Origin of the sequence: Mesorhizobium sp. B2-5-11 (assembly GCF_006440835.1) — a bacterium.
In the GTDB taxonomy this organism is placed as follows: domain Bacteria; phylum Pseudomonadota; class Alphaproteobacteria; order Rhizobiales; family Rhizobiaceae; genus Mesorhizobium.
In genome coordinates this window covers 57,672-173,014 of record NZ_VFUK01000010.1, presented here as the reverse complement: position 1 = coordinate 173,014, position 115,343 = coordinate 57,672, and the positions used below count along the sequence as shown (strand labels likewise).

Genomic DNA, 115,343 nt, shown 5'->3' with positions numbered 1-115,343 from the left:
AGTTCTATTACCACCTCGCAATATCCGAACTTGCAGGGGCGGACGGGTGATTCGATTGGGGGAGCAGCCGCTTGTCATCGAAGTTCCTGACCTTGCAAGCGCAATGCTGAAGGACTGGAGCTTTCTCCATCTTTCTGGAATGGTGATCGGCCGTACCATCTTCAAAAAAATCCGTTTCGACGCCACTCTTCGGCGCGCCGCAGAGGACGTGCTTTTCTTCTGCGATACAATCCTCGCCTCTCGGCGCAGCCTGCTCTGCGGTGATCCGGGCGTCGTGCGCGGCTTGGGCGTCAATATCTTTCACCGCATCGACCGCACATCGCGCCGCTTCCTGCAGCAGCAATTCAACACCTGGGCAGCGCTCGACGCGCTCGAAGCTTGCTTTGCCTGACGGCCAGAGGAAGTTGAGTCAATCGCCACCCTCCAAGGGCAGAGCGCGTCGCCAGGCGCTTTGGAGCCAGGCCGGACTTCTTCGTCGCGGCAAAGTGCCAAACGTCGGCCTGCTCGCGCGTTGGGCGTGGCGTGACCCTGAGTTGCTGCTGACACTGAGGGAACTCGGGACAGCTAAGTTTGCGGAGGCGAAATGACTCCATATCATTGGGAATCGAGCCACGGCAATTTGGTGACGACCTCAATCTCTGGCTATGGGACTTTCTGTTGCCTGGATTCCGGGAGGTGCACCAACAAACAATGCTCGTGGGCGTCGGCACGGTCCTGAATTCGGGCCTGCTTCCGCGCGGTGTGCACAAGCTGGTTGTGGGAAGCAGCCGCGGGGAACCGCAGCTTAGTCCCGATGGCTCGCTCGACGGCTTGAAAAGTCGCTTTGGTGAGGTGCTGAACGGAATCCGCAAAGATTATCTTTAAGCAACGGGACGCTCCAGCAAATGTCGAAAATCAGCGTGGCGTGCTGCTCGCGGCCAGACGAGGTCGCGCGATTGAAGACACGCGATGACAAAGTCCGCGAGCAGCGACTCGGGCCGGAAATTCCGGAACTCCGTGGTGCTGAGACTTGGCGAGAGGTGCGTTGGCGGGTCCCACGCAAGTCACGCCGTTCTAGCGCGAGGAAGCTTTGATCGCATCCATGGCGAGACAGGCGCGGTGCCGAGCAGTTGGGCATAGAGGACACCGACAGAATGGGGCTGCAGCCTGGGGCAGACCCGGACCCTGTTCGTGCGTGATACACAGATGCTTCTTGTCCGCATACCGGTGATTTCGATCGGTTTGGGGTGCTGGGGGCTTCCGGGGCTGATATTCAGCCGGGTGCTCACCGGTCTGTTCAGCGCTGTCGTCAACATGGTGGTGGTGGAGCGGCTCATCAATGTCTCGGTCAGGGCGCAGTTGTTGGCGAATTTCAGGGCGCTCGCCAGCTCGGCCGTTCTGGCCGCAGGTGTAACGCTCGCCGATCATTGCATTGGCGCTCAGACCACGCAGACCGGCTTGGTTCTCCAACTCGCCGTCCTCATCTGCCTCGGCGGAACTCTCTATTGCGGTTTCAGTCTCTTTCTCTGGATCGTTATGGGCCGTCCGGATGGGCCGGAAACCGAAGTGAGAAAGCTCGCTTTCAAGGTGCTGTCCAAAGTCAGCCACGCGTGATCTCCAGCTCGTCAATTCAAAAGAGAGGTACGATGCCAGGTGCTCAGGAACTAGAACTGATTGCTGCGCTGCAGGACATAACGCATGATTGCCTAAAGATGTTCGTCAGGCCCGATGAGCCGATAGCGATACTGGATTTTCCCGACATCAAGAACTGTGGCGACTCGGCAATATGGCTGGGATTGCCTATTTGAAGGATCGTTACGCAAAGCGGCCTTCCTATGTCTGCACGACGGACGATTTTTCCCATGATGAACTCAAGGGGACGGCTCCGAGTGGGCCCATATTTATCCATGGGGGCGGCAATTTCGGCGACTTATGGGTATCTCACCAGGACTTCCGGGAACATATACTGGAGTTGTTTCCCGACCGGCAGATCGTCCAGTTTCCGCAATCGATCCATTACAGCTCTCCGGAACGGCTTGAGCAAAGCAGACGCGCCATTGGCCGACATAAGAACTTCGTGCTGCTGGTGCGCGACGAGGAATCCCTTCTGTTCGCCCGGGAAAAGTTCGATTGCCAGGTGCATCTCTGCCCCGACATGGCTTTTTGCATCGGCAGTGTGCAGCCTGATGCGCCCCGCTTCCCGGTGCTCGCGATGCTTCGCCAGGACAAGGAGCAGGTCGGAGCGGTCGATTTCTCTGTCTATCCCCATATCCCAAGGGAGGACTGGATCACCGAGCGCCACTCGAGGGTGGGCGTTGCAAAAGCGCTCGGTGCGGCATCTGCGTTGCTGCACCTCAGCCCCTCAGAAGTGCGGTTGCGCAAACTGAATGCCGCGGCCAACAACCGCTTTCGACGCGGCATCCGGCAGATTTCCCGTGGCAAGGCCATCCTTACGGATCGCCTGCATGTGCACATCTGTTCGATTCTCATAGGGCGCCCCCACGCGGTGCTGGACAACAACTACGGAAAAATTCGCCGGTTCATGAACGCTTTTTCAGGGGGTACCGATCTATCCTACAAGGCAATGTCGAATGACGACGGCATTAGATGGGCAAGAGAACAGGCGGTTGGCACAGTCAAAGACTGGAGACTGTCATGACTGCCGTAACGTTCATTGTTCCTGTCAGGCATCAGGATAACGCGCGTGATTGGGGCCTCCTGAAGAGGAACCTCGCCCAAACCGTCACATCCATTGCCAATCAAACCAACCCCGATTGGCGAGGCATAGTGGTTGCCAATGACGGGGCCGATCTTCCTGTCATGCCCGATAAGTTCTCGGTGGTCCGGGTGAGCTTTCCACCGAACGACATTCATGAGCGAGGCGATGCAACTGAGAACGACTTTCTGGATTCATTCCGCGCCGACAAAGGCCGCCGTGTTCTTGCCGGCATGCTCAATGCCGCTGGCAGCCGCTTCTTCATGATCGTTGACGACGACGATTTGGTAAGCTCTCGTATCGTGCAGTATGCTTCTAAGCATCCGAACGAAAACGGCTGGAGGATTGACAAGGGGTATCGCTGGGACGATGGCGGCAATGTTCTGCTCTGTCGTGACCAGTTCAGTCACTATTGCGGAACATCGCTGATCATTCGTTCGGATCTGTACGGGCTGCCGGCAAAAATCGAAGATGCCCCCATCGAATGGATCAAAGATACGCTTGGCAGCCACGTCCGTATAGCACCAGCTCTGGCCAAGCGCGGAACTCCCTTGAATTGCCTCCCGTTCCGGGCCGCTGTGTACCGTGTTGCACACCAGGGGTCGCACAATAAGACTCCGAGCCTCATGCAGATGTATTTCGTAAGCAGAAGCGCTCTGAAGCGCCCCTTCCGTGTCGCGAGAAATCTCGCCGGGTTGCGTCTGTTGTCAGCTCGCCACAGGAAAGAGTTCTTCGGACGACCGGAATAGACGGGCGGCTGCAAAGTTGTAGCAGGGCTTGAGCAATATTGGCGTTTGCGGCTGCGCTCTACGGCCTTAACGCGCGAGTTCGACATGCCTGATTGGTTGCCTGGCCTGAATTGCGTAACCCATTGTCAGCCCAGGTAAGGGAATCGACTCACTATCGGTCAGGGGCAATTCAGGAGAATCTTGGCCACCGCTTCAGCATGAGCGGCCATTAGGCGGGGACTCTATTCTCCAGCTTCTGACATCCGCAAAGGAGGGTATCGCATTCGCGATCGAGGGCCGAAGGTCTCTCGGTGGCACCGGCTGCGCCAAACCATACCTTAGCAAGCCAGGCCGAAGCGCTCTGTCAGTTGGCATGGCTTTTGCGCTTGAACCGTCCAAGCCGACGGGCGCTTTGCATCTACGGTATGGATGAACACCATGCATAGAATCAGTTTTGTCGATCGTACCCGAACCGACATAAGCGACAGCACCTGCGGTGCATCGGCCCGTATCGCTGCTTCAATCGCTGAGGCACGAAACGTCCGAGTCGGGCAACGGCACGCCCGGGAGTCTGAGGCGGCATCGAGGAGTTCAACCAATCGGCGTCGGCGGTCAAGGACGCCGCGACCTGATCAGACATTCGAGAGCGCCGTCCTTTGCGAAAAGATGGAGAAGCCGTTGAAGCTTGCCGGTAAAACCGTTGTCGTAACCGGTGTCTGCTCCGGGGTCGGCGCCGAAGTCGCCCGTCTCGCCCGGTGCGAAGGCGTGCGTCTTATTGGAGTCGATCTGGAGGATCCCGTCGTGATGCTGGACGCGTTCTTTCGCATCGATCAGGATTCTCCCGAAGAAATTGATGCAGCGCTTACCCAGTTCCCCGAACGCATCGACGGCCTCGTCAATGCCGCAGGCGTCTCGGGCACGCTGGATCGGGACATTGTCGCACGCGTGAATTATCTCGGGATACGTCATCTGTCACATGCACTTGCCTTCCGAATGCCCGAGGCCTCTTCGATCGTGAATTTCGCCTGCCTGCATGACCCCGAATGGCCCAAGCGGGTTGATCTGCATAAGGAACTTGCCGCTACTCAGAGCTTTACGGATGGACTGGCTTGGCCGGCCGCCAGCCCGGTGCCGCAGGAACCTGCTATCGCTATTTCAGGCGCCAGCATTGACTGGATACAACTGGCCGGCGGCCTGATCTTCGCCGCGCTCATGGCATACCCGCCAGCGAAGACCGCCGCCGGGTCATCAGACCTGACGGCAACTCCATTCGACTTGACGATCGCGAAATGGATGCGATGGCGGACAATTCACAAACGAGCACAAGGAAATCCTTACATGAGATCCTCACCGAAAGAGACCGCCACCGCGGCCATCCCGATTCATCGAGTGCATCCCCCGTCTTTCTGGAAGGGGATGATCCTTGCTGCGACCGTGATCGTCCTCGTACCGAGTAGTCAGGTTTCGGCTAAGGGCAAGGGACAAACCGTTCACCACATAGATCAGGCAGCCTCAGTTGGTTGGGAGAGGAAGAAGATGGAAGAACTTCCGGCGGGAACAAAGTTCAACCACGCTAACAGGGATGGGGTGTGGGGCGGTCGCGGGCAAAGCGGGCACACGGGCGACGCAATTTGGATGACCTCAGAAAACGATGTAAACACGGCACGCGGCTATGCAGGTAGTTCTGGAAAGTACTTTGTTGTCGAGGCGAAAGAGCCCCTGAAATTAGCGGTCATGGACGAGCAGGGTAATCAAGTGTTCCCCGATGAACTAGGCGCATGGGCTCCCTTGGCGCAGAGATACGGCTTGGATGGAGTGAAGACGGAATATGGAAGCTCGTACGAGGTGATTTTATTTCACAGAAGCAAGATTGCACCTGTGGAAGAACGTGGTTTCGATTAGCACAGACGCCAGCGCACGACGCCATCGAGATAGGTGCCGTCCTCGTTGAGGGGGATGAAGTTTGCGAGTTCGGTCATGGTCTGTGTCCTGAGTGTGTGTTTCCCGACGGGAAAGCCCTTTCGAGCGAAGCCTCCCCGGTCTTTCCGGGGGGATGGCGAGAGCCCGCCCCACTGCGGCGGGCGGGACTGTCAAGTGGCGTGGTGCGGAAGGTGGGGGACCTTCTCGGTCCGCTCGCGGACTGGGCAGAAGATTTTCCACCTTCACGGGCCGCTTGACCGGCCCGGCCGGCGATGCCCCCTCCTCGTCATCGCGCAGTGGCGCGCTGCATCGCTTCACGTAGGTATCAAAGCCGTAAGGCTGATTCCTTTAGTAGCTCCGTTGGAAAGCGCGCGGGCGGTGATTGAGGTCAGCTTCCTGTTGCGCACCGCTCCCTTGCTGGAGCCGCCAGCCTTCGCCGCAATATGGACCCCCCGGACCGTCGATAGAGGCCTCATGTGAGCTTCTGAAACGCCTTTGGCCAACGGCAGCGCGATGACGCCTTCAAGCGTGGGAAGATCTTAAGCGTATGCCGACAGGCCGAGAACCGGCTGCCATAATACAGGTCCGTTCAAACGTCCCCTCCAGCGGATGCGCATGAGGCTAGCGTGCGAAACCTCGAGAAAGCCGGCGACCGCCTCCGTGTTGCCCACCGCCTTGGGATGCCCGATGCGCGCCAACGGCCAAGTTGCAAGACGCAGGATCCGTTCCATGCGCGTATCGGTCACTGTCACGATCCGAGTGAGTTCGTTCGACAAGCCGAATTCGATCATGCCCGCGAATAGCTCGTAGGTTGCTTGGGCCAGCCCTCCAGCCTTGGGCGTTGATGCAGGGAGATCGAGTGCGAAACGACTGCTCTCCCAAATGCGGGCACTCGCTGGCGCCGCGGTCTCGCCAAGCAGCATCGGAAACGTGTCGCGCAACATTGTCGGTCCCGTCGTCGGCAAAAAACGGACGCAACCGCGAATGCGCCAGTCGGATCCTTTGAGAAGGAGATAGACGGGCCTCAGCCCGTCATATGCGTCTGTTTCCAGTTCCTCTTCGGTCTGAACATCCCAATCCAGCCTTTCCTTGAAAACGCGATGCCTCAGTCCGTACATTTCTTTGAGCTCGCTTGAAAACTCATCGTAGAGCTCAGGTGTGATTAGCTGCATCATTTGTCGCCTCCGTGCAGGATGTGGTCCCGCCATCGAAGAGCAAAGCCGACAATCATGCAGCCTGTAGACCTTTACAGGTATCCGCAGAAAGGAATCAGGATCTCGAATGTCGGGAAGAAGCCAGCCGTGCTACGGCTTGGTTGATGGTTCGCACGCCAAGTTTTGCCTTGGCGTTTTCCAGATGGAAGGTCACGGTTCGTTTCGAGACGCTGAGAATCTGGCTGATATCCCAGGCCGACTTGCCGTCCGCCGCCCATTTCAAGCATTCGAATTCTCGCGGGGTCAGGATTACGCCATTGACCACGCAATCTTCGGCGAGCCTGCGCCGGGCAAATATATGAAAGCTGATCGCGACCAGCTGCAATGCTTGCTCGTACCGTGTCAGTGACCGCAAGAGAGGCGGACGGGGCTGGTCGGAAGCCAAGGTCAGCGCAGCAAAGCGGCCGCGATGGTCATGTATCGACATGGTCAACCCGGAACGAATGCCAAATCGAGCTGCTTCTTCCAGAATCCGTTGCTGTGAAGCCGGGAGATGTTGCCGAGCTAAATCCACACCCCAATCAAAGGTGTCCCAGCCTTGAAGCCCGCGCAGGATCACCGGATCATGCCTGTGGTAGCGCAATTGCATATAGCGCGATGTCCAGGATGGGGGATAATTCGAAATCAAGCGCGGCTTCCGGCCGGAAGCTGACGGGCAACTGAAATAGGCAAAGAGCGGAAAGTCTAACGCGGCTGCGGCAGACGCCATTGTCTCACACAGATCGACAGCATCGACGCTTTCGGAGAGTTGCTCGAGGAAATTTTCAAACACGCGATGCATCTGCGCTTTGCATAAACCTCCGTGCCGTTGCTCGGCGCAGACCTTCGTCTAAATGATTGGCGATCCATTCGACGTTTGCGAGCTGGTCGGCTTAATCGCGGGCATTGCTCTGCTCCTGGTCAATGAGCCTGTTGTGCGGCGATGCAGCGCCGCGAGCCTCTAATTTGTTGCACCAATTGGTGACATTCCTATGTTGTCGATAAGCCGTATGTCGCCTAGCCATGCCGCGACAAGCAAGCGTGCCGGTTGGTCAAGGCTCGTCAGCGGTTGCAGATCTGCCTCGCGGCGAAGTTCCAGGTACTCGACTTCGCGATAGCCGGCAGCCAGGATTGCTGCGCGCGCTTCCGCAAGAGTGGGAAGGACAGGAGCGCCGCGCGCAAGCCGATCGGCCACCCCCAGCAAGACCGCTGCCAACTTTGGGGCAATGGCGCGCTGTGCTGGCGAGAGCCGAAGATTGCGCGAGGACAGTGCAAGACCGTCGGCTTCGCGGATTGTCGGACAGGCCAGGATGGTGATTGGAATGTCCAGGTCGCCGACCATGCGCCTGACCAGCTGAAGCTGCTGAAAGTCCTTTTCGCCAAAACAGGCCAAGTCAGCGCCGGTCTGCAGGAAGAGCTTGGAAACGACTGTCGCCACGCCGTCGAAATGGCCCGGCCGAAAGCTGCCGCACAGGCCCTCGCTGATGCCGGACACCGAAATGCTCGTGGCGAAGCCTGGCGGATACATCTCTTCTGCATCCGGCAGATAGAGCAAATGCACGCCGAGCGGCGCAAGCCTTGCAGCATCTTGGTTTTCCGTGCGAGGATAGGCATCAAGATCGGTGGCACTGTTGAATTGCTTGGGGTTGACGAACAGCGTCACGACTACCCGATCGGCCTTCTGAAGCGCAGCACGCACGAGACTGAGATGACCTTCATGCAAGGCCCCCATGGTCGGTACAAGGGCGACCTTGGCGCCTGAGCGACGCCATCGCGCGGTAACAGCGCGGAGCTCGGCAGTGCTTCGAACGATCGGCACGCTCATGTGACGTCTCCGGCCCTCGCCTCGTGTGTGTAGAGATGTTCCGCCGCCGGAAAGCACCGTCTCCTGACGTCAGCGGCATAAGCCGCAATCGCTGCATCGGCCTGTTCGCCAAGTTCGGCGTAGCGCTTGACGAATTTCGGCCGGAAGGAGCTGAAAAGCCCGAGCATATCGTCGCTCACCAGAATCTGGCCGTCGCAGGCGAGTGAGGCGCCGATGCCGATGGTGGGGACGGCGATCTCCGCAGTGATGCGTTTTGCGAGGGGTTCGGGCACCTTCTCCAGCACCACGGAGAATGCGCCGGCCTCCGTAACCGCATTGGCATCGCGCCTGATGCGCTCGGCATCTTCTCCCCGCCCCTGGACGCGGTAGCCACCGAGCGTATTGACCGCCTGAGGCGTTAAACCGACATGCGCCATGACAGGGATGCCGCGGGCGCAGAGGAAGCGGATGGTCTCGGCCATTTTCTCACCGCCTTCGAGCTTCACAGCCGCACAACCGGTCTGCGCCATCAGGCGCGCAGCGTTGCCGAAGGCCTGCACGGGGCTCTCTTCATAGGAGCCGAATGGCAGGTCAACGACCATCAATGATCGCACCAGACCGCGGCGCACCGCCTGGCCGTGCATGATCATCATGTCGAGAGTGACGCCCAGCGTCGATGAGAGGCCGTGCAATACCATGCCAACGCTGTCGCCAACGAGAACGACGTCGCAGTGTGGATCAACCAATCTGGCTATCGGCGTGGTGTATGCCGTCAGGCAGACGAGTGGAGCCTGGCCTTTCCGCGCGCTGATATCCGGCGGTGTGATCGCCTTTGTCTCACCCGTTGCACTCAACGATGCATCCTTCCCTAGCGTTACCCCCCGCGGGTGTCGCGTTTGGCATATTTTTGTGCGAGTGCGAAGTGCAAAAAAGATCGTCCAGCTGTGCGGTGTTGACGTTCGTGCAGCAACGCTTAAATTCAATCGATTGATAACCCCGAATTCGGGAACAACTCACCTTCGCGAACATGAACCATCAGGCAAAAGGAACCAGAAAAGGCAGAGCCGCGGTCAAGGCCGACGAAGCAAAAGTGGACCTGATCGCCGTTGTCGTCGCCGTAACTGACAGTGATCCCTGTCTTCTCACCATCGGGAACGCGGATACCCTTCCGTCCGGCCCCTATGCGCTGGAGCATCGATCGCTGCAATCAGGTCTGAGGGGTTGGGTCGAGCAACAGACCGGCCACCCGCTCGGCTATATCGAGCAGCTCTACACCTTCGCCGATCGGGACCGCATAGGTGCCGAGCCCCAGGAACGCGCCATCTCAATCAGCTATCTCGCACTCACTCGCAAGGAACAGGCAGCGGGCTCCGCTAGTTGTGGGTGGCGCAGTTGGTACGAGTATTTGCCCTGGGAAGATCATCGCTCCGGCACGCCGGTGGTGCTCGATATCTTACGACCACGCCTGAGTGAGTGGGCTGAGGGCGCCAGCGACGCCACCACGCGACGCGAACGCCTGCAGCGCGCCGCGATTGCCTTCGGTTTCGACCACCGCAATTGGAATGAGGAACTCACCCTACAGCGTTATGAGTTGCTCTATGAATCTGCCCTGATCGAAGAGGCTGGCCGCGGGCGGGACGCAACGCCTGCGGTGACATCTGGCAAGGCAATGGTCGCTGACCATCGACGAATCCTGGCGACGGGCATTGCGCGGCTACGCTCCAAGATCAAATACCGGCCGGTGGTTTTCGAGCTCATGAGGCCGTCCTTCACGCTGCTTCAGCTGCAGCGGACCGTGGAGGCCCTCGCCGGGAGGCTCATCAACAAGCCGAATTTCCGCAGGCTTGTTGAGCAGCAAGAGTTGGTCGAGGAAACTGGCGAGACCTCCCTCGAGACGGGCGGGCGACCGGCAAAGCTCTATCGGTTCCGGCATGCCGTCCTCGACGACAGGGCTGGGGCCGGGACAAAATTGCCGCTCGCGCGGGCTTGACATACTTATAGTCAAGGTAGACATATTCCCCTTATTGTCAGATCGAATATAAGCGGAGGCGCTGATGACTGGGGCGTTACCTACGGCTGCGTCCCTGTACGAGCGCGTCCGGCGGGTGATTCCGCCAGTCGAATGGCCGGCGTTTACCGACGACCTTGAAGCCATCCTTGCGCTGAAGCGCGATCGAAACGCGGTCATCCTTGCGCACAACTACCAAACGCCGGAGATCTTCCATTGCGTGGCCGACATCGTCGGCGACAGCCTCGCACTGGCCCGCAAGGCGGCCACGGTCGAGGCGCAGGTCATCGTGGTTGCCGGCGTGCATTTCATGGCCGAGACGGCCAAGCTGCTCAATCCTAACAAGATGGTCCTCATTCCGGACCTCCGCGCCGGTTGCTCGCTGGCCGAATCCATCACGGCAGAGGACGTGCGGCAGCTACGGCAGCGCTATCCGGGGGTCCCGGTTGTCACCTACGTCAACACTTCGGCAGCGGTAAAAGCGGAGTCGGACATCTGCTGCACCTCGGGCAATGCCCGCGCGGTGGTGGAATCTCTCGGCGTGCCGCGCGTGATCATGGTGCCCGATCAATACCTGGCGATAAACGTTGCGGCGGACACGGATGTCGAGATCATCGCCTGGAAGGGCCACTGCGAAGTGCATGAGCGCTTCACGTCGACCGACATCCGGGAATTGCGCGATGCACATCCTGGGGTCATCGTGCTCGCCCATCCAGAATGCCCGCCCGAGATTGTCACACAAGCGGAATTCTCCGGCTCGACTGCGGCCATGTTGGATTATGTCGAGCGGGAGAAACCAGCGCGCGTCGTCCTGCTGACCGAATGTTCGATGAGCGACAATGTCGCGGTCGCGCATCCCGAAATCGAGTTCATCCGCCCTTGCAATCTCTGCCCGCACATGAAGCGCATCACCTTGGCCAACATCCGCGCCGCGCTCGAAGAGAACCGGCATGAGGTTCGGATCGCCGCCGGGATTGCAGAGCGCGCGCGCCACTCAGTCGAGCGAATGCTTTCCATATGAGCCTCGACGTTCATGACATTGGCGGGGCACCGGTGATCATCGGCTCTGGTTTGGCAGGCCTGATGACCGCGCTCCATCTGGCGCCGGAACCGGTTGTGCTTCTATCTAATGCGGGGCTGGGAACCGGAGCCTGCAGCGAGCTCGCCCAAGGCGGTCTTGCTGCAAGTGTCGGCGGCGAAGACAGTCCCGAACTTCATCTTTGTGACACCCTGGCGGCCGGCGACGGCCTCTGCGACGAGGCAACGGTGCGGCGAGTGGTCCGAGCTGCACCTGAAGCGATCAGGACTCTAGAGCGGTTTGGAGTCGCATTCGACCGACGCGCTGATGGCGCCTTGCGGCTGGGGCTCGAGGCGGCGCACTCGCAGCGGCGGATCGTGCATGCGGCGGGCGATGCCACCGGTCGCGAACTGGTGCGCGCGCTGGTCGCGGCAGCACGGCGCACAGCCTCCATCACTGTCCTGGAAAACGTCGAGGCCCGCCGGCTTGTCGTGGAAGACGGGGCGATCATCGCCGTGGTCGCGGCCGGGTGCACGGGCGCAATCGCCTTGCCAACGCGCCGCGCGGTGCTGGCGACCGGCGGCATCGGCGCCTTGTTCAGCGAGACGACAAACCCGCCTGGCTCATGTGGACAGGGGCTCGCGCTCGCCGCTTGTGCCGGGGCGGAGTTCGCCGACCTGGAATTCGTGCAATTCCACCCGACCGCCCTCGAGGGCCCGCGGCGGCCGATGCCGCTGGTGAGCGAGGCGGTGCGTGGCGAGGGTGCTGTGCTCGTCGACGAGCAGGGAGAGCGTTTCCTGGGTGATACCCCAGGGGGCGAGCTTGCGCCTCGCGACGTGGTTGCGCGCGCGGTTTGGCGCCAACTCGCTCTCGGACGCCGTGTGTTTCTTGACGCCAGGCAATGTCTGGGTCCCAGATTTGACAAGCGCTTTCCGGCGATCGCCGATTTGTGCCGCCAGGCCGGCATCGATCCGGCGACCGACCTGATCCCGGTGCGCCCGGCCGCACATTATCACATGGGCGGTGTTGCAGTAGACGCTGCGGGCCGCAGCTCCATCGAGGGACTGTGGGCATGCGGCGAGGTCGCTTGCACGGGTCTGCACGGCGCGAACCGGCTCGCCAGCAACTCGCTTATCGAAGCAGTGGTGACGGCGAGCTGGGTTGCTGAAAGCGTCGCCGACGCATCACACACCCGGCGACCACGCGTGTGTTCGGCATTCGTGCCTCAACGGCCGGACGCCTCCGGCATCCGTCCAATCGTCTCCGCCGCGCTCGGCATCGTCCGCGACGGCGAGACGCTACGCGACGGGGTGGCTACCCTGTTGCCGGTTGCAGCTCACGACAGCGCGGCGTCTGACCCCGCCATGGTCGCGCTGATGATCGCCATTGCGGCTCTGCGGCGCGAAGAGAGCCGCGGCTCGCACTATCGTTCCGATTTCGCCGGACGCGATGCAGATGCGCGCCAGTCACGACTGACACTGCGCAGCGCAATACAGACCGCCGTCGCACTCAGCTGGCGAGCGCCGATGCGGAGTACCCTGACATGAAATTCTCACCGCTTCCCTCAACCCTGATCGAACCGATCGTGCGCGGTGCTCTTCTCGAAGACCTGGGCAGATGCGGCGATCTGACCAGCGAGGCCGTGATCCCGCGCGATCGCACCGCCACGTTGGTGCTGAAGTCGCGACAAACGGGGATCGTTGCCGGGCTCGATCTGGCCGCCTTCGCCTTCATGCTCGTCGAACCTGCGATCGACATGCAAATCTGGAGAGTTGACGGCAGCGATGTCGCGGGGGGCGAAATCATCGCCATGCTGTGCGGACCGGCGCGGGGCCTGCTCACCGCCGAGCGCACGGCGCTCAATTTTCTGTGTCATCTAAGCGGCATTGCCACTGCCACGGCAGCGATGGTCGAAGCCGTGCGTGGCCACAAGGCGAGGATCGTGTGCACGCGAAAGACGACGCCCGGCCTGCGCGCGCTGGAGAAATATGCGGTACGCGTCGGCGGCGGCGCCAATCACCGCTTCGGGCTCGACGACGCCTTCCTGATCAAGGACAACCACATCGCGATCGCCGGCGACATTCGCACGACAATAGAGCGGGCGCGCGCTGCCGCGGGGCACATGGTGAAGATCGAGGTCGAGGTCGAGACCCTCGAGCAGCTCGATACAGCGCTCACGCTGGGGGTCGACGCGGTGTTGCTCGACAACATGTCGGTTGAGGACCTTGCCCGCGCCGTGGCAATGGTTGGGGGCCGCGCCGTCACGGAGGCTTCCGGCCGGGTGACACCGAAAATGGCACCGGCGATTGCTGCGACGGGTGTTGATCTCATCTCGGTCGGATGGCTGACACACAGCGCGCCCATTCTCGACATCGGCCTGGACATGCCAACTCGCGGGAACATCAGCACTCATTTGAACTAACGGGAAACACAATGGGGAGCAACGTGCTCGGGCTGCGCGCACCAAAAGGCGCGAAAGAGCACGCTTCATGCGGCTCACCCTTCATTACTTCCGGATCCCAATATTGCGCCCACCGACGAGCCAATCGGAAGGGGCTCCCACTCGACGGACTGGTGAGTGCGCTCGCTGATCGGCAATAGAGGCTTTGACGATGACAACGGAAATGAACGAGGAGTGCGACTCGGACTTTGCCACGCAGTCGATGGAGGCAGCACTAGCCCGATGGAGCCGCAAAGAGGCCGAGGCTATATACGGAATGCCGTTCAACGATCTGCTCTTCTTGGCGCAGACGGTCCATCGCCAGAACTTCGATCGCAACCGGGTGCAGCTGTCGCGGCTTCTCAGCATCAAGACCGGCGGATGCCCGGAGGATTGCGGCTATTGCAGCCAGTCTGCGCATCACCAAACCGGCCTGAAGGCCTCGAAGCTGATGGAGGTCAAACATGTCGTCGAGGAGGCGACCAAGGCACGAGATGCTGGCGCAACCCGCTATTGCATGGGCGCTGCCTGGCGCAGTCCGAAGGAGCGCGACATGGACGCCGTGCTCGCCATGATCGAAGGCGTGAAGGCGCTCGGCCTGGAGACCTGCATGACTCTCGGCATGCTCGACCTCAGCCAGGCGCAGCGCCTGAAGGCGGCCGGTCTCGACTACTACAACCACAACATCGACACCTCTGCGCGCTATTACGGCAAGGTCGTTTCGACCAGGACCTTTGCCGACCGGCTGGAAACGCTTGGGCGCGTGCGCGAGGCTGGGATCAAGGTCTGCTGCGGCGGCATTGTCGGGATGGGAGAGGAAAAGGCCGATCGCATGGACATGCTGGTGACGCTGGCGAACCTGCCCGAGCCGCCCGAAAGCGTGCCGATCAACATGCTGATCCCCATCAGGGGGACGCCGCTCGCCGATGCCGAACCCATCGATCCGATCGATTTCATCCGCACCATTGCGCTCGCCCGGATCATGATGCCGAAGTCTGATGTAAGGCTCTCCGCCGGCAGGACGGCGATGAGCGACGAGACCCAGGCGCTGTGCTTCTTTGCCGGCGCCAATTCCATTTTTGTCGGCGACACGCTGCTGACTGCGGACAATCCCGGAGAGGACAAGGATACTCGTCTATTTAGACGTCTGGGCATCGAACCGATGCGAGGCGAGGCGAAATGAACGAGCCACCGCTCGCCCGCTTTGAAGCAACCTTGCAGGGGTTGGCACGCAAGGACCGGCTGCGCGCACTGGCGCCGCGGGTCGGGCTCGACTTCTCGTCCAACGATTATCTCGGGCTTGCTGCCTTCAAGAGACTTGGCGATGCAGTCGCGGCGGCAATCGAGCGGGGCACCCCTGTGGGCGCTACCGGATCGCGGCTTCTGCGCGGCAACGCGCCGGAGCATGAGGCGCTGGAGTCAGATGCTGCCGCGTTCTTCGGGGCCGAACGGGCGCTGTTCTTCGGCAGCGGCTACATGGCCAACTTCGCCCTCCTGAGCACCCTGGTGAAGAAGGGCGACCTGTTGATCCTCGATGAACTCGCCCATGCCAGCATGCATGAAGGGGCCCGGGCAGGACGCGCCGAGTTCAGGCTGGTGGCACACAATGACATTGATGCTTTTGAGGACGCGATCAGGCGCTGGCGCGCCGAAGGCGGCATTGGCCGCATCTGGATCGGCGTTGAAAGCCTCTACAGCATGGATGGCGACTGCGCGCCGATGGAGAGCCTGGTTGAGCTTGCCGATCGGCACGAGGCCTTCATACTGGTCGACGAGGCACATGCCACAGGTGTCTGGGGACCGGGGGGCCGCGGGCTGGCCGCCGCGTTCGAGGGCCGCGACAACATCGTGGCTCTCCATACATGCGGCAAGGCACTCGGCGCATCGGGCGCGCTCGTCACCGGGCCGCGAGTGCTGTGCGACTATATTGTCAATCGCTGCCGTCCGTTTATCTACGCCACCGCACCATCGCCGCTGATGGCAGTGGCTGCGCGCGAAGCGCTCGCAATGCTGGTCGACGAGCCGATGCGCCGCGTTGATTTGCACGAGCACGTTGCCTTCGCAAGCCGGCAACTGGCCGAGCATTGCGGAGCCAAGCCCAGCGGTTCGCAGATCCACCCATTTGTCATTGGGGACGTGGCGCGCACCATGGCTGTCGCGGCGGCTCTGCAGGCTCGCGGCTTCGACTTACGCGGCATTCGTCCGCCGGCGGTGCCGGAGGGTACCTCGCGGCTGCGCATTTCGCTGACGCTCAACGTGGGCAAGGCTGACATTCGCGTCATGGTCGAGACGCTTGCCGAAGTATTGGCCACCACGGCATGAGCAAGCGCATCGTCGTCACGGGAACCGATACGGGAATTGGCAAAACCGTTTTCGCCGCGGGGCTCGCAGGTCTGCTCGACGGCTTCTACTGGAAGCCGGTCCAATCGGGTCTCGAAGGTGAGACCGACAGTGAGGTGGTCGAACGGCTCGCTGGCCTGCCATCGGGGCGGGTGCTGCCGGAGGCCCACCGCTTGAGGAGCCCCTTGTCGCCGCACCGTTCAGCCGAAATCGACGGTGTCTCGATCGAGCCTGCCGATCTTTCATTTCCGGTCCTGCCCACACCGCTCGTCATCGAAGGCGCTGGCGGACTGATGGTGCCGATCAATCGACAGACAAGATTCATTGACATCTTCGCTGAATGGCGGCTGCCGGTGATCCTGTGCGCCCGCACTGAACTCGGCACGATCAACCACAGCCTGCTGTCGATCGAAGCCCTGCGGGCTCGCTCGATCCCGCTGATCGGCGTTGTCTTCATCGGTGAAGAGGCGGCCGATACGCAAAAGACAATCACCGAGTTGGGCGCGGTGCGTCAGCTCGGCAGACTGCCACACCTCGCTCCGCTCACGAGCGAAACTCTGAGAAAGGCGATGTTTGCAAGCTTCGACCTTGCGCAGATGGCTGGAGGCGAGTGATGCCGCGGTCGCGCGTCTGGCATCCCTTCACCCAGCACGCGATCGAGCCGCCCATGCTGTCCGTCGTCCGCACCGACGGAGCTTGGCTGGAGACGAATGACGGAAGGCGTATCCTCGACGCAATCTCCTCCTGGTGGGTGGTCACTCACGGGCACCGCCAGCCACGGATCATGGAAGCGATCCGGATTGCGACCGAGATGCTTGACCAGGTGATCTTCGCCGGCCTCACCCATGAGCCGGCAGAGCAATTGGCGTCGGCGCTGATCGAAATGGTGCCGCCAGGCCTCGACTGGGTCTTTTATTCCGACAGCGGCTCCACGAGCGTTGAAGTCGCACTGAAGATGGCGCTCGGCTATTTCCGCAACACAGGCGCGCCGCGCTCGCGCATCGTCGCCATGGAACACAGCTATCATGGCGACACGATCGGCACGATGAGCGTCGGCGCCCGGGGCGTGTTCAATGCCGCCTACGAACCGCTGTTGTTCGAGGTCGACACCATTCCTTTTCCGGCCGCGGGGCGGGAGCAGGAAACGCTGGATCGTTTCGAGACCCTGTCTCTTGACCGCCGCGCCGCCGCGCTGATCATCGAGCCGCTCGTGCTTGGCGCCGGCGGCATGCTGATGTATCCGGCCTGGGTGCTGGCGGAATTGAAGCGGATCGCTGAAGCGTCCGGCACGCTCTTGATCGCCGACGAAGTGATGACCGGCTGGGGGCGCACCGGAACCATGTTCGCCTGCGAGCAGGCATCGATCTCACCGGACATATTGTGCACCTCGAAGGGCTTGACTGGCGGCGCCGTCCCGCTGGCAGCCACGCTCGCCAGCGATGCCATCTTCGAGGCCCACTACTGCGTGGACCGAAAGAAGACCTTTTTCCACTCAAGTTCCTACACCGCCAATCCGATCGCCTGCGCGGCCGCGCTTGCCAATGTCGAGGTCTGGCGGTGCGAGCCGGTCGCCAAGCGGATTGCGGCCTTAAGTGCGAGACAGGCCGATGGCCTGCAACGCTTCCAAAACAATCCCTTCTTCGCCGAGGGCCGAGCAAACGGCACGATCCTAGCCCTCGATCTGCGCACCGGCTCGGCCGGATATCTGGCGGAGATCGGGCCGAAACTGCGCGCTTTTTTCCTCGAACGTGGCATGCTGGTGCGCCCGCTCGGAAATGTCCTCTATCTTTTGCCGCCCTATTGCATCACCGGCGACGAACTGGACGGGCTCTATGACGCCATAGAGGAGGCCGGCGAACGCTTCGGTTCGCGATCATGATCCGGTCGTCGCGCATCGTCGGTTTCGGTCATCACGCGCCGGCGCGCAAGGTCAATAACGCGGAAATCGAAGGTCGTCTCGGGCTCGAACCCGGCTGGATCGAGCGGCGCACCGGGATACGGTCGCGCTTCTGGGCAACGGGCGAAGACACATTATCGGGCCTTGCCACGCGCGCCGGCGACATGGCGCTGGCGAATGCCGGTGTCGACCGTGACGATATCGGCCTGCTGTTGCTGGCCACGTCCACGCCCGACCATCTCCTGCCACCGAGCGCGCCGCTGGTGGCCCACCGGCTCGGGCTCGACCGCGCCGGTGCGATTGACCTGACGGGTGCCTGCGCCGGCTTCATCTATGCCTTGATGTTGGCGGATGGGTTCACCCGCCTCCATGGCAAAGCGAGCCTGGTGATTGCCGCCAATATCCTCAGCCGCCGCATCAATCCGGCCGAGCGCGCAAGCGCGGTGTTGTTTGCGGATGCCGCCGGCGCGGTGGTGGTTGCCCCGTGCAAAGAGCCGGACGGAGGCATTCTCGGCGCGGCGATGGCCTCGGACGGCTCGCGCTACGGGCTGATTCAGATTCCCGCCGGCGGCAGCAACACGCCGTTTCATGGCGAGCTGGACCTCGAGCAAACCCGTATGACCATCAGTGACGGGCGTGAAGTGTTCGCCAGGGCTGTAGAGATGATGACTGACTGCTCGAGAGGTGCGCTCACGGCCGCCCGAATGCCGCCGCAACACATCGATCGTTTCGTGCCGCACCAGGCCAATGCCCGGATCTTCGATGCGGTCGGCAGGAATCTGGGCATAGCGGATGAAGCAATTGTCAAGACGATTGCCGATTACGGCAACTCTTCGGCCGCGACGATCCCACTCTCGCTCTCGCTTTCGCATCGGGCGCAGCCGTTTCGGCCAGGCGAAAAGATTCTTCTTGCCGCGGCCGGTGCCGGTCTCAGCGGAGGCGCACTCGTCATAGGAATTTAGCCGTACGCGGTCATGCACAGGATCCGTCACCGATGACACGAACGAACGGGCGCACGAAAAAATGGTCGCCGACAAGCTTCATGGGCGCTGGCGTGGTCAGGCCAGAGCGATCAAAGTTGCAGATGATTCTGTCGATCAGCACGATCGGCAATGCTGTCTTTCGAAGGTTGTCGGCGCCAGCATGGGAGAGCGGAGCCAACAGAGTTCATCACCCCTCCTCACCTCGACGAAGTCGTCCTGGTCGATAAGTCCGGCCCTTCTGGTCCATAGATCAATATTGTAGCGGCAGCACCGGCAGCCGAGAATTGAACAAGCGGCCCCTCGAAGGCATCAAATGATCATGCAGTCCGAAAACAATACCCATCTGCCTGCCTCAGCAACGCTCGCTCCCTTTCGAAACCCGGTGTTTCGCTCGATCTGGACCGCCACACAAATATCCAGCCTCGGTTGGCTCGTGCAAACGGTGGCCATCAGCTGGCTGATGGCCACGATTTCCGCTTCGGACCTGATGGTTGCGCTGGTGCAGGCTGCATCCACCTTGCCGGTGTTCCTCCTCTCAATCGTTGCCGGAGCCATTGCCGACAACTTCAGCCGCCGATGGGTGATGTTTGCGGGGCACTGCCTGATAGCATTGGCTTCAACGACGCTGATGATATCCGTGGGTCTGGGATTTGCCGGTCCATGGCTAATTCTTGCATTGGGTTTCCTGGCTGGCTGCGGCTTTGCCTTGAATGATCCGGCCTGGCACGCATCTGTTGGCGATATCCTTCACAAAAGGGACATCCCGGCCGCGGTCACCCTCATGTCCGTAGGATACAACATTGTACGCAGCGTTGGTCCGGCTTTGGGGGGCGTGGTCCTGGCATTTCTTGGACCGCTTGCCGCTTTCGCCTTGGCAGCGCTGAGTGATCTGGCGCCGCTAACCGCGATATGGCGCACACGATGGAAGGTTCGCACTTCCCCTCTCCCTCGTGAACGCATGACGATGGCAATTCATGACGGAGTGCGCTTCACTGTGATGTCCCTGGAGATCAGGGCAGCGATTGCCCGTGCAACCCTTTTCGGCCTGGCAAGCATCTCCATCCTTGCATTGCTGCCTCTATTTGTCCGGGACCAGCTGAAGAGCGGCCCGATCATCTACGGCATCTTGCTGGCCGGCTTCGGGATGGGTGCTTTCATTGCGGGCATGAGCAATAGCTTTCTAAGGCGGATGACGTCTCAAAACAGGCTGGTGTCCTTCGCCTCTGTCGCTTGTGCGGCATGTTGCCTTTCGCTTGCACTCACATCATCGGTCCCCGTGGCGGTCGTTTCGCTGGCACTCGGCGGCGCGGGTTGGCTCATCACCTGGACTGGGATCGACGTGTCGGTGCAACTGGCAAGCCCCAGATGGGTGGTCGGCCGGACACTGTCGATCTACTACGCCTTGAGCGCAGGCGGGATGGCGGCTGGCAGCTGGATCTGGGGTACTGTCGCACAGAACTACTCCTTAGGCTGGGCTTTGGAGGGCGCCGCCGGCGCTCTGTTGCTGGTTGCGGCTGCGGGAATGCTGTTACCGGTCGGTCCATGGGAGGAAACGGATCAGGAAAGTTCGGATTTTCGCCCGCCGGAGCTGGCACTCGACTTGAAGCCCAGAAGTGGACCCATAGTGGTCAAGGTGGAGTATCGGATACCCGAAGAGAACATCGAGACCTTTCTGGGCTACATGCGCGCCAGGCGGCATGTTCAGAGCCGTGCCGGTGCGCGAAACTGGACACTGCAGCGAAATCTTCAAACGCCTTCGATTTGGACAGAGACATTCCGCACGCCGACCTGGATGGACTTTCTTCGCCTGAATCATCGGCTCACGGCAGCGGATAAGGAAATCGGTGACCATCTCCTGTCACTGCACGATGGGGAGGATCCTCCTCACACAGTGCTTTCCATTGAACGCACGACTGAGGCCGCGCGTACCCGTTCCCCAACACTCTTTTCTCGCCCTCCGAGGTGACGTGACCACGCGTCGAGCATTGGGGTCTGGCCTTTGGCGCTTCTGGCGGACCGAGAGACCTACTTTGCTGCAAAAGCTCCGAATTCCGCGCGGCCAACCAGAAGCTCGGCATACAGCAGTTCGCGTGTGAAACAGCATTGGCCACACGATCCCAGGCCCGAAACCCAGCAGTCATTCCCAGTCCAGTCGCTCGGAACTCTGATCGTGGCGATGTGCTTGAGCCTCATAATTGTCCGCTAGCGTGTCGAGAGCCTTGGCCGTATGCGGATGGTCGAAAGAGATCGCATTCGACCATCCGCGGTATTTAGCGGCTTCCTTCCGTTCCAGCTCCCCACCGTCGCGCGGCGATCGCATTGTTACGCCACGTCGGTTCATCTTACCGGTCAAAAAGCCATTGATCATTGGTTTGCTGCGGAAAAGATCGATTGCGTCGCGGACCGCTTCGGCCGGCCAGTTGCCGTCTGCTCCAAAAGGAGAGGCAGCCAAAACGTTGCCAATGCGACTGTCGGCGATATCTTCTCGGCCGGCGGTCTTAGCGAGCGATCGAGCTTCCTTGATCCACCCCTCAAGAGCAACGTTATCGATCGTCCCATCATCTTTTGTACCGGGAAGCCGATCCCATTCCTCAAGAAGTCGGTAGGCCTGGGTGGCGATGGCGCGTGCTCGCTCGGGATCCTGCGGCTCAACGTCGACGACACCGCTTTCCTCGCTCGCCTTGAATACCGCGCTGAGTATTTGGACAAAGAAGGATGGCTGCTCCGACAGCGCCTTCATAAGCACCTTGGGCGGACGGCGCGAGCGAGTCAAAATCGGTAGATAGGCCCACTCGACCTTGACCAATGCATTGCTGTCGACGTCATCACGTTTGTCAAGCACCTGGAGGATTTCGGCGACGTAGTGCTGGAACATCGTCGCTTCGTTCCTGTCGCCCTCGCTCTCGAACGGCTGTCGGACGGCCTCAAGTAGCACCTCGATGAGAAGATCTGAGAGCAGATCAGTTCGGCTGTCGCGTGCCGCGAGCGGCAGAGCGTGACGCGCGCGACCAACGGAGATGAGTTTGCGGATCGCGAAACCGACCTCGTCACGGTCGTCGCTCATCCAGAACACCGGCGTCTGACGCCAATACGTTTCTTCGATTTCAGCGCCAGCGCTGGTAGCCTGGTCCCAAGTCCAACGCCGCCCAGGAAGCGCGCGCAGGATCGTAAGCAATGCGGTGTCGCCCCAAGAGCGACTGGTTGCCTTAGCGATCAACTCAGCTGCCCATGGCTCCTTTCGCTCTGCAAAGGCAGAGACGATCAGGCCGTGGGCAAGAGCACGCTCATGCGCATCTTCGCTTCGAATTGCCGACTCCAACAGCGCTTCGAGATCGGGTTCGGAGAGACCGCCAGCAAAGAGCGCCTTGCCGATGTATCCCGCTGTGCCAACCTTGCGGGAGAGCGCGAGGATGGCTGGAATGCCGTCTTTGGAGAACAGGGCGTGTGCGGCATCTTTCCTCGCTAGATCGACCTCACGCTCATTCGTCTTCCAACCTTCGGCCGAAGGCCGTGGCAAGCCCGCATCTTGTTCAAAGAGCCATGCCACGCGCTCTATTGGATCAGCGGGTGCGAAGCGCTCGTAAATCGCCTCAAGTCGGTCGAGCACTTGACTCGGCATGGACCATTCGGCGTCTGGAAATTGCCGATGGTGATGGAGGACACGGCGCATGGCGGCCCATATTGCTGCGCGGTCAATCTGCTTAGTAATCCTCGGCTCAGCCGCCTCCAGTGTAGAGAACCCACCTTCCGTGTCCGGTGAAAGGTCAGCGAATCGGTCGAGCAGCGCGGTCCACCTGGCGGCATCGAGGCCGACGTCGACGAGCACACGCTCCGTGATCGCCACAGCTCCGCGCCCGATGGTGGCCCATGTAGCCACCTCGACTTCATCGACGGTAAAATCACGCCACAGCGGCATCGGCGACGGGATGGAGGTGTCGTGCCCCTGCGGTAGCAGGCTCAACATGAGTTTCCAGGCGGCGTCTCGCTCGTGCTTGCGAATGAGGTCGAGCGCCCGAAGCCGCAGGTCGAGCGTCGCATAGGTTTGGGGCAGCCAGAGAAGATGAATCGCGCGGAGACTGTTGGCCGGTCGGTTCGCGTATTGCCCGGGCGGGTTGTCGATGGCGTCCAGCCGAGCCAGGACATGGGTCACTTTCGGCATGAGCTCTGGCGACCAGGCCAGGGACTCGAGCGCCCACAAAAGATCCGACAAATGCTCTGCCCCAAAGACACCTTCCCCGTCTCTGCCGAATAGGGCGCGGATTGGCGGGTCGTTCAGATCAAGGCTATCCTCGATGGCCCGAAGAAAGGCGCTCGGTGAGGCCTCGGCCAACAATCGGAAGTCTCGAGATAGGGACCACCATCTCTGTTTGGTGGCATTCGCCAGCAGCTTCGCGACAATATGATCAGCACGGCGTGCGGCGTCCGGTATCGTCTTAATCTCCTCGCCCCACAGAGCAAGCAGGATCAGTACTTGTCCGATCCCATGGCGCAACATTCCCGAATAGTCGCGCTGGACGCCGCGAACACTCGCCATCCAGCGCTCGTCTGGGTCCATCTCGAACCGCGGATCTACGGAGCCGAGGACAGCATGGGCTGCAGCCTCGAAGCGCTTGATGTCGACCCCTGTCAAATGCCGCGCAAGCAGGAACCATGCATCTTGCGGCGAAGCGATACGCCAGGTCGAGCCGATCTTTTGCAGTGGGCTGTCAAATCTTCCGACGTAAGGCATCAGATCGCGGGCGATTGCGTCATATGGTTCGTCAGCGAGCTCTGCAAGGCGTGCCTTATCCGCCTCTGCGTCCTCATCCCAGCCGCCCGCGAGAAGTGCTGCCAACAATGCTTGAGGCGGCCTAACCTCCGCCCACTGTGGCCGTCGCCCCGGCGCGCTGGGAATAAGGCGACGCAGGACAGCCAAATTGCGTGCGCTGTCGCGCGCGTATGCCTCGGCACGAGGTTGCGCAATGCCAGCGGCAACCAGAGCGCTAGCGATCCCCTCGCGCGACGGTCGCGGTAGGGCACGGACGTCACCTCGGGAGATCGGCCGCTCGTCATAGGCTTGCAGGACATAGTGGCCGCGTCCCGCCAGCGCGTGCGCGATGCCGGGGTCTGGTTCAGTCATGACGACAATCAGAGGACCTGGCGCGTTTGCCAATGCTCGCGCCGCCGCAGCGGTCGTCGCCACCAGGCATCGGGCCTTGTAAGCGGCCTTCACTTCGTCCGGGAGCATCGCAAGTGTTGCGTAAAAGAACGACACGACCTCATCTGTGGTCGTAGCTTGGAGCGAGAAAACGGATGGCTTGCTGCGAAGCCAGCGGAGAAGGTCAGCTGCTTCCTCGTCACGATCACTTAGGACCAACTCCTCGGTCAGGGGCCACTTCGCAGCGAGCGACCACTCTTCCCAGACTTCCTCGAGCTCTCGAGTGTCCTCCGGTCGCTTCCCCAGGCGAACCGCCAACCACAGCCCAACCACCGGTGTTTGTTCGATCCAGTGGACAAGGTCGTCGGCGTCATAAACACGAACGTTTGCCCAAGGCCCTTCCGCCTCTCGGGCCTTTGCCCATTTATCCTTGCCGGGCCAGTGGCGGGGAGTGACGAACACAAAGCTAGCATTGGCTGGATCGAACGGCGCCGGCTCGTCGGTTCGCTTCCGGTAATCCTCGGTCACCTTTCTTTCGATGTCGCGACGCTGGCTTCCGATCTCCCAACCAGCCTCACCTTTCGGCACGTAAGAGTTTCCTGTGTCCGTGTAGGTCTGTCCGTCCCAGCCCGGATGCTGGACCCCTTCGTCAGCTGGAAAGCGGAGGTGAACTGCGGTGCCGGCGGTAGCGCGTATCAGATGTGAAACAAGGGTTGGCATGCTCAGCACGCCTTCTGTTCGGTTTGCCCAGACCGAAAGATCTTCCGCATCCACCCAGCGGATAGGTGCGCCTGCTCGCTCGGACGGGGTGATATTCGGGATAGCTGGTCCGATTACCGCACCCGTCGGCAGGAAACGGATGCCGGCATTTTCGAGCGCCGTACGAATTGCTTGGGCATTGTTGGCGACGGGGATACGTTGACCCCGCTCGAAATCCGCAACGGTAGAGGTCGCCACGCCGGCTTGCTTGGCCAAGTCGTGCTGGGACCACGCCAAAAGAGCCCGGGCGGCCCGGACGTGCTTTGGGGTAAGATCAAGCGGGGAAACCTGTTGCGCCATGGTCATATGAAATATATGACATCAGTTGAGTTTTCCCAACTGTTCTTTTCTGTCGACAAATCTAAATTTTTGCCGACAATAGATAACAAATGCCTCGAAATCGTATGACCCACCGTGAGACCGCCCTGAATCTCGTTCGAGATCGCGGCATCGTGCGTGCGCGCGACTTTACGGCGGCCGGCATCCCGCTGGTCTATCTCAGGCGCCTTACCGAGGCCGGTGATATCGTACGTCTCAGGCGCGGTCTATACCAGCATCCCGAGCGAATGGGCGAAGACACCGATCATGATCTGGCAGAAGCGGCACGTATTGTGCCGAACGGCGTGGTCAGCCTCATCAGCGCGCTTCGTCACCACGGTTTGACGACCCAGCTTCCGCACGCGGTGTGGATGACGATACCACACAAGGCAAGGACGCCGCACACTCCAGGCCTGCGTCTGGAGATTGTTCGGGCGACCTGCGAAGTCCTGGCATCCGGAGTCGAGTTCATCCGCGTCGAAGGCGTCGATGTAGCGATCTATGGCGTCGCAAAAACGGTTGCCGATTGCTTCAAGCATCGCCGTCATGTTGGCGAAGACGTCGCAGTCGAGGCGCTCCGCGACGCTCTGCAACAACGAAAGACCATAGCGAGTGAGCTGATGAAGTACGCGGTCATTGATCGAGTGACCGCCCGGATCGAGCCCTATATCAAGGCCGTACAATGATGGCTAAGGTTCTCAAGAATCCTGCCGCCTCAATAAGAGACCGCCTTCTTCAGCACTCTAGGCAACAGGGTGACGACTATCAGCGCATCCTGACGCGGTATGCGATCGAACGCTTGCTTTTCCGCCTCAGTATGACCGAAGCGTCCGAGCGCTATGTACTCAAGGGCGCAATGCTGTTCGTGACCTGGCCCGAATACGTCTTCAGGCCAACCGGCGATCTTGACCTGCTCGGCCAAGGCGACCCTGACCCCGGCGCCATTCACGACCTCTTCACCCGGATTTGCCAGGTCGAAGCTCCCGACGAAGGCATCGTCTTCGATGCGGCCTCCCTGACAGTCGATCCCGTGCGCGAAGGAAAATACCAAGGCGTTCGCCTGAACCTGAAGGGTTGGCCGAACAGCCTTCAACAGCGGCGCCAAGTTGACTTCCGCCTGGATCCAGCTTGGTGGCCTGCGTGTCGGGAAGGACGACTCGGCCTTCGACACGTTTGCCGGATACTCCGGGAACGTCTTCAATAATGCACTCGTTGCGTATTGGCGATTTCGACACCAACGTAGCTCAGTACTATCTGGATTCCGACAATGGGTTTTCAGCTCTGGTTTCACTTGAATAAGGGGCGGGTGAGGTCGGTTCTCTTGACGGCCATGTTCCCCACGTCGTCTTAGGCGTGAGACAGACACAGGCTGGCGGAGCGATCACCGGCGTCATCGCTCGTGACAGCAACTACAACGCTTTGGCTGGCAAGGTCCGCATCGACCTCAACGTCACAGATGATTGTCGTTATTCGGTATGTTCGGCTACGGCTCCCTTGGCAATCCCAACGACGACCCAAGCAGGGCGATCGCCGCTCAGGGTCGCGGCTTCTACAAGAATGGAGCGGCGACTGGGCTTTGTGGGTAGGGGCCACTTACAGGTTTCGACGAGAAAACGTCGTTGAACCTCCAGGTCTCAGGCGATCAGCTCAGCAACTGCGGACTGGCTGCAATTCGCCTATATGGCCATTCCAGGGTTCACAATCAGGGCCGAAGTCGATTATGCCCACTACGCCAAGCTCACTCCCGTCGCCTCGAACCCGGCTAACGTCGGCAAAGCGGACAGGCTCGGCGGCGTTCTGCGATTCCAAAGCTCGTTCTAACGGAATGAATTTGAACGGCGGCGCCCGACGGGTGCCTCGCTGTCTGGCCTTTCAAGATGTCGTCCCGCATGATCATGCCCGGACTCCGTTGCTGGGCTTCAGAACCTGCTCAGCGAGACTCCCAAGCTCGGTAACTCAACAGCTGGTCCGCGACATCGCCGGTCGATCTGCATCTCTGTTGGGCTACTACCTGGCGATGAAGCTGCCGAATCGAGAGCACGCAAGGGCTGAGAACACCTAGACACTTCGTCCAGGCACTTGAACCTTCTTCAGTGGTTCAGGATGAGTTTCGGCGGGCGTCGTCGCAACATCAGTGAGAATTTTGTTCTGCTGGGCCGTCTTCAGGGCAACTCAATCTGAATCGCAGCCGACTGCCCAGGCTCGCAAGCCTTTGGTCCCGGAAGCCGTGACAGCATAAGGTCTAGCCAAATTTCGTGCCGCCTCGCCCAGTTCTCAGCCGCGTTGTTGTCGCCGGGAAATGGCCGACCCTCCTATCCGTAGCCGGCGTCCCAAGCAGCACCGCAAATTGGGCAATGGCAATGTATGCATCCACGTCATGGATGCTTCTTTATCTAAGCAATCGATTTCTCCGGCTGTCCGATGATGAATATGAAGCGTCAGTTGGCCTGGTGGGGCCATCGGAGTTGTTGCGTGGAATCGCTTACCCAGTGCGGCCCGGGTGCCGCCATCTTCGGTGGAGTTGCCAATGTGATCTGCAGCCGAACGGCAAACGGCGGTCGTGGAGACAATGAGCATGGATACAGCCGGCTAGCTGGGACTATCCTCTACCGGGGGAAAATAGCTGTCACAACCGCATGTGGCCGGCGAGCACGGCCGTGCGCGGGACCGTCGGTCGCCCTGAGGCCGCGATGGTGGCGTGCCGAACTGTTCGGCCCCTGTCGCCCACATCACAGCTGCGCCCGCAGTTCCCATGCCACGCCAAATTGAAGTGTTCAGTAGGAGCCACAGCAACATGCACCGTCGTAATCTGATCAAAGGTTTCGTTGCACTCGGCGCTTGTCCCATTTGCGCTGAAGCCGCGCGGGCGGCCAGCACCGAATGGGGATATGCCGGGCCGGTCGGCCCCGAACAATGGGGGCATCTGGACAAGACGAATTTGGTCTGCTCGGCGGGCATGCAGCAATCGCCGGTCGATATCAGGGGCGCGGTCAAAGCGGATATTCCGCACATCGCCATAGGTTGGCACAGGGGCGGCGGCAGAATGGTGAACAACGGCCACACCATTCAGATCAACCTGCCGCAAGGCAGCACGCTCACTCGGGGGGATCGTGTCTATGAGCTGCTACAGTTCCATTTCCATGCACCAAGCGAGCACCACGTCGCAGGTAAGAGTTTCCCGATGGAAGCGCATTTTGTCCATAAGGGCCGCAACAGCGATACTGTGGGTGTTCTGAGCGTGTTTCTGACGCCAGGCGCCACAAATGCCAGCTTTGCCCGGCTTGCTGCCGCATTTCCTGCAACGTCAGGCGAAGAGGCAGCCGTCGATGAAGTCGACCCGAACGAGCTTCTGCCGGCTTCGCTTGGCTACTGGACATATGAAGGATCTTTGACGACGCCGCCATGCACGGAAAACGTCGACTGGATGGTGGCGACGGAACCGGTTGATGTCGACCCAGCAGACATAGAGCGATTTACCTCGCTATATCCCGAAAACGCGCGCCCTATCCGCGCGCCCAATCGGCGCTTCATCCTGGGCCTAAGCTGACGCCCCGGCGTAAAAACCGCCTGCGCGTCATGTTGATCTGCTTTCAGAATCGTAAGGATGTGCTCCGCGTCGCGTAGGCGCTTTGGGAGCTCATTTCGCGCTGGAAGCGCACCAGGACCAAGTTCGGTAACGGTGTTAAGCCATTCTCATAAGGGGGAGAGGTAGGCGTGGCTTTCCTGTTCCAGCAGCATCCGGCCGCATACCGAGCCCATGAACTGGAATTCATGTCGGACCTTCGCAAGGGGTCCATCGCGGATCAAACGCCGTTTCCTTGGCTCAGTTCCGACAAAGCAATTATGATCGCCCTAGCCACCTCGATTGCGCTCTTGGTCGGGACGCAGGGCCAGCCCCCGCAGATCGATCACGCGATCCTAAGCCAGCTGCGAACGATTCAGATCAATGACGCATTGCTCCGGCGCGACGTCGCCCGCGCTGGGATGGATATGACATTGGACTACCGTTCGGTTGCTTCTATCGGGCAAGCGTTGCAAAAGACTCGTGTAAACTTGCAACGTTCTTTCGAGATTTCGTCCGATGAGAGATCAGAGCAATCCAGATTGCTCGCGCAGCTCATAGATTCGATCGAAAGCAAAAAGGCTGCCGTCTCAGTCTTGGTCGAACAAAATCAGCTCATGCAAAGCTGTCTTGCACAGCTAGCTCGCTCGATTGGCCGCCTTGGGGGAGCACCGTCGGGCATGGTTGAACTTTCGATGCTGATCGTGCTTTCGGCTGAACCGAGGCTCGTTCTGAGCAAGGCTGGAGCTGCCTTATCTTCTTCATGGAGGTTGGACGAAGCTGCCGATCAGATCGCATCTCCGGACACGTTCTCCAAGGCCGCCGAACTGGAGCGAGAGCATCTGGAGGGCTACAGCTTGGCCAGCGCGCACGCGCAGCGCATGCGACTTTTCCTCGGTTTGGTGTCCATATGCCTCTGCTTGTTTGCGATGATTCCGCCCTCCAGGCAGCCTCTGCGGACGAACCGGCTGAAAAGGCGGTTGGAGCTTGAAGAGGCAATGAGTGAGATCGAAACTCGCCTCAACGAAAGTAAAGCAAAGGACGCCTCGGCGCGCTTTTCCACCGAAGAAGCGCTCAGAGTCGTTCAACGCGTTTTCGATGCGGATCAATGCGCGCTCGCCCTAGTGGATCCGAGTCTCAGCAGGCATACCGAGTGCTTTGTGGCGAACACGTACACACCCGTCTGGAACGTGCCGCTTATTGATGAAGTCGTTTCACTTGTCCGCGCCGGACGGCCAGTGTTTCGCGTCGTTCGGACCGCCTTAGGGCTTTCCGGTGTTTGTCAAATTGTTGCCTGCAGGGCTTCCGATCAGCAGGTTGTGGTTTGCATCCTTGTTTTTGAAGGAGATCGCTCACTCCCCTCGGCAGACGACCTGCGGGTTCTTGCCAGCGCCATTGTGCGTTTGAGCAACCATCTTGAACTGCAACGTATAAATACGGAACGCGACCTTCTGGTGAGTCGATGGGAGCATGTGGAAAGGCTGAGGACCGTGGGCACGATCGCAAGCGGCGTTACACATGAGTTCAACAACATTTTAGGGGCAATAATCGGCTATTCAGAGATTGCCCAAAGCCTTGTGCGTCGCCCCTCCAGAATCCGTAATCACATCGACCAGATCATTTTAGCTGGACACCGAGCCAAGCTGATCGTCGACCAGATCCTGTCACTAAGCCGAAACCGACAGCGCGTGGCAGTGCCATTCAACGTCTCCGAAATTGTCATGGATCTTGCGCCATTGCTGCGGGTCACAGTTCGGTCGGATGTTCAGTTGAACTTCAAGATCAACGAGTGGCAAACGGTGGTCGAGGGCAGCCCAACCGAGATACAGCAGATCCTCATGAATCTATGCAAGAACGCGTCGGAGGCTGTCTTGAACGAGGGCCGTGTCGAGGTCAGCGTTTCTCGCGCTCAGGTGCGCCAAACCAAGCCGCTGGCTCAGGGCACCTTGAGACCTGGAGATTACGTTCTCCTCTCCATCAGCGACGATGGCCCGGGAATCGCAAGTTCGATACTTCCGCATGTCTTTGAGCCCTTTTTTACCACGCGCTCTGTCGTCGGCGGGACCGGGCTGGGTCTTGCTGCGGTTGACAGGCACGTGAGCGCGCTCGCAGGATGCCTTGATGTCACCTCGGCTGTTGGCCGAGGGACGCGGTTTGATATCTACCTACCGGCCTCCGACGAGGAGCCAGTCACCGCTGACATCGCTTTCGGTCGGTACGACGGACCACTTGGCAACGGAGAAATCGTTGCAGTCGTGGAGCCCGATCCAGCAGAGTTGGAGATCTACAGGGACCAGATCGCCGCGCTGGGTTATGAGCCGGTCGGCTTCGCGAACCTTGAAGGTCTTTGCGAGTGGACCGAAAGCGGGAAGGCAGCAGACCTGGTGATTTTAGGTAGAACGCCTTTCCTGGAGCGAGGACAGGCCGAATCCGTATGCCCCACCCTCATGACGGTGCCTGTCATAGTCGTCGGCCAAACCGACTCCATGCCGGTCATATCCGCTAATCAGGCCCTCGTCCTTTGGCTAGCGAAGCCGGTCTCATCCCGGACAATGGCGCATGCGGTTCGTACAATGATGATGGCATGATACCGCCGAATCGCTCAGCCTATCCAACCACTGCGAGAAGGCCCGTCAAAAAGATATCGAAGCAGAACAGAATAACGCGTCGACACCGGCTTACCGATCCCGAGACGTTGTTCCAGCCTTAGTGCTTGTTGAGAAGGTCGGCTACTGTCTCTCCCCGCCGCCGGGCATCGGCGGCGAGCCATACCTCTCCTACCTCATACACGTCGCCTTGGGTACGGAACGGTATGATGACGTCAATGGCAGCCGACAGCATGTCAAGAAGCGTGCGGTCTTCGACAGCGGCTCCTTGCGCGCTGCTCTTGACGAGTGAAAAGAGCTTTTTGAAACCTTGTACCGGATCAGCCCCATGAATCGTTGATATCGATCCCGCATGGCCGGAGACGACTTCACTAAGGTAGGCCCAAGCGGCGTCATCGCGCATCTCGCCAAGCAATATTCGATCAGGCCGCATGCGCAAACTGGCTTGCAACAGTTGCTCGGCCGTCACCGCACCTGCGCCTGCTCGGTCCTTTGGATAGAGTAAGCGGACATGGTTCTCGTGCGGGATTGCAAGTTCGAGCGTGTCCTCGATGCTGATCAACCTCTCATGCGGGGGTATAGCGTTGATCAAAGTCTTGCTCATTGTCGTTTTGCCGCTTCCAGTCGGTCCGCAAAGCAGCATTGTGAGCCGCCCGCAGACGCAGGCTCGCAAAAATTGCTCCAAGTCACCATGGTCGTAGTGCTGAAGAATCGTTTCGTCCTGCCGCTCTTGGCGCTCTTTTCGTGACCGCCATTGATTCCAACGCGAATATTCGTAGCGAGAAGAAACTTCCTTGAGTTCGGTCACACGACTTGAGGGACGCCGTATCGTCAGGCTTATTGTTCCTGAGGGTACTGCGGGGGGCAAACAGATCTGCAGCCGCTCTCCGTTCGGCAACTCAGTCGCACAGAGGGGGCTTTGCGGTCCGACATCTTGCTTGCGCAGCGCTCCGGCGAGGATCGCGATGTCCTCCAGATCGTCATAAGACAGCGGCAGTGGATGTTTCGTGAAAACGCCGGCCTGTCGGACAAAGGCTTCCCCAGGCCGGTTGATAGCGACCTCTTCGGTTCTTGGCTCCTCAAGCCATTTCAGAACGGGATCGAGAAGCAAACGCAATTGAGGATCAGCCTCCGATTGCATTGTTGTTTCTCCGGCGTTCGCGATGTTGGGGGGATGGCGCTGCGGCAGTCGCTCTAAGATCGTATACATCCGAGAAGTCGAGGTCCCGAGCCACAAAGATGGATACGGCGTCTCCTTGGTTTTTCTTCAGGGTTGGGGGAAGGTTGATCGTCGCTCTCAATGTCGTCTCGACGGCTTGTCCACCATTGCTCTGGAAGCTGTTGGTGCCGCTTCCTCCGCCAGAGCTGGCCGCATATTGACCAGCCGCCTGAAACGCGCCTTGGATGACGCTCATGAGAATCGCTCCGCCAAAGCGTTCCCGGAAGTGATTGTCCACCGTGCCAGGCATTCCGGAGCGGCCGAGCTCGTCAGCGCCCGGCGATGCTATCGAAACGAGGGCATGGTCAGGTGTTTCGATGCGCGTCCACAGCACGAATACACGCGCATCCCCCTGCTGGAGACCGCGCTGGATCTCGCCAATCACGGTTGTCCCGCGATCCAAGAGCACGACGTTGTTGGTGGCGCCTCGGACGGCTTTAGGTAAGACGCACTTCACATAGCCGGGTAAATTTGTGTCGACCGCAGTTTGCAAAATGCAGGGAATGATCGTTCCTTGAGTAATCACGAGATCAGGGTGCGGCAAAAGTGTGGCCCGGCTCGGCTCCTGTATATCTGGCTTCAATCGGCCTGACAGATCGCCACCGTTTGAAATCTCATCCGCTGTCCCCGGAGCATCATTTTGCTTGTCTTCGCTCCGCTGATCGGCATTGGGCATTTGACCGCTGCCGCTGTAGGCGAAAATTGGTGATTCCTCCGGCGGCGGATCATCTGCCGCTGGTGGGGGCGGCGTGGATGGCGCAGGCTCTGCCGCCTTGGCCGCCTCTGCGGGTGCTGGAGGTTCTGGAGCAACCTCGATTGGCACGGGACGGAATGGCTCGACGTTGGCGACAATTGGCGGCTTTGGCTGAGATGGTTCGTCTTGTGTGCTGGAACGACCTCCGAGCCAGATGAGCGATAGAGACGAGATGAGAACAAGAGCAGCGACGGCCAACTTCTGCGATCCCGAAACATGCCGGCGGGCCGGCTCCGAGACCATCGATCCGGATGCATGGACATCATGTCCCGCCTGTGGGCCGGTTTCATTCATCGTCCCGAGCCTTTCAAAACGCGCCACACGTCGGGTGTCACTGTACCGGTCGCTGGCGCTCGTCCCACAGGGTCATAAGCTCTGTTGAAAATGGACAAGACCGTGTTGCCATCTCTCAGACGCCATTCCCGGGCGACGGCGGATACTTCAACATAGTCGCCTTTGACCGTGTAATTGGCAGCGGCTTCCTTGCCGTCGGGATTGATAACGTAGAGGGAGGGTATGCGGGAATTGCTTGCGAATCCAAATACGGTCGTAAAGCCATTATCGAAGACTTCCAGCGGCGCCAGCGACCGATCGCCCTTTGCGACGTAGTGAAAATTGCTTTCGTCCGGACTGGCAGCTGCGGCGGGCCGATTCAACAAATCCCGAACTCTCTCGTCTTGCAGCACTCTCGCCCGGGCCTGGCCAAGAATCGAGCGCCTTTCCGCTTCCTTTCTCTGAGCAGCAGCCTCATCAGCAGGATAGGTGAACTGCACACTGTAGTATAGGTCTGGTTGCTCCTCATCGAGTTTGGGCATCGCTTTCGTTGAAATACTGAAGACGTATCTGCGTGTACCGGACTCGCTCTCGGCCAGCACGACGACCGGCTGCGGCGACAGCATCCGGCTAGCCTTGAAAAAGAGATAATTGGCGCGCGGGAGCGCAGCCAGGTCTTTGCTATTGGAAACAGCCACGGCTGCGACGGTCTCGTTTGCCGCGAATGTGACAACCAGCGTTGCCCCAACTGCGGTCGATAGGCGCACCACTTCGTCGGGGCGGTAAGCCAGGTAGCGCATCCGCGCATCATGCTTGCCGGCAAGTGGCGTGTCTTCGGCGCACGCTTCCATCGTTAGGAAGAGTGAACAGGCCAGCGCCAGAAATGCTCTTTTTGTCATGGCTGCACGAAGCCCAGGTTCGATACGGTGTCTTGCGAGGCTTGGTAGGATGTGACGAGTAGACCTCCCGGATTGGTGAGCCTCGATTGCCCAGGCAGACCCGTCAAGCGCTCGTAGCGGATGGTAGCAGTCCAGGAGGTCACTATCGGCGTCTGCCCATCGATAACAAGCGTACGTTTGTATCGGATCTGCTGAACGTCGGGACTGATGTCATTTGATGAAATATGCCCGACCTCGAGCTTGCCGCGCTTCCCAACCGTGACCTGCGGCGAGGTGGGGTTGGGATAGTTGAAGAAATCTTGATATTGCTGTTGCACAGAAGGTGCGCTGAAACTGGAGACGAGGTCATAGGCGTATTGGGCTGTATCTGCCGTGTAGCCCTCGCGCAGGCGTACATATTCCCACAGCGAAGCGTTTATGACGGCTCGGTCTTGGGTTGCCGGCAGTCGAGAGATTGACACTTCGCTGTCAACGGTACCGTCCGGCCGCACCCAGAGGAACACAGGTACGAGCTTGGCCAACGGGACCATGGCAGCGATGGTAAATGCCTGGGCGACATTTCCCAGGACCGCCGCTGCGGCAAAGGCTATAAGCGCCTTTGACAAGCGCCGCGCAGACTTCGCTCGTGAAGTTTGAAACGCTTCCACCTTCTTGTAGTGAGCGGCTAGCGTTTCTCTCTCCACCAGAAGGGCATGTTCAGGAAATTTCACTTGGGCTCTTCCGCGCACTCGACCTGAAGATCCTCAGGAGTGGTTTCCCATTGTCCCGCGTTCAGTTGGAATGGCGTACCCGTGCAGGTCGCAAGCCGATCGGTTGTCTTGCAGGCCGCCAAAGCGAGGATTAGCAACAGTAGATAGCGTTTCATGTTTTTGGCACCGGTTGATTGATTAACCACCCGCCGTTTTGGCAAAGTAGCGGTTGAGGTTGCTAAGAGGTCGGTTCTCGCCTGCCAAAGAGCCGCCGGCGATGCTGCTGGCGATCGTCGGAAGCGCGATGATCAGAGCGTCGCCAGCGAGGAAGAGCATGTCGAGCTCGTAAAGCCCGATGATCTTGGCTGCTGTCGTGCCCGACATTTTGATTATGATAAGCATTGCTGTCAGCGAGACTGCTTCGGCCGCAATAACTATCGTCGCAACGATGTTGAGAAGGAGAAGCAGCAGCCCGTACGAGAGCAGTTGGCCGATCCATCTGGTGGCCATGTCTCGCGTGCGATCAAAAAGGTAGCCGACAAGGACCAGGGGTCCGATCGCCAAGAGCAGCTTCGTCAGAATTCCAACGGCATCGTAGATCTCGAACGCCGTCCACAGCGAGCCGTAGAAAATCCATTGCGCTCCCTGGAAGGCAAGTATGTCCTGGCCATTCATTGTCCCAATTTCGGAAGCAATCATCTGAAAAGCATACTGACTTGCAGCAAACATAAAGTCTAGCTTCCGAGGAATATCGACGAATGGCAAGTCGCTGCTACTTATATGGTGAGCAAACCTTGGAATCGTGTCGTCGAAGAACGTTTCAATGTACTGCTGGTAGTTGGACTGGTCCAAGATCAGGGCAACGACAATCGACACCATGATTACGCGCGAGATACTCCCGCGCGCATCGACTTGACCGCGCATGACCAGACAGCCTTGTATTATTATCCAAAGCGTTACACACGCGACCAGAGGTGCGCTGACCGCCTCTTGGATCTTTTCAAGCACGTTGTGCAGCCCTGAGGTAAAGGCCAGATCAAAGATCGTGTGTATGGCCGTGAATGGCGCGGCAATCTTGAAATTCATGGCCTGAGCCTGATTTGTCCCTGATCAGCCCAGTTGAGCCGGACGAACTTTGCGTGGTTCACGGCAGTGTGCCAAACATCTTGGCGGTGTCCTGGCGCTCGCGACGCTGCGTGGCGGCCTCCTCCACGGCGTGAAGGCTGCCTTGTGCAGTGGTCATCGTCAGCAGACTCGTGGCCTCGACATTTTGGATGACCGCATCGTGAATCTGCTTGAGGACCAGACCGTTGGTCACGGTGGCCTGCACAATATTTCGCGAGCGCGAAAGCTGACCAGGCGTGTTGTCGTTAGCCTTAAGGCGCTTGTCCATTACGTCCAGAGTGTCGGCTGCAAGAGCTGCCGCATTGGCGGCACCAGTGATTTGCTCCTCTAACAGTTTCGCTTCTGAATCGGTGCCGGTGACTCTCCGGGTTGGGTCTTGCACAATGGTACGCGCCATGGTCGAAACCGGCGCCCGAGCATCAAACATCTGCCCGTCCAGCTTATTGCTCGATGGGTAGTGGTTTCCCTGGTTCAGTGCGCCCAGCAGTCCCGTGACAGCAAATGACGACTTCAGTATCTCTACCATTTCGATCGTGGTAGCGAGCGTCTGAGCCGATTTTATAAGCATCGCCGCAGTGGAACCCGCTGTTAGTCCCGCTTGTACTGTCAATGCCGGGTCGCTGACGATAAATTGCGACCTGGCCTGTGTGCTAAGCAGAAAGGAAACAGCAAGCGTCGTCACTGCAAGCTTGGCAAATCTCATGAATATTCCTCCTTCAGTCTTGAACTTCGTGGTAACGAGCCATGAACTCGTCGAGCCACCCGCTTGGGGCATCTCCGTGCTGGTCACGAAGCTGGTCGGCAAAGCGCACGGTGTTGGCCCGCCCCGAGAGTACGGCTACGTACTCGCGCATCTGGCCAAGGTCGAATTCGCAAACAACACTCCCGCTGTCGCGCTTGAGCAAAAACTTGCGGCTGCCAATTGCCATTCCGTGGCGGATCGCCTCGAACTCCTGCGTGGTGCACTTCAAACCATCGACATACGCAGCCCGGTCCGCCGTCGGTGACGGGTAGAAAATCTTCGTCATGCATTGCGCAACGAGACTGGCTCCCAGCGGCGATTCCAGCACGTGTTCGGGCTGCTGCGTTGCAAGTATCAACATCCCGTTGTTCTTGCGGACGGTGAGCAAGAACTTGTCGATAACAGCCGAGAACTGCGGGTTGAGCAGATAGAAGCGAAATTCGTCGCAGCTCATGACGAACCGACGGCCATCGACAACGGCGCCCACGCGGTGCAGAAGATATGCGGCGGCCGGCGCACAGACCTCCTCATATTCCAGGAGCTGCGTCATGTCGAAGCCGGTGATGGAGGCATCAAGCCTTACTTCGTCGACATCGCCGTCAAAGGCCCATCCAAGCGCATTCCCTCTACACCACCGCTGCAGCCGTGCTCCTGCGCCCTCGGAGGGGCCGTGCAGCAGGAATTCGCGCAGGCCCGCAATTGAGCGCATCACGGGTTCGAACGAAAGTTGACGAACAATGCCACGTTCTAGTCGACGGCTTTCCTCCGGCGAGATCGGACCGCGGCCGTCACTCTCGATAAGGGCCATCAACCATTCGCGCAGAAAGTCCAACGAGGCGGAGGTGTTGTCCAGTCCACGCAGAGGGGCCAAGCCGCTCGGAGCGCCTCTGCGCAAGGCTAGATATGTCCCCCCCGTGGCCCGCACCAGCAGTTCACCACCCCGGTCCTTATCGAAAAAGACGATGGCACCATCGCGATCGACCACGCTTTGCTCAAGCATCGCGAGGATAAAGGTCATCAGCGTCGTCTTGCCTTTGCCGACTGGCCCGAATATCGCCGTCATGCCCACGTCATTCTCATGGGGGATGTAGTCGAAAGAAGTTCCACCGTTCGTGCGGAAGCGCGCAACAGCTTTGCCCCAGTGGCCGGATGCGGAACCGTTTGGGAAGTTCTCAAATGACACAAGCCCGGCAAAATTGTGCGAGGTGATGGCCCCGGGGCGTGTGCGCCACCTGTTGTTCCCCGGAAGTTGGGACCAGTACGCGGCCTCCATACCGATACCCTCTTGGACGATGACGGCGCCCGCATCGGCCAGCCTTCCGCGGGCATTTGCTGCGCGATCTGCAAGGCTGTTGAGGCTCTCGGCATAGACGCACAGGCTCAGATGATGCGAACCCATGACGAACTCGTTGCTTGCCAGTGCGTCCTCTGCTTCGGCAAGTTCATTGATCTGGGTGAGAGCCTTGTCGCCGGCGCTCGTCATCTGGCTGGACTTAAGGCTAAGCTTCGCATGAGCTTGGGGCCGAGTGAGGAAGGAAAAGCTCTGGCTGAGCACAAGCGGGAAGTTGGCCGACAGCAAGGGATTTAGCATGCCGGGCCGCGTCGTCGCCGGATATTCACGGAACGAAAACAATGACCCCACCGAGCTGCCCCCGGGCCGTCGAATCTCAAGCGCCCGCTTCCCGCAGATGACCTGGTCAGTGTAGATCGCGGCGCCGAGTGAGCCGCTAACCATCGGAACCGGAAGAAACCGGCACGTCATTATCAACCGAAGCGCCTCACCGATTTCCGTGAAGAGCACGTCGCCTTTCTCACGAACACCCAACCGGCGCAGACCGTAACCGCCCAGTGAGCCAGCAATGATCTGCCAGAGGTCTTCCAGGCTTCGCATTTGTGTGGCCAGATCGTTGTCATTGCGTCTGGACGATTTTGCGCTACGCCAGCCGATCTTGCCGATTGCGGTGCGGGGGAACACGACGACAGTGAGGAAATGGTCGTTGCGAAAGAGCTTGCCCGACAGGACACGGCTCTCATACGCCTCGCTCAGACTGCCAGCGAATGCACTTTGAAACTGGCGCGATGCCGGCTCCGGCACATCGTTGTTTCGCACAAGATGGGCGTACAGCGTGACATTGTCGTCGGCGATGTTGCGCAAGAGAGTGTTGAACGCGCGGCAGCGCGAGTTGCGCATCTCAGCGTCTTCCAAATCAAATGGCAGCCCGTTCAGATGTGCCATGGCCATAATCGATCCGTCTTCCAGAAGGACAACCTGGTCGCTCAGATGACCGACATACGGAAGATAGATCTCGCCAGATCTCTCGGTCCTGCCACTGGCGCCAAACATCACACCATTCCTCTTCCGCGCTTCGGCACTCTGATCGGATTCGCGCTGACGCTCGCCCCGCCCCAGACCGACCCATCCACGCTTCTGCCGGCGGTCTGCAAATAGAGAAACGCCACGCTTGCGGCGTTATAGTCACGCTCAACAATCAGCCGTGCTCCGAACCAGAGTGGCACGAGCACGACTTCATAGAGCGGGTTCTTAAGGATGATGATGACGAGTCCCGCCAACATCATGAGCGCTCCGGCCAGCGTCAGCGGCACCCCCAAAAACAGTGCGGGGCGTGTCGCCGCCACATAGAGGGTGCTCACTTCCAGCCGGTCGCTCATCAGCCGGCGCCTATCAGCGCCTTGCCCAGGAAGCTGGCGCCAAACATGATGACGATTCCTCCAACGACACCCGCAACCAGGCCAAGTGAAGCACGACCGAACATCCAGGAGATCCCGATGGCCACGAGTCCGAGCACGGCCAGTGATTGTCCGAAGGGACCAAGTATGAAGGTGCAGATATTCTGGACCATCTTGGCGGGATCCGTCCCTCCGGTCACCTGTGCCGCGGCCGGCCCGCTGGAGAAGACCGTCCACGCCACGCCCGCAGCAGCGGCCGGCGCGTATTCAGCCGCCATTCGCAGCATGGAAAAAGGCGAAGGAACACGCGTTTTAAGCGCACGAAGTATTTTGAGTGGCTTGATCATTGTATCTCCATGTTTCAATCGAATACGAGTTTGTTCGGGTTCGAGGGTTCCCGCTCATCGGCAGCCCGGCTGTCTGTCGGACCGGAGGGATCGGCCCCGGAGCGGTTTGTCTGATAGGAGCCCCAGATGGCCCAGGAATTTTGGCGGGGCTGCTTTTGGTTGGCCTTTTGGTTCAGCTGGAGCAGAGGCGGCACTGCTTTCCGACCCGGTGCCTCAAGGTGTGGCGCATCTTGGGCGGTCGGCTCCTGCGTTGTCTCTGACATGTCCTTTGCGGCCAACTCGACCTTGCGTACATAACCGTTGGCAAAGCCACGCGTGACGTCACCCGTGTTATAGGCCGAGATGGCACGGCGAAGCGCCAGTTGCTGCGCTGGGGCAGTCGTGCCGCCGGCATACCGGCTTTCAAGCAAGTGGGCGGCGGCCGAAAGCGAGGCGCAGGGCTCGAATGCCTTTTCCGGCGTGAGATTGAGCGTGGGAAAGTTGTTGCTGTTTATTTGCATCAATCCAACATCGACGGAATGTTGTGCTTCGAGTCGGTCCTTGATGCCCCGCGTGGCTTGCAGGTGGTCTATCCAGCGAAGCTGCTCACCTGTGGTGTTGTCATGAGCCACCAGCGTTTCAAAGCCACTTTCAATCTTGGCAATCGCGGCAAGGGTGGACGGCGCGACCCAGGGAGCGCATTTGCGCGACAGGCGGTGGAACTCACGGGGCGAAAGTGGCGCGGGCTCGGCTGGGAGTGACATGGATGTCAACAGAACGATGGCCAGCGGCCAAACTGCAATAAACATTCCTATCACCTACCTTTCCAAGCCGCCCGACGGGTTCTGGCCCTGTCCGGAACACGCTTATCGGGGCGGTTTGTTACTGTGTGATGTTCAAGTTCAGCTTTTCGGCTTCAACTGAAACAAAGACCTTGATCGTGGCAGTGTGGGTGAGCATCTTGCGCAAGCACGGGTTGGCGGATCCGATTAGCCAGCAGCGACATGCAAAGGATCTTGGTACGACGAGTCCTGTGCGGGATTGCCCGTCCCGGTCGCCTGTTGCTTTTGGACTGTAATCCGCGGCTTCGGCGGCAGGATGGTGATGGAATCTTCTGCCAAGGTCGAATCAAGGAGAAAATGGAGGCTAGTCCAGGCTGCGGATGCCGTGGGTCGGTCCAGCGAGAGGACCGAAGAAGGCGCCGGTGCCCACGTTGCGGTATGCTGCCAGCTCTTTAAGAGACAGCCATGCGCGGCCCCGCACGGGCAGGTCCATCGCGCGAGCTCGTCTGCGCTGGCTGGATGGGGCTGTCCGCGGGGCGCGGAAACGCAGCAGCGCAGCCCATCTTGGTGCGAGCCTGATTCAGCTGTTCGGCGAGCCGCACCCCATTTGGCGGCGTCCGAGGCCGCTGCCGAGAATAGTGACCAGCTCAAAGGGAGGTGTCGCGTTCAACTGATAAATGCTAGCTCGGAACCGTAACCGCAACCGACCTGCCGGTCGCGCGGACCAGGGTTTGGAACGCCGGGCCCCTCCCCCCGGAAGAACTCGCTTGGAAGGAGACATACCATGGCCCAAGGCTACAGCAGCGACACGGCCGCTCTTGCGCCACCGCCTCTGCGATCAATCAAACGCCGCGCTCCGCCACCGCTTCGGAGCCCGGACGCACGAGCGGCAGGATTTCGAGTTGATGCAGCTCCGCCGTCGCCAGAACCGCGGCGACTCAAGGACACGTCAGGAAACTGGGCGTCCGTGCCGTCGAAGTCGAGTGCTGTTGCCGGGCCTGCAGGTGAGCTCGAGCTTGAGCTGAAGGATCCCACGGCAGGGTCATGCCGGCGACTGGACCTGGTCTCCTGGTCACGGACTGACTTGATGCGGTCATTTGGCTGTGGATGAAAGACCATGACGAGCAACGGCCTCACATTGGCCGCACGCAACGGCGCGTGGCAGCGGGGGCAGCTGTGGTGGGTCGATCCAGAAGGTTGCCGGGCAACAGCTTTGGAATCAAGGGGATTCAAGATTGAAGGTGAGCCGTTGAAACATGTTCTTGTCATTGACGATGATGCCGCAATGCGACGCCTCATCGCCGAGTATCTCATGATGCATGCCTTGAAGGTGACTGCAGTCAACGATAGCAAGCAGTTCAACCACGTCCTATCTCATGAGCCGGTCGACCTTGTGGTCGTTGACCTCAACCTGGGCCGTGAGGATGGGCTTGCGATCGTCCGCAAGCTGGCGACAAAATCGGATTTGCCTATCATAGTGATCAGCGGCGACCGGCTCGATGAGGCCGAAAAAGTCGTTGCACTGGAGCTCGGCGCAACCGATTTCATTCCCAAGCCTTTCGGCCTGCGCGAGTTCCTGGCCCGCATTCGCGTAGCGCTACGCCAGCGCATTTCCAGTCCGCGAACGAAAGATCATCGCTCATTCCGGTTTGGAGCTTGGAAGCTCAGCGTCAAACAGCGGCGGCTGATCTGTGCAGAGCGTGGCGAGGTCAAGCTTACCGCATGTGAGTTCAATCTCCTGATCGCGTTCCTGGAGAACCCCCGCAGCGTACTATCCAGAGAACGGCTTTTGCTCGCGAGCCGTGTGCGTGGTGAAGAGGTCTACGATCGAAGTATCGATGTCCTGATCTTGCGCTTGCGCCGGAAGCTCGAGGCTGATGCGGCCAATCCTCGCCTGGTCAAGACGAGTCGTGGTGCGGGGTACTTCTTCAACGCTGACGTGGACGTTAGCTACGGAGGCACCTTGGCCGCGTGACAGGGGCGATTCTGGCGATTGCTGACAAGGAGGCTGATCAAGCCAAAGCGGTGTTCTCAGGCCACGGCCTTTAGCTCGGCGCCGGGGTACAGGCCAAAGGCGTAGGTCGTCGATCTGGCTGTTGGGATGGCTGTTGACGATGCTGGTGAGGACGGCGGCGAGATAGCCGAGTGGCTGGACACCATTGAGCTTGCGGGTCTCAGCGATGCAATCACCGCCCCTTATTTCGGCACCGCAGTTCGAGCCAGCGAAGCGCGCGTTCTTGTCGTTTGAGCCCGATCGCACGGATTGAGCGCTCGACGGTGTTGCTGTCGATCGCGATGCGACCCTCCCAACGAAGCGCGAGAGACCCAATTTGAGAAGTGTGTATCGCCTGTCGAGCGTAAGCGCCTCGCCGATCGCCTATGGATTTGGGCTTGACGTTTTCCGGAATCGCCAGGGCATGAGTTCCTCGATCTGGCTCTGCGGATGGCCGTTGATGATGGCGTCGAGAGTTTCGGCGAGGTAGGCAACGGGATTGACGTCGTTGAGCCTGCAGGTGGCCACGACGGATGAGAGCTGTGCCCAGTTTTCGGCCGCAACTTCATGGCCAGCAAACAGAGCATTTTTTCTGGTCGCGCATACTGGACGGATGGCGTTTTCGACTGGGTTGGTGTCGGGCTGGAGCCGGCCGTCGTCGAGGAAGCGGGTGAGCCCCTCCCAGTGAGCGAGCCCATAGCGGGTGTCTTCCGCCAACCTGGAGCCGGAGGAGATCATCGACAGTTGCTTTTCGAACCATGTTTCAGGGCGGCGATGATCGGCGCGGAATAATCCTGTCGAGCGGCAAGCCGGACTTGAGGCGATGCCGCGCACTGGTGGCTCGATGGCGTAGAGCGCCGCGATCTGGCGTATCGCCGCTTCGGCGATCGGGGACTTGGTGTTACGCGCCAGCTTCACAAACCGTCGGCGCAGGCGGCTCCAGCAATGGACGAGCAGCCACGGTCGTTGCGGCCGTTCCAGGCATCTCAGCCGGTCATAGCCCTCATAGGCGTCAATGAACAGGCGATCCGCGTCAGACAGATGCCTGGGCTTCGGCTTAAGATGGAAGCAGGCCCGGCCTGCCCAATTGCCCAGTGTGGCGCGATCCAGTTGGATGCCCCTGGCGGGCGTAGATTTCGGCCTGCCGGTAGAACGGCAAATGACCACCGAACTTGGCGACGATGACCTGGGCGATTAGCGCCTCGGTCGGCAGGCCGCCGGACACGATATGCTCGGGCGCATGCGCCTGCACGACCGCGCTCGAGCAGCGCCGGCAAGCGTATTTCGGGCGGCGCCTGACCAGCACGCGCAACTGCGCCGGGATCGCGTCGAGCCGCTCGCTGACATCCTCGCCGATCCTTAGCCATCTCGCCGCAGCCGCAGGGGCACAGCGTGCTCTGGGCTCGATGATCCGTTCCACTCGCGGCAGATGAGCCGGCAAGTGACCACGGTTGCGCGGGCGTGAACCGGACGCGCCGTCCGAACGACCCTGGATGACCCGCTGCGCCCTTTCCTGCGCGGCGTCGAGCACGCCCTGCGCGATCTCCACGTCTTCGAGCGGCAGGTGGTATTGATCGGGATGCAGCTTCTCGGACCTGGCGCCGAACTTCTCGTGATTGAGCTGACCGACGATGGTCTCCAGGCGACGCCGCGCCTCTTCGGATTTAGCCAAGGCAGCCTGGCGCTCGGCCAGGGTCGCTTGCGCCGATTTCGGTGGCCTCATCGTCCGCTGAGGCGCCGACGATTCATCCACCATCAGCGGCGCGAACATCGGCGCCATGCTTTCTGGCAGTGCCAGTTGTCCCTGACGAAGGCGACGCCGCCAATCGGTGGGTCGCGCCATGCTTGCGGGCGACCGCCGCCACCTGCACCTCCGGCATCAGGCTCTCGGCGGCAATCCGGGCTCTGTCGGCCTCCGAGCGCACCCGCCGTCCCGTCCGACCGTCCAGAACCTCGAGCCGGCCTGCGCAGCCAGCTGTTGGGACGTGGTCGCCAAAAGAGCTGTTCTGCTTCATCGCGGCCATCGAGCTCAACGCCCCGCGTCGGAGCGCTCTCTGCTTCTGTAGGAAGTCATGAGGTCCGCTCGGGCTTGATCGGGGTCTTGCCTGATGGACGACGTGTTTGCTGCACGCGCTTGCCGCTCCGTGCTGAGGATTTGCGGATTTTCAGTCCTCTGCCTCTTCGCCGGTGTCAACAGCGCTGTGTAGTGTTCATTGTTTATGATGACTCCCCCGCTGTTCACGCGGTTGCTCCTTTCAAGTGCACTCGTCAGCTCGGCCTGGACGTGGCGAGTCCTGCTCACGTGCCGTTCAAACGAGGCTGGCGCGACTTGTCGGGCTTGCTGCGCTTGCAACACCGCGTGTCGCACCTGCGACCCGGCTGCTCCAAACACTTCCGCGGGGCTTGCAACCTCGTGGGGCAAGCGCCCCTGCCACAGTCGGTTTTGCAGCGCCTGCCGATCGGGGACGAGGGCCTCGAGGTGCAGCGGCCGCTGCGGGTCTGGCAAGTCCTGGTTCGCCAATCTCTCAACCAGGGAGCGCGTGCCGTCCACCACGAACACGCCGCAATCAACACCGTTGTTCTGCAGGGCCATGGCGGGTGTCACCACGGTGGTCACGTCCAGTCTGGCTGCGAGCTCTCGTGCAGGCGCGTCATTGTATGGCAGTCCATCGCGACGACGGATGGAGTCGTAGTGATAGGCAACCGCTTTATCCCGGTCGCTGCGATCTACGAGCAGCAGCGACCAATGCTCGTTGCGTCCATCATTCCCCGCCGCAGCCATGGGATCGCCACTGTTCACAGGCAGGAACACGAAGTCGGCTGCGACGTCGTTTTGATGATAGATGGACAGCACTATGGGGTCCGGGTCCCGGTCGTGACGGCGCAGTTGCTGGGAGACCAAGGAATCCACAAGCCGCGTTCGGGCGGCGAGTGCTGGGTGGTGCATCTGCAGGCTCTGCGCCAGCAACTGGTAATCCCTGCTGATATGGGCGTCACCCAGCAGGTCGGGGCCGAGCACCGCCCCTTCGGGGAGGTTGAACGAGCCTGACGGAAGGGCTGCGATGTGTGCCTCGGAGGAGGTGGTCAGATCGACCAACGGAACACCGCGATAGGTGTCCGACTGCGTCGCTGGCAAGGCGGGTTCTGGAGCCCTTGCCGGTACTGCTGCCGCTGCAGCTTCCCTCATCGCACCGCGATGGACGAGCCAAACGGCGTTGCCGCCCTCCGGCGTCAGGGCGGTGTAGCCGTGACCTTTGATATCGAAGTTCCATTCCGGCTTGTCGGCATCCGGCAAGAGGCCATGGTGATTCAGCAAAGGGAGCATCGCCTCTGGGAGGCGTTGAGTCCCATGGGAGAAGCCGTCGGGGACTGCGGACGAAAGGTCTATAAAGTCCTCGATCGCCGCGGGGGGCGCCTCAGACCTTGCGGAGGGCGCGGCCCGCTGCGTCCTTCTGATGGGCTCGGCCCCTGTGCCTGGAACGGGTATCCCAGCCAAGGGCAATTCACCGAACTGCTGCATGGGGGGCTGCATTGGCACGCGGCCGCCTGAATTGCCGATTTGGCTCGGCTGCTGCTGAAAGGCGACGACTTGCGGCGTATTCAGGGCCGTCAGCCTCTCCGCTGGCCACAGCGCTGTGGAATGTTCATTGTTGGTGGCGACCCACCGGGGTGGCCGGTGGGCGCCCTGATCAAGCGCATCCGGCAAGGGCTGTATCTGCTGTTGGCTGGCAGCTAGGACTGGCGGAGCGGCGGCCTGAACTCCGGCCCATCCAGAGTTTGCGAAAGCGTCCGACATGCTTGTGTTGAGGTTATCCCGTCCAGCGGGCGTGCTTGGGTTGTTGAAAAAAGACGAGGCGGCTTGATCATTCTGCCCTTCCTGGAGCGCGCCGTGCAACCCCTGCTCGATTCGCACAAGCGCCTCTGTATTGGTTGGCACCACGTCGGCTCGATCATCGAACAGCGATAGGTTCGCCTTGGCAAGCGCGTATGAGTCCGCTTTGCGAATCCGCTCTAGCGCGTGGCTGAGATAGCGATCGTTTGGGTACAAGCTCTCGGCGATTTTCGCCCGCTCATTGTGATCCAGCCCAGTGATCGTCTGACCCTGTTTGTTAAGCGCCGCAGAAAATTTGCGAAGACTACGACTATAGATAACACGGGTGCTTGAAGCCAACCCGCTGTCACCGGCCGCTTTTTCCAGGAGGTGCGCGTCCGCCTTTGCGGGCACCGGCCGGTCAGCAACTGAATAGTCCGGCTCATGATACGCACGCAGGACGTTCAACGCCGTCTTCATATCAGGGTAGTCCGGAAAGAAAGTATCGAGGTGGTCGACCAGGGATTGGTGATTTGTTAGATCATTCGCTTGGCCGCGCTCGCCGAAATGATTCGCTAATCGGCGAAGCGAATAAGCGTGAGCTTGAAGCCTACTCTTGCTATAGCCTTGCTGAGAAGCCGCAGCCTGGGCGATCGCCTTATCAATAACGTTCCAGTGTTCGTCGGACACATGGCGATAGCTGGGGTCACGACGTACTCGAGGCGCGACAGGAGCCGGATTGGAGCGGCGCGGCGCGGCCACGTGCTGCTCAATGCCCACTTGCCGGGCCGGACCCGCATCAGGCAAGCGGCCATCGCGGTCCGAGGAAGAGAGCATCGCCTGTGGGACGCGTTGAGTTCCATGGGAGACGCCTTTGGGGAGGGCGAACGAGACGGTTATGGAGCTCCCGATCGCAGCGGAGGGCGCTTCAAATTTTGCGGAGGGCGCGGCCTGCACATGCATCCTTCTGATGTGTTCGGCCCTTGCGCCTTGAACGGGTAGCCCTGCCAATGGCAATTCAGCCAACCGCTGCATGAGGGGCTGCATCGGCACGCGGCCGCCCGAATGGCCGATTTGGCTCGGCTGCTGGTGAAGGGCGACGGCTTGCCGCGCATTCAGGGCCGCCAGCCTCTCCGCTGGCCACAGCGCTGTGAAATGTTCACCATTGACGATGACCAACTGTGGCCGGTGGTTGCCCTGGTCAAGCGCATCCGACAAGGGTCGGATCTGCTGTTGGCTGGCTGTTACGATTGGCTGAGCGGCTTGATCATCCTGCTCTTGGTGAAGCACGTCGCGGAGCCCCTGTTCCACTCGCAGAACGGCCCCTTCATTGTGCGCCTCGTCGGCTCGATCATCGAACATCGGCCGGAACGCCTCGGCCACTTGCTGCGCCACGCTCACTCGCCGGGCCTCGCCCGCTTGCCGCCCTTCCAAGCCGGCGTCCTGCGGCAAAGCTGTTGCACGGGATGGATTTTTTCGCGGGTCCACACTAGCCTCACATCAAACGGTATCGTTAAATTCCTGCGCCAATCCACGCGGCGGCTCATCGAGTCGAAAGTCTGTGGAGAGTTCCTCCTCTGCTTCCGTCAACGGTGCCGGCTCCGGGAGGGCGCCTGTCTGGCCTTCAAAGATGCGTTTCAGAATGCGGTCCGAAAAATATCGCACCTTCCTCAATTGCAATGGTGGCAGACCTTTGATGAGAACGATCTCGTAGTCGTCGTCGAGCAGCCGAACCTGTTCGGGACGCAACAGCGGTGCACCTTGATGCGAATTCTGAATGTTCCAGTCGAATCTTCGCGCCTGGCTGTAGGAAATCGATTTGGCTTCAAACGTGTATTCACCGATGGCTTTGGAAATGTAGTTCGGGGTCTCATCATCGGCCGTTGCCATGAACACTTGCAGGCCGGTATTGCTGAGAAAATTCTGCTTGCCAGCCTCTCCATAAGCCCCTGTCAGTGCCGAAAGGCTTTGGATGATGAGCATGAAACGCCCCTTGTAGCCCGCGATAGTCGTAATTGCGGTCTCGATCGCCTCCAGCTTACCCAAGTGCTTGAACTCATCGAGCAGGAAGAGAACCTCGTGCTTTTCCTCCGGGCGGGGCAGCGACCGCTGTAGAATTGAAACGATTTGCTGAAAAAACAAGCGTATCAGAGGCGCGATCACCTCAAGGTCGTTTGGACCAACACAAAGATAGATGCACGTTCGGCGACGGCGAAGATCATAGACCGAAAAGTCCGAGCGACTTGTGGCCGCCTTAACAGCGGGATCCGCCCAGAGATTGAGCCCGCCATCGCCGAGCACGGAAGTGTAGGAGGTCAGGATTTTTGTGTCGTTCCCGGCCATGTCGTCGAAGATGCGTTGAGCCTCTTTGTTTCGCGTCTCCATGGCGAGTTGCGCGAAGAGCTTAAACTTTTCCCCCGGCTGGGCGAAGAGATCATAGACGGCGCCGATTGTCGGCGTGCCCCGCTCGATGCAGGCAAGGATCCCCGCGACAAAGATATCTCGCGCGCCGCTGACGAAACCTTCCGCGCCTTCCCCCTTGGCCGTAATCAGGTTTGCGGCCAAGCGGCGGGCTTCGGTGAATTGGAGCTGTGGAGGCAGCGCAATAAGGTCCAACAGTGGATTGTAGCAGTTCGTGCGCCGCTCCGAATCCAGCGGCGCGAATTTGAACACGTCATCGCCTGCGGCTTTGCGCGCCCTCGAGGTGAGCTCGAAGAGCTCCCCCTTGACGTCCAGAGCTATCACTGAGCCTTTGAATGTAAGTAGCGTTGGAATGACTACGCCGACGCCCTTGCCAGCGCGGGTCGGTGCAACGATGAGGCTGTGAGGCTGCTCGCCATTGGTCAGGTAGTAACCAGGCCAGAAAGGGCCACTCGTCTTCCCAAATACCGGTCCTTTCACGCCACGGTATCGTCGCAGATATCCGGTGCGTCGCATTTCATCCACTCGAGCCCAACGAGCCGTCCCGTGGTGTTCGAGCTTGCGGCGCAATACGACCTGCTGAATCAGCAAGACGACCGCGGATGTCGAGAGCACGATAGCCGCGCCCCGATAGAAGACGGGGGTTGCGAAACCCAGATAGAAGGGCGTCTCAAACCAAAAGGCACGGACATCAAACGCCATCAAGGCCTCGCCGCCACCGCCGTGGAGGAAGGTTGCGTACAGACTTGCCGCACAGAACCCCACGGCGAGCGAGCAGGCGATGCTAACGGCTATGTTGGGGGTCGTCGTTTTGGTTGAAGGCATTGTTCCATTGCCTGCCGCAGCTCATGGTGCGGCTTCAGACACCGAACCGACGTCGTGATGTCGCCGCTCGACAGATCGATGCCGAGGCGGGTGGCGCAATGGTTGCATCGCACCACCCGGCAGACGTGGTTTTTTGAAAGTTACACAAGTTAGTGCGTCAACGGCCAGCGACTTGGAAACAGCCAGGCCGTGAACGCAATTCGGGAGAGAAAGCGTCTACTGTTGCCGAGATCTCAACGGCCCCCGCGATCCCTGTTCCTGGTGGACTCCTGCAGGTCCGCTCGGGCCTGACTGTAGCTGCGGTTTATGGCCTGCCCTACTAGACCACCCCGCTGCAGCTGTTCATAGGAGATTTGCGTGCCTGTCGCATGAACCGCAGCCTCAAGGCCTGCTATGTGGGCGTCCAGATCCGCATGCCGTTCCTCTGCATGCTGCGGCGGAGGCATTTGCCGCAAGAGGGGTTCCAGGCCGGGAACTGCGTGAGCTTGGGCCTGCTGATTTGGATCCATCTGGTGATACGCCTGGATAATTGCATTCTGTGCCACCATCCTGATGTTGCCGTTCGGATCAGACATCAATTCAACGGCTTGATCAAGAATGCGAGATTGGTTTTCGTTATTGAACTTGCCGAAGTTGGGCGCAACGTTAAGAGCTCCGAGAGCTTGCGAGGCCGGATCCATGTTGCCAATGCGATTGACAACAGCATCTTGCATGTGTGGCGTTAGGTAATTGGCTATATTGCTGACCGCTCTGACTTGCTCCAATGCAACGTTGTCCGGCCGGTACCCCAATTCGGATGTCAGCTTCCAAGTCAGCTCGACGGCTGATCGTCCGAGCTGATTGCCCCGCCTTTCAAATTTTGCGAGTTCAGTTTCTTGCCCGGGTTGAGTACCCCGAATGGCTGTTCGCGCTTCCTTCCCGAGGCCTTTGAAGCCTGCAAGGTTTCGCGCTGTATCGCGCGGGTTAGCGGTTACCAGCCGTTCTGCTACCTGCGTTAATGGCCCCTCTGTAAGGGACAGGATGGTAGAGGGTTCCCTGGCTTGTTCCCTGGCTTGGGATGAACTTGCAGCTGCGCGTGCCCGTTTGTTATCGCGATCCATTGCTCGGTCTCCAAAGTCGTTATTCTACGCATGAGGTTATCACCCAAGCCTGACCTGCTGAACCGATATGGTGTTACAGTTGTAGTCTGGCAGAAGGTTCCAGTCTCGTCCCAGCCAAGATGACGAGGCTGGCATCAAATGCCGTGAGTGACTTCTGCCAAAGCGCATGAATGGTACGCCCCGGCTCTGTCGCCTCCTCCTTCCGGTCGTTGCAAGAGCCCGGGGTGATATCCTCGCGGCAGCTTCTCCTTTGAGCGCAGGGTGGATGATCGAGCGTTGCTACAACGACCACCGCCCGCTCCGGCTGATCAGCCGCGGCCCGGCAATTTGCGCGGCCGCCAATAGCACCACCGCGCTTTGCCACCATCCGGCCTTCCTGCTGCAGGCTCATGGCAATCTCGCGACGGGGCCGGTGACAGGCGAGGTGCAAAGGACGGGCGGGAAAAATCGCGCTGGCGGGCAGCGCGGCATCGCACAATGCCGCCCCTTCTCGGCCCGGCCGCCTGTCGCCTATGAGTGCCCGGCGTTAGCCCCAGCCGCTGGCGAGTCAACCGTCAGCTGGGCGACAGCGACATGTTCAACGCCTTCGTGCCCGGGGTTTTCTCAACGGGAGGTCGCCTGGCGCAGTCACCCCGGAACGGACGGCCTATTCAGCGCCAGCTCCGCAGCAACATGACCAGCTGCAATGGCCACGCAGCCTTGCGCTCCAACCGCATTGATGCAGGCGCACCATCGACATTACTTGCTTTGGCTGCAACATCCCCTCTCCTTCCCCGCCCCACGACGATGCAGGACTCAGGAAAACTTCAGTTACGCAAAGACGGTCAGTTTCTTCAGCTGCACCTCGATCGGATGCAAGGGGATAAAGGAGGGTTCAAGTGGCGCCGAAGCGCAGACGCGATGGCATGACTCGCGCACGCAGCCGTCCTGGCCGACAGGCCTGTTCTTGGGCACAAGCTCGAATTGAGCGCCTTATCAAGGCTCAAGGAGTTTTCAGGTTACCGTCGCGATCGCGGCGCTATTACGCTCTGAGCACGCACACTTCCGCGCGATGCGAAGGCAAACGATACGCTAACTGTCACGCCTGACGGAGTGAATCCGACCGCCATCAAGTATTCTCCAGCGTGCATGTGCAACACGGTGTTTGTTACTCTTTTTGCCGATGGCCCTCGCCTCGTCGCCGAGCCGGCTCTGTGCTCGTGGTCGCAACTTCAGGTCCCACGCCCTAGGCCAGCCAGGACGTCAGTGTCGGCTGTGGAACAATGTCGGGTTCGGATGGCATGGGCGGCCCACAACGGTTTAGTCAGAGGCTTTTTCTCTTGGCACACTTAGTGCGGCAGATGATCCACAAACGCTGCATGGATCCGCGATACAAGGAGAGCAATCGCAGGGACGAACATGAGAGGGATACATTGCGTGGCCCGCGCCTTCGATCCTGCAAAGCTGCATTTCACATCCTGGGCGGGCGACCGCACGTGGAGAGCAACATCGACGGTCAGCGTGTTTTCACGTGGGGAAGTCCGGGACGCGGTTCCAACTTATTTCGGCCTATGGGAATAGTGAGCCGATCTGCAGCCAGAGCCGAGGCGCAGCGACCGAGATCTAACAGGATCACTGCAAGTCGATGAGATCGTAGGATAATCAGGCACGGTTGAAGACACCAACTATTATAGGAGCATCGACAGCGCCGACCGGTATGCAGGCTTGCTTTCTGACTAGCGTCAGTTTGCTACTTTGAATGAGTCGCACACTAAAGCATCGTAGAGCTGGCCTAAGTCGCCTCAAGCCGATGCGCGCCGCAAACCATTATTGCTGTGCAGGTGTTTGCAGCCCTGTGCGATTGGGAGACCGCCTCGCCATGAAGTGGACCAGCTTACTTCTGCTGAGCACATTCAGGCTCGGACCTGTGTCCCGCAAGAAGAGGGTGGTTCGATCCGGCACTGACCCTAGGGCGGGGGGCTTGTTGAGCCGGTGCCGGACCGAACCGTCTAGGGCAACGCCGGCTATGTCGTGGGAAATTGTGGCTTCGGCGCGGCTAAACCGTGGCGGAAATGTGTCGACGATTCACCGTTTCCAACACGCGCGTTGAAAACGTGACTGGACGTTTCGGAAAGCGCCTAGCGCTGCTGGGTTTGGCGGGAGCTGTGCAGATGGGAGGCTATCCTGGCTGTGAAAATTAGTCGCCCGGTCAGTGTGGCCGGATTTCAGGAAGGGAAAAGCGCGCAAAGTCAATTCGGCGGGACGCGGGGCGACACACAATCGCAAGCCAGCAGGCGCGGCTCGGCTGCGAGGAGTTCGGCCATCTCCTTCTGAAGGCTCAACAGAGGACAGATCAGTCAGGACATGCGGATCCGAAGCAGAAGTCATGCGCTTCAATCTTGCGGCGTTAGAGACGCCCGCGATTTTCATGACCGGGCAAGGCCGCTTTCATGACCGGGCAAGGCCGCGCCGTTTGTCAGCGATGCCGGAATGTCGGGAGTACTAGGTGAGGCGAGCGCCGCTCGAGAAAATGGAAGCCGCCGCAGGTCATCAGTGCCTTCAAACCAGCTGGCGCGCTTTGACCAGTTCGGAAAGCGGCGCCAACAGCCAAGTCTTCTATCCGCCGGTACAGCGCCAGAACGCCGCCGGCACCTGTTACGCGGGCGTGGCGACGATCGCAGCAGTCGCAGTGGACACCGCCTCAGGGGGACGTGAAGCTCCTTTCGCATCATTCCATCCTCGAAGGCGGCACCAAATCGTGCCGGAACTCGTCTCGTGTCAGCTCCAAGGCAGCCTGGCCATGGGCGTCGGCCACGCCCTGCTCGAGGCTTTGCCGCTCTATGAGGACGGACCCGACCGGAACTGGAACCGGTATTGCCTGCCGCATGCCAGGGATGTCGGGGTCTGGACACAGACATCGGAGGTGCGACTTCCTGCACGAATATCTCAACCTTACGGGATCGCGGCTTGGCTGCGGCCAAGGCATCTGCCACGCGTGCGCGATCATTCTCGAGGACCCGGAAGGACGTTACCGTCAGATCCGCAGCTGCATCACCGCAGCGCATTTCTTCGATGGCAAGTCCGTCCGCACATAAGAAGGGCATGCCGAACGCGACGCGAATGGCGATGTCGTCCGGCTCTCCGCGATAAGGCCTTCGTCGAACGTTTTTCATTCCAGTGCGGCTATTGCACTCCGGGCTTTGTCACCGGTGCAACCGTGCTGGTTGAGCGTCTCAAAGAGAAGCCGGTCCACAGGGCGGATGTCGAAAGCACGATCGAGCAGGCGCTTGCGCCGTTGTCGTTGCACTGGTTAGGTCCGTTACCATGAGGCGGTCCGTCACGTGATCCTGAGCACGCCCGGCCTGGTACAGACTGAAATCCGGCGATGAAGCGTTCCTCGATTGGCCTGCGGCACGCATCTGGTCGACTTGCAGCGCCTGATCGGCTGCCGCACGGTTTGCAGAGTCAACGAATTCCCTCGAAGTGAGCAAAGCTCTTCCTTGGCTCAGTTCGTACGCACTTGAACCGCCTGTGTGACCCGTTCGATGGCACTAGCTCCTGTCAGCGAGAGGATTGGAGTTTCTGACCGAATTGTCTCTCGTCACATTGATTGGGAAGAACAGTTAAGATCGGCTATGGACAATCTGGACGCTTTGACCCATCCAAATTATGCTGCGGCCTGCCTGTCGATAACGAAAGTCTGGCATTGAGCTTTTGGAACGGACCAGGGCTGCCGCAGGTCTTCGAGCCGTCCTGCATGGGCGAATGGGAGTCCCGGGTCAGGCGACTGCGGAAGGTGGCCAAGTCATTGCCGCCTTCGCCCAGAAGCGCGGAAGGCGGCTATACTCAGATTGGCCGATACATCAAAACCCGACCCTTCGGAATTAACTGCAGCAAATAGTCGAAATCACTGACGTTGCCCGTTAGAACGGAAAATCCCATTTTCTGCGCATGCAGGAACAGCACGCAGTCTTGAAGCGCCCGAAGCTTGGAATCATGCTTGTAGCCCTGGAGGCGACACAGCATTCCTGAGAGAAGGGCGGCTCGGCCCAAGACATCGGGATCTGGTGCAAAAACCCGATGGGACGGCATGTCCTTGATCATGCTCCCGATCTGCTTGACAGCTTTACTCGTGCCCGAGTGTTTCGGATCAAGCACGCCTACAGTGTGCATCAGCTCCTGGATCGCTACGGTGCTATGGTTGACCTGCCTGACATCGAGGAGGTCGGCAACTGCGTCAGGCGCCCGGCCTTGCAAACCGTCGATATAGACGCAGGTGTCCAGCAGCAGTTCTTGCCCCGCCCCGCCGAGGTTGCCGATGATCGGCAGCTCCGTGTCGGGGCGGCGGCTCAAGGTTTTTTGAGGATCAAATCGCGACCACCTTAAGGCCGCACCAAAGTCGAAATCGGCCAATTCAGAATCCGAGCTTCAGCGTCGGATCCACAGTCCCCCGTGTTTTCCTGAAGGTCTCGGCGAAGTTGTCTTCCAGAGCCACATTGGCCAATGCAAATTCGACGAGCTCGGTATCAGACGTCAATCCGGTTCGAGCCTTGGCTTTCTTGATTAGATTAGCACTCACCCGCCCCGCAATCCTGCCGTCCTTCTCAGCGCGCAGGCCAGATTCTTCCGCCCTCTGCAGGACCGCGTTAATCCTGGCCAATCGACGCATCTGCAATTTCTCAGCCAGCTTGGGATGGGTTCTCGTCCGCTTGCCCACTGGCCCTTGGCCGCGACGCATCCGTACAGCTGTCTTCGTCATAGGGGTTCCCTCAGGTCCGTTTAACAAAAATGGATTCTAGACAACATAGCAGGCAAGGTGAATTTTTCAAATGCACCAAGACAAAGGGCGGTTGTTGGCACCCGGAATTGCGTGCTGAAGCTCTCCAAAAGGAGGGATGTCACGAAGTAGGGATGTCACCGCTGCAATCGACCGAAACAGCCACTCAGGTACAATTTTTCCGGCATTAGATGCTATGGGGGTGGAAAGCCGCTTTGGGCCCCTCACGCCCGAACGATTGTTCACGGTGGATCACCTCCACGAAAGTATCCACAATTGGCGACGTTTGCGAAATATTATCGCTGCCGCGGCGCCAAAATACCACGTAGTCGTATCTCGCTGACGGCTCAAAAGGAACGATTTTCACATCAAACATTTGATATTGCTGTGCAACAAATTCATTATCTATTGCAATACCTATACCATATGCGACAAAGGAAGCATCCAAGCCTATTGTGTCCGAATGAACCTTCGGCAATAAAGGAAGTTCTCTCCGCCCGTATGTCAATAGGCCCAATTTGTTAGAAGTGTATTCTCTCTCTAGAACGATAAGGGGCTCCCCTGAGAGGTCGTCAACAGTTATGATGTCCTTTTCAGCAAGGCGATGGTCGGGTTGCAACACGCAGACACTCTTGCTTTCGGCGACTATCTTCCACTCAAAGAAGCGTTCATCTAACGGCAGTCGGGAAATCCCGATATCGGCCTCTCCCGTCACAACGCTTTGTGCTATCTCGTCGTATCGCTGGGCCCTATAATGAAATTCTAGAGTCGAATCTAGATTATTTAGCGCAAGAATTATTTTGGGGATGAGTCTCAACGAGAATATATGCGGTGCGGCAATCGTCAGGAGGTTTCGCTTGGCGCTGAAAGAATCGGTGATTTCCCTCTCGATGTGGCCGAGGGTCTCAAAGTATCTGTCTATGCGGTTGTAAATTTCGATGGCGCGCGTGGTTGGAACAAGGCCGCGGGGATCTCGCGCAAAAAGCTTCTCACCAACAGCTTCTTCAAACAACTTGAGATGCTGGCTTACGGCCGACTGGGTAATCCCGAGTTCTCGGGCGGCCCGCCTCGTAGAACCGGTCCTCATGATCTCCCGAAAAATCTGAGCGGACCTGAACCCAGCCTTGCTGTTTCGGCCGGAAATCTCTTCCATTGCCTTTGTCCGAATTGGTGGCCGCAGGGCCAGAGCTCCGTTTGGCCGCTATATCAGTAAAATTAATAGGGTGTCACAAAAACTTAATAAATTGACCATTTTCCCGATTCTCCCCATCGTCTGGCGTAACAAAACCAGTGGATCAGACGCATCAGAGAGAACGCTGACATGACGCATGCAGCAACACCCATCCCCTGGCAGAGCGGATAGTTCACAATCGAACACAGGGGACACAGCTCTAAAAATTGCGGACTATAACGTTAGAAAAGCACATATGCGGCATTCGTATTTCCGTGCCTCTGGCAGGAACTGTTCCGACCCCAGCTCGGACGTTGCGCACCCGCAACCAACTACCCGCGCTTGTCGTAAATCCGCACGGCCGATCCTTACCGGATCAAGGAACTAGCCAACACTTTCTCCGCAGTCGATCGGTTGCCACAAAAAGTGGCCGCTAATGACATTTGCCCATACAGGGGTTGATACTCAATCATGCCTTCGCCGTTCACCCTCGCCCTCACCGGACAGTCCCTCATCTACCACGATATTCGGCATGTATCGGACGACGGCTTCGCCACGATCAAAGAACTGATCCGGCAAGCCGATGCCTCATTCACGAATTTAGAAACCACGATTCTCGGCCGGCATGGTGGGTGGCCGATGAAAGGCACCTATTTCCAGTGCTCTCCACCTGTCGTGTTGGATAATTTGAAGGATATTGGCTTTAGCGCACTGGCTCTTTCCAATAATCATGCGTTCGATCTTGGGCCCGCAGGAGTGCTTTCGACACTTGAGGAAGTAGACGAGCGTGAGTTTCTGCGTGCAGGAATTGGCGTTGACGCCAGTGACGCGAGCAAAGCCGGCATCAAGCAACTCGGCAAGAGGAAGGTCGCCCTCATCGCGATGGATGCCGGACCAGGGCCAGCCACAATGTACGCTGACAATGCGGCAGGTACCCGTCCCGCTCGACCGGGGGTGAACAAACTCGATGTCTCGCGGGTATTCGAGGTTGACGATGAGAAATTCGCGAACCTGCGTTCCATTCAGGAAACGTTTTTAAGCAACTCTATGGAGCGCGGAACCTACACGCAGCCGGACGATCCTCGCGAACTGACATCGTCCGATGAAATCGACTTTTACGGAACCATTTTTCGCCGATCCTCCGAGAACTGCCGAAGGATCATCTTCAACGAGCAAAGTTTACGAGGTCAGCTCGCCGCAATCCGGAAGGCCTCGTTGGCCGGTGCCTTTGTCATCGCCTATCTTCATCATCATCATTGGGAACCAGATTGGCGCGAGGTTCCCGAATGGGTTCAATTCTTCGCGCGATCCTGCATTGATGCGGGAGCGAATGCGTTCGCCAGCCACGGCGCACCGGTGCTGCAGCCGATCGAAATCTACCGCGGGGCTCCGATCTTCTACGGATTGGGAAATTTCCTGTTTCATCTACCCGAAGGTGAGGACGAATGGAGTTCACCAGATATCTGGAAAAGTATCGTCGCGACGTGCAGCTTCGATGGCAACAACCACTTGGAGTCAATCGACCTCGCTCCAATCGTGATTGGAGGGGAGCAGCGGCTGAGCAGCAACAGGTATCATGAGCGTCTTGTGCCCGTGCCCGCATCAAAAGAGCTGGCTGGTTCAATGCTCGAAGACCTATCTCGACGCTCGCAAAAGTATGGAACCGAAATAGTGCTGGAAGATGCTCGCGTTCTTCTGCCAAAAGCTAATTCCCGCAGCGTCGAGGTCGCCGCCAACAGGTAGCGTCGTCCATGCACGTCAACCTGGCCCGCATCCTGATGATCGTGTCGTATAGTGCCAATGCACTGATGACGGGGCGCCCCCTTACAGCCGAACGGTTCCAAATGCGCATTTGGACAATGAGGAGAACCGAACATGCATAACGATGGGCTGGGCGTCTATGAAATCGCCCGGCGCGTGGACACCAAGAGCGCCGACTACTGTGCGCTCAGCGACCGCATCTGGGCCATGCCGGAACTCGCCTTCGAGGAGCATCGCGCGGTCGCCGAGCAGATCGCCTTGCTGGAGCACGAGGGCTTTCGCATTACCAAAAAGCTCTGCGGCATGGCCACTGCCTTCGTGGCGGAACATGGAAGCGGTAGCCCAACAGTCGGTTTTCTGGGGGAGTTCGATGCGCTGCCGGCTCTCGGGCAAGTTTCGGGCATTACCGAGCGCATGCCTACCACGGAGGGCGCATCTGGGCATGGTTGCGGGCACAATCTTCTCGGTTCCGGATCTGCGCTCGCAGCCGTGGCCTTGAAGGATGCGCTTGCATCGGGCGCCATCGCGGGCACGGTGCGCTATTACGGCTGCCCGGCGGAAGAGAGCGGATCGGGCAAGACTTTCATGGCACGGGCCGGTCTCTTCGATGATCTCGATGCCGCCTTCTGCTGGCATCCAAACGTCGTCAACGAGGTGCAGTCCACCTCGTTTCTCGCGTGCATTCAGGCTAGCTTCCGCTTCACGGGTCAGGCGTCGCATGCGGCGGTTTCTCCCCATCTTGGCCGCAGCGCGCTCGACGCGGTGGAGCTGATGAATGTGGGCGTAAATTACATGCGCGAGCACATGGCCTCGGATGCGCGCGTCCACTATGCCGTTACGAATACGGGTGGCGATGCGCCGAACGTGGTACAGGCTTTTGCGGAATCACTCTACCTGGTGCGTTCGCCGCATTTGCCGGATGCAGAGCACCTGTTCCAGCGCGTCAAGAAGATCGCCGATGGCGCCGCGCTGATGACGGAAACCACCGTTGAGGTGCAGATCATGGATGCAAACTCGAACGTTCTGCCTAACAAAGTGCTGCAGGAGGTTATGTACGAAAACATGAGTCGCCTCGGCGGCCCGGGCTTCGACGATACGGATTATGCCTTCGCCGAACAACTGCGGAAGAACGCGTTTACGAACGAGGAGATTGTGGCGAGCGTTGCGCTCTACGACCGTTCGCTGGCGAGCCAGGTGCTGCATGACGGGCTACTTCCCATTCCTGCGCGCGAAGGGATGATGATGGGCAGCACTGACGTCGGCGACGTGAGCTGGATCGTGCCCACGGTTCAGTGCAGCACTGCCTGCTTCGCTATAGGTACGCCGTTCCACACTTGGCAGCTCGTCACGCAAGGGAATCTGCCAGCAGCCCATAAAGGAATGGTGCTCGCGGCGAAAGCAATGGCGACCACCGCGGCAGATTGCCTGCGCAATCCCGATCTTATCGCCCGGGCAAAAGCGGAATTGAAGGAGCGTACTGGCGGGCGACGCTACATTTGCCCAATTCCGCCCGAGATCACGGTCGACAACTTGCGCGGTAAGGCAGCGGCTTTTGCATAGGTGCAAGAAGACCTTACGCTCGGCGGCCTCGCTTGCAGAGTTTCATTATCTGGCGGACAACGCTCCGTCACAGTTGGGTTCATCAAGTTCCGCGAATGGCGTCGCAATGACATCGACTGTCTGCTGCGCCCCGGGGGTTAGCAGAACAGGGAACCGCAGCGCGTTCAAGCGATGAATGTCCCCAGGCCTTTCCTTCTCTGCGCTCGCGCAAATGGTCCGTATTGAAGTAGCGGTTCGCCTCGGCCACCTCTCATGAATTTCTCACCCCAGCTCTGCGCCAAGCTTCGAGTTTTTGGTTTTCCGCTTGGCGAACCACAGCGCTAGGCTAAGTCGTGCACATGCTATCCGTTGGGGCCGCACTTCCTGAACGCGCCCTGAGGGCCGGATGGCCGTCGGAGACCGCGAACTCGACATTGGCAAGTCCGCGCTGCTTGAGCCCTGTCGTGAACCCGCGCCTGTAATGGTGCTGTCACTCCCGTAGCCAGCTCGACCACCAGCACCTAGCGCAGCCCCCAGTCCATTCTGATCGCCCACAGCACCGCCTGGCTGGATGACCCGGCCAGGCGGGCCCGAAGCGCCGCGTCCATAATGAGGAACAAGCAAGGTGTCGGCAAGCCGTCGCTCAAAGATGCTTGCAGGCTGCTGATCAGGCCTGCCAGGCAGCAGCCCTGCATCGCGGAGCGTCATCCAGCCATTTGCCTGCCTCGTGTGTGTGGCCATATCAGTAAAATTAATAGGGTGTCACAAAAACTTAATAAATTGACGGTTTTGGCGATTCCTCGCATCGTTTCGCATGCAAACAAGCAATAAAAAGCGGTTGGGAAAAACGTCAGAACCTATGTGCGCGTTAACGTCTATTGCGACGGTGCAGAGCAAAAAGGCGGCGTCCCGGGAGGCCTGCTACGAGATCGACCTCGGCGCGATCAGGCACAATTACCGTCAGCTGCGTAGGCATCTTCCCCGGACAGTGAAGATTTTCGCCTGCTTAAAGCGCAATGGATATGGCTGTGGAGCGGGACCTGTCGCCCGCACACTGGCAACAGAGGGGGCTGACGGCTTTGCTGTCGCAACCTTGCCCGATGCTATGGCCATCCGGGAAATGGGCATCGATCTCCCGGTTTTGCTTTATCCCGGTCCCCTACCGACATCGGCGAAAACAATTGAAGCGCTCGGACTCACCGTTACCGTTTCCAGCCTCAATGAGCTGGAGTCCTGGCGCGCCGCCATGAGCGTCACCCGTATTTTCGTCAAGGCGGATCTCGGGTTCTTCAGGGCTGGGGCCACGCCGCAGGAGATAGGCCGGCTTCTCGCAGCCGCGCACGTCTGCAACGACGTTGAAGTACAGGGGCTCTACGCCCATCTCAGCGAGCTGCCCACATCAGTGACTTCGGATGCTAGCGAGCAATTTTCCCGCCTGCAGCGGATTCTACAGGATGCCGAGGCGTCCGGCACCCGTCCCCCGATCATTATGATGTCGAGTACTGCCGGTGTGCTTCGGCATCCCGCGATGGATCTCGATGCCGTCGATCCCGGGGCCCTGTTTATCGGTCTTCCCGAGACGGATCGACCCATGCGGGCCGTCACCCTGCGGCCGGCGCTCAAGGCCATTTCGACATGCCTCGTTTCCGTCAAGCGGATCGACGCTTCTCTCGGTCCTATACCAGACATACCCGGTTTTCGGTCGGGAATGACCATCGGCGTCCTAGGTATGGGGTGGGGGGATGGCCTTCCGCGTCACGTGCCAGCCCAGGCCGAGGCGCTGGTGAGGGGGCAGCGCGCGCGCCTGCTCCCTCCCGCGCATCTCGAGCACCTGCGCATCGATCTGACGGACGTGCCTGATGCAAGATTTGGCGACCAAGTGCTCCTGCTCGGACAGCAAGCGCACCAGACCATCACTCACGAGGAAGTCGCCGCTCAATGGGGCACGGACCTCATCGGTCTCTATGCCCAGCTCCGCGACCACATCCCGCGCGTCTATGTCTGAGACATTGGCGCAGAAATAGAGGAAACGAAATGAAGGCGCTCAGAACAGTGCTGTTGGTCTCGCCCTTTCATGTTGTGCTCGGCGATACAGGCGCACAGCAATGACGGCCACGATCATGGCAATTCCTCGCCACGCGGTGACGGACACGGCCGCGGAGGCGATCCATGTCGAGGACTTGCACAAGAAGTTTGGCGCCCTTCATGTGTTGAAGGGGGTCTCGCTATCTGCGCGCGACGGCGATGTGGTGGCGATTATCGGGGGCAGCGGCTCCGGCAAATCCACTTTACTTCGCTGCATCAACTGCCTGGAAAACCCCACCAGCGGCGTTATCAGGGTGAACGGCGAGGAAATACGTCTCAAGCCTGACGGAAATGGCAGCACCCTCCCGGCGGACCGAAAGCAGATTGAACGTGTACGTTCCCGGCTCGGCATGGTCTTTCAGAGCTTCAATCTCTGGACCCACATGACCTTGATCGAAAATGTGATCGAGGTTCCGGTCCATGTGCTTGGCGTCAAGCGTGAAATGGCGATCATCGAAGCCGAGAAACTGCTTGCGAGAGTGGGGCTTCTGGAAAAACGGCACGTATACCCGGCATTTTTATCCGGCGGACAGCAGCAGCGCGGCGCGATCGCGCGCGCTCTCGCGGTCCAGCCACGCGTGATGCTCTTCGACGAACCGACTTCATCACTCGATCCCGAACTCATCGGTGAGGTTCTGGGCGTAATCGGCGATTTGGCCCGCGAAGGTCGCACCATGATCCTGGTCACGCATGAAATGAAATTTGCCCGCGAGGTCGCGACCCGCGTGGTATTTCTCCACGAGGGCCGCGTCGAGGAAGAAGGGCCACCAGACGCAATCTTCGGATCTCCGAAATCGGAGCGGCTTCAACAATTCATCCGCAGAGTGGGCTAGCGCCTGAAAAACAGACTAAACCATCTGACTTATAGGGGAAAACAATGAGAATACTTTCCAAATTGACGGCCGCAGCGGCAATCTTCTGCGCATCTACTTTGATGGCGCAAGCTGAACAGGTGAAGGTCGGAATCGCGGCCGAGCCCTACCCTCCATTCTCGTCCCTGGACGCCTCTGGAAAATGGGTCGGCTGGGAAATTGAGATCATTGATGCGATCTGCGCCGAGGCAAAACTCGATTGTGTCATCACTCCGGTCGCCTGGGACGGGATCATTCCTTCCCTGACGTCAAAGAAAATCGATGTCATCATGAGTTCGATGTCAATCACAGAGAAGCGCAAGAAGACGATCGATTTCTCCGACAAGTACTATAGCGATAACGGGTACACGATTGCCGGTCCCAAGGGCGTTGCAGTGGATCCTACCCCTGAGGGCCTCAAGGGCAGGATCCTCGGTATTCAGGTCTCGACCAATGCCGAGGTCTATGCCAGCAAGCATTTCAAAGACAGCTTGGCCGAGATGAAGACGTACCAGACACAGGATGAGGCCAACCAGGACTTGGTCGCCGGCAGGATCGACGCCATTCTGGCTAGCCCGCTTACCATTGATCAATTCATGAAGACTGACCAGGGTAAGGCCTGCTGCGAGATAAAGGGCAAGGTTGCCAATGACCCCGAGATTTTCGCGCCGGGCGCGGGCGCGGGTCTGCGCAAGGGAGACACCATGCTCAAGGAAAAGATAAACGCCGCAATCAAGGGGATTCGCGCGAACGGGAAGTACAATGAAATTACGAAAAAGTACTTCTCATTCGACATTTACGGCGAATGACAGACGAAATTCTCCTGTTACGTAGACCCTCGAAATACTTCTGCCTGTTGAGTCGGAGGCAGGCGGCCTCCTTCGTCACGCACCAGTGAACGGCAGGCTCTTGGCGAGGGTCAATCCTCAAGGTGGAGGCGTTCTTGACCGATTCTGTCTTTTTGTCGCTGGCGCAGACCAGCATGTTCGAGTTGCTTGCACCTACGCCGCCTGGCTGGGGCGGAAATCTGGTTCGCGGATTCATTAATTCAATTGGGATCGGTGTCGGCGCATTCGCCTTGGGATTGGTTATTGGCATTGGCGGTGCTTTTGGCAAGCTTTACGGCGGACCTGTGCGCCGCGACTTGCTTCAAGTCTACACCACCCTCATCCGCGCGGTACCGGAACTTGTGCTAATTCTGCTTATCTATTTCGCGGTTCCGGACCTGATCAACCGCCTCCTGGAAACTCTCGGTTACGGACGGATCGACGTCAGCGGGCCGATGGCAGGCATCGTTGCGCTCGGCTTCGTACAGGGCGCGTACGCAACGGAGGTGCTGCGCGGCGCGATCCTCGCGGTGCCGCAAGGCCAAATCGAGGCCGGGCGAGCCTTTGGTATGAACCCAAGGATGCTGATGCGACGCATTACTCTGCCGGCGATGCTGCCCTTCGCGATCCCGGGTCTCGCAAATCTCTGGCTGGTTGCGTTCAAAGGCACAGCACTTCTGGCCGTTGTGGGCTTCAATGAACTGACTCTGGAAACACGGCAGGCTGCGGGCACTACAAAGGCCTATTTCACCTTCTTCATGGCCGCTGGCGTGCTTTATCTACTGCTCACTTTGATCTCCAACGTCCTCATCGGACGGGTCGAGCATTGGGCAAGGCGCGGCCGGCAGCCGATAGCGGAGAGCCGCTGATGGCCTATTTCACGACTGTTGCGGCAAACTGCCGCCCATTCGCACGGTTGGAGCCACACCGCGTCGTATTGATCGTGATCGGCCTTGTCTTGATCACCGCAGCAGCCGTCTTCATGCGTTGGGACTGGTTGGCCGACTACTACATGCTTGCGATTGCTGGTTTATGGCGTTCGATCTGGATCCTCATCGTGACCTGCGTCTTCGGCTTCGTTCTGGCATTGCCACTTGGGCTCGCTCAAGTAGTGGGCCCTAGTTGGCTCAGTCTTCCAGCGAAAGCTTTCTGCACCGTCATTCGAGGCACACCGTTGCTTCTGCAAATTTGGCTGCTCTATTACGGGCTTGGCTCGCTCTTCCCGCAATATCCATGGATTCGCGAATCCGATATCTGGCCTCTCGTTCGCCAGGCGTGGCCATACGCTGTACTGGCTCTAACGCTGTCCTTCGCAGGCTATGTAGGCGAGGTTATGCGCGGTGCTTTTGCCGGCGTGCCGAGCGGCCAGCTCGAGGCGGGACGCGCTTTCGGTATGAACCGCTGGAAGCTTTTTCGCCGGGTCTGGTTGCCGCAGGCAATCCACAAGGCGTTGCCCACGTTGGCCGGTGAAACAGTAATGCAACTCAAATCGACACCGCTCGTCGCTACTATCACGGTTGTCGACCTTTATGCAGTTTCAGCTCGCGTTCGCCAGGATACATTGGTGATATACGAGCCATTGCTTCTGCTTGCATTGACATACATGGTTCTCACGGGATTGCTCGTATGGATTTTCAGCCGTATCGAGGCTCGCATCCCGGTTCGAGTGGGGTGACGCGCCGAACCAGCGCGCTGCCAGCAGCAATAGGGAGCGGCGACATGCTGTGTAGGATCGTTGGCGCGGCGGTCCAGGACGGGGCCGGACGCATGGGCTGTGATATGGGACCGAGCGCGTTGCGCGCCGCGGGACTCGCGCAGGCGCTGACGGAACTCGGCCATGAAGTGGAGGACGCAGGGGCGGTCGCGCCCGGACCGCTTCCGCCCGTGGCGCATGAGAACCTCGGCCTGAAGGCGCTGCCGCAGGTCTCGGCGTGGACCGGAGCGATCGCCGAAGCTGCCTATGCGGCGAGCCGAGAAGCAATGCCGATCTTTCTCGGCGGCGATCACAGTATCTCTGCCGGCACGCTGTCCGGAGTTGCCCGTCGTGCCAAGGAGTTGGGCCGGCCGCTCTTCGTGCTTTGGCTGGATGCCCACCCGGACTTTCACACGCTCGACACTACGGTCAGCGGCAACTTGCACGGCGTCCCGCTCGCCTACGCCAGCGGGCAAAAAGGCTTTCACGGCTATTTCCCAGACCTGCCAGCTGCGGTCGATCCGGCGCGCATCTGCACGCTTGGTGTGCGCAGCGTCGATCCGGCCGAGCGTGAGGCGCTGAAACTCGCCGGGGTGACAGTCCACGACATGCGCATGATCGACGAGCACGGGATCGCTCCTCTGCTACGCGCTTTTCTCCAGCGCATCCTGGCTGAGGACGGCATGCTTCATGTCAGCCTGGACGTCGATTTCCTAGACCCGTCAATCGCCCCGGCCGTGGGCACGACCGTGCCGGGCGGGGCGACCTTCCGCGAGGCGCATCTGGTGATGGAGATGCTGCACGATTCCGGCCTCGTCACCAGCCTCGATCTCGTCGAGCTCAACCCCTTCCTCGACGAGCGCGGCCGCACCGCGATCCTGATGGTCGACCTCACCGCCAGTCTAATGGGCCGCCGCATCATGGACCGCCCGACAAGGAACCACTGAACCATGCCCGAGAAGCTAAACATCGTTCCCTTCGTGAGCGTGGACAATATGATGAAGCTGGTTCTGACGATCGGCGTGGAGCGCTTCCTGACCGACCTCGCCGGCTATATCGAGGAAGACTTCGGCCGCTGGGAGCTGTTCGACAAGACGCCGCGTGTGGCGTCCCACAGCGTGGACGGCGTCATCGAGCTGATGCCGACGAGCGACGGCGAAACCTACGGCTTCAAATATGTCAACGGCCATCCCAAGAACACGCGCTCCGGCCGCCAGACCGTCACCGCCTTCGGCGTTCTGGCCGATGTCGGAAGCGGCTATCCAATGCTGCTCACGGAGATGACCATCCTCACCGCGCTCCGCACCGCGGCCATGTCGGCGGTCGCGGCGAAGCATCTCGCGCCGAAGGGCGTTCGCACCATGGCGATCATCGGCAACGGCGCACAGTCCGAGTTCCAGGCGATCGCCTTCAAGGCCATCGTCGGCGTCGATCGACTGCGCCTCTACGACGTCGATCCTGCTGCCACGCGCCGCTGCGCGAAGAACCTCGCCGGCATCGGCCTGGACATCACCGCCTGCGCCTCCTCGCAGGAGGCCGTGGAAGGCGCCGATATCATTACCACCGTCACCGCCGACAAGCAGTGTGCCACCATCCTTACAGACAACATGGTTGGCCCCGGCGTCCACATCAACGCGGTCGGCGGCGACTGTCCAGGCAAGACCGAACTGCACCGCGACATTCTTCTGCGCTCCGACATCTTCGTGGAATACGCCCCACAGACCCGCATCGAAGGCGAAATCCAACAGCTCGCGCCCGAGCACTTGGTGGTCGAGCTCTGGCAGGTGATCGCCGGCAACGAGCCCGGCCGCCGCGACGAGCGCCAAATCACTTTGTTCGATTCCGTGGGCTTCGCGATCGAGGATTTTTCGGCCCTGCGCTATGTGCGCGACCGCCTCAAGGACACCGGACTCTACGAAGAACTCGATCTCCTCGCCGACCCGGATGAACCCCGCGACTTGTACGGCATGATCCTGCGCGCCGCCCAACCGGCTCCAGTGCGGCTGAGCGGTGCATTGGGATGAGCAAAGTATCCATGCAGGCGCCGAGGGCCGTCGTGATGATCCGCCCTCATCACTTCACGCCGAATCCGGTCACTGCGGCAGACAATACGTTCCAGGTGCGCGATGAAACGCGGAAGCCGGATGATCTGGTCGCTCTGGCATATCAAGAAGCCACGCGTATGGCGGACGGCCTCGCTGAGGCCGGGATCACTGTCCACCTCTATGAGGATGAGTCGGCCGCAACACCCGACTCCGTCTTTCCGAACAACTGGTTTTCGACCCATTCTGGCGGGCATGTCGCGATCTATCCGATGTACTCGGAGAATCGAAGGCAAGAGCGCCGGACCGACATCATCGAGATGCTCAAGGCTGAGTACCGGGTTCAGGATGTCATCGATTATTCCGGCCTCGAGAAGGACGGGGTCTTCCTCGAAGGGACCGGTGCGATGGTGCTCGACCACATTGCCCGTGTCGCCTACGTGGTGCGTTCCAACAGGGCAAACGAGGTTGCGCTCGAACGGTTCTGCACGCACTTCAATTTCGAGCCAATGATCTTTGACGCAGTCGATCGCAGCGGCAAGGCGGTCTATCACACCAATGTCCTGATGTGCGTCGGCACCGATTTCGCGTTGTTAGGGGCGCAGTCGATCCCTGATCCCTGGCGGCGGCGGGAAGTCGTCGCGAGGTTGGAGGAAACCGGTCGTCAGATCGTGGAGCTTTCGATCGAGCAGATCGAAGACTTCGCCGGCAATGCCATTGAACTGGAGGGCACGGATGGTCGCATTGTTGCCATTTCCGGGCGAGCACATGCGGCGCTGCAGGCGAAGCAGATATCGGCAATCGAGCAGTCCGCGCGACTATTGCCGTTCGATGTCTCGACAATCGAACTCGCGGGTGGATCGGTCCGGTGCATGCTTGCAGGGATTCACCTGTCGAAGCGCAGGGCGCAGCCCGCACAGACGTCATTCACCGCCCAAGCAAGCCGCACAGCGAAACACTACTGACAAATAGGATTGGAAATGTCGCAAACCAGATCGGTCTATCAGTTCAACTCGGCAATCGTTCGCGAACCCTCGATCTCGGTCGTCAACGGCCTACGCGCCGATGATCGGGGCGGTCCTACCTATGAAGGCGTCAAGGGCGAGCACGACGCATACGTTGCGGCCTTGCGGCATGCAGGTGTCGAAGTGAGCGTCCTGCCGTCTCTTGAGGCCTTTCCAGACTCCCTGTTTGTCGAAGACCCGGCGCTCGTTTTCACCGGGGGCGCCATCCTGCTCCGTCCCGGCACGCCAAGCCGGGTCGCCGAGACCGCGGAGATCGCGCCGATCCTGCGCGATATGTTCGACACCGTGCTAGAACTCCCTACCCCGGGACAAGCGGACGGCGGGGATATCATGTACACCCCAAATAGCGTCCTGATAGGCCTTTCCGATCGCACCGACAAGGCCGGGGCAGAGGCCCTTGTCTCCTGTATCGAGCAACTCGGCGGGAAGGCCCAGATTGCCGAGACTCCGAAAGGCGTTCTGCATTTCAAGACGGCCTCCTCGCTGCTCGACGATGAAACCGTGATTTCGACCGCTGCCCTCGCGAAGGCTTCCGTATTCAAGGAATTCCGCCAGTTCATCGTCCCGGAAGGCGAAGAGCCTGCGGCGAACGTGCTGCGCGTCAACGACATCGTCATGGTCAGCGCGGGCTACCCGCGCACGATTGAGATGCTCGAAAAGGCGAGTTACAAGGTCGTGCCTCTGAAGACCGCCGAGATCGAGAGGATCGATGCCGGGCTTTCCTGTATGTCGCTGCGCTGGTACCGGGATTGCAGGTAGGTCATTCAACCCCCCTTGTTACCCCAGACGTCTAGACGACAAACAGAACTCGTGCTTTCCCCTCGATCGTGATTGTCGCGCCGCCACGCTTTCTCTCCGGGTAAAGCGACGGAGTATTCGGCGACACGCTCGAGGCTCGGGGCGACTACCAGCTAAGGAACTCAGGCCGAAAGATGACCGTGTCGGGGATTCGACAAATCGGCACTGAGTTCAGGTACCCGGCGCATTCCCAAAACTGGTGCAGACTCACGCACTCTTTGTAGGCGACGGAATTGGCAGGCCGGGTCTCTAGCGCTTGCGTGCCTTGGCACCATTCTTGCTGCTTCCCCTTCGCAAGCTGCAACACTCATTCGCTCGTCTCAGAGGATTGACAGGCAGCCCTACAATGCGCGCGACGCCCTCGATCGCTGTTCGCGATGAGATCGTTGGCTTTTATTCACCCACCATAGGGGTTTAGAGGGTATTAAAAATGCACGAAATCCCATCCCGCGCTCACGCAGATTCCCAGGTTCCCAACTGGCATTTCAGAATGATGCGCGACTCCGCACGAAATGCAGCAATAGAGGCGGCCATTGCATCCTGTAATCTCAGAGGAAAGACCGTCGTGGAAATCGGGACCGGGGCTGGCCTTCCGGCGATGCTCTTCGCCAGGCATGGCGCCCGAAAGGTATTCACATGCGAGATGGATGAGCGAATTGCTGAGGCGGCGCGGGAGATTATCCGGAACAACGATTTGCAGGATCGCATCGCGGTGATTGCAAAGTCCTCAAGGCAAGCAATTCTGGACGGCGACCTTCCTTCGGCGCCTGACATAATTTTTACGGAAACATTGGATTCTGGGGTAGTTGGTGAGGGATATGAATCGATAGCGGAAGACATCCGCCAAATCGCCAGTCCTGCTACAGTAGTGATGCCATATCGGATTCAGCAATTCGGGTTCCTCTGCACCGACGTGCAAGCCTTTGAGGAAAATTCCGTCTTTAACCAATGCGGATTTGATCTTTCGGGATTTAACCTGTTTGCTGAACGTTCATATTTCTCGGTGATCCAGACGCTACACGATCCGGTATGTCTCTCGCCAACCGTGCTTTTCAGGAGCTATGATTATCTAGACCCAAGCGCTCTGGACCCGGTAGAACACCAAGTTACCGTTCACAGTTCTGGCCTCTGCCATGGAATGACCTCATATTTTGTCGCCCAATTTGGGAAATTTCTCATCTCTTCTAGGGAGCGGAAGAGTCATTGGCGAACGGCTTTTCACCCTCTACGAGTACCTATGCCGGTCGAATCTGGGCGGAGATATTATTTGAGAGGCGATAAATCTGGGTCGATCGATTTGGTTTCGACATGAAGTTCAGGGCAAGCGACAAGCGGCTCTTGGTTCATGTGTGAAGGTTCTGCTGACAGGGCGGCTGCAGGGGGGCTGGTGATGCTAACGTTACCTGATCCCCCGTGAGCACAGGCCATCACGATCCAGTATTGAATATACGACCTCTGACCGGACCTTTTACCGGGCAGACTCGGCTACCGCTCCGCCTGTTTGGGTCGCATGCTGATAACGGGTCAACATGCTGGGATTGTCGGCGATGCAGGCGCCGGTCGCTTCTCCGGTGTCGAGCTCAATCAGTGCTTCAACGCGGAGGATGCTGACGCGGGAGATCAAAGCGATCACCCCATGTTGGCGACAACGTGATCATTGCCCGGGACCGGCAAGCTCGACCAGGCGATACCGGTCAACGCGTGAGTAACTCATGTGCACATCCAATTTTGAGGTCTGCGGACTAAGTCTAACACTCCTTGCGCAGATTGTTAATTAATGTCCAGAGTGTGTTGTTTCCAAGTCGCGACCTATATTTGATTTTAGCTTAACTTTTACATTAGTACTTATTGTGATGTGATATAACTATGGCGAAGCCGGCCTGCCTCGGATGCGTCTAGTGACGGAGCCATGCGCGAAGTACCGGAGCTGTGCGTCGAACAATTCACTTGGGAAGAGCGGAATGGAACAGCGGGTGGGAGACTTTTTCAAGGACTGCGATAAGGCACCACGATTGAATGAAATGGCCGATTTCTTTTCGGCGACCGCAGCAGGGCGATCAGGAGCCCCGATCAAAGTTCCGAGCGTTGATGCGCGCCTTTTCCAAGGGGATGCGTCGCTGCAAAGCTTCACCGGCGCGCATCGCCAGATCTGGGGCCGCTTCGACCCTCACTATCATGCCAGCATTCCTTATCGTCTTGAGGAGGAGGTTCGAGTTGGCGATGCCTTCTTGCGATATGCAGACGCTATCGCGGATGAGACCCTCCCGGCTCGGTTCTATCTGCTGGGGGCCGCCGAAGGCACACTCGCTCGAACGCTTGCCCAGCTGGGTAACGGCAAGATTCAGACCCTTTCATGCAGTCCCAATAAGGAAAACGAGGAAAGCTTCTTTCTGCACGGACGGCCCGCGCATGCAACATTCTTCCTCGGCCCATTTCATCACTTGACCCGGAGCCGAATGGTTGGGACGTTGGCGCTCAGGCACTTTGCCGACGGATTCGACATCATCTTGGAGGACACCACATTTCAAATGTATTCGCCCAATCGAAAGGCGCAGATTGGCTTTGTGAAACGTCACTTGAAAGACGGTGGGATATTCTTCTTCTTCGAAAAATTTCGGCAAGACGACGACATCTCATACTTGAGCCGGGAGCTCCAGAAAGACTACGGATATAAAGCGCGCTTCTTCACTCAGGATGATATCAAAAAGAAAACTGAATCCATTCTTAAGCAAATGAACCTCAATGAGACGACGCTATCTGAAATGTCAGAGTCGGTGGCCGCGCACTTCAAATACGGATGCGTGACATGGAATTCTGGCAATTTCTACACACTTGCCGCTAGCAACAACGCGGACAATCTTCGGCGTGTAATTTCGGCGATGGCCCCACCCTGCATTCCAAATGAATACGTCTATACAGAAACCCCGGCTTCGCTGCCGGGATTGGCCTTCGAACCCCCGCCGTTCCGCCGCCTGGCAGCGTCCGGAAGCTGAGCGAAGCCGGCCAACGACCAACGCGTCCTAAAATGCCATTGTTACGACCAGTACATTCTTGGCCAGTGGCTTGCCTCCAATATCGGCAGGTACTCGTATTTCATGTCCGCGACATGGCTCGCGCTTCTTGAAACCAACAGCGTACAGACAGTCACCTCATTACTTTGTCGGGAAGGATGATCCAATTGTTACCAGCGGCGCAGTCGGCTTTATTGCGGTTCCCGTCGATCGGCCAGCGCGCATCCAAACCCTTGCAACGGGGTTTGGATTGGTTGTGTATGGTTTGACTGCACTTGCCGGCGATACGCTGTTGCCCTCGGCCGGGCTCCCGTATTTCGGAGTTGTCATCGTCGTGGTTTGGACAGTCGGTATTCTCATCTGTCCACCAAGCAAAACGGTAGCCCAACAGCCCACCGGATGACGTGTTATGAAATCGCCATCTCCAAAACCCGTCGCTGAAGCATTGGTTTGGCTTATGCCACACATCTCGCGTTACTCGACGCTTCCGACACGTGCGTATGCGCATGCCGCTTATGACGCTAAGCCCGCCGCCGCCGATCCTGTCCGTATGCATGCTCTAGAGCAGATGGAGTTACGACTTGCAGATTGTGCCTCTCGTCTGGGCTATGGGCATCAGCAGATTGAAAAACTCGGTGCACAGCTTCGAAGCCGACCGGTCATTCAGACCGGCCCACACTGTTACCTGGCTTTTGAACCCGATGCGTTCTACACGCATATCTTTAGTGCCATGGGGCTGCGCTCCCATAAAGACAGCTGGTATGTGACTCATTCGAGTTCAACTGTAAAATTCCAAGAAAGCGACAAGAAAGGCCCCGGTTGGCTGCGGCTTGGAGGTCAGCACTTCAATCTCTTCGGGCTGTCAAACAGAAAAATGGGTCGACTCAGTGTTTGCGGACGTCATGCGCCGCAGCGCTTTGCTCTGACGAGCGCCAAACAGACGAGGATCGCGAGCCAACTGGCCGCGCAATTGAAAAGAGCCCTGCCCGATGATGAGTTTCTCTCGGCCGCCGATGCTATCAAGACAGCCAATCAGAGCCTCTGGCGCCGTTTCTTCGCATCGGATCTACAGTTGTTGCAGTTCGATGATTTGGACGTGGGCGACCTAGTCGCCCAGCATCTTCGCGACCCGTCATCGTGGCTTTCGTCAACGCTGTTTGGACCAAGCTCTTTTGCGAAGAGGCTGCTCAATCATTTCGTGTCGTTTGATTGCGGCCAATGGGCCGGCTGGGCAAAGACGACAACCGACTTCTTTTGGCATTTTTTAGGGGGGCGCATATTTCCCCTGCGGCTGCGCGATGGCCTGTTTTTGAACGAAAGCGGGACCTTCTCTGTACAGTGCGCACCTGACGCGCTTCTCCAATCGTTGAACGAGCATGAAATCATACCCAGTATGCTCCTGTCATTCTTTGTAACATCGATACTCCCTGGAGTGCGGGTGCTCGGCGGCAGTCGCCAGATCGTTTACTATCCGATTATGCGCTATGCCTTGCTGTCTACTCTCTCTGAGTTTCCGTCACCTGCAAATAGTAGCTTGTCCGTCTCGCTGGGGTCTGACCAAGAGCCGAGTCTGTGGGGGCATCGCACGATCTCGCCGGGTCGAATCGATCCGTTCAGTCTTATGACCCAGCTTGGCTGCGATTTTGGGCGGTTAATCGACTGCTATGGCGAGATACCTTTGAGGGAGGCATGGGGCAGCTTGCCAGCATTCGCCGGCGATCCCCTCTGGCAAACGTTGTGCAAACGGCTTGCAAAGGAAACAGCATTGGAGGATCGCCCCATTTGGCTCGCTGGCGCTCAGCAGCCAGAACAGGATGTAATTGGACCCTCCCGTTGATCTGTGAGCGCGAAGCTGACGCCGTTCAGATTTGGTCATTTCACTGAAGGCATGGACATCGCTGTTGGGCCTTCCATCGCCGATGCGCTTTGAAGACCTGTGCGAGCCATGCGTGCGCATTGGCGATTGCCGACGGCCGAATTATGCTGACAGCACTTTCCGATCGAAGTGGCCTTCGGCGTCAGGTGGTCAAGTGCTTGCAGGAAGCCAGCGAGGTCGTTCGGCGCGCGATCGAGTTGTTAAGGCATCGGAGTTCGTGAGCCGCGCTTGTTCGCTGATGCACGTTCGCGCTTCGCGCTGCTGACTCCTACAGACCATATTGCGAATAGGTAGAACCGATCATAGACTCTTATGCCGCCAAGCTCGCTTGTTCCGCTCACATCAACCTCACGGTCGTTTCAATGAGGCTCTGCCAGGCTTTATCACCCGCCCGGGGGGGGGTTGCCTTACATTAGTTGGAGATAACTCATTTTATAGACCGGTCGTCGCTCGGCGGTAAACAGAGATATGACGTTTGGACTGTTCGGTGAACGCACCTCCTGCCCAATCTCCCCAACGCTCCGCCAGCTTGAGCCCTACGCATTCGGCCATGGTATCGAGTTCCTGATGATAGACGTAACGAACGCGATTGGGCAATCGTTTGACCGACGTACCAGAAAACCAGAGGAGGGTTGAGACCAATTTTTGGGTTAGCGGATCGTGCACATCAGCAGCGATGATCGTATTCTCATGATCCACAACGAGCGTGGAAATTTTCTGGCCGTTGACGAAACCATCCAAGGGCGGCACGCCTACATCTATCACCAAATTCCCTCCATCATCTAACGCCTCCACGGCAGATCGGAGGCAAGCTATTTGCGCTTCGCGCGTGACGGCCTGCGTGAATGTATTCCAAACGCAATACACCAAGTTGTAGCGGTGCTCCGATCTAAATCTTGAAATATCTGCCTTCCAAAACTTAATCAGGCCAGTACGCTTGGCGAGAAGGTTCAACATGCTGTCCGAATTGTCGATACCTTCGACCTTGACGCCTCGCTCGCTCAACGGCACCGCCACGCGTCCGTCGCCAATGCCGAGTTCAAGAGCACTCCCTCCGCTGGAAAATCGCTGAAGAAAGGCGACAGTCTCGCCGACCTCATCATTCTTACCTCGCAGCAATGTAAGTAGCTCATACATTGCCGACCAATTTTCGTCGTAGATGAATTCGTCAGCCATTTCTCCTCCTGTGAGATTGATTTAAAGATTTTAGCAATTACTTCGTATGCAATCGGCTCGGAAATAACGCCGCTCGTTCCGCAACAGGAAATGGTCGAAGGGTGTCGCTCTGGTCGGGCTCCGGACATCGAACGGCTCCGTTGCGGAATGAACGCCGATTCAAAATGCAAGAGCCAAGCCAATTCAAAGAGTCGGTTTAGTTCACTATATTGGCTCTTAGTCTCCGCTTCTGTCTGTTTGCAACGACACGGCTTTGTCAGGGTTCCGACAAAAGATCAGACGATTCTGGTCGCGAAAGGCGCCTCTGAGGGACACCGCGTGCGGGGAGTGGCAACTCTGGCCTGACCTTTACGTCATCACAAACGTTTTGGCCCATAACGAGGCGGTTCCTTTGAAGTCGCCGTGCCGAAGATACATCCATAGTCCCCGGCGGATTCCGATTTCAGCCGTGAGCACTTGCTCAAAAGCTTCGGTTGCACTTTGCGACTGTTCCCCATCGAGGTGCGGATCGCAGGGTTAAATCCTGCTTCCGAGAGCCGGGGGCAAGGACTCGAACCGCGTCCCAGTCTCCTGGCCCGTTCCTGGCTTGGACGAAATCGTTCTGGAGCGGCCGTGCTGCCACGGCCGTAGTGAATTCGGCCCGAGTGTTCTTGCGCCCAGTTTCCCTCTCACGAGGTCGTTTCGACGTATCCCGAATCCACCAGGAATCTCAGGGTGTAGTGATGGACTCCAAGGAAGGGGGGCGGCCTCCGTCATCGTCATGACGCCCTCCGGGTGCGGGGCCTGCGCCGCTGTGACGCGCCTCCAGCCCACGAGCACGGCACCCAGCCCGTGCCTGCCCTCCAGGAGTCCTGCGGGGGGCATTTTCCTGCAACCTCAGCACCACTCCGCTTGAATCGGCGGGTCGGGCCGGCGCAGCGCCGCACGAGATCGTCGAGGTTCGCCTTCATAAAGCGTCTGCTACAATAGACCGCTGTATTGATTGCGCTGCCCGCGAGATTGCAGCAGGCAGGTCCAGCCACCTCCGGCGAGGTCACGGCCGGGATATCAGCGGCCTCTTCGTCTGCTGCGACAGCCAATCCAATGACATGATGCATCAGGAACACGTCCACGAAGTACGCAGCGTCGTCCCGTGAAATCGGCAACATGTCTGCGGTGATTTCATTATGGATATAGGACTCGGCATCCCAAAGGGTGCGAGTCAGCTTCTCGTTGGCGGGCTCAATGCGCTTATGGCTCTTTCGAGCGCGGTGTTGGCGGCCTCGATAAGGACAGTACGGTCGGCCCCGGCGACTGGCAGGGACGCAATAACGGCATGGGAATGCATGACGAACTTTTCATTCTGGAGTGGCGGTCTCTTGCCTCAGCATTTCGGTCGCCATCCCGACGCTGGTTTTTGTGGGGTGGCTCGTCGAAGCGCCGGCGCCACCTTGTGCTCACATGCGCGGCCGCAGGATACGCGAGAATTCGGCAGATTTAATCAAAGAGCACGGCAGCGCCAGGGACAGAACGGTGTCGGCACAGTAGGCGAAAGGGCGATCTCGAGCTTTAGCTCCCCGCACGAAGCGGTCTGGAACCAAGCCTGATCTCCGGAGCCGCCGTCGCGCGTCCCGCCATGCGCAGGCGCGCGCAGTCCGCAAGGGCTTGAGCGGAGCGTCCCTTGCGGACGAGCACGGCTGGGCGAGAGACAGAGCGCGTCGGAGGCAGCGGGTTCAGGCGCCTGATCCTTGGTGAGTCCAGAGCGTCTTCTTTGGTCGACCGCTCGGCCGAAACGCCGTTCCTGGGGTGGCAACCTGGCCCTACCATCTCGAAAGCAGGGAGCTAACGGGATAGGCCTTCCGGTTTAGGCACGCGTTGTCTGGTCGGCGGATAGATGAGTGTTCTGATGTCTGCTAAGATCGAAACCAAGAGTCGAGGGGGCGACAATGGTTGAAGTGTTCCGCGGAAGGGGCGGTAAACTCGAACACGAAGGGGCCGCGCTCGGTAGAATCCATGCGCAGGCAAATCACCGGAAGGCGTTGGGGTACTGGCTCGGGTTCTTGAAGGGCGTGATGGCCAGCGAGCGGGTCGAGAGCGCGGAGATGCCGCCACTCAGGGTCGAAGCTGAGCAGTTCCTGTCCCTTCTTCACGACGACGATGCTGCCGAGCTCATTCGCGATCTGGATGTGTGGGGTAACGCGCCCGAAGAGATCTACGCCATCCTTGAAACAATAGTCGGCATACGCTCGCGGGAGTTTATCGCCGCTGACGAGAAGGACGAAGTCAACGAGTTCTACGGGTTCTGTGCCGGTATCGCCTGCGACAACTCCATCACGCCCGCAGAGGTCGAAAGACTGCTGTCCAGGTTGGACTCGAGTGTGGTCCTGCAGAGAGACAGCCGCGTGGCGTCTCTCGGAGAAACTGCCAGAAGGTCTATTTCTGACCGTCGCATAACCGCCGAGGAGGCAGAAGACATATGCGGGTGGATTGCCCATCTTGTCGGCGACAGCGCGACAGATACGGGGCTGCCTACCTTCGGCAATGTGGGTGTCATTGACGGCGCCTTGGAGGATGCAAGCCGGCTCGTAATTCCGAGTCGGATGTTCGTCCTCACGGGAAAATTCGCCATTGGCCCGCGAAAGGTAATCGCTGAGATGATTTGCGAACGCGGCGGTGATTGGAAGGAAACCGTCTGCGGCCAGACCGACTACCTCGTCGTCGCGGCCGAAGCGTCTCGGGACTGGAAGCACAGCCATGAAGGCACGAAGATCATAAGGGCAATGGAGCTTCGCGAAAAGGGAGGTCGGCCGGATCTGGTTCTTGAACCGATGCTGGCCAAAGCGTTGGATTTCTGACCGCCTCCATCCGGCGAAGGAAAACCTATTATCTTGGAGGTGCGGCTTCAGAGCATGGTCGCGTCGGAGGCGCGGAGCCTGAATACCCGAGCCTTAGTGGATCCTGATACGGGTCTGGGCGCTCGCCACCTTTCTTGACAGTTTTTAAGGCGGGCAGCGGCCGCACCTGCACGAACAATATCTCCCACAGCATCGCGGCACGGTCGTATCTCCCACAGCATCGCGGCACGGTCGTGCTTCACTGGTTCACCCGAAGCAAAAGCGAGGCTCGATGTGCGCCGATGCTATGCTATTTCTCCGTCATGCCGAGATGACCCGTTCGCATCGCGGCCGCTCTCTCGCCTGCACTTGCCCAGATCGACCGCATAGTGACGGAGACAGACGCTCCTTTCACTCAGGTCGTCCGAACGAGCTTCGATGACGTGATGACCACGCTCGCCGCGATCGCCGACGACTGGGGGGTCCCGTCGATGCCGTCACGACGGCGGTAATAGAACTTCGTTCTCCATTGAGATGAGGCTTCAAGGGCTAGATGAATTGTAGTCTTCGTGCTACATAACGGACCAATCTGTAGCGCGAAGGTGACATAATGCCCACTCCACACAACCCTCCGGCTGCGGTGCGGCGCGTGCTGCGCAAGCTTGGGGCTGACATTCATGATGCCCGTCGACGCCGACGGCTGCCGATGGCGGTGGTAGCCGAGCGCGCCTTCACTTCTCGCTCGACTCTGCAAAGGGTCGAAGCCGGGGACACCAACGTCAGCGTCGGCATCTATGCCGGCGTCCTGCAGGCCCTCGGCCTCCTTGAGGGCCTGGGCCAGGTCGCCGACATCAGCAACGACAGCGTCGGTCAGGCGCTCGCCAGTGCCGACCTGCCCAAGCATGTCCACCTCCAGCGGCCAACCGGATCGTCGCGCGATGGCTGACTTCGAGGTCCATATCGATTTGGACGGCCGCACACGCCCGATCGGACTGGCGAGGAGCAATCGCGTCCGGGGAACCGAGACCATCCTCTTCGAGTATGACGGAGCATGGCTTGAGGATCCGGACCGCTTCTCGCTAGAGCCAGCTCTTGCTTTGACCCGCGGAGCCTTCGCCCCCCCTGCAGGTCTTGTGACTTTCGGCTCCATCGGCGACTCAGCGCCGGATACCTGGGGCCGGCGCCTCATGCAGCGCGCCGAACGCCGCCTCGCCGACCAAGAAGGCCGCGCGGTTCGCACGCTTGTAGAAAGCGACTACCTGCTCAGCGTCGCCGACGAGACGCGACTTGGCGCCCTCCGCTTCCGCTGGGTCGGCGAAGAGATTTTCCAAGCGCCGATCCGCACGGGCGTTCCTGCTTTAATCGAGCTTGGCCGTTTGCTCCAGATCACCGAACGATCCTCCGAGACGAGGAAACGGATGAAGACTTGCAGCTCATCTTTGCCCCAGGCTCCTCCCTGGGCGGTGCCCGACCGAAGGCCTCGGTTATCGACCAACATGGTCACCTCTCCATAGCGAAATTCCCGAAGGAGACCGACGACTACAGTATGGAGACCTGGGAACAGATCGCGCTGCGGCTGGCCGGCCAGGCAGGTATTGCCACGCCTCAACACGAGCTGATCGAGGTCGCCGGCAAGCCAGTCATGTTGTCGCGACGCTTCGATCGTGACGGTGCGAGCCGCATCCCGTTCCTGTCGGCGATGGCGATGATGGGCGCCAAGGACGGTGAGCGCGGCAGCTATCCGGAGATCGTCGATGCCCTTGCTCAACACGGCGCCCAGGGGAAGACGGACGCGCATGCCCTCTATCGGCGGGTCGTCTTCAATGTGCTGGTTTCCAATGTCGACGACCACCTCCGCAATCACGGTTTCCTATGGCTGGGAAAGGCGGGGTGGTCTCTCTCGCCGGCATACGACCTCAATCCCGTCCCGACAGATCTCAAGGCCCGGGTGCTGACGACGAACATCGATCTCGATGAGGGCACCTGTTCGCTCGATCTGCTTGAACGCGTCGATATTTTTCGCGCTCACCCTGCCGCAGGCCCGCGCGATTATCAAAGAGGTCGCGACCGTGACAGCGACCTGGCGCGATACAGCCAAGGCGGTCGGCGCTCGATCGGCGGAAATCAGCCGAATGGCCAGCGCTTTCGAGCATGACGATCCCAAGCTGGCGCTGGCGCTATGACGAGGACCTTCCTCCACAATTTCGATCCGCCAACATTCAGCCCTGTCGCGGGCGCGACCGTCGACCTCGACGTCTCGGAGATCGAGGACGCCGGGATTCGCGAAGTGTTGCAGACGCCAGGGGCTGCATATGGCGCGTGGTCTATCCTGGACGCGCTGTTGACGCCAACCGGCGCGGGTACGCCCTTCATCTTCCGGGAACCGCTTGGGCAAGCCCGCGAGGTGAAGGTCGCGCTATCCGGCTTGTTCGGCCGCTTCGTTGCCCGCGCCTATCTGGAACGCTACTTCAACCTTTCGATCTTCGCGCATCTCGGCAGCCGCATCATCGACCTCGATCGCCGCCGGCAGGTCAAAGTCACGCGCTTGTCCCGCGGCGATCTGCCCGACTGGATCGCCTGCGCATCCGACCTGTCCTCCTTGACCGTGGCCGAAGCGAAAGGTTGCCACGATAATGGCGGCCCGGCCAAAGCGTTGAACCGCGCCTGGGCTCAGGCCGGACGGATAGATATCACCGCTGGAGGCCGCAAGATCACAGTGAAGCGCATTGCCATCGCGACCCGCTGGGGGATGGCGGCGCCAAATCCGACGGACGCCCACCTCTCAGTCCGCGATCCGATCGATGAAGGCGAGCCGATCAAGCCGGAGGAGAAAGACGCGCTCTTCATCGGGCTTCTCCGCCTCCATATCGCCAATCTCATCAAGTCGCTTGGGCACGCTGAGCTAGCCAGTGCGCTTCGCGGCCTCACACACCAGCCGTTCGCGCGAAGACTCCAAGGGGATCTCCAACGCGCCCGAGCGCTGCTGGATGCCACGTTGGTGAGAGAGCTGGAAAAGGCCACGACCATGGGCGGACTGATCGGAGGGATCGTCACCCGTGCCGGACCCGTCGCTGACACCGACGTTGCGCCCGCCGATCAGGAGGCGCTCGCTCGCCTCAATCTCCGGCCGGTCTTCGTCGGCATCGAGCGCGATCTCATCCGTGCCGCTATCGACGCGGAGCTGCAAACCGTTCGCATCCGCCTGACGCAGATAGGGGGTCCCGATGATTTTTCTCGGCCTGACCGCGCTGGCGGCTGGATCATCCCGATCGGTGAGGAGCGACGCATCAGAGGAGGCAACTGATCCGGTGACCACCGAACATGAGCATCGTGGGGAAACGGCCGGCGACACCAGACACGGCACGATTAGGCAGAAAGATGGAACGCAGGAGACTGAACGCGGCCACGCCGCGCTGATGCCCACTATCACCACCGACAGGGGACGAAAATTCAGATCGTCTGCCGAAACGTATTCGGCCCCGTCCGGTAGTGTCGTATACCGATACGCTGGGGAAGGCCGCGCCTTGAGGCCAAAATGGCGGCCGCCCGGGTTCAGGCTAGATACGAAGCCTCGGAGGCTGACATCAGTTATCCGAGGAGTTGTATCGCCAGGCCCCGCTCTCTCCGCCATATTATCAATAAAATCAAAAACTTAGAGTAAACTTCCGGAATTTACCCGCCAAAACGCCCATCATGCGGGATGCTATTGATTTAGACGGCATGAGACATCCGGCCGGGGTGTCCCATCGAAAAATACGATTCGGCGCGATCCCACCAATGGCTCAACCTGGATGCAATCCGATTTGGGCTGCTGGGACTAGCCGCTCTTGCCACAAGGACCACGACGATCTGCTGCGCCCCGGTTCGTGTTGTCACCGGCGTAGAGCGGGAGGACAAATTCGGACTCGACCACTCCGGTGAGGTCGCGCAACTCCTTCCCAGGTTTGTTCTCTTGGGCGCTTCTTGAAGACTTTATCGCAGGCACGCCTAGTGAAGATGCGGGTTGCTCCTCGACTACGAACGCCATGCGCTCGCGCCCCGTGTAAATGCTGGGGCGTAAGGGGACCATGAGCGTTTGCGATCAACTTCTGCCCTGCAGAGCCCGAGATTTTCGATCTCAAGCCCTTTCATCGCATCGCCTGTATAGGTCTACGCCGCGGGCTTCTCGATAGGCACCAGGAACGGCCATTGCGGTGGCCAGCGTCCGAGGCGAATTAAACGACGGAACCGGGGTTTGCGCTGCGCCAAAAGCAGGCGTGACGGTCCGCGTGTCAGAATTCCATGGCCTGTCTTGCGTTCTCCGAAACTGGGAACAACTTGAGACTGCCGCTGGCATCTACTGGCCGTTTCAACCGGCGGACATGCCGAAAACGCCAGCCAAAGGCTTCGCCTGGCATAGGGCCAGGCACCATATGCTCCGACCTGAGACGGCTCCAGCTGGCATGGGTGAACAGTTCGACGTTCACCAGCTCGGCCACGCCGACGAACCCACCCAAGTAGCTTGCGTCGATATCGGGATATCGAAACAGGGCTTCCAGCTCCGGCTTCTTGCCGGTGTGCAAGATCAACGGCCCCCGGAAGTCGGTCGGCCAGCTTCTCACTTCGATGGTTTTGCGGCCCAGCAAAATCAGTTCCGCCCAGGGCTGCTTGATGCTGAGTGCTACAAGAAAATTCGGTAGGCCGATAATGGTCATCAAGGCACCGGAAACGTCTCGATCAACTCGCGGGCGAAGCGTTGCTCGATGTCAAAAATCTCTGCCATCGTCAGCTTGCCCTGGGAATGTGTAACCGCCTCTCGCACGATCTGCGGCGCTTCGAACGCGAAGCGCTCGGGTCCATAGGACGATGCGGTGAGCTTTCGTGCCCATGCCAGATAAGCGTCGATATGGATACGCGCATCGCCGTCAGTGAAGTGCGGGTCCTTTTTGGATGTCAGATCGACCGCGTGCGGGACATCTCGGCCGCGCAAAGCGGTTCTGCGCACCGCGCAGGGAATGCAAAGTCCGCATGGTTGACCGATGCGCTTGGTAATGGCGCCGAGCACCTGGCGCGACGCCAGGTTCCAACAGGTCTCGGTTTCGAGGATGGCCTTATCGAACCGCTTGGCACCAAGATGCGCCTTCATCGCCTCGGCGGCTTCGCGTTTGGTTGTGGTCAAAAACGGGTTCTGAACCGACAACGGTTCGCCGAAGAGGTTTGAGAACAGACCGCTCGCCAAGGTGTGCAGCATGGGATGTGCATGGCGGGTCATCCGATAGGTCGCCGCCGGTGGCATCGCGATCGCCAAAGGGCCGTTTTCGAACTGGAGCAACGTCGTGGCGCCATAGGAACGCGCGACCAACGCGCCGAGCGCAAGGAACAGGAAAGAGCGATATTGAAACTGCCCGCCGATGCGTCGTCGTCCATTGGACCACGTGCATCCTACCTGGACATGGCGTTTGAAAGCGAATTGATCGGCCAACTCCGTTTGCCTTGCCTTGGCGCCATAAAAGGAAGCGAGCGCAGCGTCGGTGTCGTTGCGGCGCAGCCAGTCCAGCCCGCTGGTGCTGTCGAGGCCCGCCGAAAACAACGCGGTGGTCTGAACGCGATCTGTGTGTGAGCCATTCAACGAAAGCCGATCGAGCGCGTTCGAGGTCTTTCGCTTGGAGACCGCGAACGTCCATTCAGCGTTGCCCAATAAGCGCAGGATCGCCGTTAGGGCTGCATGGGTTGCGGTCGTCCATGCTGAGGGTTCGCGCACCGAAACAGCCACCTTTACCGATCGAACGCGCTGGCTCGAAATACGCTTGGGAATATAGCGCTCCACTTCCCAGACGAGGCGCGCCACTTCCAGGAGATCAAGCGCTCGGGGATCGAGCCCAAGCGGACCGAGGCCGGCCGCGTTGTGCCACTGGATGCTTGCAAGGTCGAGGTCGATGACCTGTGTCTCCCGCCGCGGCGCCTTGACGATCTCGATATGGGCGGGAATGGTCCGAGGCGTGCTCATCATCCGATTACCAGTTTCGAATAGTTGGCACCTATGGTCGCCAGCAGATCGCCGCTGGCAGCCTTGCGGGTGCGGACGAATTTCTCCTCAAAGCGTTGCTGGATAGCGGCGGCGATCGTATTGGCGGCGCGCTCGACCGACAACTCCGACGCCCCGAGGTCTATGCAGGATTCACCGACAATGCTTTTGGCAATGATTTGCCCGAGAAAGCCGCGACGAATGTCATTCGGGTCGGCGAAGCGGGTCCGATCGAAGGCCACTTCTACCGCTGCCGCATCGCCTCGTTCGGCCACCGCCAGGTTATCGCCCGCAAGGGCGGTTGCAAGAAACGAGCGAAACGCCAGACCGACGCGGTCGATATGCCTTTCATCGACGGCGTCGCCATGCTCGCGCAAAGCTTGGTCAATCGCCACGTCGCAATAGGCGGTGATCGATCCTGAACCTTTGGCAACGCCGCTCTGATCCAAGATGCCAGACCATCTTTGCCCTTGCATTGCCCTGCTGAGTTCTATCAACCTGTCGAGCAGTGTGGTCGCAAAGGGGTCTTGAAATAGCCCCGCCATGAAGCCCGCGCGTCCTCGTTCGCGTAGCAATGCATTGATCTCGCGCGTTAGTCGTGCCTGATCGCCGTCGGCCGTCAGCATTCGTGCGATGTCGCGCAGATACGTGATGGCCCGCAACAGGGAACCGCCCGATCCTGCCGACCCGGCGCCTCCGCCGCCGAGCGAGCCGCTGCCGCCCCCAAATCCCCCCGTTCCCATTCAGATCCTCCCTTGCCAGATTTCTTCGGCGGTCCCCCGCTTCCACGGCTCGGGCACCTTGGCGGCCAGGGGGGATTCTAGAAAAGCGGCCCAAACCGTCCCCCCGGACGCGGTGAGGACATCCAGGCCGGCATGGGTTTTTGCCGCGCGCTGCGCGTCTTCGTCTCCTGTCAGCCCTGGCAGGCGTCTGATGTCGGCCACATTGTCCTTGAGCAGCTCGATCGCGGTCTCGCGATCCGGCGCGCCCCTTGCTGCCAGACAATCCGCGCAATCTATGCGGTTCCTTATGACAACCCGTTGCGCCCAGGCATGCTCGAACAAGCGCAATGTCCGAAGCCTGGCGCGCGCATCGTCCCAACTGAACCGGCGATGACCGGTGCGCATCTCGTTCCAAGCCAACCTGTCCGCCGCGATGGCTGCGAGAAGCGGATAGCGGCGTTGCGCCTCGCCATCGGACAGTCCGGCTAGAATAAGGGCAGCGGTCTGATCGTCATTGGCGGCCTCCGCGATGCGTGCCCTAGTGTAGCGAAGTTCCATTTCCACTTCAGCAAGGTGAAGCGCTCGGGCCACCTCGAGGCCCTGCTGAACAAGTGCTTCGGCGCGGTCGCGGATAACCGGATCGAGCGGACGCATGGCTGGATCGAGAACGCATTCGGCAGCATTGCGGCTGGCCGCCGCAAAGAGGTGCCCGAAGATTGGATTCGCGAAGGCTGAGGGCCCGACCTCCTTGAGGATCGTGTCATAGACCGCAAGCGCGCCATCATAGTCATGATCAAAATACTGGCTGATGCGGGCAAGGTTGTTGCGATACTGTGACAACTGGACGGCGGCATCGGCGATACCAGCGTCGACGGCCGCCTGGGCTTCGGCCACCGCTGCCGCAGCCTCGCGGCGCATCGCTTGTTGCGCTGGCGGTTGCGTGGCGTCAGCCTTGAAACACTCCGACAACATCGCATGTTTTCGCGCCTTTTCGACAGGCGTGGAAAAGTTACGGCCGCTAAGCATGGTGCGGACCAGTGCGAATTGCTGCAAGACAATGGCGGCTTCGCAGATTGAGAACCACGGGGCGGCGGCGAGCTCGTCGACCAAGACGCGGCTTTGCGTTGCTTGATCAAACAGTCGTGCCCGATCCGAGATCGACCAGCCAGCGCCAGCCGCAAGCCAAGCGGCATTGATCGCTTCTGCGGCCTGACTTCCCTCTCTTAGTGAAGCATAGTGACGAACAACTTCGACCAGCGCGCCGAAATCGTGCTCTACCGGCCGATCAAGCAGCATTGTTATGCAGGAGCGATGGGCTGCATCAACTGTTTCGGACGGCAACAATCGCAGCATGGTGCGCCGAACCGTCTCTGCAAGCACCCGTTGTCCTGCAACGCGTACGCAAAAGGGATCGAGCCGGGTAAGTCGGGCTGCTTCCACGCCAGTTATGCGCCCGACATCACCCATGGCCAGCGCCCGCTCGGAGACGCTCAGGATAGCCGACACCAATGGCTCCGCGCGCACCGCGGCTTCGATCTCTTCGTTGGCCATGTCCATCATAAGCTGATCGATCGCCCATTGCCGGGCCGCGTCAGGGACAGCGGAACCTGCGACTACCACCGAACTCAGCGCCGCCGCAGTCACAAGCACGTCCCATGCGACCGCTGAATCGGGAACTTCCCCCAGCAAAACGACAATGTCGGGGATTGCAAGGAGTCGGGCAAGCCCGTTTAGACCTGTGTCCCGAATGGCGGCAATTGCCTGGGCGATCTCGCGATCATGGTGCCGGGGGTCAAGCTGGCGAAAGGCGTCCTCAGCCCACAACCGCAGGCGTTGATCAAAAGTCGCGCCTGAGCGTGGCAAAACCGGAACGACCGGCCGACCTGTATCACGACGCAGGGCTGCGCCAACTGAAAGCAGCCGCGCGCGCGATCCCGGATCGATTGACGCGGAACCGGTTACCGCAAAATATCGACCGGGCCGGGTCCAGGTGCGGGCGAGCGCCGACGACGTCTCATCGATCGGAGCCACCCCGTTTGCAAGCGCGGGAAGTTCGTTGGCGCCTGACAAAAGACGCACTGCCACCCAGGACGCCGGAAACGCTGGCTCGTCACCCCAGCTGACGGCGTCCACGGGCTCGCTAAGCGACCAGACGGCGGGCGCGGCGTAGTCCATCCGGCCGTCAGAGATCACATCGGCGTTGAGAGCCGCAGCACGGCTAACGGCGGCCGCCACCTCCAAAGGCTCTCCCGATGCGAAAGATCCCAAAAGCGCCTCGATCATGATGCGTGCCGCGCGCACGCGGATACGCGAGCGCATGGCGAGGACCGAAATACCCCCGCTTTGGCGCAGCGCTGTTAGCGCCGCACCTCCCTCGACACTTTGGGAGGTCTGCTCATCATGTTCGCCGAGTGAGCAGGCCCAGAAAATCCAGAACGGCGGCGCCGAATGAGGTGTTGGAAACAATCGTTGCGCTAGCGCGGAAACGGCCATCCAGCCGTCGTCGCCATCTGCCGTGCGCAGTTGCGGCGCGGGTGCCCTTTGCCCGATGCCGAAGAAGATGACCACATTCGGCCTCAACGTCCGTGCCAGCGCCACTGCTGCGTCGAGGTCATCAGCGCGAAGCTGGAGCAGGTCGTATTCGTCGATACGGCCGCTCGCGGTAGCGGCTGCCGCAAGGGTTTCAGCAAGGAAATCATGGGCTGCTTGCGGGTCAAAAGCGCGTTCGGGTCCTGGATGCCCGACCAATGCAAGCACTCTCATACGTTCCGGCACCGCCGCGAACCCGAAGCTGCGATCATCATCGACAGTCCGCACGGGCGCGAGCTTGTGGCGGTTGAGCGGACTGATTTCCGCCTGGAACGCTTCCCACGGGACGGCGGATTCCCTGGCGCCCGCGCCGATCCTTAAGAAGAGCGGTTCGCGATCCTCAAACATGCGTTCGTCGAGCGCCGCGGCAATCTCGCCTGCTGGAAAAGCAGACCTGAGTGCCAATCTGGAATCTCGCGACCAAAGGTCGAACGGGCGGTCCAGGAATGGCAGCCGCAACCAGGGAAGCCCAATGTCGCGATCCGGACCTGCACCCGTCAATCGAATGAAGCGCCGAAAAAGGTTTGACGGGGAGGAAGCTTCAGCGAGCTTCACGAACCCCACCAGGTGCGAATCTGGCGTATCAGGCTCGCCTCGTCCGCGCCTCCCAGATGCTTCTCCTCAGTCTGTCCCACGACCTGTGTGAGGAGTGCGAACGAACTGGCTCCGTAGGCCAGCGCTTCCTGAGCGGTTCCGGCATGAGCCGCTATCGACGCGACCGCACCGATGATCGCCAACAACACCACACTGAACCAATAGTAGCTTGATTTGATATATGACGGCGTCGACTCAAAGCGCTTGCGAATGGCCTTGATGATATCCGGCAGAATGCCGCCGACGGCGCCCAGCGCTGCTGTCTCGATGATCCCCATAAGCTCCCTCCCAGCTAAACATCCTCTACTATATCTTCGGCACTCTGACCAGCAATTTAAGTCTCAGTGGCGCTGTGTATTAATGCTGTGTCTTTCCGCGAATAGAAGCGACCGAACCTGACTCCACTATATTCTCACATGGCTCGAAGCGCCGTTTCAGCGTCTTCCGCTGATTAGATCGAGGACAACCACCTCGATCAGTGGCTGGCGCGCCTCGGGAATCGCGGCCTTCAACATTTCTTTCATCTCTTGGGCGCTCGCGGGCGCGGGAAGCCCGTTGGGCCTGGCCTTCAATCGCCTACCGCTCGCCGAGGGCATATTGCCGAACCACAGGACGCAGTAGATGCCGCGTTGTTCGGAGCGCCAGTCGACGAGATATTGAACATCGAGCTGGTCGGTCGCCGCATCCCAGACATTCGGGTGCCACTGACCTTTGACCTCGATGGGCAATTGCATCGTGCCGCGCGCGAAGGCGAGATCCGCCCGCTTGGTCTGAGGCATGTCCGCCTCCGTAATCCGCTGGATATCGTAGCGGGCCAATTCCGGTCCGATCATCGCCGCCAGCCGGTCGCGGCAGCGGTTCTCGTCGCGCGGAACGCCAGCATCCGTCCAGAATTCTACAACCGTATCGAGATCATCACCGGCGAGCTTGCGCCGCGCGATGTCCATCTCTTCCAGCACTATCGCCTTCAAGTCTTCGATATTGCCGGGCGGTCCGTCGTCGAGGAGCGCTGTCAAATCGCTCGGCGCCAGCCCTGAAAAATCCTCTTCCGCCCGCTTCTGCCGCTGTTCTGCTGCCATGTGCCGGATCAGCTCGGCATAGCCGTCATTGGATCCGGCAACGAGGCGCGCCATGGCTTGGCTTGCTTCGACGCTGGTGTCGCCAGCGATCAGACCAAGCAGGGAGCGCAGAAAGTCAGTTGCGTCATAGTCGTTTGTGTCGCCCGAGCCGACGCCGTTGAGCACTGCGTAGGGCCAATGCCCACGAAACTCGGTAATGATCCATTCCGCCTGTGCGACCGACAGCGGCATCATACCGCCGCCCCGCTCGAATTGGATTCGGTTGCGCAGGAACCAGATGAACCTAGGATGACCTGCACCGATCGTGTTGAGATCCGGCCTCACCAACTCAAAACGCACCAGCACATCAATTGCAAGCCACGACAGCATATGATCGAAATTGCGAAACACCATCGCGGCGCGCGCCTCTGCGATATCGCGCAGTGCATCGACCGCGCCAGCCTGGGTCAGGCAGTCGACCAGCCCTACTTCGACCTGCTCGGGAACGTTGGGAAACGCCGTCAGCCATTCAGCGGCCAGCGCAGCTCCGGTCGCCTGCCAGGCAGGATCGTGGGCGAGCTTGTAGAGCCCGCTGACATGATCGCTGCCGGCTGCCAACGCCGGTTCCATCCAGAGCCGCGCGAATGCGATGCGGGATTCGGCAGTGGGGATGACCTCGGCCTCCAGCGCGGCTTGCAGCCGCTCCTGTTCATTCTCAACGCTCCAGCCGTGATCGTCGTAGCTGAGCAGCAGGGCCGCCAGTTTGAGAGAACCCGGAAGGTCGGCCAAGCTCTTCCCGGTGCGCAGACGCTCATAAAGTCCGGCCATGATCGGGCCGCTGTAGTTATAGAACGTCCCATGTGCGAAACCCTCAGCGATTTCAGCGGCGGTGGGCAGATCGGGGCGATGAAGAACGGCCTCGAATCCGGTCAGTGCGTCGTCACCCAGCGCCGGTCCAAGGAGGCTGACCAGACGCTCGGCCGGCGGCAGGTCATTCGGCAAATCGCGGGATGACATGCCAAGATAGGCTTCGGCGGGCTCGAAGATTGCCGTGAGTCCGCCGGAGCGCAGATCGTCGCGCACCTTTTCCAACTGGTGGCGTACCACTTCGAAGGCCGCCTTCTGCTCGCGCACCCAAATGGCTTCCTTCTTGTCGTGACGGACCTTCCAGGCGGGCTTCTTGGGATTTTCGAGCTTGCGCAGGAACCTAGCCAGTTGCTTGTCGCCGCGCCGGAACGCTTCCGCGGCCAGCCGCACATTGGGATCGAGCCCGCTTGGGCCCCTGGCAATCTGCAACAAGTCCTTCCAATCTTCACGCAGGCCAGCGTCTTTTGTGTCGCCTTCGGCCAAGCGAGCGAGCGCGCAGACAATGTCGCCTGGTCGTGTTGTGAGCCCGACCAAACGGTGTTGTAAATGGTGCTCGGTCGCCCACAGGCTATCCTTGCGGCGGTCAGTCGCAAGAACGTGCTCCTGGACCGCGCGTCGCAACGCATCGTGCGTCGACAATCGGTCGGCCAGGCTCTGGTATTCTTCACGATGGGAGCGATGGGACCGTTCAATGATCTTGAGCCAGCGCCACAGCGCAGGAGCTTGGGCCGGTCCGGTAATGCCTTTATCAATTGCCTGGACGATCAGCTGAGCCACGATGTCTGCTACTTCGCCGGCCTGCCGCCAATCGTCGTTGGTCAAGAGTTCCGCATATTCGGCGATCAAATCCAGTATTCCGGCCAGTCGTGCCGTAGCTATCGTGTCGAACAGGCGCCGATATGGGCGGATTGTGTGGACGCGCCGATCCCTGCGGCGTGGCAGCGGACAACTTGTTAAGCCTAATTCGCCGAACAATGTTGCGACCAGCACCGCGTCTGGCACATCGCCCTCAATGGCTTGGATCAGCTTGCGCGCAAGGCGCGAGGTGTCGCCGCCCTGATCAGCCAAAGCTGCCACCGTCGCCTGCCACCAGGCGCGGTCGCGATATGGCATGAGGGCGTCCGCCGCGTCGGCGCGCTCGGCGTAAAAGCGCTCTCTCGACAGGACGATTACTTCGAGCGTGTCGGCCAGCTCGGCGGCCAGGGATGTGCCCTTCAATCCTTCTATCAAGAGCGAACGCAGATGCACACTGCTCGTTGCCGCCGCGATGATATCTTTGATCTTGGGCTTGAGGGCCGCGATCATCAGGCCCGCCGCCGTCTTGATGTCCCAATCGGCCGACCGGAAATACGGATCGTCGTGAGCGAGCCTGCGCAGCGCCTCGAAAAGACAATCGGCCAGATGCGGGGTCAGCGCAGCGGTCTCCCCATAGCGAAGCACACCGTAGGGGTCTTCGGCGATGATCCGCTCGGCCATTGGCGGGCTATGGTAGCCAAGCCAGGCATGAATGCCGCGCAGACTTGCGGAAACGCCGCCGCTGCCCTGCAATTGTGCCAGAACGCGGCGCTGCGTCCGCGGAGTGGTGGCCTGTCGCGAGAGCCAACGTGCGCCGAGATACTCTGCGATGACGCGGTGAATAAGTTTGGCCCGCGAAGGACCAACGCTGTGAAATAGCTTGCAGGAAAAAATCGCCCGCGCGGCCTTGGCGCTCGGCAGCTTTTCCAAATCTGACAGTCGCAGATCACCTTGCTGAACCTGCGATGCGCCCGCAGCGCTCGCAGCTTCAGCGCCCGAAAACAAAAGGCCAGCAGCAATTGCCCCTGCAGCATCAAGCGCTTCATCCTGAGTGAGTTGGGCCAATCCCATATTCTGGCGATCCGGATCGTGCTCAGGCCAGACCAATGTACAGACGCGCTCGAACAAGGCAGCCCGCGTCCCCGGCAATTGCACGTCGGTCTCGGCGACCCGTCCAGTCAGGCCAAGCGTCAAGGGATTTCGATAAAGCTCTTCCAATCCGTGTAAGGCGAGATGGTCGAGCACATGGTTGGGATCCACGGTTGAATACCGCGCAACGAGATAGGCGCGCGCTTCTGAACGGTTGAAGGGTTCGAGCGTCAGCACAATGGGATCGGCACCGTAGAGTTGGCGCAGGTCCGTTATGCTGCGCGCCTGCCATTCGCGCGAGCGGCACGAGAGGATGAACGGCGGCGAACCGGCCTCTTCGAGCTGGGCGAGGATTGCATCGACGGCGTCGCCCTCGCGCTTGGACATGGCCTCGTCGAGGCCATCAATCAAAATCGGCTTGCCCATCGCCACCAGCTTGGCCGGGTTCTTGCTGTTGATGAACCGGATCGCGGTCACCGGTTCAACGATTAACTGCCGTCCGAGCTCGCGCATGAGCTCGCTCTTGCCCATGCCAGGCTCGCCAAGAACGATCTTGTTACCGGCAAGAGCGAGAAGCCCCGGCTCATCAACCCCGGGGTCGAGTTTGGAAGTATCGCTGATCGTCAGCCGGCGCTTGAAATAGGCCGCGGCCGCATCTTTTGCAGAGGGCTGGGGAAAACCGCTTGTCATCTAAAGTTTCCTGCGGAGAAATTTCAGCTTCAAAATCACCATGAGTCGCCCTGACGTCAGTGACGCATAGCAGGCTGCCGTTGTCGACGCTTTCGCGTTAGCAGGCCCTAATGTTGGGCCGCAAAAAGGCCGTTTCCGCAGCTTAATTGTACCATAAATAGGTCGCAAAGTTATTTTTCGTCCTATTTATGAGACTCCGTGACGAGCAATGGCTTGTCAGAGGGATTTTTGCGCTATAAATGGAGCGCAAAGCGGTAAAAAGTACCATTAATGGAACATGATCATGGCTAAGCCCGCATCGAGGTCTTATTCGCGTTATAGCCGCGACGCCGCGCTGCTCCTAGGGCAACTCATCCGGCGCGCACGCATCGAGCGTCGCATAACTGTCGAGGAGCTCGGTGAGCGTGCCGGTCTATCGCGTGGTCTCGTCCACCGTATTGAACGGGGCGACCTCGGCTGCGCTATCGGCGCTGTCTTCGAGGCCGCGGCCGTCGTGGGAGTAAGGCTGTTCGATAGCGACCTGGCAACGTTTGCCCAGCACATAGCGGCGAACACCGCAACGCTGACGCTTCTTCCCCAGGCCGTACGCACGTCAACCGGTCCGGTGAAAGATGACTTCTGAAAACGCACCCCGCGAGGCTTTTGTCTGGATTTGGCTGCCACAAGCGACGGAGCCGGTTGTTGCCGGACTGTTGACGCGTGACGGCGACAAGCTGCTATTCAATTATGGCCGTTCCTACCTGGCCCGCGAAGACGCGATCGCGATCTACGACCCCGAATTGCCGCTGAAGGCAGGCGGATTGCCGCTGTCGCCTGGTCTTTCGATGCCCAACAGCATTCGCGACGCAGCGCCTGATGCCTGGGGCCGGCGCGTCATCATCAACCTTATCCTGGGCAAAAAGGGCAACGCGATCGATCCCGCGGCGCTGGACGAGCTCACTTACCTGTTGGAGTCTGGATCTGACCGCATAGGCGCGCTCGATTTCCAGGCGTCGCCCAGCAGATACGTTCCACGCCAATCGCGAAGCGCATCGCTGGAGGAGCTTTTGAGCGCTGCCGCCCGCGTCGAAGAGGGTGTGCCGCTGACGTCCGAGCTGGACCAGGCCTTGTTTCATGGAAGCTCCATCGGCGGAGCCCGGCCGAAAGCACTGATCGCCGACGCGGATGCAAAATTCATCGCGAAATTCTCCTCTCAAGGCGACGTCTACAGCGTGGTAAAGGCTGAGTTCATCGCCATGCGGCTTGCCGGCATGGTCGGGATCAATGCGGCACCGGTGCGCCTGACACAGACCGTAGGGAAGGATGTCCTGCTCATCACCCGTTTCGACCGGCAAAAGTCAGGCGATCAATGGCGCCGCCGCAGCATGGTTTCTGCACTGACGATGCTCGGCCTCGATGAGATGATGGCGCGCTATGCCAGCTATGAAGATCTGGCGCCGATCATCCGCCATCGCTTTAGCGATCCAAAGAAAACGCTGAAGGAGCTGTATTCGCGGGTAGTCTTCAATATCCTTTGCGGCAACACGGACGACCATGCCCGCAATCATGCCGCATTTTGGAATGGCTCCGAGCTGGAGCTGACCCCTGCCTACGACATCTGCCCGCAGGCGCGCGCCGGCAACGAGGCGGGCCAAGCGATGTTGATCCTCGGCAACAACCGATCAAGCCAGGTTGCGGTCTGCCTTCAGGCACATGCGGTGTTCCAGTTGTCTAAAGAGGACGCCACCGCGATCGCGGCGGCACAGATCACAACGATCCGCGATCAGTGGGATCGCGTCTGCGAGGAAGCCAATCTTAGCGTCATTGATCGTCAGTTGTTTTGGCGAAGGCAGATCCTCAACCCCTTCGCGCTCGAGGGCGCTCCAGAAAGCCTGAGAGCCCTGCTTCAGTAGAGCAAATTCGCCGTCGCGCGGAGTTCGCAAGACCCGCGATCCGATCAGTGTTGACACGACCCCCGCCTTGACTTCTCACAAGCCTAGCGACGATCGGGCGGCGCGGATTTGAATTGGTCCGTTGCGGTTAAGGCAAAATCGGTTGGTAGCTGCAGTCCGAGCGAGGATGTCAATCGCCTCGGCAGCATGGTCCGCCAGAATTCGCTCTGTTGATCGAGCGATGCCGTATCGCGCTCCAGGTGAAGCTTTGGGCAAGCCCCCCAGCACAGCGGCAGAAAGGAGCATGTGCTGCACTTTTCGTTGCGTGTCGGATCGAACCCGTCCCACCATTGTTCCTGCGTGGCTTGTTGTGCGGTGGATTCTCGATCGAGTTGTCCGACAGCGCGGTGCGGTTCGGTAACCTGGAGGCCGCAATTGTACAGGGATCCATCAGCGCCGATGACGATCGAATCCTCGGCAATCGCAGCACACACGGATCTTCTTGGGTGGGGGTAGCGATCCAATGCGGCTGTCTTGTCGAGATAGATTTCTGGGACGATGGCGCGCACGACATCCCTGGCGGCCTCGAATTCCGCATAAGCCAGCTCAGTCTTGCGGATGAAATCGACCTCGGTTGAGTAAGGCGTCAGTTTAGCGATCTGCAGCGTTGCCTTTGACCCCTTCTCGAACCAGCCGTTTGTCATCCCGAATTCGGCGAGCAAAACGAGATCCGCACTGTTCTTCGTACCCAGGTTGAAACGGATATCAACGGTCACATCCCGTTTGAGAGCTTCAATCAGTCTGATAGCGCCCTGAAACTGATCCTCGCCGGAAAATCCGCGACGGTAGCGCCGTACCTTGTTATGGGATTTGCCAAATCCGTCGAAGGTGACCTGAACGCGCTCAATCATGTGGATGCGGGCGAAAGCCAAGGGATCGCCAGGCCACAGTGTGCCGTTGGTCAAGATCGACGCTGAGTACCGCCGTCCCAACTGATTGCAGAGTGCCTGGAGCCGTGACGATGCCTTTTCCAGAAAGGCCCGATTCAACATCGGCTCGCCGCCATACCAATCAATGTGTAGGGCTGGCTTGCCGGAAGCAGTCAGAATGTTTTCAACGCGCTCGACGATCTTATCGACATTGCCAAACTCAAGCGTGGATTCGTCCCGCTTCTGAAAACAGTAGAAGCACCCTAGATTGCAATTGTTGGTCGTAGTGATGGTCACAATGATTGGGGACTCTGCCTTGGTCTGCAGGAAGAGCTCCCGAATTTGCTTTATTTCGTCGAACCCCGGCTCAACAACAAATCCACCGCTCAGCAAGGATTGCGACAGCGCTTCCCCTAGATTGGTGAGATCGATTTTTGCGGGGTGCCTGCAAAGAGCGAAGCCGAGATCGGCAGCATCGCTCCCCGCAAAATGACGCGACGCTCCCGTTCGCGCATTGTAAAGAATGATACTGCCGGTCTTTGTAGGGATCGAGAAATTGTAGCGTGATGTGGAGTACATGGCACGCTGCCAACCGTCAGCTCTGCTCGATCAGGGCCACGCAGTAGGTTGCGTCATAGCCGCAAAGTGTCGCAAGCGGCTTTGAATTGCCCTTTTCGTCGGAAACGCTGACTTCAACCTGCTCTATGGTTACGCCCGGCTTGACCTTGATTGTAGGCTCGCGGTCAGCAGATTCGATGAGAGTAATCTTCGTCATGACTTACGATCCCTCCTCGTGAAGACCCACACCCGCATAGTCTGCCCGAACTGGCGACTTGGCAAGTAAAATCGAGTCGCGCTAATTTCGCGATGCAGAGCCCCGGACGGCTAATGCTTCGTGGATCGTCGAAGATTGTTAGCCGCGGAAGAAATCGGTCACATTGGCTCGGGGTGAGCGAGCCGTTTCCGCGCCAGCGGCCCCCGCAATGACCTTTTGCAGGATTAGCGGGGTCAAGAGCCCGATCTGGAATGCAGTCAATGCTTGCGCCTGACTGCCAAAATTCAACCAAGTGAAAGCGCCGGATACAAATATCATCAGCGCTGTGATAATCCAGTAGAGTGCACTTTTCAGGTATTCTGGAAATCGCGGATTTGTCCTTAGGCCATACCAATGAACAAGCTCAGCGACGAACCCTCCGAAAATACCAACCAGGAAAACGCCGAGCGCAGTGGTCAAAGCTACTCCGCCGCTCATGATCAATCCTCCAGCGATGTGCATCCTTCCGGAAGCGTTTGTAGTATAGCTGCCGATCGCTTTTCCAGCCCTATCTACATGAGTTCACGGTCTCGGCTTCGCTATTCTGTGGAGGGAGCCTCCGCGCTGGCCAATGCGATCGCCGTTCTGGCTTCCAGCGATGCCCCCACAGGGCTTTACGACGAGAACCTTACCCGCAAGTCGCTTGAAGCGATGTTTCGAGAGATTGGCGCGAGTGAAGAAGTCGGAGGCTGCGAACTCATCCTGGTCCTTTCGGGTCATGGTGACCAGAGCACGGACCAGACCTGGTTCTGCACCTATGAGGCTAATCCTGACCAAATAGACCTCACCGGCGCCGGGCTTGCCGATCTTGTCATGCTTGCCAGACCGGCGAAGGTCTCGGCGGTTTTTGACTTTTGCCATGCCGGCGGCGTTGCGAAGGACTTTCGGGCAGCGCTATCGGGTCGACTTGGCGACGACAACATCCTGGTCCTCTCCGGCGCCACTTCGCAGCAATTGGCTTACGAGCACCCTGCTCTCGGCCGAGGCCTGTTCACGATTGCCCTGCACGAAGCGCTCGTAGACAAGCGGCTCTTTGCACTGGCCGCAATGCCCGGGACCGCTACGCAGCCGTCGCCCGGGGGATCGGCGTCGAGCGACCTGGCGCGGCTCTTTGTTTTCGCGAGGGAGCGTACCGAGCAACTTGCCTACCTCTTCGCCGGCGGTCGCAGGCAGTCGCCGGAGCTTTGTGGCTCCGGCCATCTTGCGCTCGAATGGTCCGACAAGACCATTGGGCCGCCCTTAGCCCCCGAACCCAGACGAGCCTTGGCTGGAAGGGTACGGCGCGTTTTCGGTTGGAGTGCAGCGCTTGTAGTCGCCATCTGCATGCTCCTGTACTTCCTGCAATATCACATCGCCGTGCAGCCGAACGGCTGGATCGAGGTACGCCCCGGCCCGCCATGGATGTCCTCATTGCTTCCGAGCGCGATGGGATCGGGAGTGCAGTTGGCGATTGCCGCCGACGATCTCGAACCTGCTTCGCCGCGTTGGGACGAGCAACGCATCAAGGCGCGGACAGCCCTGATGCGCGGCGGTGTAGGTGGGCTTGTCAGTCACCCGATAGGCGACCAGGAAAACTGGGAATTCCGGCTATCGTCCGAATTGTCTAAGGACGCCGGTCGACGGCTGCATTTTGTCTCTTCGCGCAGCGGTGTGATTGACGTCTGTGATTCCAAGGACGTCAAGCGCGACCGATTGTGGGATTACCAGTTTGCGCTCGAAGCTGCGCTGCTTGATCGAGCGCGGTCTTGCCCCGCGACATATTTCCTTTTGAACGGTCCAGAAATCGATGATCTCTACAACGTCGACGACGTGCGAACGGTCGCCGACTATGGCCTATCGGAGCTTTCCGATCAGGCTGTGCGGACTTACCTCGCCGGGCTTGCCCTGGCTTTTGGTGAGCTCCGGGACGAGGACGCGCGGCGACGCTCGTTGGAGGCCGCTATCCTGTTGACCTCCGTTCGGGCAGAACGCGACGTTGTCAGACCATCGGACTGGCTCGCCTTTCTACGGTTCGTCGAGGATGTGGCGGGAAGTCCCAAACTCACCTTGGCGCCGAACGCCGCGGTCTTTCCACGCTTGGCCAGGTGCGCGGCGAGTTGGTGCGAGCTTTCGACAAAAATCGTCGAATACTTCGCTGCTGGCCCGCAAGCGTCGGGCATGGGCAACGGAGCCGGAATGATGATGTGGTTGATGGCAAAGGACTCCGAAAGACAAGCCGCAGAGGGCTCCGCCACCAGCTCCTGGTCACTTCCACCAATATTGCTGCTCGCCCGCCGCGGCGAACTTAACGGACGTGATCTCGATCTGATCATTCGGCGATACGGCTTGCTCGTTATCAACCACGACATGTTCTGGGTGGACCCGACCTGGTTGCCACGTTTCGCGCGCGTGCTTCCGCTAAGCGAGGAGTGGAGCACACCGTTGTGGGGTTGTGTACTTGGCACGTCTGGTAAAAATTCGTCCTGCTTGCCGATTGATGCCAGCCTTGCTGCGCGCGTGCTAGCGGCTCAAGGTCGCTTCCTCAGTGCCGAGGCGTTAGCTCAATTGGTCCTTCGACTGGACAACGGCATCAAGCAAGACCGTGATGTCGCGGCATACGCGTCCGAGATGGTAGACCTAGCATGTTGGACGCCCATGCCAGATCGATGGGTTTCAGGGTTGGAAAAAGGCGTTGAGTACGACATTCAGATAGCACCGCCACGCAGCGCCGATCCGCTTACCGGGGTCCAAATCGTTGAGGTGACGGATGTGTCAGTCGCGCAGGCGCTGTCGGCGGCTTTGAGGAGCGATCATGGGAGTTCGCCAGCAACGATCAACCTCCTCGTAAGGTACGCCTCCAACCACTTCTCTTACGCAGGCCTTGATGTCCTTTATCGCGCGCTGGCGCACAAACTGCGACCGACGGGCGACCCAAGCGGATTCGACCTTGTGCGCTCGCTCCAGGACTTCGCACCGGACGCACAAGCAAGAGCGGTCCTTTTGCGGGCCCTGTCAATTACAAGACCGCGCAGTCTGCTTACCGACGCGCGCATCGCGGATGGATCGGTCTTCTGGCGTCTCGATGCGGTTCTTGCCGCGCGCCGCCAACTTGGCGACTACCAATTTGAAGAAGACCAATATTGCGAGTAGCAACGGCGACGATTTTGGCCGCGCGCCAGCCGAAGGAGCTTCATCCCATAGGGATCTGGCTCGCCCCGGTTTCTCCCAGTCAAAGCGATAATGCATCAGTCATAAGGAACAACGAATGCCATTGCTCTTCTGCAACATTGCATGGATGAACCACTATGCCGGCAGGGATCCGAACGATCCTCCGAAAGGCGGCGGCGGGTTTCCAGTTCTGGAAGGCTTTTGCGGTGAGGAGTTGAACTTCGTTGCCTGTGAAGATGGGTATGTCTACGGCCACTTCGAAACCATCAAGGGCGAAGAGGATCGGCAGGTCAACATCCAGCGCCTTGGGGCCGGTCCCGAGGACGACTTCCTCGATGGCGTCGATATAGTCTGGACGGCTCCGACACAGGGGAGCGATCCGCGCTGTGTGGTCGGTTGGTACCGAAACGCGCGCATCTACCGTCATCGACAAAAATTCAACGGCCAATTCCCATCGGTGCGGCACGTGGAGGATGAAATCACCAGCTTCCGTGTCAAGGCCAGGATCAAGGACGTCAGGCTGTTGCCTTCATCGGAACGACGCATGAAGCTTGAGCGAGGTCCCGGTTGGAGCGGCCAGGTCAGTTGGTGGTACGCGGAAGATACGAAAAACCGCAATGCGCGCGATTTTGTCCGGTCTGTCAGAAAACTTCTTGAGGGCGAGCGTGAAACTAGGCGCCCGTCGTCGGCAACCCGCAGAAAACGACGAGCTGGGGAAGCTGCATCCAATGCGTATTCGCGTTATGTGGAAAAATATGAAGCCGTGGTCCATCCCCGCCACAACAGATTGCAAAGACGGTTCGAAGCCTATCTTAAGGATCGGTTTCCTGGCGTGACCTTCCCGGCCACCTTCTGCGACGACTTAAGGTACGTAGCTGACAAGCGAGATGAGGTCATGGTTGAGATCAAACCAACCGAACCGTCGACCCTTAGGTTCGCGATTCGAACAGCCATTGGGCAACTTCTTGACTATCGGCAGCACCAGCGGTGGAACGGCAAACAGTTGATAGTTGTAGAGACTGAAGTGACGAACGCTGATGATCGAGCGCTGGCGTTCGACAACGGTTTCGGCCTAGCGTGGCCGATCAAGGATGGCGGTTTCGCATTTGCTTGGCCACCCAAGCGTCGGCAGGCTGTCATTTAATCAGCAAGGTTCACGCCGGGGACACTGCCAGCCGCATTTTGGAGTGTGCCGGCGCGGCGACAAGCTGGTTCACGTTTATCACCCCAAACGCAGCAAAAGCGATATCGGGCAAGATGCGAAGGGTTTGTCCAGAAAGAGGCCAGACACGCTGCTTATGCCAAACTCATGGATGCCATCTTGGCGCCAAAGCGGTTGTCATCTCTGGGCAAGCAATCCCAAGCGCCTGCCAAAGCGCCGACGTCAGCGCGGGGTCATCAACGGAACCGCGCTTTCGTCGAGGGACAATGGCGTACAAGACGGAAGCACCGAAATGACCGCGATAGCGACCAAAGGCAGTGCGGTGCTGGAGAAAGTTCGTGACCCTGAGACGGTTTAACAGGGCGGCCGAAGGAGCATCAGCATAGCGCCGACGCAAGGCGGGATGCGGGACCGACAGCCCCCGGCGAGGGGCGCCAAATGAAACGCCGCCAATGCCGACTCGCCGACCCATCTTTGGTTCGACCGAGCAATTCTACATGTGCGCATCGCTCCCATTGGCTTCTGCAAATGACCGCGCTGCTTTCACCAACCATCACACAGCCTGCGCGCACAAGTACGGCAGAGGCCGACTAGGTCGGCCTTAGGGGATAGACCGCACCTTTAGGAGGTTCTGGCTGCCGCGATTGGCGCGCGCTCAAACTTGCACTACATATTCACCCTTGGGCAATTGCGTATCATCAGGAGAATATATTTTGAGCGAGGAAAAAGAAGCTGAGCAAGCCGATCTGGTCGGACTGACCGCGGATATCGTCTCGGCATACGTTGCCAAAAATGCCCTGCCAGTGACCGGTCTCCCAGATCTCATCAGTCTAGTTCATTCGACACTGTCGGGCATCGGTCATCCAACGGCAGCCCAAGAGCCGATCGCGCAGCCTGCGGTCAATCCAAAGAGATCGGTGACGCCTGACTTCATCATTTGCTTGGAGGATGGGAAAAAGTTCAAGTCGCTGAAGCGCCACCTCAGTGTTCATTACGGGCTGACGCCTGAGCAATACCGTGAAAAGTGGGGGCTGGCGCGAGAGTACCCGATGGTCGCGCCGAATTACGCGGCCCAACGCTCTGCATTGGCAAAGTCCAGCGGGCTTGGGCGGAAGCCGGGGGCCAAGGCGACGCAAAAGGCAACGACCAAGCGAACATCACCGCGCCGTTAGCGCTACGCGAACGGTCTTGATAGGCCGCAACGAAAATTTTGCGGCCCGCGGGACCAATCGCTTCAGAAGGTGCGCAGACGTGCAGGTGGCGCTCGCCTGGTGAACGCTTGGGCCCATTTCAGGTCAAATCACAGGCAGCTTCTTTTCGCCCTTGAATATGTCGTGATCGTCCGGTGCCGCCTGGCTCCAACTTGCGTCCGGATCGGCGAAGAACATTTGTCGCTTGTGACACTTGGCATTGTCGTCGGCATAGTAGGCGATGAGCCATTTGCCCGATGGATCAAGTATCCCAACCTTGGCTTCGCCACCCAACTTTTCGATCTTGTTGATGATGTCGCGAGAGTAGAAGTGGCGAAATATCCGGTCAAACTCTGTCAGGTAGATATCAGCGACCCGGGTGTCGCCGCGGATCAACAGCATGTTCTCGTCATTTGCGGTAAGGGAGCCTCCGGAAAAATTCGCCGATCCTGTGCAGATCAGCGGATCCTGAGATAGAGGATCGATCAGCAGGAATTTGGTGTGGATGAAAAAGACGAATCCATCGCCGCTCTGGCGTTCCAGTTCCTCATCGAGAAACCAACTTTCGATCTTGAAATGAGGTATCGGCACGATCTTGGTGACTTTTTTTCCCGTGGCGCTACGCCCAGTCCGCTCTTCAACTTCCATCTTCTCTTTGCCAAGGATGGCGCCGTACGAGAATTGCAGATCGGCTGGATTCTCCTGCTGTGCCTTTTCGATTGCCTCGGTCGGAGGCCGCTCGAGCAAAATGAACCGCATCGACGGCCCTTTCGCGGCCATGGGCGCCAGAATCTTGGGATCGACGGAAAAGGCACCCGTAAACATGGAGGACGTTTTTGCGTCCGCGATACGCGCGCCGTACCAATCGAGCATTCGCGTGCTGGTGCGCGGTGAAAACACAAGCGTGACGCCAGGACCGACAAGATTGGCTGGGTTGGGGGTCAGACCGACAGCTGCAACCGTTGCGTGGTCGTCATCGGGATCGCTGGTGAGACCGGTCCAGAATTTAAAATAGGTTTTTGCAACCCCGGCATCGGTCACCTTATGTCCGACGTTCGTCTGCCCCAGAAAGCCGGAGGGCGTGAAGTTGGTCGAGCCTGTCCAGACCGAGACAGGGTCGGTCCCGCCAGCAAGACGCACGATGAACTTGTTGTGGGGGATTTTGGTTTTCGTGCGCCGAAACAGTATCGTGCGGTTGCCAACCTTCTCCGCTAGCCCAGCCAGTTCTGCGTTCGCGTTGTTGACCTTTGTGTCGTGGAACACTATGCGTACGTCGACGCCACGGTCGATAGCAGCCTTCAACTCCTTCGCGAAGCGCAAATATGTGAACTCATAGGCCGCCACGCGCAGCCCATCGCCCGCGGGTGTCTCCCGAATATGGGCGATACACGCTTCAAGCAGGCCGCGCGACAACCACGCGACCTCCTTGTTTTCCGGATCGTTATACTCGTCGTCGCCGAGCGCCTTGTTGCCGAACTTTTCGGCGAAGGCCTGGCTGGCGATGGCACCACGATTGAACCAGATACCATGTCTGCCGTCGTCTTCTGCCTCGGTGGTAATGTCGATACTTGCGGTATGGCGGGCTTCAAGCGCACCCGGCTCGCCGAACATGGCCGAGACTTCAAATTCATATCTGGTCTGCGGATTGGCCTGATAGTCGCTCCACATAAAGCTTTGAATCGGATGCTCGTTCGTGAAGAACCGCGGTATCTTGCCATCCTCCGCAGCCTTGACGCCCTGCGGGAACAGCTTCTCGAATATCTTCAGTCCTGTCAGCCACGACCATTCACCACCATTGACGCGGCGTCGAAACGCGAAGCCTCTCAACCCCCGCGCATCCGCCTTGGACAGATCCAGCGCCAGCAACACGACGCGTGTCCCCGCAATGGCGTGCACTTTCAACTTGCCGTTATCGGATGCCCCCATTTTCCGCATTCTTCCCTCCTCATGGCAATGCTGAACGGGATTATCTCTCCCAAACCATGACATTGAATTTCAAGTTCTGAATGGAATCAATCATGCTTATGGCAAAAATTTGTGGCATGTGACCACATGTTAGTTAGCCAGATACTTGATGGCGCAGAATATGGCGACACTACAGCGGGCTCACACTTCAACGTCAGCAATAATTGCCGCCGCTCGGCATGGGTGGTGGCGGGCAAATTTTCATTGCGGTTGCGCCGAAACAGGTTTGTGCGTGCGATTGCCGGTTCTTTCCGGAAGGAACGACGATCGATGAAGGCACAGATTCAGGCCAACTATGAAGAGCGCCTCGGGCGCTATGCCGCGCTTGTCCATGGGAACAACCCACCGGGTCTGGTGATCAAGCTGGCAACGTATTCGTCCCTATTGAAACAATGCGAAGAGCACGGGGACAGGCTCTGGCGAATAGAACCACTACTTTACCAGATCATGCGCTCGATCGAAGTCGATCTCCATCTTGCCACTGCCAAGCTGCTTGAAAGTCCAAGGCGCAGCGACCGCAGCTTATTCAGGTTCCTCGAGTTTTGCCTCGACAACCAGATGCACATCGCCTGGAAATCGGGGACACCATCTCCAAGCCTGATCAAGGAACAGCTCAATGAGCTGGAAGCCCACAGGACGACGATTGCGATGATCATGGGCCGGCGGGACAAGTTCTTCGCGCATCTCGATAAGCGCTATTTCAGTGATCCGAATGCCATCTACGCCGACTACCCCTTGGACGAGTCCGCTGTAGTCGCTCTGGTGAATTGCGTGATCGGCATCATTTCATATCACCAACGAAACCTTGATGGTGCCATGGCCTTCCATGTCGGTGAGTTCTACCAGATCGCAGTCGAAAATATCGTGCGCAATCTCGAAGCTGGGCGAAAAGTGAATTTTCCGGGCCAGTTGGACTGAGAGCGATCGGCTCGACGCCAATGACGCCTGGGGCGGATTTCAAGAAGGCGCTCAAAATCATGACATTCGGAAAAGTACCGCACCTATCCGCGTATCTTTGACTACGAGGCAATGGCCAAAATTGCTTCGGAGGTGAACTCCTACCTGGTGGCCGACATCGCCCACATCAGCGGCCTCGTTGTCGCAGGAGTGCACCCCAATCCTGTAGGCCATTGCGATGTGGTCACCAGCACCTCTCACAAATCGATACGCGGTCCCCGCGGTGGCTTCATACTGTCAAGGAATGAAGACCGCTATCAGGCACTCTATCATTCCAAGAGCAAACACAATCTGGCCAAACGCATAGACCGTGCCGTGTTCCCTCTCCTGCAGGGCGGACCGCACATGAATACGATTGCAGCGCTAGCTGTCGCTCTGCACGAAGCAGGGAATCCGTCGTTCCGAGTGTACGGTCAGCAGATCGTCAACAACGCCAAGGCTCTGGCCCAGGCGCTTCTGGAGCGAGGTTATGAACTCGTCACGGGGGGCACTGACAATCACATGCTGATCCTTGATCTACGGGACCGGCCGCTGTCCGGGAAAGCCTATGCCGAGCGCTTGTCGCAAGCAGGTATCATCACGAATTTCAACATGGTGCCGGGCGACCGGCGGCATCCCGCGCTCACCAGCGGCATTCGGTTAGGCACGCCAGCAGTGACGGCCGACTTCTGCGCTGCGTTCGACGTACCTGGCATCTCCGACAGATAAGATGGCCGGATCAGCTGTCACATTTAATTCCAACGTTTGAAGCGAGGATATTCCATGACCAGACAATTCGTGTTCTCCTCCGAATCCGTCGGCGCGGGACATCCCGACAAGATGGCCGACAATATCTCAGATGGCGTCCTCGATGCGATTCTTCGCAAGGATCCTCAGGCTCGCGTTGCTTGTGAAGCGTTGGTGAAGTCAGGGATGGTCGTTCTGGCTGGCGAGATCACCAGCCACGCGCAGATCGACTACAGCCAAGTTGCCCGCGATATCATTTTGGACATTGGATATGACGACGATGCGATCGGCTTTGACGGGCCGTCGTTGCGCGGTGATCTTGGCCCTGACCGAGCAGTCGCCTGACATCAGCCAGGGGGTCGACGAGGGACGAGGGCAGGATCTCGAGCAGGGAGCGGGAGATCAGGGCCTCATGTTCGGGTACGCATGCAACGAGACCGAAACATTAATGCCTTTGCCAATCCAACTTGCTCACGATTTGACGAAAAAACAGGCAGAGGTGCGCCAAACTGGACGCCTTGGCTGGCTCCGCCCGGACGTTAAATCTCAGGTGTCCGTCCGCTATGAAGGTTTGCGACCGGTAGCGCTCGATACCATAGTCCTGTCGACGCAGCATGATGATGAGGTCTCACAGGCCACCGTCCGCGAAGGCGTCATTGAGGAGATCATAAGGCCGGTCTTGCCCCATGACCTGGATACGACGGGAATAAGGTTCCTGGTCAATCCAACCGGCCGGTTCGTGGTCGGCGGGCCGCGAGGCGATTGCGGGCTTACCGGCCGCAAGATCATCGTCGATTCCTACGGCGGCATGGGGCGTCACGGCGGCGGTGCCTTTTCGGGCAAGGACCCGTCCAAGGTTGATCGGTCGGCCGCCTATGCCGCGCGGTACGTCGCAAAAAACGTCGTTGCCAGCGGACTTGCGGAGGTGTGCGAGGTTCAGCTTGCTTACGCGATCGGTGTGGCCGCACCGGTCTCAGTCCTCATCAATACATTCGGAATCGCAAAGATTGATGAAAAACGGATCGAACGCGCCGTCCTTGAGCTTTTCGATCTCCGGCCGAAAGGCATCATCAAGGCGCTGGATCTCTTACGGCCGATTTACCGCAAGACCGCGACATACGGACACTTCGGCCGCGAAGAGCCGGAGTTCACCTGGGAAAAGACGGACAGAGCTGACGACCTGTCGCGTGAGGCAGGACCCGCAGCTGCTTGATGCGTCGGTATTGGATCCTTTCGGCAAAGGACGACCCATTCCACACTCGAAAGAAACACCCCGGGCCGGCGTGGCAAGAAGCCGGCTCGGGTTTTTGGCGGAGATTTTGATGCCGGATTATGACGTGCTTTGCATCGGCAATGCCATTGTCGACATCATTGCCCAGTGCGACGAGGAATTCCTGGAGACCAACGGCATCATCAAGGGCGCGATGAACCTCATCGACACCCACCGCGCCGAACTGCTCTACAGCCGCATGGGCCCGGCGATCGAAGCCTCCGGCGGCAGCGCCGGCAACACGGCGGCCGGCGTCGCCAGCTTTGGCGGCCGCGCCGCCTTCTTCGGCAAGGTCTCCAACGATGCGCTGGGCGAAATCTACGCGCACGACATCCATGCACAGGGCGTCGCCTTCGACACCACGCCGCTCAAGGGCGAGCCGCCGACGGCGCGGTCGATGATCTTCGTCACCCCTGACGGCGAGCGTTCGATGAACACCTATCTCGGCGCCTGCGTCGAGCTTGGGCCGGAGGATGTCGAGGCCGATAAGGCTTCTGGCGCCAAGGTCACCTATTTCGAAGGCTATCTGTGGGACCCGCCGCGCGCCAAGGAAGCGATCCGCCAGACGGCGAAGCTGGCGCACGCGGCAGGCCGCGAAGTGTCGATGACGCTGTCGGATTCGTTCTGCGTCGACCGCTACCGCGACGAATTCCTCGAGCTGATGCGTTCGGGCACGGTCGACATCGTCTTTGCCAACAGCCACGAGATCAAATCGCTCTACCAGACATCCTCGTTCGACGAGGCGCTGGCGCAGATCCGCAAGGATTGCCAGATCGCCGCCGTGACCCGCTCGGAAAAAGGCTCCGTGATCGTGCGCGGCGACGAGACGGTGGTGATCAAGGCGACCGCCATCAAGGAACTGGTCGACACGACGGGCGCCGGCGATCTCTATGCCGCCGGCTTCCTGCATGGCTACACGCAAGGCCGCGACCTGCAGACCTGCGGCGACCTTGGCTCACTGGCGGCCGGCTTGGTGATCCAGCAGATCGGCCCCAGGCCTCGGCAGAATCTGTGCCGCGAGGCTGAGCAGGCGGGGTTGTTGTAGGGGGCATATCGGCAAGGTGCTGCCGGGCATCTCCCCCTCAAGGGACCCTCAAGGGGGGAGATCGGCTGTACCTATGGAAACATTATCTCGGCTGGGCTGTCGAATGCTTCGGCCTCGCTTCTACCGGCGTGGAGGACGCGACCCAAATTCACAGCATATGTGCTACTCGGAGTTCAATGATCATCGATTCTATCGCTGAACTGGACGCGGACGTCATCTCGATCGAGACGTCGCGCTCCAAAATGGAACTGCTAGACGCCTTCACGAAGTCCTAATATCCGAACGAAATCGGTCCTGGCGTCTACGACATTCACTCACCACGTGTCCCAGAAGTCGGCGAGATTTTGCATCTCGCCCAACTTGCCCGCGAGCGACTGTCGGATAGCCAACTGTGGGTCAATCCGGACTGTGGTCTCAAAACAAGGAAATGGGAGGAGATCCGCCCTGCCCTCATCAACATGGTCGCTGCAGCAGGGGCGCTGCGGGAGAAGGCCCAGGCGCAGGCCGCTGGGTCCCTGTGACGGCAAATATGTGACCAGCGGGCTTCGCGGATAATTTGAGGCAGAAAGGACGCCATCGAGAAGCCGCGCGCAGGTCGGTAGACACGAGGGGGGCTCGGCATTGTCGTCCAGCCGAAGGCCCGCTGGACGACTGAGCGGCGGGGCTATCTGGGAAGCCGCTTCTGGTCAGAGGACGGATGATCTAGAGCACGAGGTGGGAGAAGGCGGCTTCGTCCATGAGCTTCTGGCTCTGACACAGCCAGCGGTCAGCAGACACTTCACCGAGGGGCACGTTTGCGGATGCCGCCTGTGCGTCCGCACTATTGAGATATCGCGGTGAGATCGACCATCGAGAGCATCGTGTAGAGTGATTGCGCCGCATGTGGCGGACATCGACAACATAGCCCGAGCCGCAAGCTACTCTCATTCCTCATCGTTTGAATTGAAACTTCGCTGCATCTGGCGCGGCGCTTGCTCGGTTTCCGCTGAGGTTCGCTGGAACTGGATCTTCACGCGCCGCTCGCGGTGGAGTGTTGCTTCGACACCATGGCAGCCTCGACATACCCATCGGTCCAGAAATCTCAGCTGTGCTCTCCGAACCCCACCTTTCCGTTGTGCGGCTACCAGAGGAGAGGCGAGAGTGGAATCAAACCAAGGTGTAAGGAGCATCTGATGTCGAACATGATGAAGGCGCTGGTGAAAGCCAAGGCCGAACCGGGCATCTGGATGGAAGAGGTGCCGGTGCCGGAGATCGGCCCCAACGACGTGCTGATCAAGATCAAAAAGACGGCGATCTGCGGCACAGACGTGCATATCTACAATTGGGACCAGTGGGCGCAAAAGACGGTGCCGGTGCCGATGGTTACCGGCCATGAATTCGTCGGCACCGTCGCCGATTTCGGCGCGGCGGTCACCGAATACAAGCTCGGCCAGCGCGTGTCGGGCGAAGGCCACACCGTCTGCGGTCATTGTCGCAACTGCCGTGCCGGGCGAGGGCATCTCTGCCGCAATACGCTCGGCGTCGGCGTCAACCGGCCGGGTGCCTTCGGCGAGTATCTGGCGATCCCGCAGCACAATGTCGTGCCGATCCCCGATGATGTGCCCTACGAGATCGCCGCGATCTTCGATCCGCTGGGCAATGCCGTTCACACCGCTTTGTCATTCGATCTGGTCGGCGAGGACGTGCTGGTCACCGGCGCCGGGCCGATCGGCATCATGGGCGCGCTCGTCGCCCAATGCGTCGGCGCGCGAAAAGTGGTCATCACCGACATCAATCCGGTGCGGCTGGCGCTTGCCAAAAAACTCGGCGTCCAGCATGTCGTGGATGCTTCGAAGGAAAAGCTGCGCGATGTCATGCCGGCACTCGGCATGACCGAGGGTTTTGATGTCGGCCTCGAAATGTCGGGCGCAGCCCCCGCCTTCCGCGACATGATCGACACCATGAACAATGGTGGCAAGATCGCCATTCTGGGCATCGCGCCGACCGGCTTCGAGATCGACTGGAACAAGGTCATCTTCAAGATGCTGCATCTCAAGGGCATCTACGGCCGCGAGATGTTCGAGACCTGGTACAAGATGATCGCGCTTGTGCAGGGCCCGCTGGATGTTTCCGGCCTGATCACCCACCGCATCGGAATCGACGATTTTCAGGCCGGCTTCGATGCGATGCGCAGCGGTAGTTCGGGCAAGGTGGTGATGGACTGGTGAGGCGATTGGCCGGCCTAATGCTGACGGACAGCGCCCTGGCCTGCCGAAGATCTCCAAGAGCGGGAGCATGGCTGGTGCAAAACCATGGCTCCTGCCATCAACGTGCGACGCTCAATCGCGCCGCGACCTATCACGGCCCAATCGGACGGCAGCGCCTGTGGCAATTCGCCAGATGGGTCAAGGAACGCTCACTGGCTCCGACGCGATCACCTGTTTCGCAATGCCTAGGATCGAGGTCGAGGTGTTGTGGGCGTTTCAGTTGGCAAGACGGGATTTGTGATCTCCGGTCGCTTTCCGGTCACCGAATGAAGGTAGGCACCGATCCGATCGATTTCGATTTGCGCTAGCTCTTGGCCAAGCTGGGTGGTGCCCATGATGGCGACCGCCTCGCTCAGGTCCCAGACCTTGTCCGAATGAAAGTATACCGCGGTGATTGCTACGTTGCGCAGCGATGGCACGCGGAAAACATAGGATCATCTGGTACATTGGTGACGGCAAATCGTCCCTTGTCGTTCTCCGGCAGGATGTCGGCGCCAGGCTACTCTACGAGGCCGAATGGATAATAGCCTTCCCCACCGGAATGGCAGGAGGAGCAGTCCTTTTCCATAAAAAGGGCCAAGCCCTGTTTCGCTTCGGGATCAATGGGGGTGTCATCGCCATTGAGGTAGGCGTCGAAGGGGGCCGGCGCGACCAGTGTCGCCTCGTAGGCTGCGAGTGCAATGGCCACGTTTTCGAGGGTGATGGGATCGGCTTGCTCCGGGAAAGCAGATTGGAACAACTCCACATATTGCGGCATCGATTTGAACGTCTCGACCACTCGATGCGGTGTGTTGGCCATTTCGACACCGGCCTGTATCGGCCCTTTGGCCTGAGCTTTCAGGTCTTCGGCGCGACCGTCCCAAAAATGTGATTTGTTGAAGACAGAGTTAAACACCGTCGGCGCGTCGCGCTGCCCCTTCTGCCAACCATGGCCAATCGAAGTTTCACGATTGTCGTCGCCCCGGTGGCCAGGTTGTGGCACGAAGTGCAGGAGAAAACGCCTGGGGACGAGAGGCGTGGATCGAAGTACAGCGCCTTGCCGAGGGCAACCTTCTCCGGTGTGCTTGGGTTGTTGGTGACTGCCAGTATGGATGGCAAGGGCTTGAAGATGGCCAGTGCCGTTTCCCTGAGGTCTGGCGGAAGGGACTGCTCAGCAAAGCTGTGGCCGCCACAAGCGCAACAGCCACCGCCAGGCAATAGAATTTTCATAGATAGAGTCCGACTATGTGCACGGAAACCATTCTCCACATGCGGCCTGCGAACGCCCTGCGCTAGATCCGTGGATCAAGGGAATGGTGCCTGTCGACCAAGATGATCGAGCGGCGAAAATAGTGACTGCGATTTATCCCCGACGGCCCCCGATACCAACAGTGGCGGGCGCGCAATCGCTATTTGTTCGCTGAGGGCTTGGTCGGTTCTGTTGCCTGTCGCCCCACGCTGGCGCAACGCCGACCTGTTTCGTACGCGCAAGGTCTTCCAGGTGCACGGCTCTTGGTGCTTACAATTTTTCTGCGTCGTCCTCTCGCAACTCAACCGACAAGATCGCGACTGAACGGCGGATACCGGGCGCTTATGGACGGCGATTTCCGAGGAGATCAGCGTCGCGACAGCTTGTAACTGGCGCTATAGACCTCGATGTTGGACGAGCACCGAACAATCCTGTCGCGAGATTTGTTGCGTTCGTCGGAAATCATCACTAGAAGGCCACGCTCCGCAGACCAATCCACTGGAGAGTTTCATGCCAGAAGAAGACTTCGAAAACGCCAACAACCTCATCGACCTTACCGCGGATGTTGTCTCAGCCTATGTTTCCAACAATCCCGTCCCGGTGGGGGAGTTGCCTGCCCTGATCGGCCAAGTGCACGAAGCTTTGAAACGCACGGCGGCCGGTCGCGTCTCCGCACAAGAGCCGACGGCGTTGACGCCGGCCGTCCCGATCAGAAAATCGGTGACGCCGGACTACATTATTTCCCTTGAGGACGGCAAGAAATTCAAATCGCTAAAGCGCCATCTGTCGACCCATTACGGGCTGACACCCGATGAATATCGCGCCAAATGGGGTCTGCCGGCGGACTATCCCATGGTCGCGCCGAACTATGCGGCTGCGCGCTCTGCCCTGGCCAAGACAATGGGACTTGGGCGCAAACCGAAAGAGCCTGAAGTCTCGGCGCCCGAGAAGCGGTCTAGAAAGAAGGTACCAGCGTGACTTCCTCAATCCAGACCCGTTGAGGGGCTGGCAGCTCGATCGGCATGATGCGAGCGAAACATAGAAAGGCGGGATCAAATCCCGCCTTTTCCTTGCAGGGCGTGATTACACGCGCGAAGCGGAATGGAATTGACATAGCGCAGGGACACAGGAGACCGCGGCGGTAAAAGGACCAACTTTTCAGCTTGGGACGGAAACTGTTGCAGACCTCTATCCTGAAAGAATATCGCGAGGCTCTCCTGCCTTGGTACACCATCTATCCGACTGTGCCGGAGTTCACCGCCACCGTCAGGCCCGAAAGCTATCAGGAATGGCTAAGAGGTCTGCCGGCTGACGATCCGGTGTCTCTCTATCTCCACATTCCGTTCTGCCGATCGATTTGCTGGTATTGCGGCTTCCCAACCACGATTGCCCGCAATCAGGGTCCGATCCTCGATTATCTGGCCGTTCTGCGTGACGAGATCCGTTTGGTCTGGCAGCAAGTGCAGCAGGGGCTCGTCGTGAACGACGTGCATTTCGGCGGTGGAACCCCGACCCTGATCGGAGCAGCGGAGTTCTTGGCCATGATCCAACTCCTGCGCCGCCGCTTCGCGTTCAGGGAGTCCGCGACAATCGCCGTCGAAATTGACCCGCGCACCTTCACGGCCGAGATTGCCGAAGCAATGGGAGCAGCCAATGTGAGCCGCGCGAGTCTCGGAGTGCAGAGCTTTGATCCGATTGTTCAAAAAGCGATAAACCGCGTCCAGAGCGAGGCGCAGACGGCCGCTGCCGTCGAAGAGCTGCGCCGGCATGGGGTAAGCGGCATCAACGTCGATCTCATTTTCGGTCTTCCGAATCAGACAGTAGAGTCCTGCGTCCAGACTGCGGCGGCAACTGTCGCCATGCGCCCCAACCGGCTTGCGGTGTTCGGCTACGCGCACATTCCATCGGTGATAAAGAATCAGCGCCTGATCGAGACGACTGCGCTGCCGGACAGCGTCGCCCGCGCCGAACAGGCTGCGGCCGTGGCCGAGACGCTGGTCGCCGCCGGCTACCAAGAGATCGGCCTCGACCATTTCGCCTTGCCGGACGACGAACTTACGCTGGCGCAGACCAGTGGTCGGCTACGGCGTAACTCGCTGGGTTACTCGGCCGACACCTGCAAAACCCTGATCGGTTTCGGCGCGTCGGCTATCGGGCGGGTCGGCGAGGGTTACGTCCAGAACGAGGTAACACGTGAGTCCTACAGCCGGCACATAGCAGCTGGCCGTTTGGCGACGTCAAAAGGCTACCGGCTCACAGACGACGACCGCGTGCGAGCCGTGATCATAGAGCGGCTGATGTGCGATTTGCGGGCCGATGTGCCGGCAATTTGTGCGGCCTTTGGATTCGATCCAACTCGCCTTCTCGATTCGGCTGCTGAACGCTTGGCGAAGCTGGCTGAGGATGGGATAGTGGACATTGAAAACGGTTTCATCCGGGTGCGGCAGGAGCATCGTTTCGTAGTTCGCGCTGTTGCTGCCGCATTCGATGCTTTTCTCGACCGGGTTGTTCCACAGCACAGCCAATCAGCGTGAGGTGCCAAAGCGATAAGCTCGTGCCGAACGGCAAGCTCCTAAAACCGCCGCAGGCCCCGGTCACGGCGCCCCCTGCGCGGATTGAAGTGTTTGACGGTCCCGAATGGACGAGCGTGTCGCCGATAACGCGACACAGTCATCGATGGTGACTTGTTTTGCGAGATGCCCGGCCGGTCGACGTCTTGTGCTTATGAATACTACTTTCGCAGGCAAGAAAACTGAGCGAAAACGACAAGATCGTCGGCGCGATGATCTCGTGGACGCGCGGCACGGTCGTGTCTTCTCATCAGTGATGAGGATCAACAGTTTTGGAGTTATGGGCAGAAACTACCCTAGCCTTAGCTAATAGCAACGTGGGAGGACCCGAGAATTCTAAAGCCATCAATATCCGCCAACGCAGCCAGCGCCGGGTGCGTCAAAACATGGCCAGCGACATCGATGACATATTTATGGGTGTCCAGCCGCTCGCATGTCGGACGCTCATAGACATTGAGAACGGCTAAATTATCCTTCGAGAACATGTTCAGGACACAACTGAGATTGCTCTGAAACGCGGAGGTGAAGTGTCGTCCGGTCAAATCCTGTCGGCGCAGGGGTCCTGCCCCCGAGCACCCACCACCGCTTAACGTTATGCAGCCCTTCTTCAATTCCTGTTCGCAATATCTGCAGATTGTACAGCTTGGCACCAAGCGCAGGACCAAATGCCGCTGTCGAGGGCGAGGCTTAGCGACTAAAGATGTCGCTCCCTTACGGCTCTCTCGCTCGACATTGGGCATGTTCTCGTCGAGCGACCCGGCCACCTCCTGCAAGGCTACGGCGTGGCCAAGCACCTTAGTGACTCATCGAGAAACTCGCATCCTTGCTGGCCATCAGGCTATAGCTCAAGACCTTCGGGTACTCGGCGATGACCCTGGGAGACCTCAAGCGCAGGACTTGGTCGAGGTAGAGAGTGGTTCCGACCAGAGAGGTCGTAGCTGGAACGCATGCAACGTCGACGCAGCCATTCTCATATGCTTCGAACAATCCGTCGTTGAACGGAACGAGTTCAACTTGGTCGCCAAAGAGGTCTAGCGAGGCTTGATGTGTCCAGGTCCCCTCAGGGCCAATGTACCCTACCCGCTTGATCGCGGAGGTGTCGACCGCTGGAGGCTGGCTGAATTGCTGGTTCATTTCCTCGGCACGCTCGATCGATAATGCGTCAGAGCCCTCATTCATGAAAATCACACGCACGGGTTCATGACCGAAAATATAGCATTGATCGGTGGAAGCGAGCGGACCCACAAGAAGCTCGCAGCTTGGTCTCGTTGTCCAGATTCGTTCTGATGCGCGCGGTCGCCGTCGGCATCTGCTACGTGAGAATCTACAGCAGAAA

General features: G+C 59.3%; 82 protein-coding genes and 10 pseudogenes (1 of these 92 only partly in view). 53 read left to right on the top strand and 39 right to left on the bottom strand.

Features of this window, described 5'->3' with window-relative positions; genetic code table 11:
* From FJ490_RS26405 to FJ490_RS33340, 6 genes and pseudogenes are all read left to right on the top strand, one after another.
* Positions 1–587: pseudogene (locus FJ490_RS26405) on the top strand (glycosyltransferase family A protein); it begins 379 nt to the left of the window's first position.
* A pseudogene (locus tag FJ490_RS26400) lies at positions 584–765 on the top strand (polysaccharide pyruvyl transferase family protein); the annotation flags it as partial. The pseudogenes FJ490_RS26405 and FJ490_RS26400, both read left to right, overlap by 4 nt.
* Before the next feature lie 405 nt (positions 766–1,170).
* Positions 1,171–1,593, top strand: coding sequence for a hypothetical protein (locus FJ490_RS26395; RefSeq protein WP_224713362.1), 423 nt, complete (start codon positions 1,171–1,173; stop codon positions 1,591–1,593).
* Between the two features lie 32 nt (positions 1,594–1,625).
* Positions 1,626–2,638, top strand: a pseudogene (locus tag FJ490_RS26390) (polysaccharide pyruvyl transferase family protein).
* A complete protein-coding gene (locus FJ490_RS26385) occupies positions 2,635–3,444 on the top strand; it encodes a galactosyl transferase (protein ID WP_064993289.1) in 810 nt (269 codons plus the stop codon). The pseudogene FJ490_RS26390 and the gene FJ490_RS26385 overlap by 4 nt, the downstream one beginning before the upstream one ends.
* 657 nt (positions 3,445–4,101) lie before the next feature.
* Positions 4,102–5,325, top strand: a complete 1,224-nt coding sequence (locus tag FJ490_RS33340; RefSeq protein WP_224655955.1) for a hypothetical protein — start codon at positions 4,102–4,104, stop codon at positions 5,323–5,325.
* A gap of 557 nt (positions 5,326–5,882) precedes the next feature.
* Here the strand turns inward: FJ490_RS33340 and FJ490_RS26370 are convergent.
* From FJ490_RS26370 to panB, 4 genes are all read right to left on the bottom strand, one after another.
* Positions 5,883–6,518, bottom strand: coding sequence for an acyl-homoserine-lactone synthase (locus FJ490_RS26370; protein ID WP_064993291.1), 636 nt, complete (start codon positions 6,516–6,518; stop codon positions 5,883–5,885).
* A gap of 94 nt (positions 6,519–6,612) precedes the next feature.
* A complete protein-coding gene (locus FJ490_RS26365) occupies positions 6,613–7,338 on the bottom strand; it encodes a LuxR family transcriptional regulator (RefSeq protein ID WP_064993292.1) in 726 nt (241 codons plus the stop codon).
* A gap of 159 nt (positions 7,339–7,497) precedes the next feature.
* Positions 7,498–8,361, bottom strand: a complete 864-nt coding sequence (gene panC / locus FJ490_RS26360) for a pantoate--beta-alanine ligase (protein WP_064993293.1) — start codon at positions 8,359–8,361, stop codon at positions 7,498–7,500.
* The gene (gene panB / locus FJ490_RS26355; RefSeq protein ID WP_064993294.1) at positions 8,358–9,194 is read right to left on the bottom strand and encodes a 3-methyl-2-oxobutanoate hydroxymethyltransferase; all 837 of its coding nucleotides are present in this window, start codon (positions 9,192–9,194) and stop codon (positions 8,358–8,360) included. Before panB ends, panC begins: the two co-directional genes overlap by 4 nt.
* Positions 9,195–9,367: 173 nt before the next feature.
* Between panB and FJ490_RS26350 the strand changes: the two genes are divergently transcribed.
* The 9 genes from FJ490_RS26350 (at position 9,368) to FJ490_RS26310 (ending at position 19,005) form a co-directional block, all read left to right on the top strand.
* The gene (locus FJ490_RS26350; RefSeq protein ID WP_064993295.1) at positions 9,368–10,330 is read left to right on the top strand and encodes a hypothetical protein; all 963 of its coding nucleotides are present in this window, start codon (positions 9,368–9,370) and stop codon (positions 10,328–10,330) included.
* A gap of 64 nt (positions 10,331–10,394) precedes the next feature.
* Entirely contained in the window at positions 10,395–11,369 is a 975-nt protein-coding gene (nadA, locus tag FJ490_RS26345) for a quinolinate synthase NadA (protein WP_064993296.1), read from the top strand.
* Positions 11,366–12,913: an L-aspartate oxidase gene (locus FJ490_RS26340; RefSeq protein WP_064993297.1), complete on the top strand. Its 1,548-nt coding sequence runs from the start codon at positions 11,366–11,368 to the stop codon at positions 12,911–12,913. The genes nadA and FJ490_RS26340 overlap by 4 nt, the downstream gene beginning before the upstream one ends.
* A complete protein-coding gene (gene nadC / locus FJ490_RS26335) occupies positions 12,910–13,788 on the top strand; it encodes a carboxylating nicotinate-nucleotide diphosphorylase (protein WP_064993298.1) in 879 nt (292 codons plus the stop codon). Before FJ490_RS26340 ends, nadC begins: the two co-directional genes overlap by 4 nt.
* A 190-nt stretch (positions 13,789–13,978) precedes the next feature.
* A complete protein-coding gene (bioB, locus tag FJ490_RS26330; RefSeq protein WP_064993299.1) occupies positions 13,979–14,989 on the top strand; it encodes a biotin synthase BioB in 1,011 nt (336 codons plus the stop codon).
* Complete coding sequence (locus FJ490_RS26325) at positions 14,986–16,128, top strand: 8-amino-7-oxononanoate synthase (RefSeq protein ID WP_064993300.1); 1,143 nt, start codon at positions 14,986–14,988, stop codon at positions 16,126–16,128. Before bioB ends, FJ490_RS26325 begins: the two co-directional genes overlap by 4 nt.
* Positions 16,125–16,760 carry a dethiobiotin synthase gene (bioD, locus tag FJ490_RS26320; protein WP_064993301.1) on the top strand — a complete coding sequence of 212 codons (636 nt, stop codon included), beginning with the start codon at positions 16,125–16,127 and terminating at the stop codon, positions 16,758–16,760. The genes FJ490_RS26325 and bioD overlap by 4 nt, the downstream gene beginning before the upstream one ends.
* On the top strand, positions 16,760–18,025 hold the full coding sequence (locus FJ490_RS26315) for an adenosylmethionine--8-amino-7-oxononanoate transaminase (RefSeq protein WP_064993302.1): 1,266 nt from the start codon (positions 16,760–16,762) through the stop codon (positions 18,023–18,025). The genes bioD and FJ490_RS26315 overlap by 1 nt, the downstream gene beginning before the upstream one ends.
* A complete protein-coding gene (locus FJ490_RS26310; RefSeq protein WP_064993303.1) occupies positions 18,022–19,005 on the top strand; it encodes a beta-ketoacyl-ACP synthase III in 984 nt (327 codons plus the stop codon). The genes FJ490_RS26315 and FJ490_RS26310 overlap by 4 nt, the downstream gene beginning before the upstream one ends.
* Positions 19,006–19,015: 10 nt before the next feature.
* Here the strand turns inward: FJ490_RS26310 and FJ490_RS26305 are convergent, their stop codons facing one another.
* A complete protein-coding gene (locus tag FJ490_RS26305) occupies positions 19,016–19,204 on the bottom strand; it encodes a hypothetical protein (RefSeq protein WP_064993304.1) in 189 nt (62 codons plus the stop codon).
* Between the two features lie 141 nt (positions 19,205–19,345).
* Here FJ490_RS26305 and FJ490_RS26300 point away from each other — a divergent pair, with 141 nt between their 5' ends.
* Positions 19,346–20,992 (top strand): MFS transporter, encoded by a 1,647-nt coding sequence (locus FJ490_RS26300; protein WP_064993354.1) that lies wholly within the window; start codon positions 19,346–19,348, stop codon positions 20,990–20,992.
* A gap of 171 nt (positions 20,993–21,163) precedes the next feature.
* Here FJ490_RS26300 and FJ490_RS26295 read toward each other — a convergent pair whose 3' ends face one another.
* Entirely contained in the window at positions 21,164–25,222 is a 4,059-nt protein-coding gene (locus FJ490_RS26295) for a helix-turn-helix transcriptional regulator (protein WP_064993355.1), read from the bottom strand.
* 104 nt (positions 25,223–25,326) lie between these two features.
* On the opposite strand from FJ490_RS26295, the gene FJ490_RS26290 reads away from it, so the two are divergent.
* Positions 25,327–25,926, top strand: a complete 600-nt coding sequence (locus FJ490_RS26290) for a type IV toxin-antitoxin system AbiEi family antitoxin domain-containing protein (RefSeq protein ID WP_084015684.1) — start codon at positions 25,327–25,329, stop codon at positions 25,924–25,926.
* Positions 25,927–25,955: 29 nt separating this feature from the next.
* On the opposite strand, the gene FJ490_RS33335 is transcribed toward FJ490_RS26290, so the two are convergent.
* Complete coding sequence (locus FJ490_RS33335) at positions 25,956–26,441, bottom strand: hypothetical protein (protein ID WP_064993306.1); 486 nt, start codon at positions 26,439–26,441, stop codon at positions 25,956–25,958.
* Between FJ490_RS33335 and FJ490_RS26280 the strand changes: the two are divergent.
* The 3 genes and pseudogenes from FJ490_RS26280 to FJ490_RS26270 all read left to right on the top strand — a co-directional run.
* A pseudogene (locus tag FJ490_RS26280) lies at positions 26,356–27,061 on the top strand (porin); the annotation flags it as partial. The gene FJ490_RS33335 and the pseudogene FJ490_RS26280 overlap by 86 nt on opposite strands.
* Positions 27,062–28,034: 973 nt before the next feature.
* On the top strand, positions 28,035–28,787 hold the full coding sequence (locus FJ490_RS26275) for a carbonic anhydrase (protein WP_064993307.1): 753 nt from the start codon (positions 28,035–28,037) through the stop codon (positions 28,785–28,787).
* A 167-nt stretch (positions 28,788–28,954) separates the two neighbouring features.
* Positions 28,955–31,390 carry an ATP-binding protein gene (locus tag FJ490_RS26270; protein ID WP_064993308.1) on the top strand — a complete coding sequence of 812 codons (2,436 nt, stop codon included), beginning with the start codon at positions 28,955–28,957 and terminating at the stop codon, positions 31,388–31,390.
* A 118-nt stretch (positions 31,391–31,508) separates the two neighbouring features.
* On the opposite strand, the gene virB11 is transcribed toward FJ490_RS26270, so the two are convergent.
* The 11 genes from virB11 to FJ490_RS26215 are packed head-to-tail and all read right to left on the bottom strand — an operon-like array spanning position 31,509 to position 40,932.
* The gene (gene virB11 / locus FJ490_RS26265; protein WP_013533334.1) at positions 31,509–32,549 is read right to left on the bottom strand and encodes a P-type DNA transfer ATPase VirB11; all 1,041 of its coding nucleotides are present in this window, start codon (positions 32,547–32,549) and stop codon (positions 31,509–31,511) included.
* Positions 32,533–33,675, bottom strand: coding sequence for a type IV secretion system protein VirB10 (virB10, locus tag FJ490_RS26260; RefSeq protein ID WP_064993310.1), 1,143 nt, complete (start codon positions 33,673–33,675; stop codon positions 32,533–32,535). Before virB10 ends, virB11 begins: the two co-directional genes overlap by 17 nt.
* Complete coding sequence (locus tag FJ490_RS26255; protein WP_064993311.1) at positions 33,672–34,553, bottom strand: TrbG/VirB9 family P-type conjugative transfer protein; 882 nt, start codon at positions 34,551–34,553, stop codon at positions 33,672–33,674. Before FJ490_RS26255 ends, virB10 begins: the two co-directional genes overlap by 4 nt.
* Positions 34,550–35,263, bottom strand: coding sequence for a type IV secretion system protein VirB8 (locus FJ490_RS26250; RefSeq protein ID WP_013533337.1), 714 nt, complete (start codon positions 35,261–35,263; stop codon positions 34,550–34,552). Before FJ490_RS26250 ends, FJ490_RS26255 begins: the two co-directional genes overlap by 4 nt.
* On the bottom strand, positions 35,260–35,418 hold the full coding sequence (locus FJ490_RS26245) for a type IV secretion system lipoprotein VirB7 (protein ID WP_013533338.1): 159 nt from the start codon (positions 35,416–35,418) through the stop codon (positions 35,260–35,262). The genes FJ490_RS26250 and FJ490_RS26245 overlap by 4 nt, the downstream gene beginning before the upstream one ends.
* A 22-nt stretch (positions 35,419–35,440) precedes the next feature.
* The gene (locus FJ490_RS26240; RefSeq protein WP_064993312.1) at positions 35,441–36,328 is read right to left on the bottom strand and encodes a type IV secretion system protein; all 888 of its coding nucleotides are present in this window, start codon (positions 36,326–36,328) and stop codon (positions 35,441–35,443) included.
* Between the two features lie 58 nt (positions 36,329–36,386).
* Positions 36,387–37,070: a type IV secretion system protein VirB5 gene (locus FJ490_RS26235; RefSeq protein ID WP_064993313.1), complete on the bottom strand. Its 684-nt coding sequence runs from the start codon at positions 37,068–37,070 to the stop codon at positions 36,387–36,389.
* Between the two features lie 13 nt (positions 37,071–37,083).
* On the bottom strand, positions 37,084–39,453 hold the full coding sequence (locus tag FJ490_RS26230) for a VirB4 family type IV secretion/conjugal transfer ATPase (RefSeq protein ID WP_140767667.1): 2,370 nt from the start codon (positions 39,451–39,453) through the stop codon (positions 37,084–37,086).
* Positions 39,453–39,779 (bottom strand): type IV secretion system protein VirB3, encoded by a 327-nt coding sequence (locus FJ490_RS26225; RefSeq protein ID WP_013533342.1) that lies wholly within the window; start codon positions 39,777–39,779, stop codon positions 39,453–39,455. The genes FJ490_RS26230 and FJ490_RS26225 overlap by 1 nt, the downstream gene beginning before the upstream one ends.
* Entirely contained in the window at positions 39,779–40,144 is a 366-nt protein-coding gene (virB2, locus tag FJ490_RS26220; RefSeq protein ID WP_013533343.1) for a pilin major subunit VirB2, read from the bottom strand. Before virB2 ends, FJ490_RS26225 begins: the two co-directional genes overlap by 1 nt.
* Positions 40,145–40,158: 14 nt before the next feature.
* Positions 40,159–40,932: a type IV secretion system lytic transglycosylase VirB1 gene (locus tag FJ490_RS26215; protein ID WP_064993315.1), complete on the bottom strand. Its 774-nt coding sequence runs from the start codon at positions 40,930–40,932 to the stop codon at positions 40,159–40,161.
* A gap of 1,222 nt (positions 40,933–42,154) precedes the next feature.
* Here FJ490_RS26215 and FJ490_RS26205 point away from each other — a divergent pair.
* The gene (locus FJ490_RS26205) at positions 42,155–42,880 is read left to right on the top strand and encodes a response regulator (RefSeq protein WP_013533346.1); all 726 of its coding nucleotides are present in this window, start codon (positions 42,155–42,157) and stop codon (positions 42,878–42,880) included.
* A gap of 102 nt (positions 42,881–42,982) precedes the next feature.
* On the opposite strand, the pseudogene FJ490_RS33330 reads toward FJ490_RS26205, so the two are convergent.
* The 6 genes and pseudogenes from FJ490_RS33330 to FJ490_RS26180 form a co-directional block, all read right to left on the bottom strand.
* A pseudogene (locus FJ490_RS33330) lies at positions 42,983–43,252 on the bottom strand (transposase); the annotation flags it as partial.
* A 30-nt stretch (positions 43,253–43,282) separates the two neighbouring features.
* Complete coding sequence (locus FJ490_RS33325) at positions 43,283–44,065, bottom strand: transposase (protein WP_224655956.1); 783 nt, start codon at positions 44,063–44,065, stop codon at positions 43,283–43,285.
* On the bottom strand, positions 43,956–44,669 hold the full coding sequence (locus FJ490_RS33320) for an IS66 family transposase zinc-finger binding domain-containing protein (protein WP_224655957.1): 714 nt from the start codon (positions 44,667–44,669) through the stop codon (positions 43,956–43,958). Before FJ490_RS33320 ends, FJ490_RS33325 begins: the two co-directional genes overlap by 110 nt.
* 258 nt (positions 44,670–44,927) lie before the next feature.
* Positions 44,928–48,104 carry a Ulp1 family isopeptidase gene (locus FJ490_RS26190; protein WP_224655958.1) on the bottom strand — a complete coding sequence of 1,059 codons (3,177 nt, stop codon included), beginning with the start codon at positions 48,102–48,104 and terminating at the stop codon, positions 44,928–44,930.
* A gap of 105 nt (positions 48,105–48,209) precedes the next feature.
* Positions 48,210–49,955 (bottom strand): type IV secretion system ATPase VirD4, encoded by a 1,746-nt coding sequence (gene virD4 / locus FJ490_RS26185; RefSeq protein WP_064993317.1) that lies wholly within the window; start codon positions 49,953–49,955, stop codon positions 48,210–48,212.
* A 233-nt stretch (positions 49,956–50,188) separates the two neighbouring features.
* On the bottom strand, positions 50,189–51,055 hold the full coding sequence (locus FJ490_RS26180) for a hypothetical protein (RefSeq protein ID WP_064993318.1): 867 nt from the start codon (positions 51,053–51,055) through the stop codon (positions 50,189–50,191).
* A 2,509-nt stretch (positions 51,056–53,564) separates the two neighbouring features.
* On the opposite strand from FJ490_RS26180, the gene FJ490_RS33315 reads away from it, so the two are divergent.
* A complete protein-coding gene (locus FJ490_RS33315; RefSeq protein WP_140725118.1) occupies positions 53,565–54,362 on the top strand; it encodes a 2Fe-2S iron-sulfur cluster-binding protein in 798 nt (265 codons plus the stop codon).
* A 518-nt stretch (positions 54,363–54,880) separates the two neighbouring features.
* Here the strand turns inward: FJ490_RS33315 and FJ490_RS26170 are convergent.
* The 3 genes from FJ490_RS26170 to FJ490_RS26160 all read right to left on the bottom strand — a co-directional run bounded on the left by FJ490_RS26170 (position 54,881) and on the right by FJ490_RS26160 (position 56,964).
* Entirely contained in the window at positions 54,881–55,447 is a 567-nt protein-coding gene (locus FJ490_RS26170) for a DNA-binding protein (protein WP_064993320.1), read from the bottom strand.
* A 1-nt stretch (position 55,448) separates the two neighbouring features.
* Positions 55,449–55,793 carry a hypothetical protein gene (locus FJ490_RS26165; protein WP_064993321.1) on the bottom strand — a complete coding sequence of 115 codons (345 nt, stop codon included), beginning with the start codon at positions 55,791–55,793 and terminating at the stop codon, positions 55,449–55,451.
* A 205-nt stretch (positions 55,794–55,998) separates the two neighbouring features.
* Positions 55,999–56,964 carry a LysR family transcriptional regulator gene (locus FJ490_RS26160; protein WP_064993322.1) on the bottom strand — a complete coding sequence of 322 codons (966 nt, stop codon included), beginning with the start codon at positions 56,962–56,964 and terminating at the stop codon, positions 55,999–56,001.
* Positions 56,965–57,453: 489 nt separating this feature from the next.
* On the opposite strand from FJ490_RS26160, the gene FJ490_RS26155 reads away from it, so the two are divergent.
* The 14 genes from FJ490_RS26155 (at position 57,454) to FJ490_RS26085 (ending at position 74,451) form a co-directional block, all read left to right on the top strand.
* Complete coding sequence (locus FJ490_RS26155) at positions 57,454–58,725, top strand: CapA family protein (protein ID WP_064993323.1); 1,272 nt, start codon at positions 57,454–57,456, stop codon at positions 58,723–58,725.
* Positions 58,726–58,857: 132 nt separating this feature from the next.
* Entirely contained in the window at positions 58,858–60,303 is a 1,446-nt protein-coding gene (locus FJ490_RS26145; protein ID WP_064993324.1) for a M20 family metallopeptidase, read from the top strand.
* 793 nt (positions 60,304–61,096) lie between these two features.
* Positions 61,097–62,287: an alanine racemase gene (gene alr / locus FJ490_RS26140; protein WP_224655959.1), complete on the top strand. Its 1,191-nt coding sequence runs from the start codon at positions 61,097–61,099 to the stop codon at positions 62,285–62,287.
* Between the two features lie 100 nt (positions 62,288–62,387).
* Entirely contained in the window at positions 62,388–63,200 is an 813-nt protein-coding gene (locus FJ490_RS26135) for an ABC transporter ATP-binding protein (protein WP_064993326.1), read from the top strand.
* A gap of 44 nt (positions 63,201–63,244) precedes the next feature.
* Positions 63,245–64,027 carry a transporter substrate-binding domain-containing protein gene (locus tag FJ490_RS26130; RefSeq protein ID WP_064993327.1) on the top strand — a complete coding sequence of 261 codons (783 nt, stop codon included), beginning with the start codon at positions 63,245–63,247 and terminating at the stop codon, positions 64,025–64,027.
* Positions 64,028–64,200: 173 nt separating this feature from the next.
* A complete protein-coding gene (locus FJ490_RS26125) occupies positions 64,201–64,914 on the top strand; it encodes an ABC transporter permease (RefSeq protein ID WP_198327675.1) in 714 nt (237 codons plus the stop codon).
* On the top strand, positions 64,914–65,720 hold the full coding sequence (locus tag FJ490_RS26120) for an ABC transporter permease (RefSeq protein ID WP_064993358.1): 807 nt from the start codon (positions 64,914–64,916) through the stop codon (positions 65,718–65,720). Before FJ490_RS26125 ends, FJ490_RS26120 begins: the two co-directional genes overlap by 1 nt.
* Positions 65,721–65,764: 44 nt before the next feature.
* A complete protein-coding gene (gene rocF / locus FJ490_RS26115; RefSeq protein WP_064993328.1) occupies positions 65,765–66,685 on the top strand; it encodes an arginase in 921 nt (306 codons plus the stop codon).
* A 3-nt stretch (positions 66,686–66,688) separates the two neighbouring features.
* Positions 66,689–67,762: an ornithine cyclodeaminase gene (locus FJ490_RS26110; protein ID WP_064993329.1), complete on the top strand. Its 1,074-nt coding sequence runs from the start codon at positions 66,689–66,691 to the stop codon at positions 67,760–67,762.
* Complete coding sequence (locus FJ490_RS26105; protein WP_064993330.1) at positions 67,759–68,745, top strand: arginine deiminase-related protein; 987 nt, start codon at positions 67,759–67,761, stop codon at positions 68,743–68,745. The genes FJ490_RS26110 and FJ490_RS26105 overlap by 4 nt, the downstream gene beginning before the upstream one ends.
* Before the next feature lie 15 nt (positions 68,746–68,760).
* The gene (locus FJ490_RS26100; RefSeq protein WP_064993331.1) at positions 68,761–69,564 is read left to right on the top strand and encodes an arginine deiminase family protein; all 804 of its coding nucleotides are present in this window, start codon (positions 68,761–68,763) and stop codon (positions 69,562–69,564) included.
* A 469-nt stretch (positions 69,565–70,033) separates the two neighbouring features.
* The gene (locus FJ490_RS26095; protein ID WP_064993332.1) at positions 70,034–70,915 is read left to right on the top strand and encodes a 50S ribosomal protein L11 methyltransferase; all 882 of its coding nucleotides are present in this window, start codon (positions 70,034–70,036) and stop codon (positions 70,913–70,915) included.
* 649 nt (positions 70,916–71,564) lie between these two features.
* Positions 71,565–72,596 carry a class I SAM-dependent methyltransferase gene (locus FJ490_RS26090; RefSeq protein ID WP_064993333.1) on the top strand — a complete coding sequence of 344 codons (1,032 nt, stop codon included), beginning with the start codon at positions 71,565–71,567 and terminating at the stop codon, positions 72,594–72,596.
* A 427-nt stretch (positions 72,597–73,023) separates the two neighbouring features.
* Positions 73,024–74,451: a hypothetical protein gene (locus FJ490_RS26085; RefSeq protein ID WP_064993334.1), complete on the top strand. Its 1,428-nt coding sequence runs from the start codon at positions 73,024–73,026 to the stop codon at positions 74,449–74,451.
* 471 nt (positions 74,452–74,922) lie between these two features.
* Here the strand turns inward: FJ490_RS26085 and FJ490_RS26080 are convergent, their stop codons facing one another.
* A complete protein-coding gene (locus tag FJ490_RS26080) occupies positions 74,923–75,666 on the bottom strand; it encodes a class I SAM-dependent methyltransferase (protein ID WP_064993335.1) in 744 nt (247 codons plus the stop codon).
* A 1,925-nt stretch (positions 75,667–77,591) separates the two neighbouring features.
* Between FJ490_RS26080 and FJ490_RS26075 the strand changes: the two genes are divergently transcribed.
* From FJ490_RS26075 to FJ490_RS26055, 4 genes and pseudogenes are all read left to right on the top strand, one after another.
* A complete protein-coding gene (locus FJ490_RS26075) occupies positions 77,592–78,500 on the top strand; it encodes a hypothetical protein (protein WP_064993336.1) in 909 nt (302 codons plus the stop codon).
* 589 nt (positions 78,501–79,089) lie between these two features.
* Positions 79,090–79,425, top strand: coding sequence for a helix-turn-helix transcriptional regulator (locus FJ490_RS26065; protein WP_013533370.1), 336 nt, complete (start codon positions 79,090–79,092; stop codon positions 79,423–79,425).
* Positions 79,418–80,662 (top strand): annotated as a pseudogene (locus tag FJ490_RS26060) (HipA domain-containing protein). Before FJ490_RS26065 ends, FJ490_RS26060 begins: the two are co-directional and overlap by 8 nt.
* A 158-nt stretch (positions 80,663–80,820) precedes the next feature.
* The gene (locus FJ490_RS26055; RefSeq protein ID WP_224655961.1) at positions 80,821–81,783 is read left to right on the top strand and encodes a hypothetical protein; all 963 of its coding nucleotides are present in this window, start codon (positions 80,821–80,823) and stop codon (positions 81,781–81,783) included.
* Between the two features lie 967 nt (positions 81,784–82,750).
* Here FJ490_RS26055 and FJ490_RS26050 read toward each other — a convergent pair.
* The 6 genes from FJ490_RS26050 to FJ490_RS26025 all read right to left on the bottom strand — a co-directional run bounded on the left by FJ490_RS26050 (position 82,751) and on the right by FJ490_RS26025 (position 92,887).
* Positions 82,751–83,173 (bottom strand): ASCH domain-containing protein, encoded by a 423-nt coding sequence (locus FJ490_RS26050; RefSeq protein WP_064993338.1) that lies wholly within the window; start codon positions 83,171–83,173, stop codon positions 82,751–82,753.
* A complete protein-coding gene (locus FJ490_RS26045; RefSeq protein ID WP_140739804.1) occupies positions 83,173–84,306 on the bottom strand; it encodes a hypothetical protein in 1,134 nt (377 codons plus the stop codon). Before FJ490_RS26045 ends, FJ490_RS26050 begins: the two co-directional genes overlap by 1 nt.
* Before the next feature lie 158 nt (positions 84,307–84,464).
* Positions 84,465–85,226 carry a hypothetical protein gene (locus FJ490_RS26040; RefSeq protein ID WP_064993340.1) on the bottom strand — a complete coding sequence of 254 codons (762 nt, stop codon included), beginning with the start codon at positions 85,224–85,226 and terminating at the stop codon, positions 84,465–84,467.
* Positions 85,227–88,349: a hypothetical protein gene (locus FJ490_RS26035; protein ID WP_140698298.1), complete on the bottom strand. Its 3,123-nt coding sequence runs from the start codon at positions 88,347–88,349 to the stop codon at positions 85,227–85,229.
* Entirely contained in the window at positions 88,346–88,666 is a 321-nt protein-coding gene (locus FJ490_RS26030) for a hypothetical protein (protein ID WP_064993342.1), read from the bottom strand. The genes FJ490_RS26035 and FJ490_RS26030 overlap by 4 nt, the downstream gene beginning before the upstream one ends.
* A gap of 156 nt (positions 88,667–88,822) precedes the next feature.
* The gene (locus FJ490_RS26025; RefSeq protein ID WP_064993343.1) at positions 88,823–92,887 is read right to left on the bottom strand and encodes a hypothetical protein; all 4,065 of its coding nucleotides are present in this window, start codon (positions 92,885–92,887) and stop codon (positions 88,823–88,825) included.
* A 283-nt stretch (positions 92,888–93,170) separates the two neighbouring features.
* Here FJ490_RS26025 and FJ490_RS26020 point away from each other — a divergent pair, with 283 nt between their 5' ends.
* Both FJ490_RS26020 and FJ490_RS26015 read left to right on the top strand, forming a co-directional pair.
* Positions 93,171–93,509: a helix-turn-helix transcriptional regulator gene (locus FJ490_RS26020; protein WP_064993359.1), complete on the top strand. Its 339-nt coding sequence runs from the start codon at positions 93,171–93,173 to the stop codon at positions 93,507–93,509.
* Positions 93,499–94,779 carry a HipA domain-containing protein gene (locus tag FJ490_RS26015; RefSeq protein WP_064993344.1) on the top strand — a complete coding sequence of 427 codons (1,281 nt, stop codon included), beginning with the start codon at positions 93,499–93,501 and terminating at the stop codon, positions 94,777–94,779. The genes FJ490_RS26020 and FJ490_RS26015 overlap by 11 nt, the downstream gene beginning before the upstream one ends.
* An 83-nt stretch (positions 94,780–94,862) precedes the next feature.
* Here the strand turns inward: FJ490_RS26015 and FJ490_RS26010 are convergent, their stop codons facing one another.
* Together FJ490_RS26010 and FJ490_RS26005 are read right to left on the bottom strand one after the other, a co-directional pair.
* Positions 94,863–96,266 (bottom strand): radical SAM protein, encoded by a 1,404-nt coding sequence (locus FJ490_RS26010; protein ID WP_064993345.1) that lies wholly within the window; start codon positions 96,264–96,266, stop codon positions 94,863–94,865.
* Positions 96,267–96,282: 16 nt separating this feature from the next.
* Positions 96,283–96,462: a hypothetical protein gene (locus FJ490_RS26005; protein ID WP_064993346.1), complete on the bottom strand. Its 180-nt coding sequence runs from the start codon at positions 96,460–96,462 to the stop codon at positions 96,283–96,285.
* Positions 96,463–96,855: 393 nt separating this feature from the next.
* On the opposite strand from FJ490_RS26005, the gene FJ490_RS26000 reads away from it, so the two are divergent.
* From FJ490_RS26000 to FJ490_RS25990, 3 genes are all read left to right on the top strand, one after another.
* Positions 96,856–99,630 (top strand): caspase family protein, encoded by a 2,775-nt coding sequence (locus tag FJ490_RS26000; RefSeq protein WP_140698301.1) that lies wholly within the window; start codon positions 96,856–96,858, stop codon positions 99,628–99,630.
* 115 nt (positions 99,631–99,745) lie between these two features.
* Complete coding sequence (locus FJ490_RS25995) at positions 99,746–100,792, top strand: hypothetical protein (RefSeq protein ID WP_064993349.1); 1,047 nt, start codon at positions 99,746–99,748, stop codon at positions 100,790–100,792.
* Positions 100,793–101,523: 731 nt separating this feature from the next.
* Entirely contained in the window at positions 101,524–101,982 is a 459-nt protein-coding gene (locus FJ490_RS25990; RefSeq protein WP_064993350.1) for a MucR family transcriptional regulator, read from the top strand.
* 123 nt (positions 101,983–102,105) lie between these two features.
* Here FJ490_RS25990 and FJ490_RS25985 read toward each other — a convergent pair whose 3' ends face one another.
* Positions 102,106–103,935 carry a phospholipase D-like domain-containing protein gene (locus FJ490_RS25985; protein ID WP_176479562.1) on the bottom strand — a complete coding sequence of 610 codons (1,830 nt, stop codon included), beginning with the start codon at positions 103,933–103,935 and terminating at the stop codon, positions 102,106–102,108.
* Positions 103,936–104,052: 117 nt separating this feature from the next.
* Here FJ490_RS25985 and FJ490_RS25980 point away from each other — a divergent pair, with 117 nt between their 5' ends.
* The 6 genes and pseudogenes from FJ490_RS25980 to tdh all read left to right on the top strand — a co-directional run bounded on the left by FJ490_RS25980 (position 104,053) and on the right by tdh (position 110,170).
* Positions 104,053–104,883 (top strand): hypothetical protein, encoded by an 831-nt coding sequence (locus tag FJ490_RS25980; protein WP_198327536.1) that lies wholly within the window; start codon positions 104,053–104,055, stop codon positions 104,881–104,883.
* 84 nt (positions 104,884–104,967) lie between these two features.
* Positions 104,968–105,630, top strand: a pseudogene (gene glyA / locus FJ490_RS25975) (serine hydroxymethyltransferase); the annotation flags it as partial.
* Between the two features lie 54 nt (positions 105,631–105,684).
* Positions 105,685–106,861 (top strand): annotated as a pseudogene (gene metK, locus FJ490_RS25970) (methionine adenosyltransferase).
* Positions 106,862–106,970: 109 nt separating this feature from the next.
* Positions 106,971–107,963 carry an adenosine kinase gene (locus tag FJ490_RS25965; protein WP_086081358.1) on the top strand — a complete coding sequence of 331 codons (993 nt, stop codon included), beginning with the start codon at positions 106,971–106,973 and terminating at the stop codon, positions 107,961–107,963.
* Positions 107,964–108,037: 74 nt separating this feature from the next.
* Positions 108,038–108,484: pseudogene (locus FJ490_RS25960) on the top strand (5-methyltetrahydropteroyltriglutamate--homocysteine S-methyltransferase); the annotation flags it as partial.
* A 651-nt stretch (positions 108,485–109,135) separates the two neighbouring features.
* Positions 109,136–110,170 carry an L-threonine 3-dehydrogenase gene (tdh, locus tag FJ490_RS25955; protein ID WP_086081359.1) on the top strand — a complete coding sequence of 345 codons (1,035 nt, stop codon included), beginning with the start codon at positions 109,136–109,138 and terminating at the stop codon, positions 110,168–110,170.
* A 224-nt stretch (positions 110,171–110,394) separates the two neighbouring features.
* Here tdh and FJ490_RS25950 read toward each other — a convergent pair.
* Positions 110,395–111,396: pseudogene (locus FJ490_RS25950) on the bottom strand (cytochrome-c peroxidase).
* 551 nt (positions 111,397–111,947) lie between these two features.
* Between FJ490_RS25950 and FJ490_RS25945 the strand changes: the two are divergent.
* Together FJ490_RS25945 and hemN are read left to right on the top strand one after the other, a co-directional pair.
* Positions 111,948–112,415 (top strand): MucR family transcriptional regulator, encoded by a 468-nt coding sequence (locus FJ490_RS25945; protein ID WP_064994187.1) that lies wholly within the window; start codon positions 111,948–111,950, stop codon positions 112,413–112,415.
* A gap of 200 nt (positions 112,416–112,615) precedes the next feature.
* Positions 112,616–113,971 carry an oxygen-independent coproporphyrinogen III oxidase gene (gene hemN, locus FJ490_RS25940; RefSeq protein ID WP_064994188.1) on the top strand — a complete coding sequence of 452 codons (1,356 nt, stop codon included), beginning with the start codon at positions 112,616–112,618 and terminating at the stop codon, positions 113,969–113,971.
* A gap of 831 nt (positions 113,972–114,802) precedes the next feature.
* Here hemN and FJ490_RS25935 read toward each other — a convergent pair.
* Complete coding sequence (locus FJ490_RS25935; protein WP_140698304.1) at positions 114,803–115,252, bottom strand: prephenate dehydratase domain-containing protein; 450 nt, start codon at positions 115,250–115,252, stop codon at positions 114,803–114,805.
* Between the last annotated feature and the right edge of the window lie 91 nt (positions 115,253–115,343).

Coding starts and splice junctions, on each gene's coding strand:
- FJ490_RS26030 (WP_064993342.1), bottom strand. CDS start 88,666: ATGGGGATCATCGAGACAGCAGCGCTGGGCGCCGTCGGCGGCATTCTG.
- FJ490_RS26225 (WP_013533342.1), bottom strand. CDS start 39,779: ATGAGCGACCGGCTGGAAGTGAGCACCCTCTATGTGGCGGCGACACGC.
- FJ490_RS26085 (WP_064993334.1), top strand. CDS start 73,024: ATGAAATCGCCATCTCCAAAACCCGTCGCTGAAGCATTGGTTTGGCTT.
- virB2 (WP_013533343.1), bottom strand. CDS start 40,144: ATGATCAAGCCACTCAAAATACTTCGTGCGCTTAAAACGCGTGTTCCT.
- virD4 (WP_064993317.1), bottom strand. CDS start 49,955: ATGCCTTCAACCAAAACGACGACCCCCAACATAGCCGTTAGCATCGCC.
- tdh (WP_086081359.1), top strand. CDS start 109,136: ATGTCGAACATGATGAAGGCGCTGGTGAAAGCCAAGGCCGAACCGGGC.
- FJ490_RS25965 (WP_086081358.1), top strand. CDS start 106,971: ATGCCGGATTATGACGTGCTTTGCATCGGCAATGCCATTGTCGACATC.
- FJ490_RS26315 (WP_064993302.1), top strand. CDS start 16,760: ATGCCGCGGTCGCGCGTCTGGCATCCCTTCACCCAGCACGCGATCGAG.
- FJ490_RS26365 (WP_064993292.1), bottom strand. CDS start 7,338: ATGCATCGCGTGTTTGAAAATTTCCTCGAGCAACTCTCCGAAAGCGTC.
- virB11 (WP_013533334.1), bottom strand. CDS start 32,549: ATGCAATCGGAGGCTGATCCTCAATTGCGTTTGCTTCTCGATCCCGTT.
- bioB (WP_064993299.1), top strand. CDS start 13,979: ATGACAACGGAAATGAACGAGGAGTGCGACTCGGACTTTGCCACGCAG.
- FJ490_RS26040 (WP_064993340.1), bottom strand. CDS start 85,226: ATGGGAACGGGGGGATTTGGGGGCGGCAGCGGCTCGCTCGGCGGCGGA.
- FJ490_RS26240 (WP_064993312.1), bottom strand. CDS start 36,328: ATGAATTTCAAGATTGCCGCGCCATTCACGGCCATACACACGATCTTT.
- FJ490_RS26010 (WP_064993345.1), bottom strand. CDS start 96,266: ATGTACTCCACATCACGCTACAATTTCTCGATCCCTACAAAGACCGGC.
- FJ490_RS26000 (WP_140698301.1), top strand. CDS start 96,856: ATGAACAAGCTCAGCGACGAACCCTCCGAAAATACCAACCAGGAAAAC.
- FJ490_RS26165 (WP_064993321.1), bottom strand. CDS start 55,793: ATGACGAAGACAGCTGTACGGATGCGTCGCGGCCAAGGGCCAGTGGGC.
- FJ490_RS26020 (WP_064993359.1), top strand. CDS start 93,171: ATGGCTAAGCCCGCATCGAGGTCTTATTCGCGTTATAGCCGCGACGCC.
- FJ490_RS26075 (WP_064993336.1), top strand. CDS start 77,592: ATGGTTGAAGTGTTCCGCGGAAGGGGCGGTAAACTCGAACACGAAGGG.
- FJ490_RS26370 (WP_064993291.1), bottom strand. CDS start 6,518: ATGATGCAGCTAATCACACCTGAGCTCTACGATGAGTTTTCAAGCGAG.
- FJ490_RS25945 (WP_064994187.1), top strand. CDS start 111,948: ATGCCAGAAGAAGACTTCGAAAACGCCAACAACCTCATCGACCTTACC.
- FJ490_RS26385 (WP_064993289.1), top strand. CDS start 2,635: ATGACTGCCGTAACGTTCATTGTTCCTGTCAGGCATCAGGATAACGCG.
- FJ490_RS26120 (WP_064993358.1), top strand. CDS start 64,914: ATGGCCTATTTCACGACTGTTGCGGCAAACTGCCGCCCATTCGCACGG.
- FJ490_RS26050 (WP_064993338.1), bottom strand. CDS start 83,173: ATGACCATTATCGGCCTACCGAATTTTCTTGTAGCACTCAGCATCAAG.
- FJ490_RS26245 (WP_013533338.1), bottom strand. CDS start 35,418: ATGAAACGCTATCTACTGTTGCTAATCCTCGCTTTGGCGGCCTGCAAG.
- FJ490_RS26230 (WP_140767667.1), bottom strand. CDS start 39,453: ATGTTTGGCGCCAGTGGCAGGACCGAGAGATCTGGCGAGATCTATCTT.
- FJ490_RS26130 (WP_064993327.1), top strand. CDS start 63,245: ATGAGAATACTTTCCAAATTGACGGCCGCAGCGGCAATCTTCTGCGCA.
- FJ490_RS26340 (WP_064993297.1), top strand. CDS start 11,366: ATGAGCCTCGACGTTCATGACATTGGCGGGGCACCGGTGATCATCGGC.
- FJ490_RS26310 (WP_064993303.1), top strand. CDS start 18,022: ATGATCCGGTCGTCGCGCATCGTCGGTTTCGGTCATCACGCGCCGGCG.
- FJ490_RS26155 (WP_064993323.1), top strand. CDS start 57,454: ATGCCTTCGCCGTTCACCCTCGCCCTCACCGGACAGTCCCTCATCTAC.
- nadA (WP_064993296.1), top strand. CDS start 10,395: ATGACTGGGGCGTTACCTACGGCTGCGTCCCTGTACGAGCGCGTCCGG.
- FJ490_RS26145 (WP_064993324.1), top strand. CDS start 58,858: ATGCATAACGATGGGCTGGGCGTCTATGAAATCGCCCGGCGCGTGGAC.
- FJ490_RS26180 (WP_064993318.1), bottom strand. CDS start 51,055: ATGGATCGCGATAACAAACGGGCACGCGCAGCTGCAAGTTCATCCCAA.
- FJ490_RS26135 (WP_064993326.1), top strand. CDS start 62,388: ATGACGGCCACGATCATGGCAATTCCTCGCCACGCGGTGACGGACACG.
- FJ490_RS26160 (WP_064993322.1), bottom strand. CDS start 56,964: ATGGAAGAGATTTCCGGCCGAAACAGCAAGGCTGGGTTCAGGTCCGCT.
- FJ490_RS26255 (WP_064993311.1), bottom strand. CDS start 34,553: ATGACAAAAAGAGCATTTCTGGCGCTGGCCTGTTCACTCTTCCTAACG.
- FJ490_RS26295 (WP_064993355.1), bottom strand. CDS start 25,222: ATGGCGCAACAGGTTTCCCCGCTTGATCTTACCCCAAAGCACGTCCGG.
- FJ490_RS26105 (WP_064993330.1), top strand. CDS start 67,759: ATGAGCAAAGTATCCATGCAGGCGCCGAGGGCCGTCGTGATGATCCGC.
- rocF (WP_064993328.1), top strand. CDS start 65,765: ATGCTGTGTAGGATCGTTGGCGCGGCGGTCCAGGACGGGGCCGGACGC.
- FJ490_RS26005 (WP_064993346.1), bottom strand. CDS start 96,462: ATGACGAAGATTACTCTCATCGAATCTGCTGACCGCGAGCCTACAATC.
- FJ490_RS26100 (WP_064993331.1), top strand. CDS start 68,761: ATGTCGCAAACCAGATCGGTCTATCAGTTCAACTCGGCAATCGTTCGC.
- FJ490_RS26125 (WP_198327675.1), top strand. CDS start 64,201: ATGTTCGAGTTGCTTGCACCTACGCCGCCTGGCTGGGGCGGAAATCTG.
- FJ490_RS33315 (WP_140725118.1), top strand. CDS start 53,565: ATGGAAGCCGCCGCAGGTCATCAGTGCCTTCAAACCAGCTGGCGCGCT.
- FJ490_RS26215 (WP_064993315.1), bottom strand. CDS start 40,932: ATGTTTATTGCAGTTTGGCCGCTGGCCATCGTTCTGTTGACATCCATG.
- panC (WP_064993293.1), bottom strand. CDS start 8,361: ATGAGCGTGCCGATCGTTCGAAGCACTGCCGAGCTCCGCGCTGTTACC.
- FJ490_RS25995 (WP_064993349.1), top strand. CDS start 99,746: ATGCCATTGCTCTTCTGCAACATTGCATGGATGAACCACTATGCCGGC.
- FJ490_RS26275 (WP_064993307.1), top strand. CDS start 28,035: ATGCACCGTCGTAATCTGATCAAAGGTTTCGTTGCACTCGGCGCTTGT.
- FJ490_RS26300 (WP_064993354.1), top strand. CDS start 19,346: ATGCAGTCCGAAAACAATACCCATCTGCCTGCCTCAGCAACGCTCGCT.
- FJ490_RS26090 (WP_064993333.1), top strand. CDS start 71,565: ATGGAACAGCGGGTGGGAGACTTTTTCAAGGACTGCGATAAGGCACCA.
- virB10 (WP_064993310.1), bottom strand. CDS start 33,675: ATGAATGAAACCGGCCCACAGGCGGGACATGATGTCCATGCATCCGGA.
- FJ490_RS26080 (WP_064993335.1), bottom strand. CDS start 75,666: ATGGCTGACGAATTCATCTACGACGAAAATTGGTCGGCAATGTATGAG.
- FJ490_RS26110 (WP_064993329.1), top strand. CDS start 66,689: ATGCCCGAGAAGCTAAACATCGTTCCCTTCGTGAGCGTGGACAATATG.
- FJ490_RS26235 (WP_064993313.1), bottom strand. CDS start 37,070: ATGAGATTTGCCAAGCTTGCAGTGACGACGCTTGCTGTTTCCTTTCTG.
- FJ490_RS33320 (WP_224655957.1), bottom strand. CDS start 44,669: ATGTTCGCGCCGCTGATGGTGGATGAATCGTCGGCGCCTCAGCGGACG.
- FJ490_RS26325 (WP_064993300.1), top strand. CDS start 14,986: ATGAACGAGCCACCGCTCGCCCGCTTTGAAGCAACCTTGCAGGGGTTG.
- FJ490_RS25985 (WP_176479562.1), bottom strand. CDS start 103,935: ATGCGGAAAATGGGGGCATCCGATAACGGCAAGTTGAAAGTGCACGCC.
- FJ490_RS26095 (WP_064993332.1), top strand. CDS start 70,034: ATGCACGAAATCCCATCCCGCGCTCACGCAGATTCCCAGGTTCCCAAC.
- bioD (WP_064993301.1), top strand. CDS start 16,125: ATGAGCAAGCGCATCGTCGTCACGGGAACCGATACGGGAATTGGCAAA.
- FJ490_RS26025 (WP_064993343.1), bottom strand. CDS start 92,887: ATGACAAGCGGTTTTCCCCAGCCCTCTGCAAAAGATGCGGCCGCGGCC.
- FJ490_RS26290 (WP_084015684.1), top strand. CDS start 25,327: ATGACCCACCGTGAGACCGCCCTGAATCTCGTTCGAGATCGCGGCATC.
- FJ490_RS26350 (WP_064993295.1), top strand. CDS start 9,368: ATGAACCATCAGGCAAAAGGAACCAGAAAAGGCAGAGCCGCGGTCAAG.
- alr (WP_224655959.1), top strand. CDS start 61,097: ATGCAAACAAGCAATAAAAAGCGGTTGGGAAAAACGTCAGAACCTATG.
- FJ490_RS25980 (WP_198327536.1), top strand. CDS start 104,053: ATGTTAGTTAGCCAGATACTTGATGGCGCAGAATATGGCGACACTACA.
- FJ490_RS26015 (WP_064993344.1), top strand. CDS start 93,499: ATGACTTCTGAAAACGCACCCCGCGAGGCTTTTGTCTGGATTTGGCTG.
- nadC (WP_064993298.1), top strand. CDS start 12,910: ATGAAATTCTCACCGCTTCCCTCAACCCTGATCGAACCGATCGTGCGC.
- FJ490_RS26065 (WP_013533370.1), top strand. CDS start 79,090: ATGCCCACTCCACACAACCCTCCGGCTGCGGTGCGGCGCGTGCTGCGC.